The following is a 96,031-nucleotide window of genomic DNA, read 5'->3' on the forward strand; positions in this document are numbered from 1 at the left end:
TGACGAGATCGCGATCGCCTCGCACCGGATTGCCGAGCATCGGGAAGCCGAGCGCCTCGCGCGAATCGTAATAAGCCTGCGCGACGAGGCGCGACAACGCACGAATGCGGCCGATGTACGCCGCGCGCTCCGTCACGGAAATGGCGCCGCGCGCATCGAGCAGATTGAACGTATGACCCGCCTTCAGCACGAGTTCATACGCGGGCAGCGCGAGCTTCGCATCGATCATCTTCTTCGCTTCTTCTTCGTAGCTCTTGAAGAACGTGAAGAGCAGATCGACGTTCGCGTGCTCGAAGTTATACGTGGACTGCTCGACTTCGTTCTGGTGATACACATCGCCATAAGTCAGTTGACGCAGCACGCGGCCGTTCGGGCCGTCTTCTTCCCATTCGGTCCAGATGAGGTCGTACACGTTCTCGACCTTCTGCAGATACATCGCGAGACGTTCGAGACCGTAGGTGATTTCGCCCAGCACCGGCTTGCAATCGATACCGCCCGCCTGCTGGAAGTAGGTGAACTGCGTCACTTCCATGCCGTTGAGCCACACTTCCCAGCCGAGACCCCACGCGCCGAGCGTCGGATTCTCCCAGTCGTCCTCGACGAAGCGCACGTCGTTCTGCTTCAGATCGAAGCCGAGCGCTTCGAGCGAGCCGAGGTACAGATCGAGGATGTCTTCAGGCGCGGGCTTCAGCACGACCTGATACTGATAGTAGTGCTGCAGGCGGTTCGGGTTCTCGCCATAGCGGCCGTCCTTCGGGCGGCGCGACGGTTGAACGTAGGCCGCGCGCCACGGCTCGGGGCCGATCGCGCGCAGGAACGTGTGGACGTGCGAGGTGCCCGCGCCGACTTCCATGTCGATCGGCTGGAGGAGCGCGCAGCCCTTTTCGTTCCAGTAGGACTGCAGCGTCAGAATGATTTGCTGGAATGTGAGCATGATTGCCTTGTGCGGGGCGGACGCGGCGCGGCCATCGTCGTGACGACGCGACTCGGAGGCTCGGCCAAAGTGCTGAAACGGAGAATTTTAGCCGAACGGCAGGGCGGGTGCGGCTTTTTGGGAGAAGGGCGGGCCGCGCGAGCCGCGTCGCCCGGTGCGACGCGGCCGCGTTTCAGTCTATGTTCAGCGCGTGCCCGGACGTTTCCGGTTCGGCGCGAACGCGAACCCGAACGCAAGCAACAACAGCGATACCGCGATCACCGTCATGTTCCCGCTCGTCACATACGGCGTGCTGCCCGAGGTTCCTTGCACGCGCGCTTCGAGCACGCCGGTCGTGAAGGTCGGCAGCTTCGACACGACATCGCCGTTCGACGCGATCACCGCCGTCATGCCGGTGTTGGTGGCGCGCAGCATCGGCCGGCCGGTTTCGATCGATCGCATGCGCGCGATCTGGAGATGCTGATCGAGCGCGATCGTATTGCCGAACCACGCGAGATTCGTCGAGTTGACGAGAATGCCCGCGGGCGTTTCCTGCTCGCGGATCGTGCGCGCGATCTCTTCGCCGAAGATGTCTTCGTAGCAGATGTCGACGGCGACCGGCTGGTTATGCACGATGAACGCCTTCTGCGCGATCGGCCCGCGCACGAGATCGCCGAGCGGAATGCCCATCAAGCGCACGAACCAGTGAAAGCCGAGCGGCACGAATTCGCCGAAGGGTACGAGATGATGCTTGTCGTAACGGTACACGCCGTTCACGTGCGGTGTGACGCCGAAGAGGCTGTTGGTGAAATCGGTCGCGCGGCCGTCCGGGAGAATCGTGACGCCGATCGCGCCGAAGAGAATCGACGAATTCGTGTTGTCCGCGAAGTTTCGGATCGCGACGGCGAAGTCCTGAGGAATCTGCACGGACAAAACAGGCAGCGCGGTTTCCGGCGTGACGATCAGATCGGCCGGTTTCTCGGTGATGAGCCGCTGATAGAGCGCGAGCGATTCATCGACGCCGGCCTGTTCGAACTTCATCTCCTGCTTCACGTTGCCTTGCAGGAGACGCACGTCGAGCGGCGCATTGGCGGGCGTCGTCCATTCGACGAGTGAGAGCAACATGCCCGCGACGATCAGCGCGATGGCCGCGATGCCCGGCGCGTAGGCGAGCCGCCGCGATTTGCGAAAGTGATGGATCGCCTGCACGATCAGCGCGGCGACGAGCGCGAGCACCCAGCCGACACCATACACGCCGACGATCGAGCCGAAGCCCTTGAGCGGTCCGTCGACTTGCGCATAACCGCTCGCGAGCCAGGGAAAGCCTGTGAACACGAGACCGCGCAGCCATTCGCCGAGCGCCCACGCGCTCGCGAACGCAAACGCGCCGTGCCACGTCGGCGCAAAGCGCTGCGATGCATCGATGTCGCGTGCGGTTGCGACGTCTTCATCGCCGAAGCGCGCGCGGCCCGCGACGAACGACCAGGCCACGCTCGACAGCGCCGGATAAATCGCGAGATACAGCGAAAACAGCGCGACGGCGGCCGCGGCGAGCGGCGCGGCCATGCCGCCGTAGACATGCATGCTCACGTAGAGCCACCACACGCCGGTCACGAAGTTGCCGAAGCCGAATGCCCAGCCGGTCGCGGCGGCGCTGCGCCAGTTGTCGGTGCGCGTGAGCCACGCAAAAAACAGCGCGAAGATGACGAGCTCGATCCAGCCGCCGTGCGGCGTCGGTGCGAAGGAGAGCGTATTGACGGCGCCGAGCACGGCGGCGACGAGGTAATGCCAGAAGGGCAATGCGCGCGGCGACTCGGCGATGACGGACGCGTCGCGTTGACGGGAGAGGAAACGAAACGATGAATCGGCCATTGATGACGGTCGAGATGAAACGAAAGCGTGCGAAGGGAAGAGGGCGGGCGCGGATTCGTTCCGACGCCCGCGATGCGCTTAGTCGCGCAATTCGTCTTCGTCGTCGCCTGCGTGATGATGTTGCTGCGCGAGATTCGGCACGCGCCGCACGAGAAGAACGTGAATCTGCCGGGCGTCGCCGCGCAGGATCTCGAACGCGAAATCGTCGATGCGCACCTTCTCGCCGCGATGCGGCACGCGCCCGAAGCGATGGGTGACGAGGCCGCCGATGGTATCGACTTCATCGTCGGAGTAATCGGTGCCGAATTCCTCGTTGAATTGTTCGATGCCGGTCAGCGCGCGCACGCGATACTTGCCGTCCGGCGTCGCGATGATATTGCCCGCTTCTTCGTCGAAGTCGTATTCGTCCTCGATGTCGCCGACGATCTGCTCCAGCACGTCTTCGATCGTGATGAGGCCCGCCACGCCGCCGTATTCGTCGACGACGATCGCGATGTGATTGCGGTTCACGCGAAAGTCGTGCAGCAGCACGTTCAGGCGCTTCGACTCGGGGATGAAAACGGCGGGGCGCAACATGCCGCGCACGTCGAATTCTTCTTCGGCGTAGTAGCGCAGCAAATCTTTGGCGAGCAGCACGCCGATGATGTTGTCGCGATTGCCTTCGTACACGGGATAGCGCGAGTGCGCTTTGTCGAGCACGAAGGGGATGAATTCGGCGGGCGTTTCCGCGATGTTGATGGCGTCCATCTGGGCGCGCGGAACCATGATGTCGCGCGCGCAGAGATCGGACACCTGAAAGACGCCTTCGATCATCGAGAGCGAATCGGCGTCGAGCAGGTTGCGCTCGTGCGCGTCCTGGAGCACTTCAAGAAGTTCGTCGCGCGATTCGGGCTCGTGCGAGATGAAATCGGTCAGGCGTTCGAGAAGAGAGCGCTTTTCCACGGGTTTGTCGGTGTGGCGTCGACTGGGATAGGGTTCGTTCATAGCGGAGCGCCCGGGAGTTCCCGGGCGCAGGTTAGCGGAAGTTTAAGCATACACCAAGGAAAAACGCGGGCTGGGTGGCGCGGCGGGCATGTCATGAGCCATGCTAGCCGATAAATATGCGAGAAGTATGTCCGACCCCGAGCGTTAGCCGAACGGACGATGCGCAACGAGAAAGTCATACGGATGCAAAAAGCACGCGCGTCATTTATTTGCCTGCGCCTGACACCGCTTCAACAGCGCTTCGAGCGCCCGATCCGGCATCCCGCTTTCGCGCAGCGCCTCGACGGTCCGGCTGACGTAATCCAGCGTCGTGCCGTAGCGACCGCTCGCACAGCCGAGCACGGTGCGCACGATCGGATCGGCGAGTTTGCCGGTATAGGAAGTCGCATCCCGGCGCATCACGAACGCAAGCGCCTCGACGCGCCGTCCGTCCGCGAGCGTGCAGGGCAGCCACGCGGGCCGATACGAAGCCATCGCCATTTCGCGCCGCCACAGCACCTGAAGATGCTCGATCGCATCGGCGCCCGCGAGCCTGAACGCCATGCCGGTGCACGAGCCGCCGCGATCGAGCGCCAGCACGAGGCCAGGCTGTTCCGGCGTGCCGCGATTCACGCGCGACCACAGATAAAGCCCGCGATGGTAGCCATGCACCTTGCCGCGCACGGCTTCGAGCGTCGGCAAGCCAGGGTTCCAGATCAGCGAGCCGTAACCGAACAGCCATAAATCCGACGTCCGGTCCCAATGAACGAGCGCCGCGTCGCGCGACGCGGCCAGTTCCTCGTCCGTCAGCAGCGCGGATTCGCCGAGCGCGGGCGGATAGTCCGGGCAGGGCGCGGGCGTCGGGTCGGCTTCGGAAAGTGCGGATTGCGCGGGTTCGGGCGTCTTGTCGTTCACGGCGCGTTCAAAACATCGAGGACATCGACCGGCTTCAGGTCAAAGGCACGTAAGGATCGGAAAATCCCAGAGACTGCATGATATCCGTCTCGATGGATTCCATCTCTTGCGCTTCGCTTTCGACTTCGTGGTCGTAGCCCTGCGCATGCAGCGTGCCGTGGACGATTAGATGCGCATAGTGCGCGGCAAGCGGCTTGCCCTGTTCCTCCGCCTCGCGCTCGACGACCGGGCAGCACAGAATCAGATCGCCCGCGACGGGATCGTCCTCGGATTCCGCGTAGGCGAACGTGAGCACGTTCGTCGCGTAATCCTTCTGCCGATACGTGCGATTGAGCATCCGGCCTTCTTCCTCATCGACGAAGCGCACGGTCAGTTCGGCATCGGCGAAAAGCGCTGCCTTGATCCAGCGAGCGACCGTCGCGCGCGGCAGGATCGCCTTGTGCGACGGATACGCTTTCGCAGCCGGGAACTGCATCGTCAAAGCGAGGCGTGGCTTCATTCGGGTTTTTGCTGCAGCGACTGCGCGACGCGCGCAGCCTCGGCGAGCGCGGCATCTTTCTGCGATTGCGCGTCGTAAGCCTCGACGATGCGCGCGACGAGCGGATGCCGCACCACATCCGCCGACGTGAAGTGCGTGATCGCGATGCCGCGCACTTCCGACAGCACATGCTGCGCCTCGATCAGCCCGCTCTTGTGGCCGCGCGGCAGATCGACCTGCGTGGTATCGCCGGTGACGACCGCCTTCGAGCCGAAGCCGATACGCGTGAGGAACATCTTCATCTGTTCGGGCGTGGTGTTCTGCGCCTCGTCGAGAATGATGAACGCGTGATTCAGCGTGCGCCCGCGCATGTACGCGAGCGGCGCGATCTCGATCATCTGGCGCTCGAACATCTTCGCGGTCTTGTCGAAGCCGAGCAGGTCGTAAAGCGCGTCATACAGAGGACGCAGATACGGATCGACCTTCTGCGCGAGATCGCCCGGCAGGAAGCCGAGCCGCTCGCCCGCTTCGACGGCCGGCCGCGTCAGCACGATGCGCTTCACCTGATCGCGTTCGAGCGCATCGACCGCGCAAGCAACCGCGAGATACGTCTTGCCCGTGCCCGCCGGCCCGATGCCGAACGTCACGTCGTGCGCGATGATCTGCTTCAGATATTCGCGCTGCGCCGGCGTGCGGCCGCGCAGATCGGCGCGCCGCGTGTAGAGCTTCGGACCGTGGTCTTCGTCGTCGCCGAGGTCGATCGTCGCGCTCGGTTCATCGAAAGGATGATCCGGATCGCCACGAAAACGCGGATCGATCTCGCCTTCTTCGCCGTTGGCTTCACGCGCATCCCTCGCGCGGCGCGTCGCATGGCGAGCCTCGACGAGCGCAAGCTGAATGTCGTCGACGGAAATCGGATCGCGCGCGCGGTTGTAGAAGTTCTCGAGCGCCGCGAGCGCGACTTTCGCGCCACGGCCACGAATCGCGATCTTGTGGCCGCGCCGCGAAAGCGTCACGTCGAGCGCCTGCTCGATCTGCCGCAGGTTTTCGTCGAGCGGGCCGCAGAGGTTGGCGAGCCGCGCGTTGTCCTCGCGCGGTGCGGTGAATTCCAGATGCTGCGTAGGAGCGTTCTTCAAGGTGAACTTGAGTTCCTTTCTTTAGTGCGTCAGCTCGGGCGCCATGACCAGTTCGCCGCGCAGCGAATGCGGATACGCGTGCACGATCTTTACGTCGATCATCTGGCCGATCAGCCGCGCGTGCGATTCGGCCGGCGCGGGGAAATTGACGACGCGGTTGTTCTGCGTGCGCCCGGCCAGCTCGTTCGGGTCCTTGCGCGCGGGCCGCTCGACCAGAATACGCTCGACTTTACCAACCATCGACGCGCTGATGCGCTGCACGTTTTCCTCGATGGTCGCCTGCAAATGTTGCAGACGCTTGAGCTTCACTTCGCGCGGGGTGTCGTCGTGCAGATTGGCGGCGGGCGTGCCGGGGCGCGGGCTGTAGATGAACGAAAAACTCGTGTCGTAGCTCATCTCGTCGACGAGCGCCATCATCTTGTTGAAATCGTCCTCGGTCTCGCCGGGGAAACCGACGATGAAGTCCGTCGACAGCGACAGATCCGGACGAATCGCGCGGAGCTTGCGGATGACCGACTTGTACTCGATCACGCTATAGCCGCGCTTCATCGCCATCAGAATGCGGTCCGAGCCGTGCTGCACCGGCAAATGCAGATGCGAGACGAGCTTCGGCACTTTCGCGTAGGTGTCGATGAGGCGCTGCGTGAATTCCTTCGGATGCGAGGTCGTATAGCGAATGCGTTCGATACCCGGCACCTCCGCGACGTACTCGATGAGCGTCGCGAAATCCGCGATGTCGTGCGATCCGAGCGTCAGCGCGCCGCGATAGGCGTTCACGTTCTGGCCGAGCAGCGTCACTTCGCGCACGCCCTGATCGGCGAGGCCGGCGATCTCGGTGAGCACGTCGTCGAGCGGGCGCGAGACTTCCTCGCCGCGCGTGTAGGGCACGACGCAATAGCTGCAATATTTCGAGCAGCCTTCCATGATCGACACGAACGCGCTCGGTCCATCGACGCGCGCGGGCGGCAGATGATCGAACTTCTCGATTTCCGGGAACGTGATGTCGACCTGCGCGCGGCCGGTGGCGCGGCGCTGATCGATCATCGCGGGCAGGCGATGCAGCGTCTGCGGACCGAACACGAGATCGACATACGGCGCGCGCGCGACGATCGACGCGCCTTCCTGGCTCGCGACACAACCGCCGACGCCGATCAGCAGATTCGGGTTCGCTTCCTTCAGCTCGCGCACGCGGCCGAGATCGGAGAACACTTTCTCCTGGGCCTTTTCGCGCACCGAGCACGTGTTGAAGAGAATGACGTCCGCGTCTTCGGGCGTGTCCGTCTTGACGAGTCCTTCTGCCGCGCCGAGCACGTCGACCATCTTGTCGGAGTCGTACTCGTTCATCTGGCAGCCGAAGGTCTTTACATAAACTTTTTTGGTCATGAATCGTCGCCGGTCACAGTGGTTGATCTGGGGGCGCTGGTAAAGGGGATTGAAGGAGTTTCGCGGACTTCTACCGTGATTTGCCCGCTTTTTGCTGTAATTTAGCCCGATATTATAGCGCCGACGGCAATTCCTGACGCGATGGGCGCGGCTCGGGCGGATACGCCAGATCGCCGAGCAATTCGTGCGTCGTTTTCTCGAAACGCTCGACCAGAAAATCCAGCAGCACGCGCACGCGCGGCGCCATGTAGCGGTTGGCGTGGAAGAGGGCGTGAACGGCGGCCTCGTGCGTGCACCAGTCGGGCAGCACCATCTTCAGCGTACCGGCGCGTACGTCGGCGGCGATATCCCAGATCGATTTATGCGCGATGCCGTGGCCCGCGAGCGCCCACGCGCGAGTCATCGCGCCGTCGTTGGTTTCCCAGGCGTCCGCGAGCGGGATCGTGTACGCGTAGCGCTCGTCGCCGCGCACGAAATCGAGCTCGTTGAGCGGCCCGCTTGCCGTGACCACGACGACGAAGTCGTGACCCATCAACTCCGCGGGCGTCCTGGGCACGCCCTTGCGCGCGAGATACTCGGGCGATGCGCACAGCACGCGTCGATTCGGCGCGAGCGCGCGCGCGGCGAGTCCGCTGTCGGGCGGTGCGCCGAAGCGAATCGCCAGATCGATCTCCTCGAGCAACAGATTCGACACCGAATCCGACAGCGTGAGCGCGAATCTCACGTCCGGATGCAGCGCGCTGAATTCGTCGATCCAGCCGCGCAGCATCGAGCGCCCGAAATTCGACGTCGCCGAGATGCGCACCTTGCCGCGCACGACGTTCTGGCCGGCCTGCAGCGCGGCTTCGGCGTCGTCGATCGCCTGCAGCGCGATCCGGCAGTGCTGAAGATACAGGCGGCCTTCGTCGGTGACGCGCAACTGGCGCGTCGTGCGCTCGAATAGCCGCGTGCGCAGCGCTTTTTCCAGCTTGATGAGCCGCGCGCTCGCCGCAGCCGGCGACAGTCCGAGCTTGCGCCCCGCCGCCGACAGACTGCCCGCCGCGGCCGCTTCCACGAAAAGGCGCATGTCGCCGAGCCGATCCATCGTCATTTTCAAATCCAGCTTGATAATGATTCAAAGGGTAGACCAATTCTCAAAGCGACGCATAGCTCGCAAAATGCCGTCTAAGCGTTAACCCTTTGAGGAGCATTCGCGTCATGCAACTCGATCACGTCACTCTCGTCGCGCCCGACTGCGATGCGTTCATGCGCTTCTTCGTCGATATCGCCGGGATGCGAGTCGGGCCACGGCCGCCTTTCGGCGTCGGCGGCTACTGGCTTTATCTCGGCGCGCGGCCGGCGGTGCATCTGGTCGCCTCGGGCGTCGTGGATTCGCATCCCGCTGAACGGCCGGGCGCGACGCGCATCGACCATCTGGCGCTGCGCATCGACGACGAAGCCGAGTGGCGCGCATTGCTCGAACGTCTCGATTGTCACGGCTATGCCTACCAGTTCGCCGAAGTGCCGCTCGCCCGCGAGCTTCAGCTCTTCGTGCGGCTGGGCCCAAGCGTGGTCGTCGAATTCGTGACCGCCCAATTCTGATCTGGAGCCACCATGCCTCTTCCCCTTCTCGCGCTGGCGATCAGCGCCTTCGCCATCGGCACGACGGAGTTCGTCATCATGGGCCTGCTGCCCAACGTCGCGCGCGATCTGTCCGTGTCGATTCCGTCAGCGGGCCTGCTCGTCACCGGTTACGCGCTCGGCGTCGCAGTCGGCGCACCGTTGCTCGCCGTGCTGACGAGCAAGCTGCCGCGCAAGCTCGCGCTGCAAGGGCTCATGCTCGTGTTCATCGTCGGCAACGTGCTGTGCGCGGTCGCGCCGGACTATGGCCTCTTAATGGCCGCGCGCGTCGTGACGTCGTTCGCGCACGGCTCGTTCTTCGGCATCGGCGCGGTCGTGGCCGCGTCGCTCGTGCCGGCGGACAAGCGCGCGAGCGCCATCGCGCTGATGTTCACCGGGCTCACGCTCGCGAACGTTCTGGGCGTGCCGTTCGGGACGTTCATCGGTCAGGAACTGGGATGGCGCGCGACGTTCTGGATCGTTGCGGGCCTGGGCGTGCTTTCCGCGCTCGGCGTGACCGCGCTCGTGCCGAATCGCCACGATGCGGCGCCGAGCGGACTCGGACGCGAAGTGCGTGTGCTGCGCGACGGCCAGGTCTGGCTCGCGCTCTCGATGACCGTGCTCGGTTTCGGCGGCGTGTTCGTTGTCTTCACGTATATCGCGCCGATTCTCGAACAGGTCGGCGGATTCTCGCCGCGCGCCGTCACGCTGATTCTGGTGTTGTTCGGCGTCGGGCTGACGATCGGCAATACGATCGGCGGCAAGCTCGCCGACCGCGCGCTGATGCCTTCGCTGGTGGGCATTCTGTTCGCGCTCGCGATCATCATGGCGGTGTTCGCGAAGACGAGCCACAGCCAGATCGGCGCGATCGTCACGATTTTCGTGTGGGGCATCGCTGCGTTCGCGACCGTGCCGCCGCTGCAGGCGCGCGTCGTCGAGAAGGCGAAGGACGCGCCGAATCTCGCATCGACGCTCAATATCGGCGCGTTCAACGTCGGCAATGCGGGCGGCGCGTGGCTCGGCGGCGCGGTGCTCACGCACGGTCACGGCCTCGATGCGCTCCCGTGGGCAGCAGCGGCGGTCGCGCTCGCGGCCCTCGCGGTGACATGGTTCGCCGCGCGGCTGGACGCGCCGCGCATTACATCCGAAGTAAAAGCAGCCGACGCTTGCTGAACGCTTATCATGTTGGCTCAACGTAATTCGAGCCAACATGATCGATCATCTCATCTGCGATTGCGACGGCGTGCTCGTCGATAGCGAAGTCATCGCGGATCGCGTGATGCTGGACGTCCTGACCGAGACGTTTCCCGGCATCGACTTCAAACCGGCCGTCAAGACGGCTTTCGGGCAGCAGACTTCGCGCTTCCTGACTTATCTGGAGACGAAGTTCGGCGTCGTGATGCCGCTGGATTTCGTCAACACGATCGAGGCGCGCGTCGCGGTGGAACTCGCGCGCTCGGTCGGACCGATCGCCGGCGTGCGCGCGGCGCTCGAAGCGTGCGGCTTGCCGGTCGCGGTGGTGTCGAACAGCCGTCTTGAGCGCGTGCGCGCGTCGGTGCGGCGCGCGGGCCTGGACGAAGTCGTCGGCGCGCGCGTGTTCAGTGCGCAGCAGGTCGAACGGCCGAAGCCTTATCCCGATGTCTATCTGCTCGCGGCGCGCACGCTCGATGTCGCGCCCGAGCGCTGTCTCGTCGTGGAAGACAGCGTCGCCGGGCTGACGGCGGCGCGCGCGGCGGGCATGAAGACCATCGCGTTCGTCGGTGCGAGCCACATTCCGTCCGGCTACGCGCAGGTGCTGCGCGAAACCGGCATCACGCGGATCATGGAGCACATGGACGAACTTCCCGGGCTCGTCGCCGCGGGCGTGCGCGGGGATTTCGGCGACGTGCTGTCCTGAGCGCTTAGCGACTCAGGCTGCTTCTTCCACGGTCTCGCGCGCGGCTGCGAGCGCCGCGCGGAATTCGACCAGTTCCGCGATGGTCAGCATCGGCAGGCGGTGCTCATGCGCGAAGCGCTCGACTTGCTCGCCGCGCGTCATCGTGCCGTCCGGGTTCATCAGTTCGCACAGCACGCCTGCGGGCTTGAGTCCCGCGAGAATCGCCAGATCGACGGTGCCTTCCGTGTGGCCGCGCCGTGCGAGCACGCCGCCCGGCATCGCGCGCAGCGGGAAGACGTGGCCCGGCCGGACGATATCGCCAGGCTTCGCATGATCGGCGATGGCCGCGCGAATCGTCGTCACGCGATCCGCCGCCGACACACCCGTCGTCACACCTTCGCGCGCTTCGATCGACACCGTGAACGCGGTGCCGTAGCGGCTGCCGTTGGCAGCGGCCATCGGCGGGAGTTCGAGCGCGCGCACTCGATCGTCGGGCAGGCACAGGCACACGATGCCGCTGCATTCGCGGATCAGAAGGGCCATGGTGGCGTCGGTGAGTTTCTCGGCGGCGACGATCAGATCGGCTTCGTTTTCGCGATCGTCATCGTCCTGCAAGACGACGGGGCGGCCTTCGCGCATGGCGTCGAGCGCTGCAGCGATACGCGGCGGAACATCGAATGAAGCGAGCTGGGAGAGATCGGCAAAGGCGTCGTCAGCGATGACGGCGGGTGCGGCGAACGACAGGCTGTTGCTGGTTTGGGTCTGGGACATGTGAAACGCTCTCGCGAGAAAATTAAGCGAAAAACGTTTCAGGGCATTGCAAACAGACAGAACGACACCCCACGGCGACACGCCCGAAGGCGCGGCGTCGTCCGGTTCGGCGCGATGCAAGACTCGCCAAGGGGAACGGACATGACCATCTGCACATCTTCTCTCATCCGGACTGTGACCGTCGGCTCTGGCATCTCACCAGATCTGCTGACCCCGCGCATGTTACCGGCGCGGGCGCTCGCGGGCTCATGGTCCGGCCGCGAGGCCTCGCCACATACCGCCGGTGGGGAATTACACCCCGCCCTGAAGACGTACTGAATGCTGCGGGGCCGAAGCCTCGACAGCTTTTTTAGGATACCGCACGCCGACGATTTTTGCACCGCCGCATGGCGCGGCGTTCCGGAAAACGACATAAGCGGCTGGGCTTCGCTAGCTGTCGGCCCATACCTTCGCCGCGTGGACCGCGCGTTGCCATCCGGCGAGACAGGACTCGATCTCCGGTTCCGGCATCGACGGACTGAACCGGCGCTCCAGTTGCCATTGCGCCTTGAGTTCATCGACATCCTTCCAGTAGCCGACCGCGAGCCCTGCGAGATACGCCGCGCCGAGCGCCGTCGTTTCCGCGATGCGCGGGCGTGCGACTTCGACGCCGAGGATGTCGGCCTGAAACTGCATCAGCAGATTGTTCGCGCAGGCGCCGCCATCGACGCGCAATTCGCCGATGCGCATGCCCGAGTCCGCTTCCATTGCCTTGAGCACGTCGAGCGACTGATAGGCGATCGAGTCGAGCGCCGCGCGCGCGATATGACCTGATGTCGTCCCGCGCGTGACGCCGAAGAGCGTTCCGCGTGCGCGCGCGTTCCAGTGCGGCGCGCCGAGCCCGGCGAACGCGGGCACGAGATAGACGCCGTCGCTATGCGGCACGCCGCGCGCGAGCGTTTCGATTTCGCTTGCGTGGCGAATCAGGCCGAGCCCGTCGCGCAGCCATTGCACGACCGCGCCCGCGATGAAGATGCTGCCTTCGAGCGCGTAATTGACCTGATCGCCGATCTGCCAGGCGATCGTCGTGACCAGGTTGTTGCGCGACTCGATCGGCTTGTCGCCCGTATTCATGACGAGAAAGCAGCCGGTGCCGTAGGTGTTCTTCACCATGCCGGAATCCGTGCACATCTGTCCGAAGAGGGCCGCGTGCTGATCGCCGGCAAGCGACGCGAGCGGGACGTCCGCGGCGAACACCGTGCCTCGCGTCGTGCCGTACACCTCGGACGACGGGCGCACTTCGGGCAGCATGCTGCGCGGTATGTCGAGCGCGTCGAGCAGTTCGTCGTCCCAGCGTCGCTCATGAATGTTGAAGAGCATGGTGCGCGATGCGTTCGTCATGTCCGTGACATGCAGGCCCTGCCGCGTGAAATTCCATATGAGCCAGCTATCGACGGTGCCGAACGCGAGTCGTCCTTGTTTCGCCTTGTCGCGGGCGCCCTCGATGTTGTCGAGAATCCAGCGGATCTTCGTTGCCGAGAAATACGCGTCGATGGGCAGGCCCGTTTTCGCGCGCACCATTGCTTCGAGGCCGCGCGATTTGAGCTCGTCGCACAAGCCGGCCGTGCGACGGTCCTGCCAGACGATTGCGTTGTAGATCGGCTTGCCCGTTTCGCGGTCCCAGACGATCGTGGTTTCGCGCTGATTCGTGATGCCCACCGCCGCGATCGACGAAGCGCTCTCGCCCGCGCGTGTGACGGCTTCGGCGGCGACGCCGGCCTGCGTCGACCAGATCTCCTGCGGATCGTGCTCGACCCAGCCAGCTTGCGGATAAATCTGCTGGAATTCTTTCTGCGCCACGGACACGACGTTGCCGTTTCTGTCGAACAGCATGGCGCGCGAACTGGTCGTGCCCTGGTCGAGCGCGAGAATGTACTGATCCTGCATGGTCTCCTCCGATTTGAGCCGACATCGACGCGTCGTGCCGCGCCAACCGATGTCCGTTTGCGCAATCTAACGGAGCGAGGCCACGCGGACAACCTGGCCGAATGGCATAGGCCGCGTGACACATCTCGCTAGAACGTCATTCGGCCTATGCCATTCGGCCGAGTGGCGCGACGGTTCCGTTCGTCCGATACTGGCGGCACGAAATGCGATCGAAGGTGAGTGCCATGCGAATGCTGTGGGTTTCAGGCGCGCTGAGTGCGGCGTTGCTGGCGGGCTGCGTGGGAACACCCAGTCTGGATGGAACGATGGGCGCGCCCTCGTTCAGTGCGCTGCAGGGCATGTGCGGGACGTCCCCAGTCGATTACGGCGGGGATGCGCAGTCGGTCTACTCGACCTTTTACGACGCCTATGTGGCCGAGCGACGCGGCGGGCTATCCAGGGAGCGCTTCTGTGCGTTTCAGACGGCGATCGCCGAGCGATATCGCTCCTATCAGGCGAATCCCGGTCTGGAGGCGCAAAGCGCGTGGGCGAGTTTCTTCCTGGATCAGCGAGCACAGGCGCTGAGCTGGCGTGCCGCGGTCGACCCGACCCTGCGTGCCGGCTGAAGTGACCCGTTGAGAGATATCAGAGGAGGTGAAGCGGACGCGGCCGATGGCCGCGTCCCGAGCCCTGCTACGCGTGCTACGAGTAACGCTTGAAAGCCTTGACGGTCGAATCGCCGGTGGCGGTGAGGCGCCATTGCTGGCGTCCGGATGCGAGATTTTCGAGTTGAACGAGCTGACGTTCGAGCAGAGCGTCGAGCTCCTGGCGTTCCATGTCGACCTGATTGGGTGCTTCCTGAACCAATAGCAGCGTGGCAAATTCGTGCGGACTCAGCATTGTGTTCTCCATGACGACCGAACGGCATAAGCAGCCGGCTTTGTAAGCCGGATCTTTTTGCTTCGAAACGTTGTACGGGAAAACTGAAAAAACGCCGGGCACACGCATTGAATTTTTGTACTGCGGATGCCGGGAATTGGGATTGTAGGCAAGTGTCTGACAAGTGCCAAATTCGCGTTGAAAATTTTCGCTTTGACTTTTTCCGGCTGCGGAAGCGGTCCATCGTTTACGCAAATTCGGAGAATCAACTTGAAGTTCGTGCGGCGGCGCACACAAGCAAGGTGCTCTGGAAGCGCACCGGCGGGTGCGAAGGCCCAGAAGGAATTCATGCGCCAATTTCATTAATTTATACGATAAATGAATTTGTTTCGGATTAAGCGGACAATGCAATATTCCTCTTTTGCCCGGCTGGCTCACATAATCGCCCGCCATGTTCTGCCCGCAGGAATTTTGGACTTCATTCAATGACTCGCTTCAACTGGCAAAACCCCTATCCCACGCCGCGCCTGCCGGTGTTCGCCCGCAATATCGTCTCGACTTCGCATCCGCTGGCCGCGCAGGCCGGCCTGCGCATGTTGTGGAAGGGCGGCAATGCCGCCGACGCGGCCATCGCTGCTGCGGCGGCGATCACCGTGGTCGAACCCGTGTCATGCGGGCTGGGCGGCGACGCATTCGCGCTCGTCTGGGATGGCCAGAAGCTGCACGGTCTGAACGCATCGGGCGTGTCGCCGGCGGCCTGGAACGTCGACTACTTCCGCCGCAAGTACGGCGAGGAGAACGGACTCGCCCGGCAACCCAAGCGCGGCTGGGATGCGGTGACGGTGCCGGGCGTCATCGCCGGATGGGAGGCGCTGCATTCGAAGTTCGGCTCGCTGCCCTTCGCGGACCTGATGGAGCCGGCCATCGAGATCGCCGAGCGCGGTCATGCGGTGGCGAGCATCGTCGCGTACAAGTGGGCGGCGGCGGTGCCCGAGCTCAAGGATCAGCCGGGCTTCGCGGATGTGTTCATGCCGCGCGGCCGCGCGCCCGAGGTGAGCGAACTCGTGCGCTTCCCCGGCCACGCGAAAACGCTGCGCCTGCTCGCACAGCATGGTCCGCGCGCGTTCTACGAAGGCGAGAGCGCCGAGCGCATCGCCGCATTCGCACGAGAGGGCGGCGCCGCGCTGACGATGGACGACCTGCGCAACTATCGCGCGGACTGGGTCGAGCCGATCAGCAAGGATTATCGCGGCTACACCGTGCATGAGATTCCGCCGAATGGGCAAGGCATCGCGGCGCTCATCGCGCTCGGTATTCTCGACAAGTTCGATGTGAGCGCGCTTGCCGTCGATCGCATCGAGTCGCAGCATTTGCAGATTGAGGCGATGAAGCTCGCCTTCGCCGATGTCTATCGCTATGTCGCCGATCCGCGTTCCATGGAAGTGACGCCCGAGCAGATGCTCGACGACGCGTATCTGACGGAGCGCGCGAAGCTCATCGACCCGTCGAAGGCGACGCAGTTCGACTTCGGCATGCCGAAGGCGGGGGGCACCATCTACATGTCGGTCGCCGACGAGCGCGGCATGATGGTGAGCTTCATCCAGTCGAACTACATGGGCTTCGGTTCGGGCGTGGTCGTGCCCGATACGGGTATCGCACTGCAGAACCGCGGCTGCGGTTTCTCGATGGATCCAAAGTCCGCGAACGTCGTGGAAGGCGGAAAGCGCCCGTTCCACACGATCATCCCGGCGTTCCTCACGCAGGAAGTCGATGGTCAGCGCGAAGCCGTCATGAGCTTCGGCGTGATGGGCGGCGACATGCAGCCGCAAGGACACCTGCAATCGGTCGTGCGCATGCTCGACTACGGCCAGCAGCCGCAGGCCGCGTGCGACGCGCCGCGCTGGAAGGTGAATCGCGATTTCACGATCGACATCGAAGCCACGCTCGATCTCGAAACCGCGCGTGCGCTCGAAGGCCTCGGCCACACGATCAAGTCCGTCGACGATCCGTACATGGACTTCGGCTCGGGCCAATACATCTGGAAGCTCGATCGTAACGATCCCGAGCGCGGATATGTCGCGGCAAGCGACAGCCGGCGCGACGGACTCGCGGCGGGCTTCTAAAGCCATCATCGGAGACCGCACATTGAGCGGTCTCCGTTCATAAAAAAACCGCATCGATCGCTGCGACTTTGCAGGCGACAGGGATACGCACGCCCGTATCCACGATGCGGATGCAGGGGGAGGAGAAATCATGAACGAACAAACGTATGGGGCGCGCGATACTCAGGGCGCCGCGCCGGCGAATGGCGAAACATCCGCACCGAAAGCGGCGCCATCGAAGGCGATGATCCGTCGCATCGTGTTCTCGTCGTCAATCGGCAACGCACTCGAGTGGTTCGACTTTCTCGTCTACGGCTATTTCGCGACAGTCATCGCGAAGGCGTTCTTTCCGTCGAACGATGAATGGCTGTCGACCATGCTGGCTATCGGCACGTTCGGCATCTCGTTCCTGATGCGGCCGCTGGGCGCGATCGTGCTCGGCGTCTACGGCGATCGGAAGGGGCGCAAGGCCGCGCTCACGCTCGCCATTCTGCTGATGATGGTCGGCACATTTACGATGGCCGTGATGCCTTCGTATCAACACATCGGTATCGCGGCGCCGCTGCTGATCCTGCTCGCGCGACTTGTGCAAGGCTTCGCGGTCGGCGGCGAGTTCGGCAGCGCGACCGCGTTCATGGTCGAGCATAGCGAAGCGCGGCGCGGCTATTACGCGAGCTGGCAGTTCGCGAGCCAGGGGCTCGCCGCGATCATGGCTGCGGCGTTCGGTTCGGTTCTGAGCGCCTGGCTGCCGCAGCCGCAACTCGAAAGCTGGGGCTGGCGCATTCCTTTCGTCTTCGGACTGCTCGTCGGGCCGGTCGGCTACTACATCCGCTCGCACCTGGACGAAACGCCGGAGTTTCTCGCGACGCGTTCCGAAAGGAAGGACAACGCCCGGGGCGTCTCGTTCTCGAACCAATGGCTGAACCTGCTGCTCGCCGTGGGCATCGTGGCGCAATCGACAGTCGGCGTGTATGTGTTGCAGCTCTATATGCCGATGTACGCGGTCAAGCAGTTGCATCTTCCGGCGACGGCATCGTTCGCCGTCGTGGTGCTCAATGGCGGACTTCAGTTCATTTTTTCGCCGTTGATGGGCGCGCTCTCCGATCGGCTCGGGCGCATCCGCATCATGCTCGCCACGTCGATCTTCATGGGCGTAACGATTTATCCGATGTTTGCGTGGCTGCAGGCGCATCCGACGATTGCATCGCTCGTCATGCTGCAATCGGTAGCGGGCATTCTGAAGGCAGCGTATTCCGGTCCAATGCCCGCGCTCATGTCCGAGATCTTCCCGACGCGGGTGCGCTCGACCGGCCTGTCGATCGGCTATGCGCTCGGTGTCACGCTATTCGGAGGATTCGCGCCGACGATCGTCGAAGCATTCATCCACGTCACCGGCGACAAGCTCGCGCCGAGCTACTACGTGTTGCTGGCCGCTGTATTGTCGGGCGTGTCGCTGGCGATCGTCGCCTGGCGCATGCGCGTGGCGCGTCGATCTCAGGCGTAATCGAAGCAAATGCCGTGGCCTAGTCGGCACGTTTCATGCTATAGCGCGTCCACACTTACTCGTCAGACGTTGTAAGAATTCGGCATGCGAGGAACCGGCGCGCCGCGCGTGAGTCTGTCCCCAAGTCTGCAAACTCATTGCAGGGCGGCTAAGATGGAAAAACTAGCCGCTGACACTTGAAGTTGAGGACGCCAGGACTGAATCGTTCACGGCGTCGCCTGAACCTCGGCCGGCTCTTGTCGGCCGATGGCGCGTTCAGTCCAGCCTGGGAGCGCGATATATGCATACAGACAGTACACACGTGATGCCTTGGCGCATCGAAGATATCGATCTCTCGCGGATCGATCGTCAGAAGGCTGCATCCAACGAGCATCTTCTCTTGTTGTTGTGCGCCTGCTCGTTCATCGAGAGCGGCACCGATCTTTATACGAGCAATCTCAGCAAGTATTTTCACGACGATCCCGAGATCTCGGCGTGGCTGAACGATGAATGGGAGCCCGAAGAGATGCAACACGGAAGGGCGCTCAAGACATACATCCACCACGTGTGGCCGGAGTTCGACTGGGACACCGCGTTCAGGAATTTCTTCGACGAATACTCGCTCACCTGTTCCTACGAGGAGTTCGAGAAGAAGCGAGCGCTCGAAATGGTGGCGCGTTGCGTCGTCGAGACGGGAACCGCCACGCTTTATCGCGCAATCAACGATTGTTCGGACGAGCCGGTGCTGAAGGAAATCACCGACAACATCCGTACCGACGAAGTGCGGCACTACAAGCACTTTTTTCACTTCTTCAAGAAGTGGAACAAGATCGAAGGCAATGGTCGCTTGGCCGTGCTCGGCGCGCTCGTGCGGCGCGTGATGGAGTTGAAGAGCGAGGATTCGGAAATCGCGCTGCGGCACGTGTTCGCCGTTCGTTATCCTGAGCGTGCGCAGGATGCCGAGTACAACCGCGAACTTTCCGCACGCGTGAATGCGCTCGTGCGGCGCAATCTGTCCGCGGATCAGGCCATCAAGATGCTGCTCAAGCCGCTCGATTTGCCCGCGCGCATTCAGCCCGGCGTGCACTATCCGCTCTCGAAGATGACGCAGTTGTTCTTCCGCTAACCTTGCTCGACGATGCCGGTTCAAAGCCGGCATCTTTCCATGTCCGATTCCAACGCACCGCAGCCGTCGCTCTCTTCACATACCGTTTTCGACGAGTGGCCGCCCGAGTTGCGTGCGCTCTTCGACGGTACGCTCACCGGCGTCGATACCGGTTTCACCGCGTCGCTATGCACCGCCGATCGCGCCCATCGCGTGCGAACCGCGCTGCTCGGCGCCGGCGAACTGCTTGCGCCCGATGCGCGCACGCTTGCCTTCGCGCTATGGCCGTCGTCGCGGACGGCGCAGGCCATTACCGCGACCGGACGCGCCACGCTCGCCTTCGTATTCGACGAGGCGTTTTATCAGGTGCATCTGGATACACGCCGAGTTCCGCTCGACGACGTGCCGCTGGCGTGCTTCGTCGGCACGATCGAGAGTGGTGAGGTTCAGCGGGTGGGATATGCGCGACTCACGAACGGAATCGTCTTCGAACTGACTGATGCGCAATCGGCGCTCGCGCGCTGGCGCGAGCAACTCGAATGGCTGAAGCGGGCGGCGAGCGCCGCCGCCTGAAACACCGCTTTAACGGCTGCGATCGCCCGAACGCAACGCATCGCGTCGGCCGCTGAGCAGCGCGCCGGGATTCCCCGACGGTTTGCGCGAATTCGCGGCGTGACCGGTCTGCACCGGCTCCTGACGTCGCGGAGCCGGCCCCGCGTTTGCGCCCGGCTTGCTTTGCTTGCCTTGATTGCGCGCTTCGCGTGAAGGCTGAGCGCTGCCATTGTTTGCCTTCGCCGGCCGCGCGCCACGGGCCTCTCCGGTCGGACGGCCGCCTTCGCGGCGCGGCTCGCCATTGCGTCGCGCTTCACCGTTCGGACGTGCCTCGCCGTTACGCGGATTCTGACGCCCCTGACCCTGACCTTGTCCCTGGCCGCGGCCCTGACTACGGCGCTGGATCGGCTCCGGCTTCGCGTTCGGATCGGGTTCGAAGCCGGGGATCACCTCGCTCGGAATCGGCCGCTTGATGAGGCGCTCGATGTCCTTCAGCAACTGATGCTCGTCCACGCACACCAGCGATACCGCTTCGCCTTCCGCGCCTGCGCGACCCGTGCGGCCGATGCGATGCACGTAGTCTTCCGGCACGTTCGGCAGATCGAAGTTGACGACATGCGGCAGTTGATCGATGTCGATGCCGCGCGCCGCGATATCGGTCGCGACCAGCACCTGCAGCGTCTGATCCTTGAATTCGGCGAGCGCGCGCGTGCGTGCCGACTGGCTCTTGTTGCCGTGAATCGCGAGCGCGCTGATGCCGTCGCGCGTCAATTGCTCGGCGAGGCGGTTCGCGCCGTGCTTCGTGCGCGTGAAGACGAGCACCTGAAACCAGTTGTTGCCGCGAATCAGATGCGTGAGCAGTTCGCGCTTGCGATCACGATCGACCGGATAAATCTTCTGCTCGACCTTCTCGGCCGTCGTATTGCGCCGCGCGACTTCGATGAGCGCGGGCGAATCGAGCAGGCTGTCCGCGAGCGCCTTGATCTCGTCGGAGAACGTGGCCGAGAACAGGAGATTCTGACGCTTCGCCGGCAGACGCGCGAGCACGCGCTTGATGTCGTGGATGAAGCCCATGTCGAGCATGCGATCGGCTTCGTCGAGCACGAGGATTTCGAGTTGCGAAACGTCGATCGTCTTTTGCTGCATGTGATCGAGCAGACGCCCCGGCGTCGCGACGACGATATCGACGCCACGGCGCAGCGCGTCGATCTGCGGATTGATGCCGACGCCGCCGAACATCACAGTCGACTTGAGCTTCAGGTACTTGCCGTACGCGCGGACGCTTTCCTCGACCTGCGCGGCGAGTTCGCGCGTCGGCGTAAGGATCAGCGCGCGCACCGGGCGTTTCGCGCCGCCCGAGGCGGGCGCGAGTTGCGACAGGCGTTGCAGGATCGGCAGCGTGAAGCCGGCGGTCTTGCCCGTGCCGGTCTGCGCGCCCGCGAGCAAGTCGCCGCCTTTCAGAACGGCGGGAATCGCCTGGAGCTGGATGGGAGTGGGACTGGAATAGCCGAGTTCGTTGACGGCGCGAAGCAGAGGTTCCGACAGACCGAGTGAATCAAAAGACATAAATTGGATACTTATTCGTTGTGTCGAGCGACGCGCATGCGAATCAGGCTGCGGCGAATCATGGTTCGGCCGGCAGAGCGCATGTGCATCGCTCGAAGAAAAATCGGGCGGCGGGCCATGGGCGATCAGCGATCGCCGGACGTTGCCGCGAGGTTCGACGTGCTATCAAGACACGTCATCTGGCGCTAAGTTGCATCGATGGACACTTCGACGCGGCGGCGCCCGTTTCAGCCGATGCTCACGCGACGTAGCGCGCGACGCTCACAAACTGACACAGGCTGCCTGCGAGCACGAACAGATGCCAGATTCCGTGTCCGTGCCGAATGCGCTCGTCGTTGATGAAAAACCAGATGCCCGCGGTGTACACGACCCCGCCCGCCACCAGCCACGCGGTTCCCGCGGGCGGCAGCGCCGTCACGAGCGGATGAATGGCTACGAGCGCGAGCCATCCCATCAGCACGTACAGCACCATCGATACGCTGCGGGTTCGGCGCCCGAGCGTCAGTTCCTGCGTGATGCCGAGCACCGCAAGTCCCCAGCTCACGCCGAAGAGGGACCAGCCCCAGGGACCACGCAAGGTCACTAGTGTATACGGCGTGTAGCTGCCGGCTATCAACAAGTAGATGGCCGAGTGATCGCACTTTTGCAGTATCGCTTTCATGCGCGGCGTGCGCACGCAGTGATACAGCGTCGAGATGATGTAGAGCGCGCAGAGCATCGCGCCATACACCGCGAAACTGACGACCTTGTAGGCGTCGCCGTCCAGTGCGCCCATTGTCACGAGCGTCGCCAGACCCGCCACCGACAGCAGCGCGCCGATCAGATGGCTGATGCTGTTGAAACGCTCGCCTGCGTGCATGAATTGGATCCGCCAAAAGACAAGGGGCGCGGCCCCAACTACGAAGGCTGCGCCCCAAATGCGTATTGTACGCTCTATTGGCGAATGGCCGCCGCGGACCTCAGTCGAGCGGTGCCGAACGCAGGTTGCTCACCTGCTGCGGCGACACCGGCGTGCCGTGGTTGCCCCACGACATACGGATGTACGTCACGACCGCGGCCACTTCCGTATCCGACAGCGACTGCGCGAAAGGCGGCATGCCGTGCGGCATCGGATTGCCTTCCGTGCTCGGCGGATAACCGCCGTTCAGCGTCATGCGGATCGGGTTGACTGCCGACGGCATCTGGATCGACTGGTTGTTGGCGAGCGGCGGATACGCCGGCGGCTTGCCAAGACCGGTTTCCTGATGGCACTTCGCGCAGTTCTCGGTGTAGACCTTCTTGCCCAGCGTCAGCAGCTCGCCGCCGAACTTCTCGGACGTCTCGAGCTGCATGACTTCCGGCGCTTCCTTCTTCTGCGGGATCGACTTGAGATAGGTCGAGATCGCGTTGACGTCCGCGTCGGTCATGTACTGCAGGCTGTTGTGAACCACTTCGGCCATCGGACCGAACACCGCGCCGCGTTGCGACACACCGGTCTTCAGCAGATCGTTGATGTCCTTCAGGTCCCAGTCGCCGAGGCCCGCTTCCTTGTTCGACGTGAGCGACGGCGCGTACCAGTTCTGCAGCGGGATCAGGCCGCCGGCGAAGGCCGCCGAGCTGACCGGGCCGCCCATCGCGTTGATCGACGTGTGGCACATCGCGCAATGGCCGAGGCCTTCGACCAGATACGCGCCGCGGTTCCATTCGACCGATTTGGTCGGATCCGGCTTGTACTCGCCTTCGCTGAAGAAGAGGGTGCGCCAGCCGATCAGCAGGTTGCGGTTATTGAACGGGAAGCGCAGTTCATGCGGACGGCTCGGCTCGGACACGGGCGTCACGGAACGCAGGTACGCATAGATCGCGTCGGAATCGGCGCGCGTGACCTTCGTGTAGCTCGTGAACGGGAAGCCGGGGTAGAGCAGGCTGCCGTCCTTCGAACGGCCCGTGTGCATCGCGCGATAGAAGTCGTCGGAGGTCCACTTGCCGATGCCGTACTGGTCGTCAGGCGTGATGTTCGGCGTGAACATCGTGCCGAACGGCGTGGCCATCGGCAGGCCGCCCGCGAATTGCTTGCCGCCGCGCACCGTGTGGCACGCGATACAGTCGCCGGCGCGCGCGAGGTATTCACCTTGCTTGATGAGCGCGGCCTTGTCGGCCGGCGTCGCCGCGATGGCGCCGCCCGAATGCAGATTGTCGCCGCCCGACCAGAGAACGGCGGCGGCTGCGACGGCTGCCACCACGACAGCCGAGGAAAGTGCGAACAGGGACTTGCGTTTCATTATGTTGTCGCTCCAGACGCCTTATTGCAGTTCGCTGCCGCACTTGAGCGGCATCTTCAACGAGCCAGCAGGCGCGGGCACCGGGTTGGCGGGTGCGGTTTGCGTGGACAGCCATGCGGCGACGGCGGTCACGTCGTCATCCGTCAGGCGCGAGGCGATTTGCTGCATGCAATCGGGCGCCTTCGCGTGACGCGTGCCCGACTTCCATGCGCCGACTTGCGCGCTGATGTAGTCCGAATGCAGGCCGACGAGACCCGGAATGGCCGGCTGCATGCCGGTCAGGCCCTTGCCGTGGCAAGCCGCGCACGCGGGAATGTTTTTCGATGCATCGCCGTTCAGCACGATCTGCTGGCCGCGCGCGAGCGTCGTCGAGGAGACGTTCGTTTTGGCGGGCGGCGGATACGGCGGACGCTGATTCGAGAAGTACGTCGCGATCTGATGAAGGTAATCGTCCGAGAGATACGTGACGAGGTAGTTCATCGGCGGGTACTTGCGCCGGCCTTCGCGGAAATTCTGGAGCTGGTTGTACAGATAGTCGGCAGGCTTGCCGGCAAGACGCGGGAAGTAGTCGTTGTCCGTGCCTTCACCATGAACGCCGTGGCACGCCGTACAGCCTTGCACGCGCGCGGCCATCGTGTCCGGTGCGATCGGCTGGTTCTGCGCCTGCGCGGCGGAGCTGAAAACGCCAGCGCTGCCTACCAGAGCCGAGGCAAAAGCCATAGCGAGCAGCGGACGAAAAATGCGTCTTGAAAACACGCGACACTCCATGAAATTCGGGGACCTGCCGAGCTTCGTGCGGCTCGGTGCGAAGGTGGCGAACCACGGCCACGCAGGGGGCGGTGGGTGGCGGACCACGGCCACAGCGGCTCGACGAGCCTCTGATGCGACGCGGAATTCTATCATCGATGCATGATGATGACTATTTGACACAATCTCGCTCTAAGTCCCGCTGCAGCGCATTCGCGACAATATGCCGCGCGACTCTTGACCGCCCGCGACGAACTTAATAGGCACGAATCGTCCATTGCGTTTCGACAAATATTCGACTCGACGCGGGAGCCGCCTGATCGATGTGCTTCATGCAGTTTCGGAAGCCCCCGGCAAAAATTCAAGGCGTTTCGACGACGTTCGATGCTGTGCTGCACCGTGGACGTTCGTTTAGACTCCGCAGACTTCCTTCGATGAGCTTCCTTTCGGCGATGCCCGCTCGCACCGCGACCGCTTCCGCATGATGAACGACGATCCTCTCTGGCTTGCGCAGACGGCCTTCGCGGCGCTCGCCGATCTCGCCTTTGCCTGCGCGCTCGGCGCATTGCTGCTGAACGGCTGGCTGTCGCGCGAACAGGCGTTCGCAGCCGTGTCGCCTGCGCGGCATGGCTGGCGGCGTGCCGCGCGCGGCGGTCCGATCGCCGCGATCGTGCTGATTTTGTGCAGCTTCGTCTCGCTATGGCTGCAATCGGCGGCGATGAGCGGCGCGCCGATCCCGCAAGCGGGCGCGTCGTTGTGGCTCGTCGCGACGGGGACGCATGCGGGCATCGGCTGGTCTGTCGCGCTCGTGGGCGGCGTGCTTTTATTGCTCGCGGCGAGCGGCGCTTCGCTATCGATGGCGCGGATCGGAACGGCAGTGCTTGCAGCGCTGATCGTCGCGGCGGGCAAGTCGGCGATCGGCCACGCCGCCGATGCAGGCGCGTTCTCCCTCGCGGAAGGCGTGCAAACGCTGCATCTGCTCGCGACGGCGGCGTGGGGCGGCATCGTCATCGCTGGAGCGTTCGTGTTGCCGGCGCTCGATACGTCGGTGGCGCGCGCGGTCCTGATCCGCACGGTCGCGCGCATGTCGAAAGCGGCGTCGATCGCGGTCGCGCTGGTCATCCTGACGGGCGTGTTCAACGGGTGGCGCGGCGTCGGCGGTTCGCTCGCGGCGCTCACCGCAAGCGTCTGGGGTCACGTGTTGATTGTCAAACTCGCGCTGGTCGCGGCGGCGCTCGCGTTCGGCGCGCTGAATCGATGGTCGGCGCTGCCGCGTCTGCAACGCTCGGCATCGACGATGGACGCCCACACGGTCATCAACGTGATGCGCATCGAAGCCGTGATGATGGCCGGGGTGTTCGTGGCAGCGGCCGTGCTGTCGCACAGCGTGCCGGGATCGGCGCTCGCGGGCTGACGTCGCGTGCGCTTATTCGTAGCCGAGTTTGTGAGAGACGATCGGCGCGCAAAAGAGCGCCACCGCGCAGCCGATGATCTTGCCTTGCAGCTCGACCAACGCCGTATGCGAGTCCCCGACGAAGATCACTTCGAGCAACTGCGGCAGGCAGAACACGACCGCCGCGCCGATGAACCAGCGCGTCACCGCCGCGATGCGCCAGTTATGCTGCGCCCCGATTCCCGCCGCCACCACACGCGCCACGCCCAGCGCGACGAGTGAGCCCACGGCCAGTTGGGCTCTGACGTATTCATCGGGAAGGACGTGCCACATGATCGTTCTCGCTCTTTTTAGTGACTATTGGCAAGGGTACGCGCAGGAAGCTTGGCAGTATGTACGAAAAAACGCAGATCGTGGGCGCGCGGCATCGCTCAGAACGTATGCTCGGGGCCCGGGAAGGTGCCGTCCTTCACGGCGCGCACATAAGCTTCGACCGCCGCGAAAATGCTCGACTGGCCTTGCATGAAATCCTTGACGAAGCGCGGCCGCTTGCCGTGGAAGATGCCGAGCATGTCGTGCAGCACGAGCACTTGTCCCGAGCAGTCGATGCCCGCGCCGATGCCGATGGTCGGAATCGCGAGCGCCTCTGTGACGTCACGCGCGAGCAGCGTAGGCACCGCTTCGATCACGATCAGTTGCGCGCCCGCGTCCTGCAGCGCGATGGCGTCGCGCTTCATCTGCTCGGCGGCCGCTTCGGATTTGCCCTGCACCTTGAAGCCGCCGAACGCGTGCACCGATTGCGGCGTGAGCCCGACGTGCCCGCACACTGGAATCGACCGTTCGACCAGAAAGCGCACGGTGTCCGCGAGCCACTCGCCGCCTTCGATCTTCACCATCTGCGCGCCCGCGCGCATCAGTTGCACGGCGTTCGCGTAGGCATCTTCCTTCGAGCCGATCGTGCCGAACGGCATGTCCGCGACGATGAGCGCGCTCCGGTTGCCGCGCGCGACCGATGCCGTGTGATACGCGATGTCGGCGAGCGTGACGGGCAGCGTCGTGCTGTGCCCTTGCAGCACATTGCCGAGCGAATCGCCGATCAACATGACGTCGACGCCCGCGCGTTCGAGCAGCGCGCCGAAGCTCGCGTCGTAGCACGTGAGCATCGCGATGCGTTCGCCTGTCTCGCGCATGGTTTGGAGCTTGGGTACGGTGATCGTCGAGCGATTCGTTTCCTGCAGATACGTCATGATCGTTTCACTATAGAGTCGCTAAAGAGGGTGGCTGCGCGACGCGCTCAGACCGATACGCCTTTGACAAAGAATTCCTTGCGTCCGCGCATCGATTCGATGCGCTCGACGAGAAGCGCGAGATCGTCATCCGATGCAAGCGGGTTCAGATGCTCCGCGTTCACCGTGAGCAACGGCGTCGCGTCATAGTGATAGAAGAAGTCGTTATACGCATCGCAGAGCGCGCGCAGATACGAATCGGAGATTTGCAGCTCCATCGGCAGCGCGCGCTTCTGGATGCGCGAGAAGAGCACTTCCGGGCTCGCCTGCAGATAGACGACGAGATCGGGCGCGGGCCCGCTCGAATGTATGCGCGAGGCGACATCCCTGTATAGCTGAAACTCGTCGTCGGGCAACGTGAGACGCGCGAAGAGCTCGCTCTTCTGCGTGAGAAAGTCGGTCATCAGCGCGGCGCCGCTCGTCACGATATCGGCGGCTTCCTGTGTCTGCGATGCGCGCTGCAACGCGAAGCTCAACTGCGTGGCGAGCGCGTGACGCGTGGTGTCGCGATAGAAGCGTTCGAGAAACGGATTGTCCTGCGGGCGCTCGAAGAGCGTGCGCATCGACCAGCGTTCGGCGAGCAGCGTAGCGAGCGTCGTCTTGCCGACGCCGATCGGCCCTTCGATCGCGATATAACGATGCGGCGGCCGCAGTTGCGGCGCGGTCACGGTGAGTGGCGGAACGCTCATCGGCAGTCTGTCTTGTCGTTGGAAGGGGTGGCGGCTGCATCGGTGTCACGCGGATTCGCACCGACGATGCACTGGCACGTCGCGACTTTTTCGATGCGCTGATCGGTGACGCCCGCGATGAACGCATCGGCGCGGCCGCGCTGGGGAAGAATGAGATCCGGCTCCAGTTCGACGAGCGGCACGAGCACGAAAGCGCGCTCCGTCATGCGCGGATGCGGCACGACGAGATCCGCTTCGTCGATGCTCGATGCGCCGTACAGCAGGATGTCCAAATCGAGCGTGCGCGGCGCATTGCGATACGGACGCTCGCGCCCGAACTGCTCCTCGATGTGATGACACAGACGCAGAAGCGATCGCGCGGCGAGGCTCGTCTCGAGCTTGACGACGCAATTGAAGTAGTCGTCGCCCGATGCATCGACCGGCGCGGTGCGATAGACGCTCGATTTCGCGAGCACGGTGATCGTGTGCTGCTGGGCGAGACACACGACTGCGTCTTTCAGGGTCTGGCGCGCATCGCCGAGATTCGCCCCCAGGCCCAGATAAGCAATCGTCATGGCAGAAGTCCTACGCGTGGGTCACAGCGAAAAGCGGGAAAGCAGGATCGCTCTTCGCTACTGTAACCAAAACCGGCGTTACTCGTTGTCGGCGCCTTCGTGCTTGTTGGCCGCACTCGGGATCGCGTCGCCATCGTTTCCTTGTGCGGCCTGATCATCGGGCGCACCCGGCTCGCCCGGGCGACGTTTCGCGTTGCTGCGACGCCGCCGCTTCTTCGGGCCGCTGCTGCGCTCCTTGCCGCCTTGCGACAGCAGCGTTTCGCGCTCAGCATGATCGGCGTCGATGAAGTCGCTCCACCACTGGCCGATGGCCGCATCGAGCTCGCCCGATTCGCATCGCAGTAGCAGGAAATCATACCCCGCTCTGAATCTTTGGTGTTCCAGCAGCTTGAGCGCGCTGCGGCCGCGCTTTTCCAGCCGATGCTGAAGACTCCAGATCTCGCGCATGTCCGACGAGTAGCGCTTGTGAATCGCGAGTTTCTCGGTCTGCATGTCGAGGACATCGTCCATCGCGCGATGCAATGCGGGCACCGGATATTCGCCGTTCGCGGTGTATTGCTGCCAGCGCGTCTGCACGTCGTGCCACAGGAGCGTGGCGAAGAGAAAGCCCGGCGAAACGGGCTTGCCCGCGCGCACGCGCTCGTCGGTGCTCGTGAGCGCCAGCGTCACGAACTTCTCGCCGTGCGGCTGTTCGAGCACGACATCGAGCAGCGGCAGCACGCCATGATGCAGGCCTTCCTGACGCAGACGCGTGAGACACGCGAGCGCATGACCGGAGAGCAGCAGCTTCAGCATCTCGTCGAAGAGACGCGCGGCCGGCACGTTGTTCATCAGATCGGCGAGATCCTTGATCGGCGCGCGCGTGGCTTCGTCGATCTCGAAGCCGAGCTTCGCCGCGAAACGCACGACGCGCAGCATGCGCACCGGATCTTCGCGATAACGCGTGGCCGGATCGCCGATCATGCGCAACAGGCGCGCGCGGATGTCGGCCATGCCGTCGTGATAGTCCAGCACGGTTTGCGTGGCCGGATCGTAGTACATCGCGTTGATGGTGAAGTCGCGGCGCGTGGCGTCTTCGTGCTGCTCGCCCCAGACGTTGTCGCGCAACACGCGGCCGCTCGCATCGACGGCATGCGTGCGGCCATCGAGCTCGCCGCGCCTGAGCCGCCGCGGCGGTTCGGAAGCCGGTTCGGGCGGAACGTCCATCAGCGCGCGAAACGTCGATGTCTCGATGATCTCCTGGCCGAACTGCACATGCACGATCTGAAAACGCCGCCCGATGATGCGCGCGCGGCGAAAGAGCTTCTGCACCTGATCGGGCGTGGCATCGGTGGCGACGTCGAAGTCCTTGGGCGCGACGCCGAGCAGCAGATCGCGCACCGCGCCGCCGACGATGAACGCGCGATGTCCCGCGTGCTGCAGGCCATCGGTCACGCGGACCGCGTTCTTCGAGATCAGCGACGGATCGATGCCGTGAATGTCCGACGACAGGATGACCGGCACGTTCGGGTCGCGCTTCACGGGCGCGGCGGCCTTCTTGCGCGCGCTCTTGCGAGCGGGCTTGGCGTCGGGCGAATCAGCCGGGATGTCGTTCGCTGCGCTTTCGTTGGAGTCGGCGCTATCTTGCCCGAACAGCTTGCGGATAAGTTTTTTAATCACGTGTGTCGAACAGGTTCAGGATGCGCCAGCCTTTGGCTTGCGCATGCGCGCGCAGGGTGTCGTCGGGATTGGTCGCGACAGGATCGGTGACGCGTTCCAGCAGCGGGATGTCGTTGTGCGAATCGCTGTAGAAATAGCTGTGCTTGAAATCGGAAAGCTTCTTGCCGATGGATTCGAGCCATTGCTCGACCCGCACGATCTTGCCTTCGCGATAACTCGGCGTGCCGGTGGGCCGGCCGGTGAGCGCGCCGTGCGGATGGTCGTCCACGGTTTCCACTTCGCATGCGATCAACGTTTCGATGCCGAAGGCTTCCGCGATCGGCGCGGTGATGAACGCGTTGGTGGCCGTGACGAGGCAGCAGAGATCGCCGTTGTCCTGATGCTCGCGCACCAGCGTGACGGCGGCCGGCACGATGCGCGGATTGATCACCTCGCGCATGAACTGCGCGTGCCAGTCGGTGAGTTGCTCGCGCGAGTACTTGGAGAGCGGTGCGAGCATCGCGTGCAGATAGGCGTTGATGTCGAGCACGCCCGCCTTGTAATCGGCGTAGAAGGCATCGTTCTGACGCGCGAAGGATTCCGCTTCGACGATGCCCAGTTTCACCATGAAGCGGCCCCATTCGTGGTCGCTGTCGGTAGGGATGAGCGTGTGGTCGAGATCAAAGAGGGCGAGGTTCATGGGTGCGCATTTTACTTGAAGCGGGTCGGGGCGTTGTCCGGCGCGGCCGGGCCGGAATCGGGGGCGGCCGGATCGCCGGGTGCGCGTTCTTGCGTCGACACCGGAACGAGCGGTGCGGCGCGGCCGGTTTGCTGGAGCATCGTGCGCAGGAGCGGGCGCGTCACCGCGCGCTTTTGTTCCAGCGAGAAGCGGTCGAGTTCGTCGAGCAGGGCCATGAGGCTCGGCATGTCGCGCCGGAAGTGCGTGAGCAGATAGCCGGGCACGTCCTCGGCAAGCACGATGCCGCGTTCGCGCGCCGCGTGCTTTAGCACGGAGACCTTTGCTTCGTCGGAAAGCGGCTGCAGATGGAACACGAGACCCCAGCCGAGCCGCGTGCGCAGGTCTTCGCGCACGGTGAGCGCGAGCGGTGCGTCGTTGCCGGTCGCGACGAGCGCGCTCGTCGGATGCGCGCGCACTTCGTTGAAGAGATTGAAGAGCGCGATCTGCTGCGCGGCCGACAGGCGGTCGCAATCGTCGACGGCGTAGAGCGTGACCTGCGGATCGAAACCGAATGCGTTGAGCGCGCTTTGCGGGCCCAGATAGAGCGCGAGTCCGTTCGCCTCGTAGGTGAGCGCCTGCAGCAGGTGGCTGCGGCCGCTGCCCGGCTCGCCCCACACGTAGAACGTGCGGTCGGCGACCGGCCCGGCCGCGAGTGCGCCTTCGAGCTCACGCAGCCGCGCGATCAGTTCGTGATTGCCGGCGGCGAAAAAGTTGTCGAAGGTAGCGGGCGGCGGCGTGCCCAGATCGAGCGTCAGTTGGCGTTGCACGGGAGATCGGTGTCGTCGGGCCTTGAGTCGGGCATATCTTGAAAACGGCCGGATGAGCTGCGGGTATACGCGCAAAGCCGCAGCGGAGCGCCCTGTGCGCCAATGGTTCGGGCGCCTTCGAGACCGCGTTCGATCTCGAAAAGAGCGCCTTCGCGATTTCTGGCGAACGCGGGAAAATCCAGTCTGCCGACCGTCGTCGGGTCATCATCGGGTAAAATCGCATTTTACCGACCTTCTCGCTTCCTCCCCATGAATCAACCGAAATCCGCTGCGGACGCCCAGGGTTTGTCGTATCGCGACGCGGGCGTGGACATCGACGCGGGCGACGCGCTCGTCGACCGGATCAAGCCGTTTGCCAAGAAAACATTGCGTGACGGCGTGCTGGGCGGCATCGGCGGATTCGGCGCGCTCTTCGAAGTGCCGAAGAAGTACAAGGAGCCGGTGCTCGTGTCGGGCACGGACGGCGTCGGCACGAAGCTGCGCCTCGCGTTCACGCTGAACCGGCATGACACCGTCGGCCAGGATCTCGTCGCGATGAGCGTGAACGACATCCTCGTGCAGGGCGCCGAGCCGCTCTTCTTCCTCGACTACTTCGCGTGCGGCAAGCTCGATGTCGACACGGCGGCCGACGTTGTGAAGGGCATCGCAACCGGTTGCGCACTGGCGGGCTGCGCGCTGATAGGCGGCGAGACGGCGGAAATGCCGGGCATGTATCCCGATGGCGAATACGATCTCGCGGGCTTCGCCGTCGGCGCGGTGGAAAAGAGCAAGATCATCGACGGCAGCACGATCAAGCCCGGCGACGTCGTGCTCGGGCTGGCTTCGAGCGGGATTCATTCGAACGGTTATTCGCTGGTGCGCAAGATCATCGAGCGCGCGAACCCCGATCTGAACGCCGACTTCGACGGCCGCTCGCTCGCCGACGCGCTGATGGCGCCCACGCGCATCTACGTGAAGTCGCTGCTTTCGGCGATGCAAAGCGTGACCGTGAAGGGCATGGCTCATATCACGGGCGGCGGTCTGGTCGAGAACATTCCGCGCGTGCTGCGTGAAGGGCTCACGGCGGAGCTGGATCATCGTGCGTGGCCGTTGCCGCCGCTGTTCGCATGGCTGCAGAAGCACGGCGGCGTCGCGGATGCAGAGATGCATCGCGTGTTCAATTGCGGTATCGGGATGGCTGTGATCGTCGCGGCGGAAGATGCGCAGGCGGCGACCGGTTTGCTTTCCGCCGCGGGTGAGCAGGTGTGGCAGATCGGCGTCGTGCGCGAGAGCAAGGAAGGGGAGGCGCAGACGGTGGTGGTGTGATATCGCCGGGTTGGGCTGACAAAAACCCTCGCCATGTGCGAGGGTTTTTTGTTTTTGAGCCTACGTTCGCGATATCCGCTCCATTGCCTCCATCGCCCGCTGCGTCGCATCTTCGACGCAGCAATCCACGACGACGCGTTCCGGCATCGCCCTCAACCACGTCAACTGACGCTTGCACAACTGCCGCGTCGCGAAGATGCCCTTGTCGCGCATCTCGTCGTAGCCGGTCGCGCCGTCGAGGTACTCCCACGCTTGCCGATAACCCACGCAGCGCATCGATGGCATCGACAGATCGAGATCGCCGCGCGCGCGCAGCCGCCTCACTTCGTCGATGAAACCTCGCGCGAGCATCGCATCGAAGCGCGCGGCGATACGCGCATGCAGCACCGCGCGATCGGACGGCTCCAGCGCGATCGGCACGAAGCGATACGGCGCATCGACATGCTGGGTGCGTGGTGCGGCGAGGAGCGTGGACATCGGCTGTCCAGTGAGCATGAAGATTTCGAGCGCGCGCTGGATGCGCTGCGAGTCGTTCGGCGCGAGCCGCGCGGCCGTTTGCGGATCGACCGTGGCGAGCCGCGCATGCAGCGCGGGCCAGCCGTCGCGTGCGGCATCGGCGTCGAGCGTGGCGCGCACGTCGGCATCGGCGGTGGGAAGATCGTTGAGGCCTTGTGTCAGCGCCTTGTAGTACAGCATCGTGCCGCCGACCAGCAACGGCACATTCCCCCGCGCGACGATCTCGCCGACGAGCCGCAACGCATCCGCGCGAAACTGCGCGGCGGAATAAGTCTCGGCGGGATCGATGATGTCGATCAGATGATGCGGCGCCGCCGCGCGCTCCACCGCGTCAGGCTTGGCCGTGCCGATATCCATCTCGCGATAGACGAGCGCCGAATCCACACTGACGATCTCGACCGGATGCCGCGCCGCGAAAGCGAGCGCCGCCGCCGTTTTTCCCGATGCAGTCGGCCCGAGCAGACAGGCCACACGCAAAGCGGTATCGCTCATTGTCCGCGCATGAAAAGGCGGTCGAGATCGGCGAGCGTGAGCTGAAACCACGTCGGCCGGCCGTGATTGCACTGATCGGCGCGCTCGGTCGCTTCCATCTGGCGCAGGAGCGCGTTCATCTCGTCGAGCGTGAGCCGGCGATTCGCGCGCACCGCGTTGTGGCACGCGAGCGTGCCCAGCAATTCGTGTTGACGCTCGGTGAGCACACGCGATCCGCCATAGGCCTGCAGGTCGGCGAGCACGGCGCGCGCGAGCGATTGCAGATCGGCGTCCTTCAGCAACGCGGGCACCGCGCGGATCGCGATCGATGTCGGCGACAGCACCGCGAGATCGAAGCCGAGCGCATCGAGCGTGTCGCGCTCTTCCTCGACGATGCCGATCTCGACCGGTTCGGCCGTCATCGACACGGGAATCAGGAGCGGCTGCACGGCGATCGCGCGATCGGCGAGCGCGTGCTTGAACTGCTCATAGAGAATGCGCTCGTGCGCCGCGTGCATATCGACGATCACGAGACCGCGCGCGTTTTGCGCCAGCACGTAGATGCCGTGAATCTGGCCGACGGCGAAACCGAGCGGCTGTTCGCCGGCGTGATCGAGCGCGCTGTCGTTTGCGATGACCGGCGCCGATGGCCGCTCGTCCACGCTCGGATAAGGCGTGTCGATGGCAGTCGTCGCGTTCGGCGTGCCCGCGCCGATGTCCTTGCGCCCAAAGAGCGCGTCATACAGCGCGAGCGGCTGCGCGACCGGCAACGTGCCTTGCGTCATGCGCGACTGGCGCATCCAGTTCGTGCCGTTCTCGCTTTTCAGATTGAGCGTGTCCGGCGCGCCCGCGAATGGCTTCGCGCTGAACGACGCTGGGCCGGTCGGCTGCAACTGCGCCGCGTGGCCGCCGGAAGTGGTCTCCGGCGAAGCGCCCGCGTGCCGCGCAAGTGCGCGTTGCACGGCGTGAAAGACGTACTGGTGAATCGAGCGCGAATCGCGAAAGCGCACTTCGATCTTCGACGGATGCACGTTCACATCGACGGATTCGGGCGGCAGATCGAGGAACAGCACGTACGCCGGATAGCGATTGCCGTGCAACACGTCCTCATACGCGGCGCGCACCGCGTGCGTGAGCAGCTTGTCGCGCACGAAGCGGCCGTTCACGAAGAAATACTGCTGGTCGGCGCGGCCGCGGCTCGCGGTCGGCAGGCCCGCGCAGCCGTAGACGGCGAGCGGCCCGGCGCGCTCGTCGAGCGGCAGATGCGCGGTTTCGAACACCTCGCCGAGAATCTTCGCGACGCGCGTGTGCGGATCGCTCGCGTTCCAGTGCTCGACGGCCTTGCCGTTATGCATCACCGAAATCGCGACGTCGGGCCGCGCGAGCGCCGTGCGGCGGATCACGTCGAGACAATGCCCGAGCTCGGTCTGCTCGCTCTTCAGGAACTTGCGGCGCGCGGGCGTGTTGAAGTACAGCTCGCGCACTTCCATCGTCGTGCCGACGGTGCCGGCCGCAGGCGAGATCGCGCCCGTCTGCGCGTCGATGCGCGTGGCGTGCGGGCAGCTATCGGTGCGGCTTGTGATGAACAGTTCGGCAACCGATGCGATCGATGCGATCGCTTCCCCGCGAAATCCCAGCGTCGCGACGGCTTCCAGTTCGGCGAGCGAGCGGATCTTGCTCGTCGCGTGGCGCATCAGCGCGAGCGGAAGCTCGTTCGGCGGAATGCCGCTGCCGTCGTCGGCGATCATGATGCGTTTCACGCCGCCTTCGTCGAGCGTGATGCGCAATGTTGTCGCGCCCGCGTCGAGCGCGTTTTCCAGCAATTCCTTGACGACCGACGCCGGCCGTTCCACCACCTCGCCCGCGGCGATCTGGCTGATGAGCTGGTCGGGCAGCGGGGCGATGGCACGCGAACGGCGCGCGCCGTCGGCGGTCAAATCGCCAGCGGAAGTTTCGTTGAGCTCGGACATGGCGAAATTATAACGATTCGCATCGTTTCGTCCGTTTCGTCCATTTCGTCCCGGACTGGCCGTCCATGCCCGCCAACGCACCGCACGATCACGCCGCGCTACGGTTTTTTAACCGGCCCGACGTACCGGTTCGGTATCATGACGCGACTCCCGCTTTCGATGCCGATGCGCCGCTTTTTCGGCGCCGGCTCAACTTTTTGAGGAAAGATTTTTGGATACGTTGCTGCAATTCCTGGGACTCATCCTTCACATCGACAAGTCGCTTGGTGTCTTCATCCAGAATTACGGCGCCTGGGTCTATGCGGTGCTGTTTCTGATCGTGTTCTGCGAAACCGGGCTCGTCGTGTTTCCGTTCCTGCCGGGCGATTCGCTGCTGTTTATCGGCGGAGCGTTCGCAGCGTCGCACGAGATGGATCTGGTCGCGCTGATCGTGCTGCTGCTCATCGCGGCGGTGACGGGCAACACGGTGAATTACTGGATCGGCCGCGCCATCGGGCCGAAAGTCTTCGACACGAACATTCCCGTGCTGGAGCGCTTCCTCGACCGGGCCGCGCTGCAGAAAACGCATAACTTCTATGAGAAGCACGGCGGCAAGACGATCGTGATTGCGCGTTTCGTGCCGGTCGTGCGGACTTTTGCGCCATTCGTCGCGGGCGTTTCGTCGATGAGTCACGCGCGCTTTCAGTTTTTCAATATTCTGGGCGCGCTCATCTGGGTGCTGCTGCTGGTGCTGCTCGGCTATTTCTTCGGCAACATTCCGTTCATCAAGCAGTATCTGAACGTGATCGTGCTGGTGGGGATTGGTGCAGCCGTCGTGCCGGTTGCGATCGGCGCGCTCTGGAAGATGAGCCGCCGCAATTCCAAGGCTTGAGCTTGAGGGAGTTCCGCGAGACCGCCGAATGCCGGTCTCGCGGGCGCTGCGCAGTGGCGTCAGGCGCGGCGGAACAGGCGGATGATGAAAAGCAGCACCACCGCGCCGACCACGGCCGTGATCAGCGTACCGAGGATGCCGCCGCCGAACGAGAGGCCGAGCTTGTCGAAGATCCATCCGCCGATCACGCCGCCGACGATGCCGACGAGAATATCCACGATCACGCCGAAGCCCGTGCCGTTCATGATGAGACCGGCGAGCCAGCCAGCGACGCCGCCGATGATCAGACTAAGGATGATTCCGTGTTGCATGATTTGCATGAGTTGAGACTCCTGTCGAATTGATGATTGCGGGATGCAGTCGAAACCCGCATCCGGGCGCGGGCAATGTAGCGGAAATGTCCGTGACAGTGGCCCGTCAAATGTCAAGGATTGTCAATCTGGGTGAGCGTCGATGAACCGGACGACCGGCGACGCATGAACGCGGCCATTTACGTCAAAAATTTAGAATGCCAAAGCGTTTGGTCGGCCATTTTGCTGGGTGTGTCGTTTAGGTCACTGTGGCGAATTTGCTTCTGCAATGTTTTATGCTGGCGGGATCGTGTTTCTTCGGTATTTGAGAAGTGTGTGTGGTGAGCGGATGCGCGCGATGTCCGGACTGTGGATCGCGCTTGCATTCATGGCGCTGGCGTCCGGCTGTGGCATTCTCCGATGCGGCGGAACAGCGGTGTACGGGGTGGCGATAAGCGTCTGCGCGTAATGAAAACGCCGCGCCGACGAGCGCAACCGGCAAGTTGAAATAGTTCAAGACGACAAGCATGAGAAAGCTGGTGGTGATGCACAAGGAAGGTTTCGTAGCCGATTCGCGCGGGGCGATCGCGGGCCTGGCGCTCGTGGCGGCGACGGCGGCGGGATTGGCGGGCTGCACGTCGACGCCGCGCACGCCCGCGCCGATCATCGAAAATTCGGCGTTGAGCGCGCCGCCGGTCGTGCAGGGCACGTCGCCCGGCGTGACGCCCGCGCCGGTCGTGCCGCTCGGACCCACGGTTGCCGCGCCGGTCGAGCCAGGCTTTTATCGCGTGAAACCGGGCGACACGCTCTATGGCATTTCGCGCAACTTCAAGCAGAAGCCCGCCGATCTCGCTAAGTGGAACACGCTGCCGGAAAGCAGGCAGGTGAACGTCGGGCAGGTGTTGCGTGTCGCGCCGCCGGGCGCATCGACGACGGCTTCGGCGACGGCGGCAGCATCGGCGGCCACGTCGAAGACGGCGCAGCCGCCGCTTTTGCCGACTCCGGAGAAATCGACACCGGAGAAATCGGCGGCGCAGAAGCCCGCGGCCGAAAAGCCCGCTGCGGCGAACGAAGAGCGTCCAGCCGCTGTCACCGCGACCGCGCCGAAGGGCACCTTTGTGTGGCCCGTTCACGGCGACGTCGTGCGCAAGTTCGGCGCGAGCGGCAACAAGGGCATCGATATCGAGGGCAAGGTCGGACAGCCGGTCAAGGCGGCGGCGTCGGGCAAGGTGGTGTACGCGGGCAGCGGCTTGCGTTCCTATGGGCGCATGATCATCGTCAAGCATGGCAACGACTATCTGACCGCCTACGCATACAACGAGAAACTGCTCGTGAAGGAAGGCGACACCGTGAAGCAGGGCGCCACCATCGCGGACATGGGCACCGGACCGAGCGGCACGCCGTCGTTGCATTTCGAAGTGAGAAAGTCGGGTGCGGCCGTCGATCCGATGCCGCTGCTCGGCGCGGCGGGTGGCTGATCCGGCGCGGCAGGAAGGGGATAGAAGGTGAAGAAGATCGTAATCGCCGCGCTGGCCGCGGCTTCGTTGACATCGCTTCTTTCGGGATGCGATCAGCAGCAGAGCGAGGAAGGGTTGAACAAGCTCAAGGCATTCTTCAATGCAGTGAAGCCGGATAACCTGCTGCTCAAGAACCTGCAGCCCGGCGTCACGACCGAGGCGCAGATCCGCGATCAGATGGGCGAGCCTGAAACCGAGCGCGCCTTCACCGACGGCAGCAAGCGCCTGGAATATCCGCGCGGTCCGGCGGGAACCAGCACGTATATGGTCGATATCGATTCGGACGGCCTCTTCGTCTCCGTGACGCAGGTGCTGACCGCGGAGAACTTCGCGAAGGTGCGGCCCGGCATGACGATGGACGAAGTGCGAAGACTGCTCGGCAAGCCGACTGAGATCGCGGAATATCGCCTGAAGAAGGAGCGCGTCTGGAGCTGGCACTGGCTCGAAGACGGCGTGAATCAGGACGCGATGTTCAACGCGCACTTCGGTCCTGACGGCATCGTCGTGACGACCTCACGCTCCGAAGCGATCCGCGGCGGCCAGCGCTGACACCAAGCACGAGAACGATGAGCGATTACGTCATCTGCAACACGCGCCTTCGTCTGATGGACGAGGCGTCGCGTTATCGCGATCAGATGCTGCGCGATTCCGGCGAAAAAGCGCTCACTCGCTGGGAGTGCGACCGCGGGCATCGCTGGGACAGGACGGTCGGCGTCGCGCAGAACGTGCGCTGCATGAATTGCACGGCCGAGCGGCTCGAACGTGAGACGAAGCGCCTGCGCGAAGTGGCGCAGGTGCGCGGCGGCGCGTTGCTCTCGCGCCGCTATGTCGATGCTGCGACGCCATTGCGCTGGACATGCGCATACGGCCACGTGTGGGACGCGCTCCCCGACAAGGCGTCGCGTCACTGGTGCGTCGAATGCGCCGAAAGCCTTTTCGCGGACTTCCGCTGAGCGCTTCTCAGACGCCGTTCAGCGCCGCCACCAGTTCGTCCGTCGTCAGCAGTGCGTGCGCATAGGTGCGCGCGTTGATCTCATGAGCGGCATGCAGCGCTTCGTCGGAGAAGGCGGCGGTCGCGTCGCGCACCAGCGTCACGTGATAGCCGAGCTCGGCGGCGAAACGTCCCGTCGCTTCGATGCACGTGTTCGCGACCAGCCCGATCAGAATCACGTGCGACACGCCGCGCTGCTTCAGCAGGAAATCGAGGTCGGTGTTGGCGAAGCCGCTGCTCATCCAGTGTTCCTTGACGATCGTGTCGCCCGGATGCGGCGCGAAGTCGGGAAACCATTCGCCGCCCCATGTGCCTTTGCCGAAGATGAGCGACTTCGCCGCCGTCTGCAGATACGGCGTCGGATGCGTCCACGTATCGATGTCGCCCGGCTCGAAACGGCGATGCGGCACGATGAACACAGGCAGCCCGAGCGCGCGCACTGCCGACGTCACGCGCTTCAGGTTTTCATGCAGATGCGCCGCATTGCGCGTCTGCGCGACGCGTGGCCAGAGCTTGCCGCCATCGGCTAGAAAGTCGTTATAGGGGTCTACGAACAGCAGAGCCGTGCGGTCCTTCGGATAGGCGCTCATCGTCTGTCTCCGCTCGCAACAGTGAGAAGCGCGCGAACGCGCGCCGTCTCATGTTACGCGCGCATCGCGACGAAATCCGAAACCGTGCGACACCACGGATACCGCAAAAGAAAAAGCCGGCGGCTGCCGGCTTTTGAGCTTCTTTGTTGGGGCGCTGGCCTCTTTCGCCTGCTACTCGCCGCGTCGTCGATAAAAACTCGCGCTTTGGTTTTTTGTTCTCGCGCTTCGCTTTTACCCGTCACCCGGTCGAGTGCCGCCCATCCTGTTCGTCGGTCTCTCAGCGCGTTTTGCTGCTTCCCCCCGTGCGCTGGAATAAGTATTGCCAAGCGCCATTCCTAAGAATGTACGGTTGCAAACACATCCGCAATTGATAAGCACATTGAGGGAAAGTACTGATCCCGTCGCGATATTCAGCCCGCCGACGACACCGCCTGCGCGTGCCCGATGTCCGAACGCATGTTCGCCGCGACGAGCGATTGAGTGACCATGCGCGCTTCGGCCTGAGCGATGTGCTCGAGCGTCGCGACTTCGAGTTGCTCCGACAACACGGCGAGCGCGGCGCACAGGCGCGCGTGTTCGTCGGCGTTGAGCGTCCAGGCGCCGTCGGCGGAATGACGCGCATCCAGTTCGACCAGCGCCTCGTGCGCGAGCGTGATGTCGTCTTCGAATTCCGGCGCGTGGCCGAGCTGGCACAGCTCTTCCGCGACCAGCATATGACGGCACAACGTCATGAAGAGCGGCTGCGAGCCGTGTCCGCGATCGAACGCGTCGAGCGCCGCATAGCAACGCAGCAGCATCGCGTCGATCATCGGTTCGCGCGCCGCGCGGCTGTACGTCAGCGCGCGCAAGAGCGGCGACATCGCGGGACGGGCGGATTTCATGTTCGTCGATTTCTTCTTCACGGCAGGGCTCCCGAAAGAGGTGTTCGCGCGGGCCGGCACAGTCTGCTGCGCCGGGACGCTGTATTTGCTGGATGCGTTTGACGTGGAAAGCATCATCGCACCGGAAAATTAGCTCTGTCTTAAGGCGCGCGACCGCTCGCTCAGGCGGGCGTCAGCGTTTCGCCGGACACGTGCACCTTTTGGCCGACCGCCACGCCCGGCGCGGCTTCGTAGTTGAAGCTGCGCACGCTGCCGTCGTTCATGCGCACCTGCACCTGATAGGTCGTCGACTTGTGAACCACGTGTTCGATTTGGTTCCCGGCCAGGCCGCCGCCGATCGCGCCGATGATCGTCGCCGCCGTGCGTCCGCGGCCATTGCCGATCTGCGTGCCCGCGAGCCCGCCGACCACCGCGCCGCCGATCGCGCCGATGCCGGTCGTCGGCTGCGCGGCCTGCACGGCGTTGACGGCGGTCACTTCGCCGGCGTACGGGTCGTAGGCGGGCGCGGGACTCGGCGTATAGGACGTGCTTTCCTGAACCGGCGCGGGCCGGTGCACCGGCGTCGGATGATGTCCGCGCACGGCGCGCGGCAGCGACGCGGGCTGCTGAGCCGCGGTCGGCGAAGCCTGCGTGACAGGCACGGCCTTGGCCGTCTGGGCATCGACGAGCGGTGAAGCCGTGACCGTCGTGGCGGTCGCCTTCGACGACGGCAGGAGGCCTGTCATCGCCGCGACGCCGGTGCCGCACGCGAGGATGATCGACACGGCGGCTGCCGCGACGAGCGGATGAATGCGGGACGGCTTCGTTTGAATCTCGGGAACGGCGTTCATGGCAAGCGACTCCTGGGGGTGCCTGCCAGCTATAACGCCGCCCGACGCAGGCGGTGCACGCGATTGCTGTGACATTTGTAAGCAAACGTCGCAGCGCGCACGGTTTCGAATCGGCTTAGGGCGAATACATATGTTGCAGTAATTTTGTTAATGGCAACATATGTATCACTTCACAAGGAACGAGGTCGTCATGAAATCCACGCCGCTGCTCGCATCGTCTGTCGCGTTCGCCGCGCTATCGCTCGTCACGGGCGCGAGCTACGGCCAGGACGGGCAGCCGACGCTCGCGAAGATTCAGAGCGTCAACCTGATCGCGATCGGCCATCGCGAAACGTCGGTGCCGTTCTCTTATGTCGATGCGAACAACAACGTCGTCGGCTTTTCGCAGGACTTGTGCAACAAGGTGATCGATGCGGTCAAGGCGAAGACGAAGCACCCTGATTTACGCGTGCGCTTCATTCCGGTGACGTCGCAGAACCGCATCTCGCTCGTGCAGAACGGCACGGTCGATCTCGAATGCGGCGTGACGACCAATCTCGTGTCGCGGCAGAACCAGGTCGCGTTTTCCGACACATTCTTCGTCGCGACGACGCGCCTGCTCACGAAGAAGGATTCGGGCATCAAGGATTTTCCCGATCTCGCGGGCAAGACCGTGGTGACGAATCAGGGCACGACGTCGGAGCGCATTCTTCGCAAGATGAACGAAGAGAAGAAGATGAACATGAGCATCATCAGCGCGAAGGACTACGGCGAAGGACGCGCGACGCTCGAAACCGGGCGCGCGGTCGCGTACATGATGGACGACGTGCTGCTCGCGGGCACGCGCTCGCTGACCGCGAAGCCGTCGGACTGGGTGCTCGTCGGCACGCCGCAGTCGTCGGAGGCGTACGGCTTCATGATGCGCAAGGATGATCCGGAATTCAAAAAGCTCGTCGATGATGCGATGAGCCAGGTGATGAAGGGCCCCGAGATCAAAACGATGTACGACAAGTGGTTCATGAAGCCCGTCCCGCCGAAGAACATCAACTTCGACTTTCCGATGAGCGAGACGATGCAGAAGCTCTACGCCGAGCCGAACGACAAGGCGTTCGAGTGACGATGCTTACTCGGCGAAGGGCAGCTCGGTCTGCCCTTCGGCGCGCATGCCGAAGGTATTGAGCGTCATCGCGACGAGCGCGTAGTAGCCCAGCAAGCCGACGAGATTCACGACGACCGTATGACCGAAGCGCGCGACGGCGGCGTCGTAGGTCGCATCGCTCACGCGCTTCGTTTCGTAGAGTTCGGTCGCGAAATCGAAGATGAGTTTGTCGTCGGCATCGGCGAAAGCGGGCGTGTGGCCGCAGCGCAGGGCTTCGGCGATATCGGCGGGCAGGCCGGCGTCGAGCGCGATCGGATGATGGATGTGCCATTCCGCCTGGGAGCGCCAGCGCGCCGCGGTCACGAGAATCGCGAGTTCGGAAAGCCGCAGCGGCAGGCCCGTTTTGTAGCGACAGAATGCGCCGAGTTTCTGCGCGTTCTGCGCGAGTTCGGGGCTGAAGATCCAGCCGAGAAACGGGCCGTTGAGATTGCCGCGCGGGCCGCTCAGGATGTCCTGCAGCACAGCCTTTTGTTCGTCGGATGCGGCGGCGGGCTGGAAGTCGGGGAGTCGTTTGCTCATGATCGTACTCATGCGATAGCGGAAAGCGCGCCGTCGATGGCATCGGAAAGCCGCTCGACGATCGTCTCGATCTGTTCGGCCGTGGTGATGAACGGCGGCGCGATGAGCACATGATCGCCGATGCGGCCATCGACGGTGCCGCCCATCGGATAGACCATGAGGCCGCGCTTCATCGCCTCGCTCTTGATGACGGTGTGCAGCTTGTGCTTCGGATCGAACGGCGTCTTGCTCTCGCGATCCCGCACCAGTTCGACGCCGGTGAAGAGTCCGCGCCCGCGCACATCGCCGATGAACGGGTGATTCGCCTGACGCTCGCGCAGCAGCATGCGCAACTGCTCGCCGCGCGCCTTCACGTTGTCGAGCAGTTTGTCTTCGGCGATGACGTGTTGCACTTCGAGCGCCGCCGCGCACGCCGTCGCGTGACCGATATACGTGTGCCCGTGCTGGAAGAAGCCCGAGCCGCCGACGATCGTGTCGAACATCTCGTTGCTGACGAGCGTCGCGCCGATCGGCTGATAGCCCGCGCCGAGACCCTTCGCGATCGCGAGAATATCGGGCGATACGCCGTCTTCCTCGCACGCGAACAGATAACCGGTGCGGCCCATGCCGGACATCACTTCGTCCAGGATCAGCAGCACGCCGTACTTATCGCAGACCGCGCGGATCTTGCGGAAGTACTCGCGCACCGGCGGCACCGCGCCCGCCGTCGCACCGACGACCGTTTCCGCGACGAACGCCGCCACCGATTCCGCGCCGAGTTCGAGAATCTTCGCTTCGAGTTCGTCGGCGAGGCGTTGCGCGAAGACTTCGTCGGTTTCGCCCGCTCGTTGCTCGCGATACGCGAAGCAGGGTGTGACGTGATGCGCCTCGATCAGGATCGGCAGGAACGGCTCGCGACGCCATGCGTTGCCGCCGATAGCGAGCGCGCCGAGCGTGTTGCCGTGATAGCTCTGCCGCCGGGCGATGAAATGCCGCCGTTCGGACTGGCCTTTCTCGACGAAATACTGGCGCGCGAGTTTGAGCGCGGCTTCCATGGCTTCCGAACCGCCGGACACGAAATAGACGTGACCGAGATTCTTCGGCGCGGCTTCGACGAGCAGGTCCGCGAGCGCTTCGGCGGGCTCCGTCGTGAAGAACGACGTGTGCGCGTAGGGCAATTGCTGCACCTGGCGCTGGATCGCATCGATCACGCGCGGATGACTGTGACCGAGACACGAGACGGCCGCGCCGCCGCATGCGTCGATATAGCGCTTGCCGGTCGAATCGACGATCTCGATGCCGTCGCCGCGCACGGCGACGGGAAGCTTGGCGCGCGGCGCGCGATGAAATACCGTGGACATGATCCCTGCCTTTTGAATGCGCTCGCAACACGCGATGTGTGCATTTAACGCTTCAACAACATTTGTTGTCAAGTGCGCGTGCGTCGGCAACGTGTTGCGCGCCCGGTCAGCTCGCCGCGTAGGCGCCTTGCGAGTGCAGCGCGGCTTCGGCCTGCTCCAGATTGGCGACTGCATCCTTGCCTTCGAGCGCGAGCAGATGCGCGACGAGCATTTCCGCCAGCGCCGACGCCGCGACGAGCGACGGAAAAAACGACGGCGATTCGTGCGAGAAGATCAGCGTGTGATCCGCATTCAACGCGATGGGCGACACGGCGCTGTCCGTGAGCGCGATGAGTTTCGCGCCGCGTTCGATCGCCGCCTGCGCGACGCGCACGGCTTCGACGGAATACGGCGCGAAGCTGACGACAACCACGGCGTGCCGCTTTTCGATGCCGCGCAACTGCATTTCAAGCGTGCCGGCCTCGCCGTTGACGAGGCTCACTGACGGCCGGAACAGGCGATAGCCGTAGAGCAGGCTGAACGCGACGGGATAACACGAACGAAAGCCCGCGACGTGGACATGCGGCGCCTTCTTCAGCGTCTTCGCCGCATCGACGACGCTCGCAGCGTTTTGCGCGAGCGTGAGATCGAGGTTGTGCGATTGCGCTTGCGCGAGATCGCGGCTCAGGTGATTGTCGGCGCCGCTTTTGACGAGCGAGCGGGCGCGCGTCGTCAGCGGTTCGGGACGTGTGCGGACGCGACTCACGAAGATTTCGCGCAGCTCGTTCCAGCCGGGAAAGCCGAGTTGTTGCGACAGACGGACCATCGCGGCGGGTTGGACCTTCGCGCGTTCGGCGACCTTGCGCATCGAGAGGACGGCGACCTCGTCGGGATAGTCGAGAAGGAACGCGGCGCCGGCCTGGAATTGCGGGCTCAGGTCGGGGAAACGATCGCGGATGGTCGCGGCGAGTTGGTCGAAGGTGGGCACGTTCTAGATGCTTGAGGAAGCGGATGCACTATTTAAGCATGAGGGCGATGGGGAACGAGGAAAGCAAGGCCGCTGATCTGCAGGAACAGCGGCTCTTTCTTGAAGCTGGTCGCGAATGCCATCGAAGCAATGCCAAAATAAATGGTTGCCTATTTGCAGCGATTGCAGGAGATCAAGGCGTGATAAATTACCTATCTTCTGATAAATCTAATATTCCGAGTATGGCCGCAATCGTCCCGTCGCTTTCCTCATGCGTGGGCAAAATGCAAGACAAAGCGACTTAAAAGCTGGATGAATGCGAAGGGGCTGAATGGCAAGGTCGATGCCCGCAGTTTTCATGGCTGGTGTCGTAACCAGTTGGTTACTTATCATCAACCCCTTCCCACTGAACAGGGTGCCGATTTTTTCCCTGCGGTGGTCCAACGTGTCATCGAATGCGTCGATCGTGGCCATATACCCGCTGCGCAGTACGGTGCGATTTTGATCGACGAGGGGCATGACTTCCAGCCGGCATGGTTCAAACTAGTGGTGCAAATGGTGTCGCCCGACAGTAACCGACTGCTGGTGCTTTACGACGATGCGCAGTCGATCTTCAATCGAGCAAGTCATCGCGGATTCAGCTTCAAGAGCGTCGGCGTTCAGGCCCAAGGGCGAACGACGATCCTGAAGATCAATTACCGCAATACGCGGCAGATCCTCGAACTGGCCGCTCTGATCGCAAAAGACATCCTCGACCCGAAGGCGACCGACGACGACGGCGTGCCGCTGATCCGTCCGGTCAGTTGTGGGCGAGAGGGACCTCGACCGCTGTTGATCAAGCTTCCGTCGCTTCGGGACGAGGCCTCGGAAGTCGCGCGCCGTCTCGCTCAGGCGCATCAGCAAGGCGTTGCGTGGCAGGACATGGCGGTGGTGTATCGAACGTGGTCGGTTGGCCAGGTTTGCGTCGATGCATTAGACCGGGCCAAGATCCCCTACCAGTGGCAGCAGCAAAACAAGAAGTCGTACTCGCCGACCGCTGACATGGTAACCGTCCTCACCATGCATGCCAGCAAAGGTCTGGAATACCCCTTCGTCGCCATTCCGGGCGTGGGGTTGCTTTCGGCTGCGGAAGACGACCTGGAGCAGGAGGCACGACTGTTCTACATTGCCGCTACGCGCTCGACCAACCAGCTCGTGGTTACGGGCAGCGGCGATTCATTGTTCATGCAGCGACTATTTCCTGATACAGCGTCGGTCCCCGCGTGATACGCACACCGACCGGCTGGGCGGCGGACGAGGCCTGAAGGCCTCGTGCCGGCGCGTGTTTCAAGCTTGTCGGGTGTCTGATCTAACGGGTCTTGTATGCGAACTCTGGTTCTCACTTCGACAAGAACCTGTTGAAGCGATCCCATCGCATCGCAAGCTTGAACATCTTCAGCGCCTTGTCGGTAATGTGGCGGCGGTTGATATCTCTTAGTGAGTCGAGGCGAAAAAAAAGCGGCTCACATCGCTGTGAGCCGCTCTACATCTGGTGGCGAATCAGGGACTCGAACCCCGGACCTGCGGATTATGATTCCGTCGCTCTAACCGACTGAGCTAATTCGCCGAAAGAAGACGAGATTATGGCGAGCGTCGTACAGGCTGTCAACCCCTTCCACGCGAATTCTTAAGAACCGCGTGGAAGGGCAGGCGAAGCCCCCATCAATCCTCGTGATAGACATTCGACTTGCGCGTGTCCTTCACGAACAACATGCCGATCACGAACGTCGCCAGCGCGATCACGATCGGATACCACAGGCCAGAGTAGATATCGCCCCTGGCCGCGACGATCGCGAAGGCCGTCGCCGGCAGGAAGCCGCCGAACCAGCCATTGCCGATGTGATACGGCAGCGACATCGACGTATAGCGGATCCGCGCCGGGAACATCTCGACCAGCATCGCCGCGATCGGCCCGTACACCATCGTCACGAAGATCACGAGGATCGTCAGCACCACGATCGCCATCGGCCAGTTGATCAGCGCCGGATCCGCCTTCGCCGGATAGCCCGCGCTCTTCAGCGTGCCGGCGAGCGTCTTGTCGAACGCCGCGCCTTGCGCCTTCGCGTCGGCGGCCTTGCCGTCGTACGTGTTCACCACCGTCTCGCCGACCTTGATCTGCGCCTGCGTGCCCGCGGGCGCCGCCACGTTCTCATAGTTCAGACCCGCCTTCGACAGCGCGCTCTTCGCGATATCGCAGGAGCTCGTGAACTTCGCCGTGCCCACCGGATTGAACTGGAACGAGCACTCGTCCGGATTGGCGATCACCACGATCGGCGACTTCTGCGTCGCGGCTTCGAGCGTCGGGTTCGTGTAGTGGGCGAGCGCCTTGAAGAGCGGGAAGAAGCTCAACGCGGCGATCAGACAGCCCGCCATGATGATCGGCTTTCGCCCGATGCGGTCCGACAGCGAACCGAAGAACACGAAGAACGGCGTGCCGATCAGCAGCGCCACGGCGACCATGATGTTCGCGCTGGTGCCATCGACCTTCAGCGTCTGCGTCAGGAAGAACAGCGAATAGAACTGGCCCGTGTACCACACGACCGCCTGGCCCGCCGTCAGACCGAAGAGCGCGAGCAGCACGATCTTCAGGTTCTTCCACTCGCCGAACGCTTCCGTGAGCGGCGCCTTCGAGGTCTTGCCTTCCGCCTTGATGCGCTCGAATACCGGCGACTCATGCAGCTTCATGCGAATCCACACGGACACAGCGAGCAGCAGGATCGACACGAGGAACGGGATGCGCCAGCCCCACGCGCCGAACTGTTCTTCGCCCATGATCGTGCGCACCGCGAGAATCACGATCAGCGAGATGAACAGGCCGAGCGTCGCGGTGGTCTGGATCCACGCCGTCCACGCGCCGCGCTTGTTCGAAGGCGCGTGCTCCGCGACGTACGTCGCCGCGCCGCCGTACTCTCCGCCGAGCGCGAGACCTTGCAACAGCCGCATCGCGATGAAGATGACCGGCGCCGCGATGCCGATCGTCGCGTATCCCGGCAGGAAGCCGATCAGGAACGTCGACAGACCCATGATCACGATGGTCACGAGGAACGTGTACTTGCGCCCGACCATATCGCCGAGCCGGCCGAACACGATCGCGCCGAACGGACGCACCGCGAAGCCCGCGGCGAAGCCCAGCAAGGTGAAGATGAAGCCGGCCGTCGGATTGACGCCTGAAAAGAAAGTCTTGCTGATATAGACGGCGAGCGAGCCCGCCAGATAGAAGTCGTACCATTCGAACACCGTGCCGAGCGACGAGGCGAAGATGACTTTCTTCTCCTCCGCCGTCATCGGTGCGTGTGACACGCGCCCCTCAACCGTAGCCATGTATCGTCTCCTGATTTGAATTTTCGAATACATCGGTCCGCGACTAGGCGGCTCCGGTGCAAAGATTATTGGAACGAAAACTTACGGCGTTCTGACGCGGTGACTGACGGGCAACATCGAGGGTATAACTGGCATGTTCGCGGAATTGGCGGGCATGTGTTTCGAACGATCGTTTAAATTCTTTTAATCTCGTTCTTCTCGCGCGGGCAAACGCGCTGCGCGAGACTTACGCTCAGGGTTTGTCCCGGGCAGGAAAAACCCGCTGGAGGCTCACCCTTACGAGGGTTCCGGCGAGTCTCGGGCTCTCCTGATACACATGATCCTCGATGGCGAGCGAGCCGCCGTGCATCGTCGCGATCTCCTTCACGATCGCAAGGCCGAGTCCGCTGCCATCGCCCTCGCGCCCGAGTATGCGATAGAAGCGTTCGACCACGCGCGTGCGCTCCGCTGCCGGAATGCCGAGGCCCGTGTCTTCCACTTCGAGATGCACGAGATCGAGATCGTTATCGTCGGTCCGCACGCGCACGGTGATGCGCCCGCCTGCCGGCGTGTAGCGGATCGCGTTGTCGATCAGGTTCGACAACATCTCCCGCAACATCACGACGTTGCCTTCCACCTCGACCGGAAACGGCGGCTCTTCATAACCGAGGTCCATGCGCTTCGCGAGCGCGGCCTGCACCCAGTCGCGCACGGCGAGCCGCGCGAGATCGGTCAGCACGATGGGCGTGAATATCTGCCCCGTCGCACGATTCTCGGCGCGTGCGAGCGCGAGCAGTTGCGTCACGAGGCGCGCGGCATGCTCGGAACTCATCGCGATCTGTTCGAGCGAGTGCTGCACTTCCGTCGATACATCCTGGCGCATCGCCAGTTCCGCCTGCATGCGCAGGCCCGCAAGCGGCGTCTTCATCTGATGCGCGGCATCGGCGATGAAGCGCTTCTGGAACTCCATGTTCTGTTCGAGGCGCGTGAGCAGATCGTTGAACGACGCGACGAGCGGCGCGATCTCCGGCGGCGCGCTGCCCGCCTGGAGCGGCGAGAGATCGTCGGGGCGGCGCGCGCGGATGTTCGACTGCAGCGCATGCAGCGGCGCGAGCCCGCGCGACAGCCCGAACCATACGAGGATGATCGCGAGCGGCAGGATCACGAACTGCGGCAGGATCACGCCCTTGATGATGTCGTTGGCGAGCTGGCTGCGCTTGTCGAGCGTCTCGGCCACCTGCACGAGCACCGGTTGCGCGCTGTCTGGATCGCGGCCGGGCGCAAGGCCGGGCAGATCGACAGTCGTATACGCGACGCGGATGTCGTTGCCGCGCAGCACATCGTCGCGAAACTCGACGATGCCCGGCTGCGGACGATCGTCGTCGTGCGGCAAGGGCATGTCGCGGTCGCCGCCGACCAGTTCGCCGCGCGTGCCGAGCACCTGGAAGAACACGCTGTCGACGTTGTCGGCGCGCAGGAAATCGCGCGTCGCGTCCGGAAGCCGCAATTCGGCGACGCCGTTGACCGGCTGAATCTGGCGCGCGAGCACGTAGGCGTCGGCTTCGAGCGCGCGGTCGAACGGCCCGTTCGCGATCGACTTCGCGACGAGATACGTCACCGCGATGCTCATCGGCCAGAGCAGCAGCAGCGGCGCGAGCATCCAGTCGAGAATCTCGCCGAAGAGCGAGCGCGGATGCGTCTCGTCGTCGGGCTCGAGTTCGTCGGGCGGCGCGAAAGGGTTGGCATAGCGCGCGTCGCGCTGGGCGTCGGAATCGTCGGCGCTCGCTTTTGCGTGATTATTTGACTTTCGCGACTCGGGCGATTCGGTGGAAGCGGGCGACGCCATGCAGGCTACTTATAGTGTTGGCCGGCGGCGACGCCCGACGGTTGCGGGCCCGCGCCGTTCGTGCCGGGCGCCGTGACGCCCGCTTTCTCCAGCGTGTAACCCAGGCCGCGTACCGTGATGATCTTCGCGCCGCTCGGCTCGATCTTTTTGCGCAACCGGTGCACGTAGACCTCGATCGCGTTATTGCTGACTTCCTCGCCCCATTCGCACAGGTGATTGACGAGCTGTTCCTTCGACACGAGCCGGCCGGTTCTTTGCAACAGCACTTCCAGCACGCCGAGCTCGCGCGCGGACAGATCGATGACCTGATCGCCGATCGTCGCGATGCGCCCGACCTGATCGAAGGAAAGCGAGCCGTGCTTGACGACCGTCGGGCCGCCGCCCGCGCCGCGCCGTGTGAGCGCACGCACGCGTGCTTCGAGTTCGTTTAGCGCGAAGGGCTTGGCCATATAGTCATCCGCGCCGAGGTCGAGGCCCTTGACGCGTTCATCGACGCTGTCGGCGGCGGTCAGGATCAGCACGGGCATCTGCGAGTTGCGCGCGCGCAGGCGGCGCAGGACTTCGAGACCGGACATGAGCGGCAGGCCGAGATCGAGTATCAGCAGGTCGAAAGTCTGCAGGGAAAGCGCGGTGTCCGCCTCGACGCCATGCTTCACATGGTCGACGGCGTATCCCGATTGGCGGAGTGATCGGACGAGGCCGTCCGCGAGTATGCTGTCGTCTTCGGCAATGAGGATTCGCATCGTCGTGTGCGCCTTATATTGCCGGCACCGTTTGTCGCCCGGCGCGGCGGTCTCCAGGTGTTTCGTAGTTTTAGCGCGTCTCGCGCGGCGTGGAAAAAAAGCTGCGCCACGCGGTTGCATGCTTGCAAAAACTACTGTTTTTTTATACAGTGTCTGCGTGAGTGTGAAGCGTGGTTTCGTATGCTCGATCGAGCAACGGAAAAGCCCGTGAACACTGCCTCAGACGCCGTTCATCATAGCAAAGGACGATTCATGGAAGAAAGCAAGAAAGGCCCGGCTGGAATGACTGCGGAAAAGAGCAAGGCCCTGGCCGCCGCGCTCTCGCAGATCGAAAAGCAATTCGGCAAAGGGTCGATCATGCGGCTCGGCGCAGGTGAGGCGGTCGAAGACATTCAGGTGGTTTCCACCGGTTCGCTCGGACTGGACATCGCGCTCGGCGTCGGCGGCTTGCCGCGCGGCCGTGTCGTGGAAATCTACGGTCCGGAGTCGTCGGGCAAGACCACGCTCACGCTGCAAGTGATCGCGGAGATGCAGAAGCTCGGCGGCACGGCGGCGTTCATCGACGCAGAACACGCGCTCGACGTGCAATACGCGCAAAAGCTCGGCGTGAACGCGCAGGATCTGCTGATCTCGCAGCCGGACACGGGCGAGCAGGCGCTGGAAATCGCGGATGCGCTGGTGCGCTCCGGCTCCATCGACATGATCGTCATCGACTCGGTCGCGGCGCTCGTGCCGAAGGCGGAAATCGAAGGCGAAATGGGCGACTCGCTGCCGGGTCTGCAAGCGCGTCTGATGTCGCAGGCGCTGCGCAAGCTCACCGGCACGATCAAGCGCACGAACTGCCTCGTGATCTTCATCAACCAGATTCGCATGAAGATCGGCGTGATGTTCGGCAACCCGGAAACCACCACGGGCGGTAACGCGCTCAAGTTCTATTCATCGGTGCGTCTGGATATCCGCCGTATCGGCTCGATCAAGAAGAACGACGAAGTCATCGGCAACGAGACGCGCGTGAAGGTCGTGAAGAACAAGGTGTCGCCGCCGTTCCGCGAAGCCATCTTCGACATCCTGTACGGCGAAGGCATCTCGCGTCAGGGCGAAATCATCGATCTCGGCGTGCAGGCGAAGCTGGTCGACAAGGCCGGCGCCTGGTATAGCTATAACGGCGATCGCATCGGTCAGGGCAAGGACAACGCGCGTGAATTCCTGCGCGAAAATCCGGACATCGCACGCGAGATCGAGAACAAGATCCGCGCATCGTTGGGTGTCGCCGCGTTGGGCGAAGCTGCTGTCGCAGGCGCTGCAACGGCCGACGACGAGTAAGCATCAGGCTTGAAGGACGATGCAGAAGCGTCGGTTCGGATCGAAGGCTGACACGGCGGATGAAGGAACCGAAAGCGGTTCCGACTCTGCCGATCGCTACGAACGAAGCAGCGAGCGGCGTGGTGCATCGTCGAAGTCGAGCGGCTTCAAACGCAGTAACAAGCAGCGCGCCGACGCGAAGTCATTCGCGTCGGCGCGTCGCGTTTTTGAGCCAGTCAAAGACGGCGAAAGCAGCGAGGATGCGAGCGATCGCGCCGCGCGTCTGGAGCAAGCGCGCGCCTTGCTGAAGCAGGCGACCGAGCAGCCGAAGGCACGTCCCGTTGATCGCGCGTCGCAGCCGGCCACGCCCGCAAGCAAACCCTCCGAACCCGATCTCACCCCCTTCACGGACCCGTTCGAAGACGCCGATCCTTTCGAGCCCTTCGAGCAATGCGCGCCTGCCGGGCCGGCACCTGTCGAATCGGCCGAACCGGTCTACAGCCGCTCCAGTCAACGCGCCCGAAAGCCTTCGGCGAGCGAAGTCAACAATCCCAAACGCCCGCAGCGCTCGCTGAAAGGGCGTGCGCTCGCGTTTCTCTCGCGGCGCGAATACAGCCGGGCGGAGTTGTCGCGCAAGCTGCGCCCGTACGTCGATGAAGCCGATTTGCTCGAATCGCTGCTCGACAGCCTCGAACGCGATGGCTGGCTGTCGAACGAACGCTTTGTCGAGAGCGTCGTGCATCGGCGGGCGTCGCGAATGGGCGGCAGCAGGATCATCAACGAGCTGAAGCGCCATGCCGTCGGCGATGAGCTCATCAGTGAAACCGCTGACAAACTCGCGCAATCCGAAACCGCGCGCGCCCAGGCCGTGTGGGAGAAGAAGTACGGCGTGCCGCCCGCGACGCCTGCGGAACGTGCGAAGCAAGCGCGCTTTCTGGCCGCGCGCGGCTTTTCCAGCGGCACCATCGGGAAGATACTGAAGGGCGGCGACGAGGACTGGAGCGAAGACATCGTCGACGACTGAATGTCGGCCTGTCTCTGCCGAAACCGCACGCACGTTTCATTCGTGGAACGCATGTCCGGCTCCAAATACCCAATATGCTAAAATTCCACGGTTTCCCCCGTACCGGCTCACTTCCAGCATGCCTCTCTCGCCTCCCGCTCCCCGACAATTGCGCCACCGTCGCGCGATTAGGCTGGAAGCGTTCGAGCGTGACGACGGCCTCTGGGATATCGAAGCCTGTCTAACCGATGAGAAGCCGCGCGACTTTCGCCTCGCCACGGGCGTCCGGCCACACGGCCTGCCGATCCATGAACTCTGGCTGCGCATCACCATCGACCGCAAGCTCACCATCGTCGACGTCGAAGCATCGTCGGACTGGTCGCCCTATGGCGCGCTGTGCGCCGAGTCCAATCCGGTCTATCGCAAGCTCATCGGGCTCAATCTGCTCCAAAGTTTTCGCCGCGAAGCCACCAGACTGCTGCGCGGCGCGGCCGGCTGCACGCATCTCACCGAACTGTGCGGCGTCCTGCCGACCGCAGCCATTCAGGCATTCGCCGGCGACGTCTGGAAGATCGAAGACGGCAATCCGTTCAATCAATCCGACGCCGCCAATCCCTCCACGACCGCACCGCAGGACGAGCCGCCGTTTCAGCTCGGCCGATGTCACGCGTTGCGTTTCGACGGCCCCGCGGTCAAAGAGTATTACCCGCGCTGGTTCGGCCACGCACCCGCCGGTCAAACGGACACCGGCACAACGGTACAGGACAGGCCGGAGACAAAGTCCGCCTCGTAGCGCGCAGGCAGCGCTTGCGCGCACGCATGGAATTCAAACAAGAATCGAAAAATAAGCGGTTCAAGCACATAGAAGTTCACTCCAACTCTCAGACTGAAGGAATCACGCATGAAGATTCACGAGTACCAGGGTAAGGAAATCCTGCGGAAATTCGGCGTCGCGGTCCCGCGCGGCAAACCCGTGTTCTCGGTGGATGATGCGGTCAAGGCCGCGGAAGAGCTGGGCGGCCCGGTTTGGGTCGTCAAGGCGCAGATTCACGCCGGCGGCCGCGGTAAGGGCGGCGGCGTGAAGGTCGCGAAGTCGATCGAGCAGGTCCGCGAATACGCGAACCAGATCCTCGGCATGCAGCTCATTACGCACCAGACCGGCGCCGAAGGCCAGAAGGTGAATCGCCTGCTGATCGAAGAAGGCGCGGACATCAAGAAGGAACTGTACGTCGGCCTCGTGCTCGACCGCGTTTCGCAGAAAGTCGTCGTGATGGCGTCGAGCGAAGGCGGCATGGACATCGAAGAAGTCGCGGAAAAGACGCCCGAGCTGCTGCACAAGTTCGCCGTCGAGCCGTCGACCGGTCTGCAAGATGCAGACGCCGATGACCTCGCACGCAAGATCGGCATTCCGGACGCATCGATTCCGCAAGCGCGCGCGATCCTGCAAGGTCTGTACAAGGCGTTCTACGAAACCGACGCGTCGCTCGCGGAAATCAACCCGCTGATCCTGACCGGCGAAGGCAAGGTCATCGCGCTCGACGCCAAGTTCAACTTCGATTCGAACGCGCTCTTCCGTCACCCGGAAATCGTCGCTTACCGCGATCTGGACGAAGAAGATCCGGCTGAAGTCGAAGCGTCGAAGTTCGACCTCGCGTATATCTCGCTCGACGGCAACATCGGCTGTCTCGTGAACGGCGCGGGCCTCGCGATGGCGACCATGGACACCATCAAGCTGTTCGGCGGCGAGCCGGCCAACTTCCTCGACGTCGGCGGCGGTGCGACGACCGAGAAGGTGACCGAAGCGTTCAAGCTGATGCTGAAGAATCCGAACCTCAAGGCCATTCTCGTGAACATCTTCGGCGGCATCATGCGCTGCGACGTGATCGCGGAAGGCGTGATCGTGGCGTCGAAGGCCGTGGACCTGAAGGTGCCGCTCGTCGTGCGCATGAAGGGCACGAACGAAGACCTCGGCAAGAAGATGCTGGCCGACTCGGGCCTGCCGATCATCTCGGCGGACAGCATGGAAGAAGCCGCGCAGAAGGTCGTCGCGGCAGCCGAAGGCAAGTAAGCGCGGTTTCGCTTACCGAGCCTAAGAGAGCGTTCCACCAGATACGAATGGCGGTCGCCGAGCGCGAGCTTTGGCGACGCCAAACGAACAGAGGTCACTACATGTCGATTCTGATCAACAAAGACACGAAGGTCATCACGCAGGGCATCACCGGCAAGACCGGCCAGTTCCACACGCGCGCGTGCCGCGAATACGCGAACGGCCGTGAGGCGTATGTCGCGGGCGTGAACCCGAAGAAGGCCGGCGAAGACTTCGAAGGCATTCCCATCTACGCGTCCGTCAAGGAAGCGAAGGCCGAAACCGGCGCGACCGTTTCGGTCATCTACGTGCCGCCCGCGGGCGCAGCCGCCGCGATCTGGGAAGCCGTCGAGGCCGATCTCGACCTCGCGATCTGCATCACGGAAGGCATTCCGGTTCGCGACATGCTCGAAATCAAGGACCGCATGCGCCGCGAAAACCGCAAGACGCTGCTGCTCGGACCGAACTGCCCCGGCACGATCACGCCGGACGAGCTGAAGATCGGCATCATGCCGGGTCACATCCACAAGAAAGGCCGCATCGGCGTGGTGTCGCGCTCGGGCACGCTGACGTACGAAGCAGTCGGTCAGCTGACGGCGCTCGGCCTCGGCCAGTCGTCGGCGGTGGGTATCGGCGGCGATCCGATCAACGGTCTCAAGCACATCGACGTGATGAAGATGTTCAACGACGATCCGGACACGGACGCCGTCATCATGATCGGCGAGATCGGCGGTCCGGACGAAGCGAACGCCGCTTACTGGATCAAGGACAACATGAAGAAGCCGGTCGTCGGCTTCATCGCGGGCGTGACGGCGCCCCCGGGCAAGCGCATGGGCCACGCTGGCGCGCTGATCTCGGGCGGTGCGGACACGGCGGACGCCAAGCTCGAAATCATGGACGCGTGCGGCATCAAGGTCACGAAGAATCCGTCGGAGATGGCGCGTCTGCTGAAGTCGGTTCTCTGACATCGAGCGGGCAAATTACGCGAGGGTTTGGTACTCTTACTGATTCCTTTCGTATATAAGCCAACAAAAAGCGAGGGAGCATTGCTTCCTCGCTTTTTTATTTCTGCCTCATGTTTGAATTCTTTTCGACGCTTCACTGGGGCGCGGTCGTCCAGATCATCGTGATCGACATTCTGCTCGGCGGCGACAACGCCGTCGTGATCGCGCTCGCGTGCCGTAATCTCCCGGATCAGCAGCGCACGCGAGGCATCGTGCTCGGCACGCTCGGCGCGATCATCCTGCGTGTCGTGCTGATCGCGTTCGCCGTGATGCTGCTCGACATTCCGTTCCTCAAGTTCGTGGGCGGCATGCTGCTTTTGTGGATCGGCGTGAAGCTGATGCAGCCGGATCACGACGAACACGAGATCAACGCATCGGACCGTCTGTGGGCCGCGGTGAAGACGATCATCGTCGCCGATGCCGTGATGAGCCTCGACAACGTGATCGCGATCGCCGGCGCGGCCGAAGCCGCCGATCCGCGTCATCGGCTCGCATTGGTGATCTTCGGGCTGATCGTGAGCATTCCGCTCATCGTGTGGGGCAGCACGCTGGTGCTGAAGCTGCTCGACCGTTTTCCGGCGGTCGTGCTGGTCGGCGCGGGCCTGCTCGGATGGATCGCGGGGGGACTCATCATCGACGATCCGTTCATCGACCGATGGCCCGCGCTCAATACCGAGTTCGCCGGATATGCGGCGCGCGTCGCCGGGGCGTTCCTGGTCGTCGCGCTGGGCTGGCTGCTCAAACGCCGCGCGCTCGCTGAGGGCAATCGCGCGGCCGGCTGACCGCGCGTCCGCGAAATCTCCTAGGCCGTTCGGCCGACTGTTGCTCGTTGCGCTCCCTCAATACGATCGAAGCGTCCTGATCGCATCTCGCGGCAGGGCGCTTTTTGATTTCCTGGAGCAGCAATGACGACGATGGCTTGTGATTTGGACGCGCCGCGCGAACGGCGCGCATGGTGGTTCGGACGGCGCGCGGAAGAAGTTCAGACGCGCGGCTTCACGCTGATCGAACTGATGATCGTGCTTGCGATCGTCGGTGTGGTCGCGGCGTATGCGATACCCGCGTACCAGGATTATCTGGCGCGAAGTCGCGTGGGCGAGGGCATCACGCTCGCGGCGGCGGCGCGGCTCGGGGTCGCGGAGAACGCGGCGAGCGGCGCGGATCTCGCGGGCGGCTTTGCGTCGCCGCCGGGCACGCGCAACGTCGAGTCGATTCACGTCGATAGCGACACCGGGCAGATCACGATTGCGTACACAACGCGCGTCGCGCCCGAGGGTTCAAACACGCTCGTGCTCGTCCCTTCGACACCCGATAACGCCGATACCCCGACCGCGCGCGTCGCGCTGAGCCGCGGCGTCGTGCAAGCGGGATCGGTGACATGGGAATGCTTCGCGGCAGCGAAAACGGATTCGTCGCTGCCCGCGCCGGGCGCCGGCCCATTGCCTGCGCAGGCGGCAACGCTCCGCGCGAACCTTGCCCCGCCGGAGTGCCGCGCGTAAGCGGTGCGCAAGATCGCGACGAATGGGGAAGCGCGGCGGCAGGATTTACGGCGCCGCCGCGTCGATGCAGCGTCGTTTTTGCGCGAAAAGCAGCGATTTCGTAGCAATTCCGGCCGTTCGACGGACAGCGGGGGCAAAGTTTTGTATAGTGCGCCGGTTGCCGACGTTCCCTGTCCCTATGCCTTCCCAATACGCACGCTTTCTCTGTTTTGCCGTCTTGTGTCTTGCGTTGACGATTCCCTTCGCGGTCGTCAACCACACGTATCCGATTCCGACTTTCTACGCCGAATACAACGCGCTCGCGCTCTATCTGGCGCTCGGCGCGACGGTCGCGCTTCTCGTGCGCGTGTCCGAGCCGAAAGTGCCGTTCGCGTCGCCGGTCGTCGCGCTGATGCCGCTCGCGTTCGGCGTACTGCTCGTCGCGCAGACGCTGCTGTTGCCGGTCGCTCAGCCATCGATGAACTGGCTCGGCGGCGCGTATCTGCTCGCGTCGTTCGTCGTGGTGCATACGGGCTTCGGACTCGTGCGGGCGGGGCTCGCGGAGAAGACGCTGAGAATCGGCGCGGCTGCGTTGATGGTCGGCGGACTGTTCGCGGTCTTCTGCCAGATCGTGCAGTTGCTGCATCTCGAAGTGAAGTTCACGCCGTTCGTGGTCGCGTACAACGTGATGGTCGAACGACGTCCCTTCGGCAACATGGCGCAGGCGAATCACCTCGCGACCGTGATCGCGTTCGCGCTGGCGGGGGCGCTGTATTTCGTGCAGGCGCGGCGGCTCCCGATCGTGCTGTGGCTGATTCTGTCGGCGGCGTATTCGCTCGGTCTCGCGCTCACGGTATCGCGCGGACCGTGGCTGCAGACAGCCGTGATCGTCGTCGCCGGATTCTGGATGGCCTTCGTGATCGGGCGTCCGGTCGCGTCGGAAGGTTTCGACGGGCCGGGCCGTCGCGATGTGCGCGCGTGGATCGTCCCGGTTCTGCTTGCAATCGTCTTCTTCGCCGTGAACGCGGCGGTGCGCTGGGCGAACGTGCGCTACGACTTCGGTCTTGCGCAATCGGCGGCGGAGCGCATGCAGGAAGCCAGTCAGATCGCGCCGCGCTTGGCGCTCTGGAAATACGGCTGGACGATGTTCAAGACGCATCCGCTGCTGGGCGTCGGCTGGGGCGAGTTTCCGCGTTATCAGTTCGATCTCGTTCGCGATCTCGGCGGCGTGGAGATCGCGAATAACGCGCACGACATCTTCATCGACCTGCTCGCGAAAACGGGCGCGCTCGGCATGGCGATTCTCGTCGCGGGCATCGTGTTCTGGCTGATCCGCGTGCTGCGCGCGCCGCAGACGCCGGCGCGCATTTTCGCGCTGTCGCTGCTCGGCGTGCTGATGATGCACGCGCTCGTCGAGTATCCGCAGCAGTACATGTTCTTTCTGATGCCGGCGATGCTCGTCATCGGGCTCCTGGAGACACGGCCGCTGCGGCTCGTCGCGCGTCCGCTGTCGTATGGCGTGTATGTCGTGCTCGTGCTCGGTGGGCTGGCGGCGCTTTATCCGACGCTGCGTGATTACAATCGCGCCGAAGTGCTCTATTACGGCTCGCGGCCCGCGGAGCAGTATCGCGACAATCCTTCGTTCCTGTTCACGGCATGGGGCGAATACGGCGCGGCGACGCTGCTGCCGATCAACGCGCAGAACGTCGAGGAGAAGCTCGCCGCGCACCGGAAGGCGATCGCGCTGTTGCCGGGCGAAACGGTGTTGCGCCGATACGCGGTGCTGCAGGCGCTCGCCGGACAACGCGCCGAAGCGCTCGACACGATGGCGCGCCTGAAGATTTTCGCGATGCAGCTACACGACTGGCCAAAGCAGCTTGCTGCCGTCTACGATCTGGTCGATGAAGCCGGCACGTCGCTGGCTCCCTTCAGGGCGGATCTGGTGAAGCTGTATGGGGTGCCGGCGCAGAGTCAGGTGCCGTCGGCGGAAGACGACGAGGAGTGAGGATGGTCAGGGTGTCGGCGCTGTTTGATCTGCCGCCACCCAGTCGCCCGACTTCCCGCCATGCTTCTCCATCACGCGCACGTTCGTGATGGTCATCCCGCGATCGACCGCCTTGCACATGTCGTAGACCGTGAGCAAGCCGACCTGCACGGCGGTCAGCGCTTCCATCTCCACACCGGTGCGCCCGACCGTCTCCACGCGCACTTCGCAATGCACGCCGGGTAGCGCTTCATCGATCGTGAAATCTACCGCGACGCGCGTCAGCGCCAGCGGATGACACAGCGGGATCAGATCGGCGGTGCGTTTCGCGCCCTGAATCGCGGCGATGCGCGCGACGCCGAGCACGTCGCCTTTCTTCGCGCGGCCTTCGCGAATCAGCGCGAGCGTGCCGTCGAGCATCGCGATCGAGCCGCGCGCCACGGCGACCCGCCGCGTTTCGTTCTTCGCGCCGACATCGACCATGTGCGCCTCGCCGGCGGCATCGAAATGGGTGAGTCCGGACATAGCGTCTCCTTCGAATGGGCGCCTATCATACCAGCGTGATTTCGCGCGGTTTTTCGCGAAACGTCGCGTCGTCCACAGCCACGCACGGCCGATGCGAGACGCCCCACACGCAACACTTGATACGATAAGCTCGTTTTAGTTTTCGAGCCGACCATCGGCGCTTCGACCGTTTCGCGCCATGCATCCGACACGTCCGAGCCGCGTGCTCATCTCCCTGCTGTGCGTCGCCCTCGCCATGCCGCCCGCGGCGCTGGCGCAATCGGGCTCGCCTTCCGCGAACGCGACCGGCACGCTCGCGGCGTCGCAATTGCGGTCATCGCAGGAAAATGTCGGTAGCGACGTGCCGGCCAACGTCGCGGAAGGCGTTTTCGGCGTCTACGGCGGCGCCGAAAGCCGCTTCGCGAATCGACCCGGCACCATGTCCGGCCTGCGCGCGCCGCTTTCGTCGGTGCAACTTCCGGATCTCGGCGATGGCTCCGGCGGCTCGCTCACTCCGCAGGCCGAGCGCAAGGTCGGGGAGCGGATGATGCGCGAAGTGCGCGCCGATCCCGACTATCTCGACGACTGGCTGTTGCGCGACTACCTCGATTCGATCTCGTCGAAGCTGTCCGCCGCCGCGGCCGTGCAGTATCTCGGCGGCTATCGGCCCGACTTCGACCTGTTCGCCGTGCGCGATTCGCAGATCAACGCGTTCTCGATGCCGGGCGGCTTCATCGGCGTGAATACGGGTTTGATCGCCGCGACGCAGACCGAGTCGGAACTGGCGTCGGTGATCGGCCACGAAATGGGGCACGTGCTTCAGCGTCACATCGCGCGCATGCTCGGCACGCAGGAAAAGAGCACTTACGCGGCGCTTGCCGCGATGGTCGCCGGCATGCTCGCGGGTCTGCTCGCGCATAGCGGAGATCTGGGCATGGGCATCGCGATGGGCGGCCAGGCGTTCGCCGTCGACAATCAACTGCGCTTCTCGCGCGCGGCCGAGCACGAGGCCGATCGCGTCGGCTTCCAGATGCTCGCCGCCGCCGGTTACGACCCGTACGCGATGGTCGCGTTCTTCGAGCGCCTCGACCGCTATTCGATGGCCGATAACGGCGTGCCGCCGTACGTGCGCACGCATCCGCTCACGACCGATCGCATCGCCGACATGGAAGGCCGCGCGCGGCGCGTGCCGTACCGTCAGCCGCGTCAATCGGCGGAATATGCGTTCGTGCGCGCCCGCGCGCGCGTGCTGCAGGTGAACTACGCGAGCGACTATCGCGAAGTCGCGAGCCGGCTCAAATCGGAAATCGAGGATCAGACGGCGCTCAACCCGGCGTCGAACTGGTATGGGATCGCACTCGCGCAATCGTTGATGGGCAATTACGACGCCGCCAGCGACGCGCTCGCCAAAGCGCGCAAGCTGTTCGAGGGCGAGGAGGCGAGCACGGCGGCGGCATCGGCGCAGGTTCGGCAGGAGGATCGCGCGCGGCCATCGCAGGAAACGGTGCCGACCGCGCCGCCCGTGACGTCACGCAAGGGCGGCGAGCAATCGCTGCGCAACGCGGACCCTTCGATGATCGCGACGCCGCTCAACAACGCGCGCGCAGCGCTGAATCTCGGCAACGCGCCGCAGCCCGACTCGACGCCAGCGAAGCCGTCTCGCGCGAGCAGCGACATCGCTCTGCCGCCGGTTCACGTCGAAGGCCGGTCGGCGCCGGTGTCGGCGACGAAGGCCCCGCCCGCGCCGCCCGCGCTACGCAGCACGCCGAGCCTCGACGTGCTGGCGGCCGACATCGCGCGCCGCGCGGGCCGCAACGACGACGCTATCCGTCTCGCGGACATCGCGCAGAAACGCTGGCCGGAATCGCACGCTGCCATCGACGTGCATTTGCAGGCGCTGCTTTCCGCACGCCGCTTCGCCGAAGCGCAGACGCTCGCACGCCGCGGGACGCGCGCCGAGCCGGCGCGGCCCGACTGGTGGTTCTATCTCGCGCAGGCGAGCGCCGGTCTCAACGATCCGCTGCAACAGCATCAGGCGATGGCCGAGAAGTTCGCGCTGGACGGCGCATGGCCATCCGCGATCCGGCAACTGAAGGAAGCGCGCGATGTGAAGACCGCCAGCTTCTACGATCTCTCGACGATTTCCGCGCGCCTGCGCGATTTCGAGACGCGCTACAAGGAAGAGCGCGAGCTGGAGAAGAACAGCTAGATCAGTCTTTCTTCGCGGCGGCGCGGTCGGCGGGACTCGCCACGAAACCGAAGCGCGTCGCGACGTCGGCGCGCGCGATCGGCTGCACGGGCAGATCGACGCCATCGCGCCAATGGAACACGCCGCCCTTGCCCGCATCGTCGAGCGATGCGTGATTCGCGAACACTTCGATATCGTGATCGTGCAGGGCGGCCACGCGCGCGGGCGATGCGTCGTCGGAAAAGAGGATGCCGCCTTCGTCGTCGATGAACGCGTGCGCAGGCCCGAACGACGCCCCGGCCTGATCGGTCAGGCGCAACGCGCCGTCCGCCGCGTGCAGGCGCACGATCCACGGCGTGTACGCCAGTTCTACGTACACGCGCTGCGGTCCGTTCTGGAAGAACCACTGACCGTCGGCATCGCTCTCGTAGTTGCGATTGATGAAGCCCAGCAGCGCTTCATGCCGGATCGGCGTGCCGAGTTCGCCGGCTGCCTGCGCGGCGTCGTCGCGCATGCGCCACTGGCCGCGCCGGTCGAGCAGCAGCCAGCCTGTGCAATGCGGAACGTTGGGCCATTTGGCGAGCGCCTGCCTGACGATTTCATCCATGATGGTTCACGAAACGAAGTTCTCCAGATAGCCGAACACCCGCAGCGACAGCCAGTCGATCCGGCCGGGAAACGGCCCCGTCATGAAGCCGACGTGCCCGCCGTGATTCGGCTGGTCGAGCGTCACGCGCGCCGACACTTCGGCCACCGAAGGCAGCGCGAACTCGGGCAGGAACGGATCGTTGCGTGCGTTCAATAGCAGCGCGGGCACTTCGATGTGCTTCAGATGCGCGCGGATGGTCGCCGTCGACCAATAGTGATTGGTGTCGCGAAAGCCGTGCAGCGGCGCGGTGACGACGTTGTCGAACTCGTATAGCGTGCGCGCGGCGAGCACGGCGTCGCGATCGTAAAGACCGGGATACTGGCCGAGCTTCGCGAGCGCCTTCTTCTTCAGCGACTTCAGGAAGCTGCGCGTATAGACCATGCCGAAACCCCGCGAGATCGCGAGGCCGCCCGCGTGGACGTCGAGCGGCGCGGAGATGGCCGCGGCGGCACTGACGATCGACGCATCCTTGCCGTTTTTGCACAGCCAGTGCAGCAGCACGTTGCCGCCGAGCGATACGCCCGCCGCGACGATCGGCCCGGGATGCGATTGCGCGAGCCGACGCAGGATCCAGTCGACTTCGGCGCTGTCCGCGAGATGATAGAAGCGCGGCAGCAGGTTGAGCGGGCCGCTGCAACTGCGAAAATGCGGCACGACGCCGTGCCAGCCGCGCGCGCGGGCGGCGGCCATCATCGTGCGGGCGTAGTGCGAGTCGGAATTGCCTTCGAGGCCGTGAAAGAGCACGAAGAGCGGGGCGTTCGCGGCGGGTTCGTCGCCGGGATCGTGCGTGAGGAAATCGAGATCGATGAAATCGCCATCGGGCGTGTTCCAGCGCTCGCGGCGATAACTCACGGCGGGCTTGCGGCCGAACAGAGCTGGGACGATGGTCTGCGCATGGCTCGTCGGCAGCCAGCGCGGCGCGTTATAGAGCCAGTCCGCGCCCGGCAGCCCCGGCACGCGCGCGGTTGCCTTCAGTGCTACGGCAGGCGCTTTGTCCACGAATGACGAATCGTGTTTCAACAACGGATCGCGCTTCATGGCCCCTCCCCGACAGACGTCTTCTTCAGCGCTTCAAGTCTTCAGTGCAGCGGTCCCTGACCATGACGCAGCTTCGCCGCGAACTGGCCCGCCGTTTCCATCGGCATCTCGCTCGCGTGAATATGCGCGATGCGCCATTCGCCGCGCTCGTGAACCATCACGTAAGTCGTGTAGATCATGCGCGGTACGCTCGCCGGCGCGGCCGGCTGATGCGCCTCGGCGATCGCATAAACGACCGTGCCCAGGCTGTCGTACACGCGGATATCGAGCGGCTCGATGGTCACCGCCTGCGTTTCGAATTGCTTGCCGAGACCGGCGCGGATGCTTTCCAGCCCGTGCAGATGCGTGCCGTCCGCGCAGACGCAGGCGGCGAAATCCTCGTCGATCCACAGCGACATCACACTGTCGATGCTGTTGTCCGCGACTGCCTGATAGTAAGCGTTGAGAGTATCGGCGGCGGCTTCGAAGAGGCGGGCGAAACGTGGCATGGCTCGTGGGTCTCTGGCATTCGGTGCTGCGCGCCGCTCGAAGCCGCTGATGGCGGCAGGCAACGGAACGGCGCGCTGCATCGGTCATTGGTCAAAGCATGCCCCCGTTCGGAGACATTCGCGTGTCCGCACCCGCACACACGGCTGGAAACCGTCTTGTTGGACACGCGTTTTGACGCGTGAGCGCAACATCAACGATGCGCGAGCAGCATCCCTCGCAGATCGCCGAAGACCTGTTCGGCCGAGAGTTCGCGCAAGCAGTTCAGATGGCCGAGCGGACACTCGCGGGCAAAGCACGGACTGCATTCAAGATGCAGCCATTGTACCTTTGCGAGATCGGACAAGGGCGGCGTGTGGCGCGGATCAGTCGAGCCGTAGACCGCGACGAGCGGCCGGCGCGACGCGGCCGCGACGTGCATCAGGCCGGAATCGTTGGTGACGACCGCGCTTGCCCGAGAAATGAGCGCGCACGCTTCGCCGAGCGAGGTCTGGCCGCACAGGTTGCGGACCATCGGCGCGCGCTCCGCGATGGCCTGCGCGATCGGCGCGTCCTTCTTCGAGCCGAGCGCGATGATGCGCGCATACGGGAACGACTGCGCGATGAACTGCGCGAGCGACGCAAAATGCTCCGGCGGCCAGCGCTTGGCCGGGCCGTATTCCGCGCCCGGACAAAACACGACGAGCGGCGCGCGCGTGTCGAGATCGAAGCGCGTCGAGACGCGCGCGGCCTCGTTCGGATCGGATTCGAGACGCGGCACGGGAAGCGTCTGCGCGTCGGGCGCCGCGGCCGCTTCGGGCTGGGCGAATCTGTCGACGAACGGCAGCTTCGCGCCCGGCGTGTAGGCGAGCGCGGCGTAATGCGCGGTCATCGGGGGGCGCTCGGTCTTCGGCGGATTCGCGTGGCGCACGTTCAAGAGCCCGTAGCGGCTCTCGCCCTTGTAGCCGATGCGCAAGTTGATGCCCGCCATCCACGGAATCAGCGCGGATTTGACGGAGTTGGGCAGCACGTAGGCGGCGTCGTAGCCGACATCGCGCAAATCGCTCGCGAGCTGCCAGCGGCGCAGCAGTTGCAGCTTGCCGTGGGCGAGGTCCGTCGCGTAGACATCGCGGATCTCGGGCATGCGTTCCAGCACGGGCGCGACCCAGGTGGGCGCGACGGCATCGATCGCGATGCGCGGATGGAGCTTGCGCAAGAGCGTAAAGAGCGGCTGCGCCATCAATGCGTCACCGATCCAGTTCGGTGCTATAACCAGCGCACGGCGCATCTTTCGTTATCCGATCTCAAAATAAACGCGGCCCACCGCCTTGGGGCGGGCCGTCGATTGGTGTGGGTTGACGTGCGCCGATGCTGCGCGGCGCAAACGATCAGGGCGCGGCCGGCGCCCGGCGGCTTTCAGTGGCCGCCCTTGAGCACTTCGCCGTCTTTCAGCTTGTAGCGCGTGCCGCAGTACGGGCAGCGCGCTTCGCCGTGGGTCACGTCGATGAACACGCGCGGATGCGTGCTCCAGCGCTGCATTTTCGGGTTCGGGCAGAAGGCGGGCAGGTCCTTCGCCGACAATTCCACCAGCGGCATTTCCTTCAGGTCGCTCATTGCTATCTCTTGTCAGATGTCCAGCGCGCGGCGAGCGTTCGGCCCGCCGCGTCGCATGAGGTCGATTAAACCTTCGCGAGCCAGCTCGCGTACTTCTCGTTCTTGCCGCCGACGACGTCGAAGAACGCACTTTGCAGCTTTTCCGTGATCGGGCCGCGCGCGCCGGAACCGATGGTGCGGTTGTCGAGCTCGCGGATCGGCGTGACTTCGGCGGCGGTGCCGGTAAAGAACGCTTCGTCGCAGGTGTAGACCTCGTCGCGGGTGATGCGCTTTTCGATGACCGGGATGCCGAAATCGCGCGCGAGCGTGATGACGGTATCGCGCGTGATGCCGTCGAGGCACGACGCCAGGTCCGGCGTGTAGATCTTGCCGTTGTTCACGAGGAAGAAGTTCTCGCCGGAGCCTTCGGACACGTAACCGTCCACGTCCAGCAGCAGGGCTTCGTCGTAACCGTCGGCGACGGCTTCCTGATTCGCGAGAATCGAGTTCACGTACCAGCCGGAAGCCTTCGCGCGCACCATCGACACGTTCACATGATGGCGCGTGAACGACGACGTCTTCACGCGGATGCCCTTCGCGAGGCCGTCTTCACCGAGGTACGCGCCCCACGGCCAAGCGGCGATGGCCACGTGGATCGTGTTGCCCTTGGCCGAAACGCCGAGCTTTTCCGAGCCGACCCAGATGATCGGGCGGATGTAGCAGCTTTCCAGGTTGTTCGCCTTGACGACTTCCAGTTGCGCGGCTTCGAGCGTGGCGGCGTCGAACGGGACGTCCATCTGGAAGATCTTTGCCGAGTTCAGCAGGCGCTTCGTGTGTTCTTTCAGGCGGAAGATGGCCGTGCCCTGTGCGGTCTTGTACGCGCGCACGCCTTCGAAAACGCCCATGCCGTAGTGCAACGTGTGGGTCAGAACGTGGATCTTGGCATCACGCCAGTCGATGAGCTTGCCATCCATCCAGATCTTGCCGTCGCGGTCGGCCATTGACATACGGTTCTCCTAGCTGTCTCGGTTCAAGTGGGTTTCGGCAGGCCGCCCGCGTTCTGAAAGGCAGCGGCGCCCGGCGCGCTTTCTTGCGTGGATTCCGTGGGGAAGACGCGCGGCGAGGGCGCAAAGGCAGCGAAAGACCGTCATTTTAGCGTCTTTTCGCGACGAAACCGATCTTGGAGCGCCTTTCACGACGCTATAATTTGCCTTTCGCCGTCCGCTGAAAAATAGCGGAACGAAACGGCGAAGCTCACCATTCCCGATTTTCCCGGTTTTTCCCGATCCATCGCGCAATCGATCGAGGCCGCGCAATGGCATCACGGGTTGTCCTGTTCGCCTCGCATTCGCTCATGCTCGACCGGCTGTCAGACACGAATCGCCGCGCGTTTTTCGAGGGCGTGCGCACCTTCTCGCCCGCCGTCCTGGCGACGTTCTCGTGGGGTCTCGTGACCGGCATCGCGATGACGAAGTCCGTGCTGACCGTGCCGCAGGCGCTCGGCATGTCGTTCGCGGTGTACGCGGGCTCGTCTCAACTCGCGGTGCTGCCGCTCTTCGCCGCGAAGCTGCCGCTCTGGACCATTCTCCTGACCGCCGCGATGGTCAATCTGCGCTTCGTCATCTTCAGCGCGGGGCTCGCGCCGCATTTCGCCTATCTGCCGCTCAAGCGCCGTCTGGTGCTCGGCTATTTCAACGGCGACATCATCTATCTGATGTTTTCGAAGCGAAATTTTCCGGTCGGCTGGCAGCCCGGCAAGGAAGCGTTCTTCTGGGGGCTGGCGGTGTCGAGCTGGTTGTCGTGGCAGAGCTCGTCGGTGATCGGGATTCTGCTCGCGAGCCTGATTCCCGATAACTGGGGTCTCGAACTCGCCGGCACGCTCGCGCTGATTCCGCTCATCGTTTCGGCGATCGCGACGCGCTCGACGCTCGCGGCAGTCGCCGTCGCCAGTGTCGTCGCGCTGCTGGCGTTCGATCTGCCGTATCGCTTCGGCCTGCCGCTCGCGGTGTTCGCGGCGTTGCTCGCGGGTACGCTCGCGGACGTGATCGCGGAACGTACAGGGCCGAAGCCAGTCGCCGGTAACAAGGACGACAAGCCCGCCGCCACGAGGCCCCTCCGATGAGCGCGCTGCACGTCTGGCTCGCGATTCTCGGTATGGGCCTCGTCACCGCGGTCACGCGCGCGCTCTTTCTGATCGGCGGCGAGCGCATGGTGTTGCCGCCGCGCGTGCAGCGCGTGCTGCGCTACGCGCCGGCCGCGGCGCTCGCGGGCGTCGTCGTGCCGGATCTGCTGGAGACGTCCACGGGCATTTCGCTCGCGCTGTCGAATCATGCGCTATGGGCGTCGGCGGCCGGGCTCGCATACTACCTGTGGCGGCGCGGCATGATGGGCACGATCGCCGTCGGCATGCTCGTGTTCACGCTGCTGCGGCTCGCGGTGTGAAGTCGCCGCGCGTGATGAATGCGTCGTCGCCAAATACGCGTCATCAACGATTGCCCGCTAAAAGCCGTCAAGGCGATCGGTTAAAATGATGGTCTTTCCCGAGTGAGCGAGGTCGAAAGTGTGTCCGGCAGTCACCGCGCTACGATTTTCCAATCCGCCGCTCCCGGCTGCGTGCACGCGCCCGAGCGCGCTTCGCGCACATCTCCGGATTCATCTGTCCGATCCCTTTTTTCCGCTTCCGGCACGCGCGTTCGGCTTCACCGCGCGGCCTTCGCCTCCAGCCTGATCCGCGCGCGAGCCGTCCTGCCCGGCGGCCCGCACGCGGCGACTCCACGAACCGGCCGCCCCGACGGCCGTCCCCGCCCGAACCGCTTCTTTACCTACGTTGACTCCCATGACGAAAGTACTGCGTTTCACCGATCTGATCGCCGAAGGCAAAGTCTCCGGCAAGCGTGTGTTCATCCGCGCGGATCTCAACGTGCCGCAAGACGATAACGGCAACATCACCGAAGACACGCGCGTGCGCGCCTCCGTCCCGGCGATCAAGGCCGCCCTCGACGCGGGCGCGGCCGTGATGGTCACGTCCCACCTGGGCCGTCCGACCGAAGGCCAGTTCAAGCCGGAAGACTCGCTCGCGCCGGTCGCGGCGCGCCTGTCGGAACTGCTCGGGCGCGACGTGCCGCTCGTCGCCGACTGGGTCGACGGCGTTCAGGTCCAGCCGGGCAACGTCGTGCTGCTGGAAAACTGCCGCTGCAACAAGGGCGAGAAAAAGAATGACGACGCCCTCGCGCAGAAAATGGCGAAGCTCTGCGATGTCTACGTGAACGACGCGTTCGGCACCGCGCACCGCGCCGAAGCCACGACGCACGGCATCGCGAAGTACGCGCCTGTCGCGTGCGCGGGCCCGCTGCTCGCCGCCGAACTCGACGCGCTCGGCAAGGCGCTCGGCAACCCGAAGCGCCCGCTGGTCGCGATCGTCGCGGGCTCGAAGGTGTCGACCAAGCTCACCATTCTGAAGTCGCTCGCCGAGAAGGTCGATCAATTGATCGTCGGCGGCGGCATCGCGAATACGTTCATGCTGGCGTCGGGTCTCAAGATCGGCAAGTCGCTCGCGGAAGCCGATCTCGTCGACGAAGCGAAGGAAATCATCGAGCAGGCGCGCACGCGCGGCGCATCGGTGCCGATTCCGAGCGACGTCGTGACGGCGAAGGAATTCGCGCCGACCGCGAAGGCGGAAATCAAGCCCGTCGCGGATGTCGCCGACGACGACCTGATCCTCGACATCGGCCCGGATACGGCCAAGGCGCTCGCGGCGCAGCTCGAAACGGCCGGCACGATCGTCTGGAACGGCCCGGTCGGCGTGTTCGAGTTCGACCAGTTCGGCAACGGCACGAAGACGCTCGCGCAGGCGATCGCCAGTTCGTCGGCGTTCTCGATCGCGGGCGGCGGCGACACGCTCGCGGCCATCGCGAAGTACAACATCGCCGACAAGGTGAGCTACATCTCGACCGGCGGCGGCGCGTTCCTGGAGTTCCTGGAAGGCAAGACGCTGCCCGCGGTGGAAGTGCTCGAGTCGCGGGCTTAAGGCGTTGACGGCCCGAAGCAATCCGGCGAAAGCAGGAAAGAAGGGCGCGCAAGCAGCCGGCGGCGCGCAAGACGAAGTGACGCAGGACGTGATCGACAGCGGCGCGCTCGATGCCGCCGCTGAAGCAGCGCTGGCGATCGCGGAAGCGGCTCAACCCGATCAGGCATCACCCGAAGGCGAAGCCGCGGCCGCAGTGCCGCCGACGCCTCCGGTCATCATCGGCGGCCTGCCCGCCCATGCCCTGAAAGATATAGACAAAGCGACGCCGGCACGATCCGGCGCGCGCGCGCAACCGGTGAGCAACACCTCGCCGCAAGCGCAACGTGCTCGCAGCGTAGTTACGGGCGATCCTACTGAGACGAGGAATTCCATGCATCGCGCTACAAAGATTGTTGCCACCATCGGCCCGGCTTCCACGAGCCCTGACATCCTGCTGCAAATGCTGCAGGCGGGTCTCGACGTCGTACGTTTCAACTTCTCGCACGGCACCGCCGACGACCACCGCCAGCGCGCCGAAATCGTCCGCGACGCGGCGCGTCAGGTGGGCCGCGAAGTCGCGATCATGGCGGACCTGCAAGGCCCGAAGATCCGCGTCGGCAAGTTCGAGAACAACAAGACGATGCTCGTCGCGGGCAATCCGTTCATCCTCGACGCCAACTGCCCGCTCGGCAACAACGAACGCTGCGGCCTCGATTACAAGGATCTGCCGCGCGACCTGCGCGCCGGCGACGTGCTGCTGCTCAACGACGGTCTCATCGTGCTCGACGTGACGCGCGTGATCGGCGAGGAAATCCACACGACGGTGAAGGTCGGCGGCGAGCTTTCGAACAACAAGGGCATCAACCGCCAGGGCGGCGGCCTCACCGCGCCCGCGCTGACCGAGAAGGACATGGAGGACATCAAGACGGCGATGTCGCTCGGCGCGGATTTCGTGGCGGTGTCGTTCCCGAAGAACGCAACCGACATGGAAATGGCGCGTCAGCTCGCGAACATCGCGGGCGCGCCGTACGGCATCAAGCCGAAGATGATCGCGAAGATCGAGCGCGCCGAAGCGATTCCGGCGTTGCAGGGCATTCTCGACGCATCGGACGGCATTATGGTCGCGCGCGGCGATCTCGCGGTGGAAGTGGGCAACGCGGCGGTGCCGGCGCTGCAAAAGCGCATGATCCGCATGGCGCGCGAGTCGAACAAGCTCGTGATCACCGCCACGCAGATGATGGAATCGATGATCCACGCGCCCGTGCCGACGCGCGCGGAAGTGTCGGACGTGGCGAACGCCGTGCTCGACGGCACCGACGCCGTGATGCTCTCGGCCGAGACCGCAGCGGGCAAGTATCCGGTGACGACCATCGAAACGATGGCGGCCATCTGCGTCGAAGCGGAGAAGTCGGAGGAGTCGCAGCTCGATCGCGATTTCCTCGACCGCACGTTCACGCGCATCGACCAGTCCATCGCAATGGGCGCGCTCTTCACCGCGTATCACCTGGGCGCGAAGGCCGTGGTCGCGTTGACCGAATCCGGCTCGACGGCGCTGTGGATGTCGCGTCACTGGACGCACGTGCCGATCTTCGCGCTGACGCCGCGCGTGTCGAGCGAGCGCACGATGTCGCTGTACCGCAACGTGACGCCTTTGCACGTCGATACCAACATGGACCGCGACACCGCGCTGAATCAGGCGCTCGAAGTGGTCGTGTCGAAGGGCTATGCGGCGCGCGGCGACATGGTCGTGCTCACCGTCGGCGAGCCGATGGGTCAGGCGGGCGGCACCAACACGCTGAAGATCGTGCGTGTGGGCGATCACTTCTAAGCGTTTTCGGGAAGTCCGGAGCGCCCGCCGCGCGAGCAGCGGCGGGCGCTCATCAAGCGCGCAAGACGACGCAGAGCGATGCGTCAGTCCACGCAACGATAAAGCCGAAAACCGCCCGAGAGCGGAATCGAGCGCGCTGCAGAATTCGTTTCACATCATGGAGTTTCACCACAATGCCTCTCGTATCAATGCGTCAACTGCTGGATCACGCGGCCGAACACGGCTACGGCCTCCCGGCATTCAACGTCAACAATCTGGAACAAGTGCAGGCGATCATGTCGGCGGCGAACGAAGTGAACGCGCCCGTCATCATGCAGGCGTCCGCCGGCGCGCGTAAGTACGCGGGCGAAGCGTTCCTGCGCCATCTGATCGAAGCGGCCGTCGAGTCGTATCCGCATATTCCGGTCGTGATGCATCAGGATCACGGCCAGTCGCCGGCCGTGTGCATGGCCGCGATCCGCTCCGGCTTCACCAGCGTGATGATGGACGGCTCGCTCGAAGCCGACGGCAAGACCGTCGCGTCGTACGAATACAACGTCGCGGTGTCGAAGCAGGTCGTGGAGTTTTCGCATTCGATCGGCGTCACCGTCGAAGCGGAGCTGGGCGTGCTCGGCTCGCTCGAAACGATGAAGGGCGACAAGGAAGACGGCCACGGCGCCGAAGGCACGATGACGCGCGAGCAGCTTCTGACCGACGTCGAGCAGGCCGCCGACTTCGTGAAGCAGACGCAGTGCGATGCGCTGGCAATCGCGATCGGTACGTCGCACGGCGCGTACAAGTTTTCGAAGAAGCCGACGGGCGATATCCTCGCCATCGACCGTATCCGCGAAATCCACCAGCGCATTCCGAACACGCACCTCGTGATGCACGGTTCGTCGTCGGTGCCGCAGGAACTGCTCGCCGAGATCCGCGAGTTCGGCGGCGACATGAAGGAAACCTACGGCGTGCCGGTCGAAGAGATTCAGGAAGGCATCAAGCACGGCGTGCGCAAGGTGAACATCGATACCGATCTGCGCCTCGCGATCACCGGCGCGATCCGCCGCTATCTGTTCGAAAATCCGTCGAAGTTCGATCCGCGCGATTACCTCAAGCCCGCGCGCGAAGCGGCGAAGGAAATCTGCCGTCAGCGCTATATGCAGTTCGGTTGCGAAGGCATGGCGGGCAAGATCAAGCCGGTTTCACTCGACAAGATCGCCGAGAATTACAAGTCCGGCGCGCTCGCGCAGATCGTCAAATGAGCGCGAAATAAGCCTGATCTGAGCCAGGCGTTATTTGTAAAGTAAAATCAACGGGTTCCGGGTTCGGAGCCCGTTCGCTTTTTTTCTCTCTTTCCGCGCTCGAAGGCAAAGTGCGGCGTTCACCATTTCAGAACCCTTCCGGTACATGACGATGTCCACGCTATACGAATCCACGATCAAATCGCTGCCGCTGCTCGGCCGCGGCAAGGTCCGCGACAATTACGCAGTCGGTCAGGACAAGCTCCTGATCGTTACGACCGACCGCCTTTCCGCATTCGATGTCGTCATGGGCGAGCCGATTCCGAACAAGGGCCGCGTGCTGAACACGATGGCCGATTTCTGGTTCGAGAAGCTCGGTCACATCGTGCCGAACCACAACACGGGCATCGATCCTTCGACCGTCGTCGCCGCCGATGAAGTCGGGCAGGTGACGGGCCGCGCGGTCGTCGTGAAGCGGCTCGAACCGATTCTCGTCGAAGCGGTGGTGCGCGGTTATCTCGCGGGCAGCGGCTGGAAGGACTATCAAGCGACGGGCGCGGTGTGCGGCGTCGAGCTGCCGCCGGGCCTGCAGAATGCGCAGAAACTGCCCGAGCCGATTTTCACGCCCGCGGCGAAGGCCGAAATGGGTCATCACGACGAAAACATCACCTACGATGAGATGGAACGCCGCATCGGCACCGAGCTGTCGGCGACGATCAAGCGCATCTCCATCCAGTTGTACAAGGAAGCGGCCGAGTACGCGGCGACGCGCGGCATCATCATCGCGGATACGAAGTTCGAGTTCGGTCTCGACAACAAGGGCGAGCTGTATCTGATGGACGAAGTGCTGACCGCGGATTCCTCGCGCTTCTGGCCCGCCGACGGTTATCAGGTCGGCACGAATCCGCCGTCCTTCGACAAGCAGTTCGTGCGCGACTGGCTCGAAACGCAACCGTGGAAGAAGGAGCCGCCCGCGCCGAAGCTGCCCGACGACGTGATCGCGAAGACGTCGGAAAAGTATCAGGAAGCATTGCAGCGTCTCACTGGCAAGACTTTGTCGTAATTCGATACGTGCCGCTTCCGGGAAGCGGCACGCGCATTTCAAGGGAAAAGGAATGAGCGAAGTACAGACCGGCGCCCACACGCACGAAGCGCCGCTCGTCGGCGTGTTGATGGGCTCCAGCTCCGACTGGGACGTGATGAAGCACGCCGTCGCGATGCTTCAGGAATTCGGCGTGCCGTACGAGGCGAAAGTCGTCTCCGCGCATCGCATGCCGGACGAGATGTTCGCGTACGCCGAAAGTGCGCGTGAGCGCGGCGTGCGCGCGATCATCGCAGGCGCGGGCGGCGCGGCGCATCTGCCGGGCATGCTGGCCGCGAAAACCACCGTGCCGGTGCTCGGCGTGCCGGTGGCGAGCAAGTATCTGAAGGGCGTCGATTCGTTGCACTCGATCGTGCAGATGCCCAAGGGCGTGCCGGTCGCGACCTTCGCCATCGGCGAGGCGGGCGCGGCGAACGCGGCGCTGTTCGCGGTGTCGATGCTGAGCGTCGCCGACGCGAAATACGCCGACGCGCTGGCCGCTTTCCGTGTGAAGCAGAATCAGGCGGCGCGGGACATGGCGCTGCCGCCGCTTTGATGACCCCGCGCGCAGACCGCGCGTCGCGCAATCGCTGATGCCCACAGCCAGCCACCCAAGCCCACGATGAACCCACAAAATTCCCCGATCTCTCCCATCCTGCCGGGCGCATGGCTCGGCATGGTCGGCGGTGGCCAGCTCGGCCGCATGTTCTGCTTCGCCGCGCAATCGATGGGCTATCGCGTCGCCGTCCTCGATCCGGACGAGACGAGCCCCGCCGGCGCCGTCGCGGATCGCCACATCCGCGCCGCCTACGACGACCGCGCCGCGCTCACCGAACTCGGCCGCCTGTGCGCGGCGGTATCGACGGAATTCGAGAACGTGCCGTCCGCGAGCCTCGAATTTCTCGCGTCGTGCACATTCGTGAGTCCGGCCGCGGGCTGCGTGGCGATCGCGCAGGATCGCGTCGCGGAGAAGCGTTTCATCGCGGCAGCGGGCGTGCCGGTCGCGCCGCATGTCGTGATCGAATCGCCGCAGGCGCTCGCCGCGCTGCCCGACGAAAAGATCGCGGCGGTGCTGCCGGGCATTCTCAAGACCGCGCGTCTCGGCTACGACGGCAAGGGACAGGTCAGCGTGCGCAACGTCGCGGACGTGCGCAACGCGTATGCGTCGCTGTCGGGCGTGCCGTGCGTGCTCGAGAAGCGCATGCCGCTCAAGTACGAAGTGTCCGTGCTGATCGCGCGCGGCGGCGACGGCAAGTCGGCGGTGTTCCCGCTCGCGCAGAACGTGCACGTGAACGGCATTCTCGCGAAGACGGTCGTGCCCGCGCCCGATGCGTCGGCTTCGCTCGTCGCGCAGGCGCAGGACGCGGCGCTCACCATCGCCGCGAAGCTCGGCTATGTCGGCGTGCTGTGCGTCGAATTCTTCGTGCTGGAAGACGGCACGCTCATCGCCAATGAAATGGCGCCGCGTCCGCACAATTCCGGCCACTACACGGTCGATGCCTGCGCCACGAGCCAGTTCGAGCAACAGGTCCGCGCGATGACCGGCATGCCGCTCGGCGATACGCGCCAGCATTCGCCCGCCGCGATGCTGAACCTGCTCGGCGATATCTGGTTCGACGGCGACAAGGCCCGCTCGCCCGCATGGACGGAAGTCGCGGCGATGCCGGCCGCGCGGCTGCATCTGTACGGCAAGGAAGATGCGCGCCGGGGCCGTAAGATGGGCCACATCAACTTCACGGCGGCGACGCTCGAGGAAGCGCGCACGGCGGCGCGCGACTGTGCGCGCATGCTGCATATCACGCTCGACTGAGCCTTTGTAGTAGAAGCAATGACCATCATCTATCCGAGCGCGGCGCAGATCGACGAAGCCGCCGCCTTGCTCGACGCGGGCGAACTCGTCGCGTTTCCGACCGAGACGGTCTACGGGCTCGGCGGCGACGCCGAAAATCCGGATGCCATCGCGCGTATTTATGCTGCGAAGGGCCGTCCGGCGAATCATCCGGTGATCGTGCACCTCGCGCCCGAAGCCGATCCGGGCTACTGGGTGCGTGAGCTGCTCGCCGACGCGCAGAAGCTCATCGATGCCTTCTGGCCCGGCCCGTTGACGTTGATTCTCAAGCGCGCGGCGCATATTCCGGCGGCGGTCAGCGGCGGCCAGGATTCGGTGGGCGTACGATGCCCATCGCATCCGGTGGCGCAGCAACTGCTCTCGGCGTTTCATGAGCGGCGGAAGGGCACCGGCAAACAGGGCGGCGTCGCGGGGCCTTCGGCCAACCGCTTCGGTCACGTCAGTCCGACGACCGCGCAGCACGTGCGCGACGAGTTCGGCGGCGCGGTGCATGTGCTCGATGGCGGAGCGGCGGATGTCGGCATCGAATCGACGATTCTGGATCTGTCGCGCGGGTTTCCGGCGCTGCTGCGGCCGGGGCATGTGAGTCCGCGGCAGATCGCGGACGTGATCGGTATTGCGCCGAGGCTGCCGGACGGATCGGATGCCACGGCGCCGCGCGCCTCGGGGACGCTGAAGGCGCACTACGCGCCGCGCACGCCGTTGGCGCTGTTGCCGTTTGCGTCGATCGAGCCGTTACTCGCGGCGTTCGATCGATCGCGTGGCGAAAGAGTTGCGCTGGTGGCCCGACCGTCGAGCGCGGGCGAATGGGCGCATGCGGGACATGTGCATTTCGTCGCCGCGCCGGAAGATCCGCAGACTTATGCGCGCAACTTGTATGGCTTGTTGCGTGCGCTGGATCGGGCGAATGTCGAGCGGATTCTGATCGAGAAACTGCCGGAGACGGTGGAATGGGTCGCGGTGAACGATCGGCTGGGGAGGGCGGCGGCGGCGTTCGAAGAGGAAGCGTGACGCGTCGCTGAACGTTCTTTCGGAAGCGCCAAAACAAAACCGCTCGGCCGATTCGACCGAGCGGTTTGCTTTTCGCGCAGCGCTTCGTACGCTTACTTCCCCAACCCGGACTTCGCAACCACCTGCTCCGCCGCCTGCGCATAGAGCGCACCCAGGTGCGTCGTCGGATGCACGGTGTCCGCGTACATATACGTCTGGTCCGCACCCGCGACGGTCAGGGTCTCCGGCGAACAGAACAGCGAGGTGGCGAACGCTTGCGGATTCGGCTCGCCGAACTTCTGCGCCGCCGCAGCCATCGCTTGCAGATTACAGGCCGTCCCGGTGTTCGACACGGTGAAGCCGAACTGCTGGAAATTCGCCGTGACATTGGCGAGCACCGGCACGATGTCCAGATAGATCACCTTCGACATCAGTCCCGACTGCGTGAGCGCTGCCGCAAGCGCCTGATTGAAGCCAGCCGATGCCTGTGAGAGCAGCGCGCGATTGGCGGCCGAACTCATCATGCCCTGCGGCGTGGTGCCGATGTCCGGCACGTTCGACACCAGTACATGCGTCGCGCCGCTCTGCAGGACTTTGCCGATCACGCCGGCGAGGTCGATTGCCGCTTTGCCGATCGCCGCGCTCGCCTGTGCCGGTGTGATCGCGCCGGCCACGGCCAGCTGGAAGTTATAGAGGATGTCGTTGCCACCGCCGTTGACGATCACGAGCTGATTCGAATTGAAGCTGCCGTGCGCGGTGAGATAGTTCTGCACCTGTTGAACGATCGGCACCGTGAGTGCGCCCGTGTAGTTCGCGGGATCGTTCGACACGTGATTGATCCCGATCGGATTCGTCACGAGCGCGCCGCCCTGCGCATAGCCGAGACCCGCCTGCGTGGCAGGTGGCGTGCCGAAGCCGCCCGTCATCGCGGGCGTGAGCGTATCGCCGTAATACTGCGCGACATTCTGCACCCAGACTTGACCCGGATTCGTCGTGAACCGGCCGCCGCCGAAGTTCGCCGCCGCGACCGGCGCATACGTGCCGACGTCGGAAAGGCTGTCGCCGAACGAAACGACCTGCAGCTTCACGCCGCCCGCTGGCGTGGAATTGTTGTCATCGCCGCCGCCACCGCACGCGGCGATCAGGGCAAAGGCCGCGCTGGCCGTCGCGACTTGGGCAAAGCGCACCAGTGCGGCGCGCGTCGAGCGTTGCTTCTTCATGGACCTCGTCTCCCTTCTTCGGTGTTTTCTAGTTCGATTGCGGCGCCTGACCTTGTGCGGTCCGCACGCCGCGTACCTGCGAGTTTAAGCGATGCCGCACGCCCGCCCCGATGCGCACCCGCACCGGGCCAGCGGCGTGCCCGACAGCGTACACGCCGCGCGCATCTTCCCGGGTGTCACTTCGTAGAAGAAATCTTCGGTCCCTTCGGGCGTCCGTGCCTGGGAGCGGCGCGCTCAGCCGATACCGCGAGCGCCGTTCAATCCGCCGCGCCCGGCTTGCGCGCGCCTTCGTAGACCCATTCGAGCAGCGCATCGTGCGCGGCGCGCGCGGCTTCGGCGCGTGGATCGTTGATGAAGCTCACGACGACATAGCTCTCGCCGTTCGCCGCGCCGACGTAGCCCGCGATCGCCCGCACGTCGCGCAGCGTGCCGGTCTTGATGTGCGCATTGCCGAGCGCGCCCGCATTGGTGAGGCGGTTGCGCATCGTGCCGTCGACGCCCGCGACGGGCAGCGATTCGACGAACACCTGCGCGACCGGACTCGCGTTCGCCGCCATCAGCAGATCGGCGAGCGAGCTCGCGGAGATGTGCTCATCGCGCGAAAGACCCGAGCCGTTGTCGAGCGTCAAGCCGCTCATCGGCAGGGCGCTGCGCTTCAGGAACGCCTGGATCGCCGTTGCCGATTTCGCGGTCGTCGCGGGCGGCTTCGCTTGCGCCGCGCCGATCGTGAGGAACAGGTTGCGCGCCATCACGTTGTTGCTGAACTTGTTGATGTCGCGCACGACGTCCGATAGCACCGGACTCCGATGCGTGCCGACGAGCCGCGCATTCGACGGCGTCGCGCCTTCGCGTGTCGCGCCCTGGAACGTGCCGCCCGCCTGCTTCCAGAGCGCGAGGAAGCCGCCCGCGAAGAACGTCGAGTGATCGAGCGCGGCGACGTTCACCGTGCGCGAGCCGCAACGCAACGGATAGTCGCCGATGAACGATGCCTGCACGAAGCCGCCCTGCGTCTGCGCGACGCTCGGCGACGCCGCCTGGAGCGAGCCGGTACACGCGCCGCGCGTGACGCGCAGTTCGTTGTCGATCTGCAACTGCGCGAGTTGCGGCAGCACGTCGATGGAGACTTGTCCGTCGGGGCTCGGCGTCAGCGTGAAGGACAGCGACTTGAATGCGTACAGCAGCGGGTCCGGGCCGACGTTGTAGGGCGCGGAGTCGTCGTTGTCGAAGGCGGGCAGATCGCGCGTGGAGGCGTCGAAGTAGCGCTTGTCGAGCACGAGCGCGCCGTCGATGCCCGTGATGCCGTTCTTGCGCACCTGCTCGACGAGATCGATCAGTTCTTCCGGCACGAGCTTTGGATCGCCGGTGCCCTGGATATACAGATTGCCGTGCAGGACGCCCTTTGCATCGACTTCGCCGTCGGCATACGCGGTCGTCTTCCAGCGATAGTCCGGGCCGAGCATCGAGAGGCCGGCGTAGGTGGTGACGAGCTTCATCGTCGAGGCGGGCAGCATCGGCTCGTTCGCGTTGACGGAGACGAGCGGCACCGGCGCGCCGACGCGCTGCACGACGACGCTCATCGACGAAAGCGGCACGTGCGCATGCGCGAGCGCCGTCATCACCGATGCGGGCAGCGGACCGGCGGGCACGCTCGCCTTCGCGGCGCGCTCGGCCTTCGCGCGCTTCGACTTGGCCCCGCCGATTGCCGCGCGCTGCGGCGCGTGACCTTGCGAATCGGCCTTCGAGCCGCCACCGCGCGCATTTGCATCGGGAATATGACCGAGCGCGATGCAGGCGAAGGCTGCGGCGAGCGCGAACGAAGAGAGACGGGAGGACACGGAACGAAAAACAGGCGGCATGGACGAGCGTTGTTATTGGGGCTGATGACGGGCGGCGGCGCGCGGGAAGCGGCTATTGTAGACAAGCTGCCTTGCGGAAATCGTACGGATGGAAAATCGCCGGGCGATGCGGAATCGGGCGCGACACGTCGTTGTCTTCCGAAAGTGGACGAGCCGCGCGGTTAAGTCCCGTTTAAGCCTGTGGCGAGCCTGCGCGGCTACAATGGGTCGCGGCTTTGAGGCTGCCCATGTAACCACGAACAGACATGTGCCATGCGAATCCTGCTTGTCGAAGATGACCGGATGATTGCCGAAGGCGTGCGCAAGGCGCTGCGCGCGGACGGCTTCGCAGTCGACTGGGTGCAGGACGGCGAGGCCGCGCTGACCGCAGTCACGGGCGAGTCTTACGACCTGATGCTGCTCGACCTCGGTCTGCCCAAACGCGACGGCCTCGACGTGCTGAAGACATTGCGCGCGCGCGCCAACTCGCTGCCGGTGCTGATCGTCACGGCGCGCGACGCCATCGCGGATCGCGTGAAAGGGCTCGACGCCGGCGCGGATGACTACCTCGTCAAGCCCTTCGATCTCGACGAACTCGGCGCGCGCATGCGTGCGCTCATCCGCCGGCACGCGGGGCGGGGCGAGTCGCTCGTGCGGCACGGTGAGCTGACGCTCGATCCGGTCGGACATCAGGTGACGCTCGCGGGCGCGCCGGTATCGCTGTCGGCGCGTGAGTTCGCGCTGCTCGAAGCGCTGATGGCGCGGCCCGGCGCGGTGCTGTCGAAAAGCCAGCTCGAAGAAAAGATTTACGGCTGGGGCGAGGAAATCGGCAGCAACACCGTCGAGGTGTATATCCATTCGCTGAGAAAGAAGCTCGGCGCCGATCTCATCCGCAACGTGCGTGGCCTCGGCTACATGGTCGCGAAGGACGCCTGATGCGGTCGATCCGCCGGCAATTGCTGATCTGGCTGCTCGCGCTCGTGATCGTCGGCGTGGGCTTTGCAGGATGGCTCATCTACCGGCAGGCGCTCGCGGAAGCCAACGAACTCTTCGATTACCAGTTGCAGCAGATCGCGGCCGCGCTGCCGTCCGAGCCGTTTTCTTCGGTGCTGAGTTCGCGCAGCGAGAGCGACGAGGGCGTCGTCATCCAGATCTGGAATCGCAACGGCGTGCTGATGTACTACTCGCATCCGCGCGTGCCGCTCGCGCCGCACGCCGAACTGGGTTTCTCCACCGAATCCACGCCGCGCGGCGAATGGCGCGTGTATAGCGCGATCGTCGGCGACAACGTCGTGCAGCTCGCGCAGCCGCTGTCGATCCGCAATCGCGTCGCGGCGGGCGTCGCGTGGCGCACGCTGTGGCCGCTCGTGCTGCTGCTGCCGCTGCTCGGGCTCGCGATCTGGGTGATCGTCGGGCTCGGCCTCGCGCCCTTGCAACGCGTGACGCGCGCGCTCGATACGCGTCATCCCGAGGCGCTCGATCCGCTCTCCGATCAACGTCTGCCGCAGGAAGTGCGGCCGGTCGTGCGCGCGTTGAATGCGCTGCTTTCGCGGCTGTCGGCTGCGCTCGATACGCAAAAAGCCTTCGTCGCCGATGCCGCGCATGAACTGCGCACGCCGCTCGCGGCGGTGCAGATTCAGGCGCAGCTCGTCGCGCGCGCGCAGGACGACGAAACGCGCCGCGAGGCGCTTGGGGATCTGCATGAAGGCATCGCGCGCGCCACGCGGCTCGCGGAGCAATTGCTCGCGCTCGCGCGATCGGAGCCGGACGGCAAGGGCGTCGAGACGCAAGTCGATCTGCGGGAACTGCTCGAAGCTTGCGTGCGCGGTTGCGTGCTGGTCGCGCAGGAGCGCGGCGTCGATCTCGGCATCGAGGCGAGCGAGCCGGCGACCGTGAAGGGCGATGCGGATTCGCTGCGCGTGATGTTCAACAATCTCATCGATAACGCGACGAAGTACACGCCCAAAGGTGGACGCGTGGACGTCTGCCTGATGATGCGGGACGGGCGTTCGGTCGTCGAAATCTCCGATACCGGGCCGGGCATTCCGCAAGAAGAACGCGAACGCGTGTTCGACCGGTTCTATCGTGTGGGAGAGGGCGCGAATCGCGCGCGCACCGACGTGGCGGGCAGCGGGCTCGGGCTCGCGATCGTGCGTCGCATCGCGGTTCAGCACGGTGCGGCGGTGTCGCTCGGACAATCGGAAGCGGGCGGGCTCAAGGTCATCGTGACGTTCTGATGCCGCGTTCGAATGGTTTCTCTTCGCGGCAGATCTTTCGGACTTATCTTCTTCGATCGAGCGTTCCCGATCACTAATATCGCTCTTGTTGTTTGAGTGGTCTGGAGCAGGAAGCAGCAGTTGGAAGGTCGCAGTAAAGACGTTGAAGTTGAAGTAGTAGCAACGCAGTTCGAAGTAATGCAGTGAGTTCTACGCAGTGCAGCAGTAGAAGCAAGCCGCAGTACCAAGGGCGTCTGTTCACAGACGCCCTTTTTCGTTTTTTAAGAAAGGATTAAGCGACGCCCCGTAATCTTGCTCCATCGAATCAGCGCGCTCTCCAATAGCGCATCCCCTCGTCAGGAGCACACGATGAAAGCGAAGATCCTCACCCGCAGCGCCGTCGCAGCGGCCGTTGCAGTTGCCTTGTCGGCGGGCTACGTGGCTGGACACAACAACGTGCCGGCGCCGCAGGTCATCGCGCCAGCCGCGGCGGCGATGATGCCCGCCGAAGCCGCAGCAAAAACAGGCATTCCTGACTTTTCCGGTCTCGTCGAAACCTATGGTCCCGCTGTGGTGAACATCAGCGCGAAGCACGTCGTCAAGCAGACGTCGAATCGCCGCGGCCAGAATCAATTGCCGATGGATCCGGACGATCCCCTCTACCAGTTCTTCAAGCGCTTCGGCGGCATGCCCGGCTTCGGCGGCGGCGATGGCGGTCCCGGCGCGGATCGTCCGAGCGAAGGTCTCGGTTCGGGCTTCATCGTGAGCAGCGACGGCTACATCCTGACGAACGCGCATGTCGTCGACAACGCCAACGTCGTCACCGTGAAGCTGACGGACAAGCGCGAATATCGCGCGAAGGTCATCGGCGCCGACAAGCAATCGGATGTCGCCGTGCTGAAGATCGACGCGAAGGATCTGCCGACCGTGAAAATCGGTGATCCCAACGGCAGCAAGGTTGGTCAGTGGGTCGTCGCGATCGGCTCGCCGTACGGCTTCGACAACACCGTGACCTCGGGCATCATCAGCGCGAAGTCGCGCGCGCTGCCCAACGAAAACTACACGCCGTTCATCCAGACCGACGTGCCCGTGAATCCGGGCAACTCGGGCGGCCCGCTTTTCAATCTGCAGGGCGAAGTAATCGGCATCAACTCGATGATCTATTCGCAGACGGGCGGCTTCCAGGGCCTTTCGTTCGCCATCCCGATCAATGAGGCGATCAAGGTCAAGGACGCGCTCATCAAGACGGGGCACGTCGATCGCGGCCGCCTCGGCGTGACGGTGCAGGGCATGAACCAGACGCTCGCGAACTCGTTCGGCATGAAGTCGCCGCAAGGCGCGCTCGTGAGTTCAGTCGAGCCGGGCGGACCGGCCGCGAAGGGCGGGTTGCAGCCGGGCGACGTGATCACCGCGCTGAACGGCGTGCCGGTGACTGATTCGACCTCGCTGCCGTCGCAGGTCGCGGGCCTCTCGCCGGGCACCGCCGCGAAGGTGACGGTGTGGCGCGACAAGGGCGCGAAGGATCTCTCCGTGACGATCGGCGCGCTCAAGGATGCGAAGACCGCGAGCGCGAACACCGGCGGCGACGACAGCGCATCGGCGCAGGACGCGCGGCTGGGCGTCGCGGTGCGCCCGCTCACGCCGGAAGAGAAGCAGAGCGACTCGCTCTCGCGCGGCCTGCTCGTGCAGCAGTCGAACGGCGCGGCGGCGAACGCGGGCATCCAGCCGGGCGATGTGATTCTCGCCGTGAACGGCCAGCCGGTCACGTCGGTGCAACAGTTGAAGTCGATGGTCCAGCGCGCGGGCGACAGCATCGCGCTGCTGATCCAGCGCGACGATGCCCAGATCTTCGTTCCGGTCGATCTCGGCTGACGCGCGTGCGCTGGTCCACGCAATGCGGGCACGAACCATGCTCCACGGTTCCCTGGTGCCCCATCGCGTGAAATCGACGCATCGGGCGTGACGCCGCCGGCTCCCGGGCGCGGCGGCATCGGACTAAGGAGCAGAAACATGACGAGCAAGACCACGGGCAGGCTGGCGGCCGCAGTTCTCGTTGCGGCGATGAGCGCCGGCATGGCGGGCGGGGCCTGGGCGCAGGCATCGGGCGGCACGACGAGCGACATGTCGAGCGCGGGCAACACCAACGGCGGCGGCCTGCCGCAGATTCAGCAGCAAGGCGACGTCTCCTATACGTCCGGCGGCGTGGGGCTCGACGAGTCGCGCGCCTTGTTGCGTGAACAGGCGCACTGGCCACTGTCGCTGCGCTTCACGGGCCCGACCGCCGATTACCTCTCGGGTGTGCACGTACGCATCGTCGATGGCAAGGGCGGCGAAGCGCTTTCCGCCGAGTCGATGGGACCATATATGCTCGTCAAGCTGCCGCCGGGCAGCTATACGGTCTACGCGAAGTACAAGGATCAGGAGAAAAAGCAGGCAGTGACGATCGCCGGGCCCGGCAAGGCCAAGGCGGCGTTCCACTGGAACATTCAGTAAGCGCGGGCGTCCAAAGGGGATACGCCCGGGGCATCGAAAGCGCTCACGCAGAATCGGAAGTTTGTCTCATAATTAAGCCGCGGGCGTCTCGATGACTCGTGGCTTTTTCTTGGGATGTCGGTTTTCACGCGGGAGGGGCAGCACGATGGGCACGGAACTGAACGACGGGCACCAGACGGCGCATCACATCGAGATCACGCTGAATGGCCGCCGCTGCCGCGTGATTCATCAGGGCGTGACCTACGCCGATACACACGCGTCCCTCACGCTCATCGAGCCGGGCGCGGAAAACGTGCACTACTTCCCGCGCGCCGACGTGAACATGGCGCGTCTGGAACGCTCCATCCACACCACGGATTGTCCGATCAAGGGCCAGGCCACGCATTATCATCTGCTGACCGAAGACGGTCCGGTGGAGAACGCCGCGTGGAGCTACGAATCGCCGCTCGACGCCGCCGTGAAAATCAAGGGCTATCTCGCGTTTTACGTTTCGCGTGTCGATCGTATCGACGAAACGTCATAGGCGCGCAGCCGAACAGACACCTCACGCCCGCTCGGCCATAACGAACGCATGCGATCCTTTTGCCGGAGGCTCGAATGGAAGTCACCGATGCATTGTGCGTTCCGCTCGACCCGGCGCATGTCCGGGAGGCGCTCTCCGATCTCGCGCTGCTGCGCGCGAGCCTCGACAATTGCGAGTCGTTCACGCGCACGCCCGGCGGCGAGTATGTCCTCACGCTGACCGTGCCGCTCGGCGCGCTGCGGGCGCGCTACGAGATTCGCGCGCATGCCGCCGGGCGCACGCGTCAGGCGGGGCATGCGGAAAGCGAGATCGCCCAGTCCGACGATGCCGTGTACGCCCGCACGTTGAGTTTCAAGGCGCGCGGCGAGGGCGTCGGCTCCTTGCGCGGACAGATCGCGGTCGCGTTGAATCCGGACGACGACGGCGGCGCCACCTGGATCGAATACACCGTCTGGGCGACGGTATCGGGGCCGCTCGCCGGCCTGCCTGCCCGCCAGATCGAAAATGCGCTGCGCGAAGGCGCCGACGAATTCTTCGCCGAATTCTGCGAAGTGGTGCGCGCGAAGCACGCCTTGCCGTCGATGCGCGCGGCGGGCGAGCGCGCCGAGCGCCGGCACGTGTTCTTGCGGCCGAGCGCGATGTCGGCGGCATTCTCGCGTCGCTCGGGCGCGATGCGCGCGCCGTCCGCCGATGCTCACGCGAGCGGCGTGCTGCGGCATCGTCTGCACGGGCATGCCTTCGGGCATCACGAGCGCGATCATTCCCACGATCCGCATCCGCTCGGCTTGCCCATCTGGGCCTGGGCGGCGATGCTCGTGTGCGTCGCGCTGTTCGCGTATCTCGCGCAGCACATCGGGCTGCAATGACCGGCTACGTCCCGCGAAACGCCCGTCGATAAGCCGACGGCGAAGTCTTCAGCGTCTCCGCAAACTGCTGGCGCAGCGTCGCGCCGGTGCGAAAGCCGCTTCGTTCCGCGATGCGATCGATCGGCAGGTCCGTATCTTCGAGCAAGCGCTGCGCGAGCGCGACACGTTGCCCGACGAGCCACGCGCCGACCGTCGCGCCCGTTGTTTCCCGAAAGCGACGCGTAAAGTTGCGACGGCTCATGGCCATGCGCGCGGCGAGCGCATCGAGCGAATGATCCGTTTGCAGATTGGCGCGCAGCCAGTCGAGCAGTCCGGCGAGCTTTTCGCCGTTCTGGCGCTCGGGAACCGGCTCGTCGATGAACTGCGCCTGCGAGCCCTGCCGATGCGGCGGCACGACGAGCCGCCGCGCGACCTGATTCGCTGCGTGCGAGCCCGCCAGCCTGCGCAGCACGTGCAGGCAGCAATCGAGTCCGGCTGCGGTGCCGGCCGAGGTCGTGATGTTTTCATCGTCGATATAGAGCACGTTCGGATCGAGCCGCACGCGCGGATAGCGCCGCGCGAAATCGTCGGCCCACGCCCAGTGCGTCGTGGCCGCGCGGCCGTCGAGCAGGCCCGCCGCCGCGAGCACATACGAGCCGAGGCACAGCCCGACGACATACGCGCCGCGTGCGTGCGCCGCGCGAAGCGCATCGAGCAGCGCATCGGGCGGCATCTCGTCCGGATCGCGCCAGGACGGCACGATGATCACATCGGCGTCGGCGAGGGCGTCGAGCGAATGCCGGGCCGCGATCGTGAAGCCGGCGGATGTCGCGAGCGCGTGCGGTTCGGCGGCGCAGACGCGAAAGTCGAACGACGGCACGCCAATCCCGCCGCGCTCTTCGCCGAACACGATGCACGGCACCGCGAGATGGAACGGGCTGATGCGGTCGAACGCGACGACAGCGATCGAATGGCGGGTCATGCGCGTTCCGGGAAAACATCGAATAGATGCATTTTGGCCCGATTCCGATGAAAGTTGGCGATCGGGCCACTTCTGGACATCGCGCGGGCGCGGCGACAATGCTTCGACTATCCACGAAGGAGCTGACCATGCCGCGCCGCGCCCTGATCGTCATCGATGTGCAGAACGAGTACGTCGATGGGAACCTGCTGATCGAATATCCCGATGTGAACGTGTCGCTTGCGAATATCGCGCGCGCGATGGATGCCGCCGAAAAGCACGGCGTGCCGGTGGTCGTCGTGCAGAATTTCGCGCCGGCGAGCGCGCCGATCTTCGCGCGCGGCTCCGCGATGGCCGAGCTGCACGAAACGGTGGCGTCGCGGCCGCGCGCGCATTACGTCGAGAAATCGCTGCCGAGCGCGTTCGCCGGCACCGATCTCGCCGACTGGCTGACGGCGCAGGACATCGACACGATCGTGATCGCCGGCTACATGACCCACAACTGCGACGACTCGACCGTCAAGCACGCGGTGCATGCCGGCCTCGCGGTGGAATTCCTCGTGGATGCGACCGGCGCCGTGCTCTACGAAAACAGCGCGGGCCGTGCGAGTGCGGAAGAGATTCACCGCGTGTTCACGGTGGTGATGCAGTCGCGTTTCGCCACCGTGCTCGCTACGGACGACTGGATCAGCGCGCTGGAAAGCGGCGAGCCGCCCGCGCGCGACAACATCTACGCGTCGAACCAGCGAGCACGCGCCGCGAATTCAGGTCGTTAAGAGGAGGGCCGGGCTGCAACGCAGCGCGTCGAAGCACGCGTCGATGAGCGCTTCGGCATCGCGCTCCGGATGGACGAGGTCCGGCAGCATCAGCGAATCATGCAGGATGCCGGTGAACAGGCAGTGAAGCATGGTCGTCGCACGGTTCGTGTCGAGCGTCGCGGGAAGCTGCTTTTTTTCGACGGCGTTGCGCAGCGCGCGCTCGATGCGCTCCATGCCGTCGCGCATGTTGTTCTGATGCCGCTCGCGCACCGGTCCCATTTCCTCGACGAACTCGCATTTCAGAAAGAGGATGTCGAAGACGCGGCGGCGCTGCTCGTCGGTCGTGATGTTGCGCATGCACCAGGCGAACAGCTCCCGAAGGCGCGTGAGCGGGTCTTCTTCCTTGCCGTCGAGCGTGGTTGCGACGAGCTCGTCGAGCGGCAGCAGGCTGCGGTCGAACATCGCGTTGAAGAGATCGCCCTTGTTGGCGAAATGCCAGTAAATCGCGCCGCGCGTCACGCCCGCCGCCTGCGCGATATCCGCGAGCGTCGTGCGCGATACGCCTTTCTCATAGAAGACGCGCTCGGCCGCGTCGAGAACTCGATTGCGCGTCGCCTGCGCTTCTTCCTTGGTTCTTCTGACCATATCGTGCGGCCTTTTCGGGCCGTCTGCTCCTGCTCTTGCTGCCGTTGAACGGGCGCGTCGCGCGCCCCTTGTCTAAGGTTGGCCGACCGAAGTCGGACGCCTGAACGAGTTGTTTCTCGCTTCAAATGGGGATAAACGTGTACGCGTTTATACATTCATCCACGAATGTATATACAATACCACCCGTCCACCGATATTCACAAATTTCAGCCGCGGGCGAGCAGATTCCGAATTAAGCTTTCGTTTCCATTGCGCGTTCGGCCTTCCTTGGGCCACTGGCGGCGCTTCAGAGCGTCGCGCACGTGCATGAAATGCCGGCCGCTGGCCGGCGTCGCCGCTCAATCGTCGGATAAGTTTTGTTTATTGGAAGCGTCCTGAAGGACGCTCGTGCGCGGCATTGCCCGGGGAAGGCCGCCGCGCACTTACTTCACTCTCAGTCTTAGACAGAGGTCGCTCCATGCGCGTCGAACGGATTCCACTCCGCTTACTCACCGCCGCGACGGCTGCCGTGTTCCTGGCAGCGTGCGGGCAAAAACAATCAGCGCCTCCGCCGCAAACGCCCGAAGTGGGCACCGTCACCGTGCAGCCGACGAGCGTGCCGGTCGTCGTCGATTTGCCGGGCCGCACCAACGCCTACCTCGTCGCGCAAGTGCGCGCCCGGGTCGATGGCATCGTGCTGCGCCGTGAATTCACGGAAGGCTCCGAAGTCAAGGCCGGCCAGCGGCTCTACAAGATCGATCCGGCGCCGTACATCGCCGCGCTGAACAACGCGAAGGCGACGCTGGCGAAGGCGCAGGCGAACGTCGCGTCGCAGAACGCGCTCGTGTCGCGCTACAAGATCCTCGTCGCGGCCAACGCGGTGTCGAAGCAGGACTACGACAACGCCGTGGCATCGCAAGGCCAGGCCGTGGCGGATGTCGCCGCGGGCAAGGCATCGGTCGATACCGCGCAGATCAACCTCGGCTACACCGATGTCGTCTCGCCGATCACCGGCCGCACCGGCCTGTCGCAGGTCACGCCGGGCGCGTATGTGCAGGCGAGCGCCGCGACGCTCTTGACCACCGTGCAGCAGCTCGATCCGATCTACGTCGACCTGACGCAATCGAGCGTCGAAGGCCTGCAACTGCGCAGGCAGATCCAGGAAGGCCGCCTGCAGACCGAAGGCATCCACGCCGCGAAGGTCACGCTCGTGCTCGAAGACGGCCGCACCTACACCGAGCAGGGCAAGCTGCAGTTCTCCGACGTGAGCGTCGACCAGAGCACCGGCTCCGTGACCGTGCGCGCGATCTTCCAGAACAAGGACCGCGTGCTCCTTCCGGGCATGTTCGTGCGCGCGCGCATTCAGGAAGGCGTGAACGATCACGCGCTCGTCGTGCCGCAGATCGGCGTCACGCATGACCAGAAGGGCACGCCGACCGCGCTCGTCGTCAACAAGGACGATAAGGTCGAACTGCGCCAGCTCGTCACGAGCGCGACCTACGGCAACAACTGGGTGGTCGACAGCGGCCTGAACCCGGGCGATCGGGTGATCGTGAATGGCGTGGAAAAGGCGAAGCCCGGCATGCAGGTGAAGCCGGTCGACGCGAAATTCCCGTATCCGGCATCGGACGCGCAGGCAGCGCAGGCGCCGGGCGCATCGGGCGCGCAGGGCGCCGCCGCCGCTCCGGCGAACGCAAGCGGCGCGAGTGGTGCGCAGGCAGCATCGGCCGCTTCGGGCGCGCAATAAAAGGGAGCCTGTTACATGGCAAAGTTTTTTATCGATCGACCGATCTTCGCGTGGGTGATCGCCATCATCCTGATGCTGGCGGGGATGGCGTCGATCTTCACGCTGCCGGTCGCGCAGTATCCGACGATCGCGCCGCCTGCGATCCAGATCAGCGCGACGTATCCGGGCGCATCCGCGAGCACCGTCGAAAACACGGTGACGCAGGTGATCGAGCAGCAGATGACCGGCCTCGATCACTTGCTGTATCTGTCGTCGACATCGGATGACTCGGGCACGGCGACCGTCACGCTGACGTTCGCGGCGGGCACGAACCCCGACATCGCGCAGGTGCAGGTGCAGAACAAGCTGCAGCTCGCCACGCCGCTCCTGCCGCAGGTCGTGCAGCAGCTCGGCACGAAGGTCACGAAATCGAGTTCGAGCTTCCTGCTCGTGCTCGCGTTCGTGTCCGAAGACGGCAGCATGAGCAAGTACGACCTCGCGAACTACGTGGCGTCGAACGTGGCGGATCCGCTCTCGCGTATCGACGGTGTCGGTACGACGACACTGTTCGGCTCGCAGTACGCGATGCGCGTCTGGCTCGATGCGACCAAGCTCACGAACTACGCGCTCACGCCCGTGGACGTGAAGAACGCCATCAACAATCAGAACGTGCAGGTGGCGGCGGGCGGTCTCGGCGGCACGCCGGCGGTGGCGGGGCAGATGCTGCAGGCGACCATCACCGAAGCGACGCTGCTGCGCACGCCCGAGCAGTTCGGCAACATCCTGCTGAAGGTGAATCAGGACGGCTCGCAAGTGCGGCTGAAGGATGTCGCGAAGATCGACCTCGGCGGCGAAAACTACAACTTCGACACGAAGTACAACGGGCAGCCGACGGCGGGCTTCGGTATCCAGCTCGCGACGGGCGCGAACGCGCTCGCCACGGCAAAGGCGGTCCGGGCCAAGATCGACGACCTCTCGAAGTACTTCCCGCACGGCCTCGTCGTGAAGTATCCGTATGACACGACGCCGTTCGTGCGCCTGTCGATCGAGGAAGTGGTCAAGACGCTGATCGAAGGTATCGTGCTCGTGTTCCTCGTGATGTATCTGTTCCTGCAGAACCTGCGGGCGACGATCATCCCGACGATCGCGGTGCCGGTCGTTCTGCTCGGCACGTTCGCGATCATGTCGGCGGTGGGTTTCTCGATCAACGTGCTGTCGATGTTCGGCCTCGTGCTGGCGATCGGTCTGCTCGTGGACGATGCGATAGTGGTCGTGGAAAACGTCGAGCGGGTGATGTCCGAGGAGCATTTATCGCCGCGCGAGGCGACCCGCAAGGCGATGGACCAGATCACCGGCGCGCTGATCGGCGTGGCGCTCGTGCTGTCGGCGGTGTTCGTGCCGGTGGCGTTCTCGGGCGGCTCGGTCGGCGCCATTTACCGGCAGTTCTCGCTGACCATCGTCGCGGCGATGGTGCTGTCCGTGATGGTCGCGCTGATTCTCACGCCGGCGCTGTGCGCGACGATCCTGAAGCCGCATCCGGAAGGGCATCAGCCCGAGAAGAAGGGCTTTTTCGGCTGGTTCAACCGCACCTTCAACAAGAGCCAGGCGAAGTACCACAGCGGCGTGCAGCACGTGATCCGGCGCTCGGGCCGCTGGCTGATCATCTATATCGTGGTGATCGTCGCGGTGGGCATGCTGTTCCTTCGTCTGCCGAAGTCGTTCCTGCCTGACGAAGACCAGGGCACGATGTTCGTGCTCGTGCAGGCGCCGGCCGGTTCCACGCAGGAATACACGGCGCATGTGCTGAAGGACGTGCAGGAGTATCTGCTGAAGGACGAGAAGGCGATCGTCGAATCGGTGTTCACGGTGAACGGCTTCTCGTTCGCGGGCCGCGGCCAGAACTCCGGTCTCGTGTTCGTGCGGATGAAGGAATATGCGGACCGGCAGCACAGCGACCAGAAGGTGCAGGCGCTCGTCGGGCGGATGTTCATGCACTTCGCGCCCTACAAGGACGCGATGATCTTCCCGGTCAATCCGCCTTCGATTCCCGAACTCGGCACCGCGGCGGGCTTCGACTTCGAGCTGCAGGATCGCGGGGGCCTCGGCCACGCGAAGCTGATGGAAGCGCGCAACATGCTGCTCGGCATGGCATCGAAGGACGCGACGCTCGCGCAGGTTCGTCCGAACGGCCTGAACGACACGCCGCAGTTCAAGGTGAACATCGACCGCGAGAAGGCCAACGCGCTCGGCGTCGCGATTTCGGACATCGACCAGACGTTCTCGATCGCCTGGGCGTCGCAGTACGTGAACAACTTCCTCGACGTCGATAACCGGATCAAGAAGGTCTACGTGCAGGGCGACGGTCCGTTCCGCATGAATCCGGAAGACATCAACAAGTGGTACGTGCGCAATGGCGCCGGAACGATGGTGCCGTTCGGCGCGTTCGCGACCGGCAACTGGACCTTCGGGTCGCCGAAGCTCGAGCGTTACAACGGCATCTCGGCGGTGGAAATCCAGGGCGCGGCAGCACCCGGCAAGTCGACCGGCCAGGCGATGACGGCGATGGAAGCGATCGCGGCGAAGCTGCCGGCGGGTATCGGCTACGAGTGGACGGGTCTGTCGTATCAGGAACGCCAGTCGGGTTCGCAGGCGCCGATCCTGTACGGCATCTCGATCCTCGTCGTGTTCCTGTGTCTCGCGGCGCTGTACGAAAGCTGGTCGATTCCGTTCTCGGTCATCATGGTCGTGCCGCTCGGCGTGCTCGGGGCGCTGCTCGCCGCCACGCTGCGCGGTCTGGAGAACGACGTGTTTTTCCAGGTCGGCCTGTTGACGACGGTGGGCCTGTCGGCGAAAAACGCGATTCTGATCGTGGAATTCGCGCGCGAGTTGCGCATCCAGGGCATGTCGACCGTGGAAGCGGCGATGGAAGCGGCGCGCCTGCGGTTGCGCCCGATCCTGATGACGTCGCTCGCGTTCATTCTCGGCGTGATGCCGCTCGCGATCAGTAACGGCGCGGGCTCGGCGAGCCAGCACGCGATCGGCACCGGCGTGATCGGCGGCATGTTGACCGCGACCTTCCTTGCCATTTTCATGATCCCGATGTTCTTCGTCGTGATCTCGAAATTCAGCAAGAGCAAGGACGTGCCGTCGCCGGGGACATCGGGCGATATCGAAGGTCCGCATGGCGGCTCGCAGAATGGCTCCCGATAAGGAAGGACATAGAAATGCTTAAACATTCCTTGATCGCGGCCGCCGTAGCGGTATTCGCCGCGGGTTGCACGCTCCAGCCGAAATACGAGCAGCCGGCGGCGCCCGTCACGCAGACGTTTCCGGAAGGCGGCGTGTACGCGCACCAGCCGGACGCGTCGTCGTCGGCGAGCAATGGCCGCAGCGCGAACGGGCAGAGCGCGCCGGAGATCGGCTGGCGCGATTTCTTCGCCGATGCGCGTCTGCAGAAGATCGTCGAGCTCGCGCTGAAGAACAATCGCGACTTGCGCGTCTCGGTGCTCAACGTCGAGGCGGCGCGCGCGCAGTATCAGATCACGCGCGCCGGCCTGTTCCCGACGCTCGACGCAGCCGCGTCGCAGAGCAAGCAGCGCACGCCGCGCAATCTGTCGTTCTTCGACCAGACGATCTCGAACACGTATTCGGTCGGCCTGAACGCGTCGTGGGAAATCGACTTCTTCGGGCGCATCCGCAGCCTGAAGGATCAGGCGCTCGCGCAATATCTGTCGACTGCCGAATCGCGCAAGGCGGCGGAGATCGCGCTGGTGTCGTCGGTGGCAGATCAGTATCTGACGATGATCGCCTACGACGATCAGCTCACCGTCACGCTGAACACGCTGAAGACGGCGCAGGAGTCGTTCCGTATCACGAAGCTGCAGTACGACAACGGCACGGGCACCGAACTGGACTTGCGCCAGTCGGAAGGCGTCGTCGAAGAGGCGCAGGCGAATCTGCAAACGCAGTCGCGTTTGCGCGCGCAGGCGGAAAACGCGCTGGTGCTGCTCGTGGGCGAACCGTTGCCCGCGGACCTGCCGCCCGGCATGCCGCTCGACACGCAGAACCTGCTGTCGGACATTCCGGCGGGCCTGCCGTCCGATCTCCTGACGCGCCGTCCCGATATCGCGGCGGCGGAGCAGTCGCTGCTCGCGGCCAACGCGAACATCGGCGCGGCGCGTGCGGCGTTCTTCCCGCGCGTTTCGCTGACGGGCAGCTTCGGCACGCTGTCGCCGACGCTCGGCGGTCTGTTCAAGCCCGGTTCGGCTGCGTGGTCGTTCGCACCGCAGATCACGGTGCCGATCTTCGAGGGCGGCCAGAACAAGGCCAATCTCGATCTCGCGAACGTGCAGAAGCGCATCGAGATCGCCAACTACGAGAAGGCGATCCAGACCGCGTTCCGCGAAGTCGCGGACGGCCTCGCGGCACGCGGCACGTTCGACGAGCAGATCAAGTCGCTCGAGCGCTTCGTGAATTCGCAGAGCCGGCGTCTGGAGTTGTCGGACTTGCGTTATCGCAATGGCGTGGACAGCTATCTCGCGGTGCTGACCGCGCAGACGGCGCTGTACGAAGCGCAGCAGTTGCTGATCACGGCGCGGCTGAATCGCCTCACCAACCTCGTCGATCTGTATCAGTTCATGGGCGGCGGATGGATCGAGCGTGCCGGCGAAGCGCCGCGCCCCGCCGATGCGCCGGTCGACTACGGCTCGCAGAGCGCGCCGCCGCAGCCGGCCTCGGCGCCCGCGGCGAGTTGATCCGCCCGACGTGATGCAAACGAAGCCCGGCCACGCGCCGGGCTTTTTCTTGGTGCGCCGAGCATGCACAACAGCTTGGGGGTGCGAGTCCCCTGTCCAACCTGATGGTGGTGAAGGACTAGCGAAACGCAAGGGCGTT

The 96,031-nt window shown here is 64.3% G+C and carries 89 protein-coding genes, 1 tRNA gene, 1 pseudogene and 1 riboswitch (1 of these 92 running past the window's edge); of the genes and pseudogenes, 45 read left to right on the forward strand and 46 right to left on the reverse strand.

The genetic code is table 11. The features are described 5' to 3' along the window. The 8 genes from glyQ to PQR08_RS13000 form a co-directional block, all read right to left on the reverse strand. Positions 1 to 934 carry the 5' portion of a glycine--tRNA ligase subunit alpha gene (gene glyQ, locus PQR08_RS12965; protein ID WP_075583802.1) on the reverse strand. The gene continues 95 nt to the left of window position 1, outside the view, so the window shows 934 of its 1,029 coding nt (coding positions 1–934); its start codon is at positions 932 to 934; its stop codon lies beyond the left edge, outside the window. A 183-nt stretch (positions 935 to 1,117) separates the two neighbouring features. Next, on the reverse strand, positions 1,118 to 2,785 hold the full coding sequence (lnt, locus tag PQR08_RS12970) for an apolipoprotein N-acyltransferase (protein ID WP_408161357.1): 1,668 nt from the start codon (positions 2,783 to 2,785) through the stop codon (positions 1,118 to 1,120). 78 nt (positions 2,786 to 2,863) lie between these two features. After that, positions 2,864 to 3,769, reverse strand: coding sequence for a CorC family transporter (locus tag PQR08_RS12975; RefSeq protein ID WP_035497772.1), 906 nt, complete (start codon positions 3,767 to 3,769; stop codon positions 2,864 to 2,866). A gap of 201 nt (positions 3,770 to 3,970) precedes the next feature. Continuing rightward, positions 3,971 to 4,663 carry a gamma-glutamylcyclotransferase gene (locus tag PQR08_RS12980; protein ID WP_408161358.1) on the reverse strand — a complete coding sequence of 231 codons (693 nt, stop codon included), beginning with the start codon at positions 4,661 to 4,663 and terminating at the stop codon, positions 3,971 to 3,973. Positions 4,664 to 4,697: 34 nt separating this feature from the next. After that, positions 4,698 to 5,162 carry an rRNA maturation RNase YbeY gene (gene ybeY, locus PQR08_RS12985; RefSeq protein WP_250483083.1) on the reverse strand — a complete coding sequence of 155 codons (465 nt, stop codon included), beginning with the start codon at positions 5,160 to 5,162 and terminating at the stop codon, positions 4,698 to 4,700. After that, positions 5,159 to 6,277 carry a PhoH family protein gene (locus tag PQR08_RS12990; protein ID WP_187607546.1) on the reverse strand — a complete coding sequence of 373 codons (1,119 nt, stop codon included), beginning with the start codon at positions 6,275 to 6,277 and terminating at the stop codon, positions 5,159 to 5,161. The genes ybeY and PQR08_RS12990 overlap by 4 nt, the downstream gene beginning before the upstream one ends. Before the next feature lie 21 nt (positions 6,278 to 6,298). Beyond that, positions 6,299 to 7,660 carry a tRNA (N6-isopentenyl adenosine(37)-C2)-methylthiotransferase MiaB gene (miaB, locus tag PQR08_RS12995; RefSeq protein WP_187607547.1) on the reverse strand — a complete coding sequence of 454 codons (1,362 nt, stop codon included), beginning with the start codon at positions 7,658 to 7,660 and terminating at the stop codon, positions 6,299 to 6,301. Positions 7,661 to 7,772: 112 nt separating this feature from the next. Continuing rightward, complete coding sequence (locus tag PQR08_RS13000) at positions 7,773 to 8,744, reverse strand: LysR family transcriptional regulator (RefSeq protein WP_408161399.1); 972 nt, start codon at positions 8,742 to 8,744, stop codon at positions 7,773 to 7,775. Positions 8,745 to 8,857: 113 nt separating this feature from the next. Between PQR08_RS13000 and PQR08_RS13005 the strand changes: the two genes are divergently transcribed. The 3 genes from PQR08_RS13005 to PQR08_RS13015 are packed head-to-tail and all read left to right on the forward strand — an operon-like array spanning position 8,858 to position 11,156. Then, positions 8,858 to 9,241 (forward strand): VOC family protein, encoded by a 384-nt coding sequence (locus PQR08_RS13005; RefSeq protein WP_408161359.1) that lies wholly within the window; start codon positions 8,858 to 8,860, stop codon positions 9,239 to 9,241. 12 nt (positions 9,242 to 9,253) lie between these two features. Then, positions 9,254 to 10,432: an MFS transporter gene (locus PQR08_RS13010; RefSeq protein WP_408161360.1), complete on the forward strand. Its 1,179-nt coding sequence runs from the start codon at positions 9,254 to 9,256 to the stop codon at positions 10,430 to 10,432. Positions 10,433 to 10,469: 37 nt separating this feature from the next. After that, entirely contained in the window at positions 10,470 to 11,156 is a 687-nt protein-coding gene (locus PQR08_RS13015; RefSeq protein WP_408161361.1) for an HAD family hydrolase, read from the forward strand. Positions 11,157 to 11,168: 12 nt separating this feature from the next. Here the strand turns inward: PQR08_RS13015 and ribB are convergent, their stop codons facing one another. Continuing rightward, complete coding sequence (gene ribB, locus PQR08_RS13020; RefSeq protein WP_408161362.1) at positions 11,169 to 11,906, reverse strand: 3,4-dihydroxy-2-butanone-4-phosphate synthase; 738 nt, start codon at positions 11,904 to 11,906, stop codon at positions 11,169 to 11,171. 151 nt (positions 11,907 to 12,057) lie between these two features. Then, positions 12,058 to 12,221: riboswitch (FMN riboswitch) on the reverse strand. 114 nt (positions 12,222 to 12,335) lie between these two features. Continuing rightward, positions 12,336 to 13,832, reverse strand: a complete 1,497-nt coding sequence (glpK, locus tag PQR08_RS13025; protein WP_408161363.1) for a glycerol kinase GlpK — start codon at positions 13,830 to 13,832, stop codon at positions 12,336 to 12,338. Positions 13,833 to 14,056: 224 nt separating this feature from the next. Between glpK and PQR08_RS13030 the strand changes: the two genes are divergently transcribed. Next, on the forward strand, positions 14,057 to 14,437 hold the full coding sequence (locus tag PQR08_RS13030; protein WP_408161364.1) for a hypothetical protein: 381 nt from the start codon (positions 14,057 to 14,059) through the stop codon (positions 14,435 to 14,437). Between the two features lie 76 nt (positions 14,438 to 14,513). Here PQR08_RS13030 and PQR08_RS13035 read toward each other — a convergent pair whose 3' ends face one another. Further along, positions 14,514 to 14,711 carry a hypothetical protein gene (locus tag PQR08_RS13035; protein ID WP_035497782.1) on the reverse strand — a complete coding sequence of 66 codons (198 nt, stop codon included), beginning with the start codon at positions 14,709 to 14,711 and terminating at the stop codon, positions 14,514 to 14,516. 464 nt (positions 14,712 to 15,175) lie between these two features. Between PQR08_RS13035 and ggt the strand changes: the two genes are divergently transcribed. The 4 genes from ggt to PQR08_RS13055 all read left to right on the forward strand — a co-directional run bounded on the left by ggt (position 15,176) and on the right by PQR08_RS13055 (position 19,953). Next, positions 15,176 to 16,813 carry a gamma-glutamyltransferase gene (gene ggt / locus PQR08_RS13040; protein WP_408161365.1) on the forward strand — a complete coding sequence of 546 codons (1,638 nt, stop codon included), beginning with the start codon at positions 15,176 to 15,178 and terminating at the stop codon, positions 16,811 to 16,813. 130 nt (positions 16,814 to 16,943) lie between these two features. Then, entirely contained in the window at positions 16,944 to 18,296 is a 1,353-nt protein-coding gene (locus PQR08_RS13045) for an MFS transporter (protein ID WP_408161366.1), read from the forward strand. A 280-nt stretch (positions 18,297 to 18,576) separates the two neighbouring features. Continuing rightward, on the forward strand, positions 18,577 to 19,401 hold the full coding sequence (locus PQR08_RS13050) for a ferritin-like domain-containing protein (protein ID WP_187607556.1): 825 nt from the start codon (positions 18,577 to 18,579) through the stop codon (positions 19,399 to 19,401). Between the two features lie 39 nt (positions 19,402 to 19,440). Next, positions 19,441 to 19,953, forward strand: a complete 513-nt coding sequence (locus PQR08_RS13055) for a PNPOx family protein (protein ID WP_187607557.1) — start codon at positions 19,441 to 19,443, stop codon at positions 19,951 to 19,953. Between the two features lie 9 nt (positions 19,954 to 19,962). Here PQR08_RS13055 and PQR08_RS13060 read toward each other — a convergent pair whose 3' ends face one another. The 4 genes from PQR08_RS13060 to PQR08_RS13075 form a co-directional block, all read right to left on the reverse strand. Next, on the reverse strand, positions 19,963 to 21,498 hold the full coding sequence (locus PQR08_RS13060) for a DEAD/DEAH box helicase (protein WP_408161367.1): 1,536 nt from the start codon (positions 21,496 to 21,498) through the stop codon (positions 19,963 to 19,965). Positions 21,499 to 21,736: 238 nt separating this feature from the next. Further along, entirely contained in the window at positions 21,737 to 22,357 is a 621-nt protein-coding gene (gene trhA, locus PQR08_RS13065) for a PAQR family membrane homeostasis protein TrhA (RefSeq protein WP_187607559.1), read from the reverse strand. Positions 22,358 to 22,457: 100 nt separating this feature from the next. Then, the gene (locus tag PQR08_RS13070; protein WP_035497788.1) at positions 22,458 to 23,756 is read right to left on the reverse strand and encodes a c-type cytochrome; all 1,299 of its coding nucleotides are present in this window, start codon (positions 23,754 to 23,756) and stop codon (positions 22,458 to 22,460) included. 21 nt (positions 23,757 to 23,777) lie between these two features. Further along, positions 23,778 to 24,524: a c-type cytochrome gene (locus PQR08_RS13075; RefSeq protein WP_035497789.1), complete on the reverse strand. Its 747-nt coding sequence runs from the start codon at positions 24,522 to 24,524 to the stop codon at positions 23,778 to 23,780. 463 nt (positions 24,525 to 24,987) lie between these two features. Between PQR08_RS13075 and PQR08_RS13080 the strand changes: the two genes are divergently transcribed. Further along, the gene (locus PQR08_RS13080) at positions 24,988 to 25,917 is read left to right on the forward strand and encodes a CopD family protein (protein ID WP_408161368.1); all 930 of its coding nucleotides are present in this window, start codon (positions 24,988 to 24,990) and stop codon (positions 25,915 to 25,917) included. A gap of 12 nt (positions 25,918 to 25,929) precedes the next feature. Here the strand turns inward: PQR08_RS13080 and PQR08_RS13085 are convergent, their stop codons facing one another. The 7 genes from PQR08_RS13085 to hda all read right to left on the reverse strand — a co-directional run bounded on the left by PQR08_RS13085 (position 25,930) and on the right by hda (position 31,569). Beyond that, positions 25,930 to 26,229 carry a hypothetical protein gene (locus PQR08_RS13085; RefSeq protein WP_408161369.1) on the reverse strand — a complete coding sequence of 100 codons (300 nt, stop codon included), beginning with the start codon at positions 26,227 to 26,229 and terminating at the stop codon, positions 25,930 to 25,932. 98 nt (positions 26,230 to 26,327) lie between these two features. Next, positions 26,328 to 27,143, reverse strand: coding sequence for a 3-methyl-2-oxobutanoate hydroxymethyltransferase (gene panB, locus PQR08_RS13090; RefSeq protein WP_035497791.1), 816 nt, complete (start codon positions 27,141 to 27,143; stop codon positions 26,328 to 26,330). A 47-nt stretch (positions 27,144 to 27,190) separates the two neighbouring features. Beyond that, positions 27,191 to 27,871, reverse strand: coding sequence for a deoxynucleoside kinase (locus PQR08_RS13095; RefSeq protein WP_035497792.1), 681 nt, complete (start codon positions 27,869 to 27,871; stop codon positions 27,191 to 27,193). Next, positions 27,868 to 28,425 (reverse strand): 2-amino-4-hydroxy-6-hydroxymethyldihydropteridine diphosphokinase, encoded by a 558-nt coding sequence (folK, locus tag PQR08_RS13100; protein ID WP_187607561.1) that lies wholly within the window; start codon positions 28,423 to 28,425, stop codon positions 27,868 to 27,870. The genes PQR08_RS13095 and folK overlap by 4 nt, the downstream gene beginning before the upstream one ends. Positions 28,426 to 28,503: 78 nt before the next feature. Continuing rightward, positions 28,504 to 30,084 carry a polynucleotide adenylyltransferase PcnB gene (gene pcnB, locus PQR08_RS13105; protein WP_408161370.1) on the reverse strand — a complete coding sequence of 527 codons (1,581 nt, stop codon included), beginning with the start codon at positions 30,082 to 30,084 and terminating at the stop codon, positions 28,504 to 28,506. Next, the gene (locus tag PQR08_RS13110) at positions 30,077 to 30,763 is read right to left on the reverse strand and encodes a histidinol-phosphatase (protein ID WP_238284947.1); all 687 of its coding nucleotides are present in this window, start codon (positions 30,761 to 30,763) and stop codon (positions 30,077 to 30,079) included. Before PQR08_RS13110 ends, pcnB begins: the two co-directional genes overlap by 8 nt. Before the next feature lie 11 nt (positions 30,764 to 30,774). Further along, a complete protein-coding gene (hda, locus tag PQR08_RS13115; protein WP_408161371.1) occupies positions 30,775 to 31,569 on the reverse strand; it encodes a DnaA regulatory inactivator Hda in 795 nt (264 codons plus the stop codon). Between the two features lie 249 nt (positions 31,570 to 31,818). On the opposite strand from hda, the gene purM reads away from it, so the two are divergent. Continuing rightward, positions 31,819 to 32,874 carry a phosphoribosylformylglycinamidine cyclo-ligase gene (gene purM / locus PQR08_RS13120; protein ID WP_408161372.1) on the forward strand — a complete coding sequence of 352 codons (1,056 nt, stop codon included), beginning with the start codon at positions 31,819 to 31,821 and terminating at the stop codon, positions 32,872 to 32,874. 60 nt (positions 32,875 to 32,934) lie between these two features. On the opposite strand, the gene miaA is transcribed toward purM, so the two are convergent. Then, a complete protein-coding gene (miaA, locus tag PQR08_RS13125; protein ID WP_408161373.1) occupies positions 32,935 to 33,882 on the reverse strand; it encodes a tRNA (adenosine(37)-N6)-dimethylallyltransferase MiaA in 948 nt (315 codons plus the stop codon). Continuing rightward, positions 33,879 to 35,780: pseudogene (gene mutL, locus PQR08_RS13130) on the reverse strand (DNA mismatch repair endonuclease MutL); the annotation flags it as partial. The gene miaA and the pseudogene mutL, both read right to left, overlap by 4 nt. Positions 35,781 to 36,042: 262 nt before the next feature. Between mutL and PQR08_RS13135 the strand changes: the two are divergent. Beyond that, entirely contained in the window at positions 36,043 to 36,702 is a 660-nt protein-coding gene (locus PQR08_RS13135) for a DedA family protein (protein ID WP_187607567.1), read from the forward strand. Between the two features lie 59 nt (positions 36,703 to 36,761). Here the strand turns inward: PQR08_RS13135 and PQR08_RS13140 are convergent, their stop codons facing one another. Further along, positions 36,762 to 37,013, reverse strand: coding sequence for a GlsB/YeaQ/YmgE family stress response membrane protein (locus PQR08_RS13140; RefSeq protein WP_238210517.1), 252 nt, complete (start codon positions 37,011 to 37,013; stop codon positions 36,762 to 36,764). Between the two features lie 506 nt (positions 37,014 to 37,519). On the opposite strand from PQR08_RS13140, the gene PQR08_RS13145 reads away from it, so the two are divergent. Genes PQR08_RS13145 through PQR08_RS13155 form a run of 3 tightly spaced genes read left to right on the forward strand, consistent with a single transcriptional unit; the run spans position 37,520 to position 39,462 of the window. Further along, entirely contained in the window at positions 37,520 to 38,470 is a 951-nt protein-coding gene (locus PQR08_RS13145) for a peptidoglycan DD-metalloendopeptidase family protein (RefSeq protein ID WP_408161375.1), read from the forward strand. A gap of 27 nt (positions 38,471 to 38,497) precedes the next feature. Next, entirely contained in the window at positions 38,498 to 39,058 is a 561-nt protein-coding gene (gene bamE / locus PQR08_RS13150; RefSeq protein WP_187607569.1) for an outer membrane protein assembly factor BamE domain-containing protein, read from the forward strand. Between the two features lie 17 nt (positions 39,059 to 39,075). Next, positions 39,076 to 39,462 (forward strand): hypothetical protein, encoded by a 387-nt coding sequence (locus PQR08_RS13155; RefSeq protein WP_187607570.1) that lies wholly within the window; start codon positions 39,076 to 39,078, stop codon positions 39,460 to 39,462. A gap of 7 nt (positions 39,463 to 39,469) precedes the next feature. Here PQR08_RS13155 and PQR08_RS13160 read toward each other — a convergent pair whose 3' ends face one another. Both PQR08_RS13160 and PQR08_RS13165 read right to left on the reverse strand, forming a co-directional pair. Then, entirely contained in the window at positions 39,470 to 40,090 is a 621-nt protein-coding gene (locus tag PQR08_RS13160) for a cysteine hydrolase family protein (RefSeq protein ID WP_187607571.1), read from the reverse strand. 410 nt (positions 40,091 to 40,500) lie between these two features. After that, positions 40,501 to 40,992: a hypothetical protein gene (locus PQR08_RS13165; RefSeq protein WP_408161376.1), complete on the reverse strand. Its 492-nt coding sequence runs from the start codon at positions 40,990 to 40,992 to the stop codon at positions 40,501 to 40,503. Between PQR08_RS13165 and PQR08_RS13170 the strand changes: the two genes are divergently transcribed. Further along, positions 40,970 to 41,104 carry a hypothetical protein gene (locus PQR08_RS13170; protein ID WP_408161377.1) on the forward strand — a complete coding sequence of 45 codons (135 nt, stop codon included), beginning with the start codon at positions 40,970 to 40,972 and terminating at the stop codon, positions 41,102 to 41,104. The genes PQR08_RS13165 and PQR08_RS13170 overlap by 23 nt on opposite strands. Positions 41,105 to 41,132: 28 nt before the next feature. On the opposite strand, the gene PQR08_RS13175 is transcribed toward PQR08_RS13170, so the two are convergent. Further along, positions 41,133 to 41,801, reverse strand: a complete 669-nt coding sequence (locus PQR08_RS13175) for a glycine zipper 2TM domain-containing protein (RefSeq protein WP_408161378.1) — start codon at positions 41,799 to 41,801, stop codon at positions 41,133 to 41,135. Between the two features lie 190 nt (positions 41,802 to 41,991). Between PQR08_RS13175 and PQR08_RS13180 the strand changes: the two genes are divergently transcribed. Then, a complete protein-coding gene (locus PQR08_RS13180) occupies positions 41,992 to 42,897 on the forward strand; it encodes a glutamate/aspartate ABC transporter substrate-binding protein (RefSeq protein ID WP_238209832.1) in 906 nt (301 codons plus the stop codon). 6 nt (positions 42,898 to 42,903) lie between these two features. Here PQR08_RS13180 and PQR08_RS13185 read toward each other — a convergent pair whose 3' ends face one another. The 3 genes from PQR08_RS13185 to PQR08_RS13195 all read right to left on the reverse strand — a co-directional run bounded on the left by PQR08_RS13185 (position 42,904) and on the right by PQR08_RS13195 (position 45,765). Beyond that, positions 42,904 to 43,458: a carboxymuconolactone decarboxylase family protein gene (locus PQR08_RS13185; protein ID WP_408161379.1), complete on the reverse strand. Its 555-nt coding sequence runs from the start codon at positions 43,456 to 43,458 to the stop codon at positions 42,904 to 42,906. 8 nt (positions 43,459 to 43,466) lie between these two features. Beyond that, entirely contained in the window at positions 43,467 to 44,798 is a 1,332-nt protein-coding gene (locus PQR08_RS13190; RefSeq protein WP_408161380.1) for an aspartate aminotransferase family protein, read from the reverse strand. 106 nt (positions 44,799 to 44,904) lie between these two features. Then, entirely contained in the window at positions 44,905 to 45,765 is an 861-nt protein-coding gene (locus PQR08_RS13195; protein ID WP_408161381.1) for a MurR/RpiR family transcriptional regulator, read from the reverse strand. A gap of 291 nt (positions 45,766 to 46,056) precedes the next feature. Here PQR08_RS13195 and PQR08_RS13200 point away from each other — a divergent pair, with 291 nt between their 5' ends. Continuing rightward, the gene (locus tag PQR08_RS13200; protein ID WP_408161382.1) at positions 46,057 to 47,010 is read left to right on the forward strand and encodes a DEAD/DEAH box helicase; all 954 of its coding nucleotides are present in this window, start codon (positions 46,057 to 46,059) and stop codon (positions 47,008 to 47,010) included. Positions 47,011 to 47,273: 263 nt separating this feature from the next. On the opposite strand, the gene PQR08_RS13205 is transcribed toward PQR08_RS13200, so the two are convergent. The 4 genes from PQR08_RS13205 to PQR08_RS13220 all read right to left on the reverse strand — a co-directional run bounded on the left by PQR08_RS13205 (position 47,274) and on the right by PQR08_RS13220 (position 51,672). Beyond that, a tRNA-Met gene (locus PQR08_RS13205) sits at positions 47,274 to 47,350 on the reverse strand. 95 nt (positions 47,351 to 47,445) lie between these two features. Next, positions 47,446 to 49,104, reverse strand: a complete 1,659-nt coding sequence (locus tag PQR08_RS13210; protein WP_035497809.1) for an MFS transporter — start codon at positions 49,102 to 49,104, stop codon at positions 47,446 to 47,448. A gap of 232 nt (positions 49,105 to 49,336) precedes the next feature. Beyond that, on the reverse strand, positions 49,337 to 50,929 hold the full coding sequence (locus PQR08_RS13215) for a sensor histidine kinase (protein WP_238284920.1): 1,593 nt from the start codon (positions 50,927 to 50,929) through the stop codon (positions 49,337 to 49,339). 5 nt (positions 50,930 to 50,934) lie between these two features. After that, on the reverse strand, positions 50,935 to 51,672 hold the full coding sequence (locus PQR08_RS13220) for a response regulator transcription factor (protein WP_238209841.1): 738 nt from the start codon (positions 51,670 to 51,672) through the stop codon (positions 50,935 to 50,937). A 252-nt stretch (positions 51,673 to 51,924) separates the two neighbouring features. Here PQR08_RS13220 and recA point away from each other — a divergent pair, with 252 nt between their 5' ends. The 8 genes from recA (at position 51,925) to PQR08_RS13260 (ending at position 60,550) form a co-directional block, all read left to right on the forward strand. After that, a complete protein-coding gene (recA, locus tag PQR08_RS13225) occupies positions 51,925 to 52,995 on the forward strand; it encodes a recombinase RecA (protein ID WP_035497811.1) in 1,071 nt (356 codons plus the stop codon). 19 nt (positions 52,996 to 53,014) lie between these two features. Continuing rightward, a complete protein-coding gene (gene recX / locus PQR08_RS13230; protein WP_408161383.1) occupies positions 53,015 to 53,998 on the forward strand; it encodes a recombination regulator RecX in 984 nt (327 codons plus the stop codon). A gap of 118 nt (positions 53,999 to 54,116) precedes the next feature. Then, positions 54,117 to 54,770, forward strand: a complete 654-nt coding sequence (locus tag PQR08_RS13235; RefSeq protein WP_238209846.1) for a DUF2889 domain-containing protein — start codon at positions 54,117 to 54,119, stop codon at positions 54,768 to 54,770. Between the two features lie 108 nt (positions 54,771 to 54,878). After that, on the forward strand, positions 54,879 to 56,045 hold the full coding sequence (sucC, locus tag PQR08_RS13240; RefSeq protein ID WP_187607583.1) for an ADP-forming succinate--CoA ligase subunit beta: 1,167 nt from the start codon (positions 54,879 to 54,881) through the stop codon (positions 56,043 to 56,045). A 101-nt stretch (positions 56,046 to 56,146) separates the two neighbouring features. Further along, positions 56,147 to 57,028, forward strand: coding sequence for a succinate--CoA ligase subunit alpha (gene sucD, locus PQR08_RS13245; protein WP_035497975.1), 882 nt, complete (start codon positions 56,147 to 56,149; stop codon positions 57,026 to 57,028). 110 nt (positions 57,029 to 57,138) lie between these two features. After that, positions 57,139 to 57,849: a TerC family protein gene (locus tag PQR08_RS13250; RefSeq protein ID WP_187607584.1), complete on the forward strand. Its 711-nt coding sequence runs from the start codon at positions 57,139 to 57,141 to the stop codon at positions 57,847 to 57,849. A 123-nt stretch (positions 57,850 to 57,972) separates the two neighbouring features. Further along, positions 57,973 to 58,566: a pilin gene (locus PQR08_RS13255; protein ID WP_187607585.1), complete on the forward strand. Its 594-nt coding sequence runs from the start codon at positions 57,973 to 57,975 to the stop codon at positions 58,564 to 58,566. Positions 58,567 to 58,744: 178 nt separating this feature from the next. Further along, entirely contained in the window at positions 58,745 to 60,550 is a 1,806-nt protein-coding gene (locus PQR08_RS13260; protein ID WP_408161384.1) for a PglL family O-oligosaccharyltransferase, read from the forward strand. A gap of 6 nt (positions 60,551 to 60,556) precedes the next feature. Here the strand turns inward: PQR08_RS13260 and moaC are convergent, their stop codons facing one another. After that, complete coding sequence (gene moaC / locus PQR08_RS13265) at positions 60,557 to 61,054, reverse strand: cyclic pyranopterin monophosphate synthase MoaC (protein WP_408161385.1); 498 nt, start codon at positions 61,052 to 61,054, stop codon at positions 60,557 to 60,559. A 178-nt stretch (positions 61,055 to 61,232) separates the two neighbouring features. Here moaC and PQR08_RS13270 point away from each other — a divergent pair, with 178 nt between their 5' ends. Then, positions 61,233 to 63,242 carry a M48 family metalloprotease gene (locus PQR08_RS13270; RefSeq protein WP_408161386.1) on the forward strand — a complete coding sequence of 670 codons (2,010 nt, stop codon included), beginning with the start codon at positions 61,233 to 61,235 and terminating at the stop codon, positions 63,240 to 63,242. A gap of 1 nt (position 63,243) precedes the next feature. Here PQR08_RS13270 and PQR08_RS13275 read toward each other — a convergent pair whose 3' ends face one another. The 6 genes from PQR08_RS13275 to PQR08_RS13300 form a co-directional block, all read right to left on the reverse strand. After that, a complete protein-coding gene (locus PQR08_RS13275) occupies positions 63,244 to 63,828 on the reverse strand; it encodes a DUF2946 family protein (protein ID WP_371880149.1) in 585 nt (194 codons plus the stop codon). A gap of 6 nt (positions 63,829 to 63,834) precedes the next feature. Further along, on the reverse strand, positions 63,835 to 64,908 hold the full coding sequence (locus PQR08_RS13280) for a YheT family hydrolase (RefSeq protein WP_408161387.1): 1,074 nt from the start codon (positions 64,906 to 64,908) through the stop codon (positions 63,835 to 63,837). Between the two features lie 41 nt (positions 64,909 to 64,949). Beyond that, a complete protein-coding gene (locus tag PQR08_RS13285) occupies positions 64,950 to 65,396 on the reverse strand; it encodes a nuclear transport factor 2 family protein (RefSeq protein WP_238209855.1) in 447 nt (148 codons plus the stop codon). Positions 65,397 to 65,587: 191 nt separating this feature from the next. Beyond that, complete coding sequence (waaF, locus tag PQR08_RS13290) at positions 65,588 to 66,661, reverse strand: lipopolysaccharide heptosyltransferase II (protein ID WP_035497822.1); 1,074 nt, start codon at positions 66,659 to 66,661, stop codon at positions 65,588 to 65,590. A 128-nt stretch (positions 66,662 to 66,789) separates the two neighbouring features. Further along, positions 66,790 to 66,987, reverse strand: coding sequence for a zinc-finger domain-containing protein (locus PQR08_RS13295; RefSeq protein WP_008351333.1), 198 nt, complete (start codon positions 66,985 to 66,987; stop codon positions 66,790 to 66,792). Positions 66,988 to 67,052: 65 nt separating this feature from the next. After that, the gene (locus PQR08_RS13300) at positions 67,053 to 67,973 is read right to left on the reverse strand and encodes a branched-chain amino acid transaminase (RefSeq protein WP_187607592.1); all 921 of its coding nucleotides are present in this window, start codon (positions 67,971 to 67,973) and stop codon (positions 67,053 to 67,055) included. Between the two features lie 347 nt (positions 67,974 to 68,320). On the opposite strand from PQR08_RS13300, the gene PQR08_RS13305 reads away from it, so the two are divergent. The 9 genes from PQR08_RS13305 (at position 68,321) to PQR08_RS13345 (ending at position 77,958) form a co-directional block, all read left to right on the forward strand. Then, positions 68,321 to 69,088, forward strand: coding sequence for an AzlC family ABC transporter permease (locus PQR08_RS13305; protein ID WP_408161400.1), 768 nt, complete (start codon positions 68,321 to 68,323; stop codon positions 69,086 to 69,088). Then, on the forward strand, positions 69,085 to 69,408 hold the full coding sequence (locus tag PQR08_RS13310) for an AzlD domain-containing protein (protein WP_187607593.1): 324 nt from the start codon (positions 69,085 to 69,087) through the stop codon (positions 69,406 to 69,408). Before PQR08_RS13305 ends, PQR08_RS13310 begins: the two co-directional genes overlap by 4 nt. A 394-nt stretch (positions 69,409 to 69,802) precedes the next feature. Continuing rightward, positions 69,803 to 70,993, forward strand: a complete 1,191-nt coding sequence (locus PQR08_RS13315; protein ID WP_408161388.1) for a phosphoglycerate kinase — start codon at positions 69,803 to 69,805, stop codon at positions 70,991 to 70,993. A 4-nt stretch (positions 70,994 to 70,997) separates the two neighbouring features. After that, on the forward strand, positions 70,998 to 72,800 hold the full coding sequence (gene pyk / locus PQR08_RS13320; RefSeq protein WP_408161389.1) for a pyruvate kinase: 1,803 nt from the start codon (positions 70,998 to 71,000) through the stop codon (positions 72,798 to 72,800). Between the two features lie 173 nt (positions 72,801 to 72,973). After that, the gene (gene fba / locus PQR08_RS13325) at positions 72,974 to 74,038 is read left to right on the forward strand and encodes a class II fructose-bisphosphate aldolase (protein ID WP_408161390.1); all 1,065 of its coding nucleotides are present in this window, start codon (positions 72,974 to 72,976) and stop codon (positions 74,036 to 74,038) included. Positions 74,039 to 74,189: 151 nt separating this feature from the next. Next, positions 74,190 to 75,080: a phosphoribosylaminoimidazolesuccinocarboxamide synthase gene (locus PQR08_RS13330; protein WP_187607595.1), complete on the forward strand. Its 891-nt coding sequence runs from the start codon at positions 74,190 to 74,192 to the stop codon at positions 75,078 to 75,080. A gap of 52 nt (positions 75,081 to 75,132) precedes the next feature. Continuing rightward, positions 75,133 to 75,654, forward strand: coding sequence for a 5-(carboxyamino)imidazole ribonucleotide mutase (gene purE, locus PQR08_RS13335; protein ID WP_187607596.1), 522 nt, complete (start codon positions 75,133 to 75,135; stop codon positions 75,652 to 75,654). Positions 75,655 to 75,720: 66 nt separating this feature from the next. Then, positions 75,721 to 76,908, forward strand: a complete 1,188-nt coding sequence (locus tag PQR08_RS13340; protein WP_238209864.1) for a 5-(carboxyamino)imidazole ribonucleotide synthase — start codon at positions 75,721 to 75,723, stop codon at positions 76,906 to 76,908. A gap of 18 nt (positions 76,909 to 76,926) precedes the next feature. Further along, the gene (locus tag PQR08_RS13345; RefSeq protein ID WP_408161391.1) at positions 76,927 to 77,958 is read left to right on the forward strand and encodes an L-threonylcarbamoyladenylate synthase; all 1,032 of its coding nucleotides are present in this window, start codon (positions 76,927 to 76,929) and stop codon (positions 77,956 to 77,958) included. 92 nt (positions 77,959 to 78,050) lie between these two features. On the opposite strand, the gene PQR08_RS13350 is transcribed toward PQR08_RS13345, so the two are convergent. Both PQR08_RS13350 and dacB read right to left on the reverse strand, forming a co-directional pair. Then, positions 78,051 to 79,157, reverse strand: coding sequence for an SGNH/GDSL hydrolase family protein (locus PQR08_RS13350; RefSeq protein WP_238284882.1), 1,107 nt, complete (start codon positions 79,155 to 79,157; stop codon positions 78,051 to 78,053). Positions 79,158 to 79,414: 257 nt separating this feature from the next. Then, the gene (dacB, locus tag PQR08_RS13355) at positions 79,415 to 81,013 is read right to left on the reverse strand and encodes a D-alanyl-D-alanine carboxypeptidase/D-alanyl-D-alanine endopeptidase (RefSeq protein WP_408161392.1); all 1,599 of its coding nucleotides are present in this window, start codon (positions 81,011 to 81,013) and stop codon (positions 79,415 to 79,417) included. Between the two features lie 252 nt (positions 81,014 to 81,265). Here dacB and PQR08_RS13360 point away from each other — a divergent pair, with 252 nt between their 5' ends. From PQR08_RS13360 to PQR08_RS13385, 6 genes are all read left to right on the forward strand, one after another. Further along, entirely contained in the window at positions 81,266 to 81,928 is a 663-nt protein-coding gene (locus PQR08_RS13360; RefSeq protein ID WP_035497832.1) for a response regulator, read from the forward strand. After that, positions 81,928 to 83,229, forward strand: coding sequence for an ATP-binding protein (locus tag PQR08_RS13365; RefSeq protein ID WP_238284873.1), 1,302 nt, complete (start codon positions 81,928 to 81,930; stop codon positions 83,227 to 83,229). Before PQR08_RS13360 ends, PQR08_RS13365 begins: the two co-directional genes overlap by 1 nt. 348 nt (positions 83,230 to 83,577) lie before the next feature. Next, positions 83,578 to 85,080, forward strand: coding sequence for a DegQ family serine endoprotease (locus tag PQR08_RS13370; RefSeq protein ID WP_408161393.1), 1,503 nt, complete (start codon positions 83,578 to 83,580; stop codon positions 85,078 to 85,080). Between the two features lie 138 nt (positions 85,081 to 85,218). Further along, positions 85,219 to 85,701 carry a carboxypeptidase regulatory-like domain-containing protein gene (locus PQR08_RS13375; protein WP_371880143.1) on the forward strand — a complete coding sequence of 161 codons (483 nt, stop codon included), beginning with the start codon at positions 85,219 to 85,221 and terminating at the stop codon, positions 85,699 to 85,701. Positions 85,702 to 85,846: 145 nt separating this feature from the next. Next, a complete protein-coding gene (locus PQR08_RS13380) occupies positions 85,847 to 86,224 on the forward strand; it encodes a DUF427 domain-containing protein (RefSeq protein ID WP_238209870.1) in 378 nt (125 codons plus the stop codon). Positions 86,225 to 86,298: 74 nt separating this feature from the next. Beyond that, entirely contained in the window at positions 86,299 to 87,090 is a 792-nt protein-coding gene (locus PQR08_RS13385) for an SRPBCC family protein (protein ID WP_250483124.1), read from the forward strand. 4 nt (positions 87,091 to 87,094) lie between these two features. Here PQR08_RS13385 and PQR08_RS13390 read toward each other — a convergent pair whose 3' ends face one another. Next, positions 87,095 to 88,051, reverse strand: coding sequence for a helix-turn-helix domain-containing protein (locus tag PQR08_RS13390; protein ID WP_408161394.1), 957 nt, complete (start codon positions 88,049 to 88,051; stop codon positions 87,095 to 87,097). 122 nt (positions 88,052 to 88,173) lie between these two features. Between PQR08_RS13390 and PQR08_RS13395 the strand changes: the two genes are divergently transcribed. Continuing rightward, a complete protein-coding gene (locus PQR08_RS13395; protein WP_408161401.1) occupies positions 88,174 to 88,806 on the forward strand; it encodes a cysteine hydrolase family protein in 633 nt (210 codons plus the stop codon). Here PQR08_RS13395 and PQR08_RS13400 read toward each other — a convergent pair. Then, positions 88,795 to 89,433, reverse strand: a complete 639-nt coding sequence (locus PQR08_RS13400; protein WP_408161395.1) for a TetR family transcriptional regulator — start codon at positions 89,431 to 89,433, stop codon at positions 88,795 to 88,797. The genes PQR08_RS13395 and PQR08_RS13400 overlap by 12 nt on opposite strands. Before the next feature lie 457 nt (positions 89,434 to 89,890). Here PQR08_RS13400 and PQR08_RS13405 point away from each other — a divergent pair, with 457 nt between their 5' ends. From PQR08_RS13405 to PQR08_RS13415, 3 genes are read left to right on the forward strand one after another with little or no spacing between them, the layout of a single operon-like run. Continuing rightward, a complete protein-coding gene (locus PQR08_RS13405) occupies positions 89,891 to 91,159 on the forward strand; it encodes an efflux RND transporter periplasmic adaptor subunit (RefSeq protein ID WP_408161396.1) in 1,269 nt (422 codons plus the stop codon). A gap of 15 nt (positions 91,160 to 91,174) precedes the next feature. Continuing rightward, positions 91,175 to 94,348 (forward strand): efflux RND transporter permease subunit, encoded by a 3,174-nt coding sequence (locus PQR08_RS13410; RefSeq protein ID WP_187607609.1) that lies wholly within the window; start codon positions 91,175 to 91,177, stop codon positions 94,346 to 94,348. Between the two features lie 14 nt (positions 94,349 to 94,362). Then, positions 94,363 to 95,892 carry an efflux transporter outer membrane subunit gene (locus PQR08_RS13415; protein WP_187607610.1) on the forward strand — a complete coding sequence of 510 codons (1,530 nt, stop codon included), beginning with the start codon at positions 94,363 to 94,365 and terminating at the stop codon, positions 95,890 to 95,892. Positions 95,893 to 96,031 lie beyond the last annotated feature (139 nt).

The sequence above is a fragment of the Caballeronia jiangsuensis genome (assembly GCF_046030135.1).
In the GTDB taxonomy this organism is placed as follows: Bacteria; Pseudomonadota; Gammaproteobacteria; order Burkholderiales; family Burkholderiaceae; genus Caballeronia; species Caballeronia jiangsuensis.

Coding starts and splice junctions, on each gene's coding strand:
- lnt (WP_408161357.1), bottom strand. CDS start 2,785: ATGGCCGATTCATCGTTTCGTTTCCTCTCCCGTCAACGCGACGCGTCC.
- PQR08_RS12975 (WP_035497772.1), bottom strand. CDS start 3,769: ATGAACGAACCCTATCCCAGTCGACGCCACACCGACAAACCCGTGGAA.
- ybeY (WP_250483083.1), bottom strand. CDS start 5,162: ATGAAGCCACGCCTCGCTTTGACGATGCAGTTCCCGGCTGCGAAAGCG.
- miaB (WP_187607547.1), bottom strand. CDS start 7,660: ATGACCAAAAAAGTTTATGTAAAGACCTTCGGCTGCCAGATGAACGAG.
- PQR08_RS13000 (WP_408161399.1), bottom strand. CDS start 8,744: ATGGATCGGCTCGGCGACATGCGCCTTTTCGTGGAAGCGGCCGCGGCG.
- PQR08_RS13005 (WP_408161359.1), top strand. CDS start 8,858: ATGCAACTCGATCACGTCACTCTCGTCGCGCCCGACTGCGATGCGTTC.
- PQR08_RS13010 (WP_408161360.1), top strand. CDS start 9,254: ATGCCTCTTCCCCTTCTCGCGCTGGCGATCAGCGCCTTCGCCATCGGC.
- PQR08_RS13015 (WP_408161361.1), top strand. CDS start 10,470: ATGATCGATCATCTCATCTGCGATTGCGACGGCGTGCTCGTCGATAGC.
- ribB (WP_408161362.1), bottom strand. CDS start 11,906: ATGTCCCAGACCCAAACCAGCAACAGCCTGTCGTTCGCCGCACCCGCC.
- glpK (WP_408161363.1), bottom strand. CDS start 13,832: ATGCAGGATCAGTACATTCTCGCGCTCGACCAGGGCACGACCAGTTCG.
- PQR08_RS13030 (WP_408161364.1), top strand. CDS start 14,057: ATGCGAATGCTGTGGGTTTCAGGCGCGCTGAGTGCGGCGTTGCTGGCG.
- PQR08_RS13035 (WP_035497782.1), bottom strand. CDS start 14,711: ATGCTGAGTCCGCACGAATTTGCCACGCTGCTATTGGTTCAGGAAGCA.
- ggt (WP_408161365.1), top strand. CDS start 15,176: ATGACTCGCTTCAACTGGCAAAACCCCTATCCCACGCCGCGCCTGCCG.
- PQR08_RS13045 (WP_408161366.1), top strand. CDS start 16,944: ATGAACGAACAAACGTATGGGGCGCGCGATACTCAGGGCGCCGCGCCG.
- PQR08_RS13050 (WP_187607556.1), top strand. CDS start 18,577: ATGCATACAGACAGTACACACGTGATGCCTTGGCGCATCGAAGATATC.
- PQR08_RS13055 (WP_187607557.1), top strand. CDS start 19,441: ATGTCCGATTCCAACGCACCGCAGCCGTCGCTCTCTTCACATACCGTT.
- PQR08_RS13060 (WP_408161367.1), bottom strand. CDS start 21,498: ATGTCTTTTGATTCACTCGGTCTGTCGGAACCTCTGCTTCGCGCCGTC.
- trhA (WP_187607559.1), bottom strand. CDS start 22,357: ATGCACGCAGGCGAGCGTTTCAACAGCATCAGCCATCTGATCGGCGCG.
- PQR08_RS13070 (WP_035497788.1), bottom strand. CDS start 23,756: ATGAAACGCAAGTCCCTGTTCGCACTTTCCTCGGCTGTCGTGGTGGCA.
- PQR08_RS13075 (WP_035497789.1), bottom strand. CDS start 24,524: ATGGAGTGTCGCGTGTTTTCAAGACGCATTTTTCGTCCGCTGCTCGCT.
- PQR08_RS13080 (WP_408161368.1), top strand. CDS start 24,988: ATGAACGACGATCCTCTCTGGCTTGCGCAGACGGCCTTCGCGGCGCTC.
- PQR08_RS13085 (WP_408161369.1), bottom strand. CDS start 26,229: ATGTGGCACGTCCTTCCCGATGAATACGTCAGAGCCCAACTGGCCGTG.
- panB (WP_035497791.1), bottom strand. CDS start 27,143: ATGACGTATCTGCAGGAAACGAATCGCTCGACGATCACCGTACCCAAG.
- PQR08_RS13095 (WP_035497792.1), bottom strand. CDS start 27,871: ATGAGCGTTCCGCCACTCACCGTGACCGCGCCGCAACTGCGGCCGCCG.
- folK (WP_187607561.1), bottom strand. CDS start 28,425: ATGACGATTGCTTATCTGGGCCTGGGGGCGAATCTCGGCGATGCGCGC.
- PQR08_RS13110 (WP_238284947.1), bottom strand. CDS start 30,763: ATGAACCTCGCCCTCTTTGATCTCGACCACACGCTCATCCCTACCGAC.
- purM (WP_408161372.1), top strand. CDS start 31,819: ATGAATCAACCGAAATCCGCTGCGGACGCCCAGGGTTTGTCGTATCGC.
- miaA (WP_408161373.1), bottom strand. CDS start 33,882: ATGAGCGATACCGCTTTGCGTGTGGCCTGTCTGCTCGGGCCGACTGCA.
- PQR08_RS13140 (WP_238210517.1), bottom strand. CDS start 37,013: ATGCAACACGGAATCATCCTTAGTCTGATCATCGGCGGCGTCGCTGGC.
- PQR08_RS13145 (WP_408161375.1), top strand. CDS start 37,520: ATGAGAAAGCTGGTGGTGATGCACAAGGAAGGTTTCGTAGCCGATTCG.
- PQR08_RS13155 (WP_187607570.1), top strand. CDS start 39,076: ATGAGCGATTACGTCATCTGCAACACGCGCCTTCGTCTGATGGACGAG.
- PQR08_RS13160 (WP_187607571.1), bottom strand. CDS start 40,090: ATGAGCGCCTATCCGAAGGACCGCACGGCTCTGCTGTTCGTAGACCCC.
- PQR08_RS13170 (WP_408161377.1), top strand. CDS start 40,970: ATGTTCGTCGATTTCTTCTTCACGGCAGGGCTCCCGAAAGAGGTGTTC.
- PQR08_RS13175 (WP_408161378.1), bottom strand. CDS start 41,801: ATGAACGCCGTTCCCGAGATTCAAACGAAGCCGTCCCGCATTCATCCG.
- PQR08_RS13180 (WP_238209832.1), top strand. CDS start 41,992: ATGAAATCCACGCCGCTGCTCGCATCGTCTGTCGCGTTCGCCGCGCTA.
- PQR08_RS13185 (WP_408161379.1), bottom strand. CDS start 43,458: ATGAGCAAACGACTCCCCGACTTCCAGCCCGCCGCCGCATCCGACGAA.
- PQR08_RS13190 (WP_408161380.1), bottom strand. CDS start 44,798: ATGTCCACGGTATTTCATCGCGCGCCGCGCGCCAAGCTTCCCGTCGCC.
- PQR08_RS13200 (WP_408161382.1), top strand. CDS start 46,057: ATGAATGCGAAGGGGCTGAATGGCAAGGTCGATGCCCGCAGTTTTCAT.
- PQR08_RS13210 (WP_035497809.1), bottom strand. CDS start 49,104: ATGGCTACGGTTGAGGGGCGCGTGTCACACGCACCGATGACGGCGGAG.
- PQR08_RS13215 (WP_238284920.1), bottom strand. CDS start 50,929: ATGGCGTCGCCCGCTTCCACCGAATCGCCCGAGTCGCGAAAGTCAAAT.
- PQR08_RS13220 (WP_238209841.1), bottom strand. CDS start 51,672: ATGCGAATCCTCATTGCCGAAGACGACAGCATACTCGCGGACGGCCTC.
- recA (WP_035497811.1), top strand. CDS start 51,925: ATGGAAGAAAGCAAGAAAGGCCCGGCTGGAATGACTGCGGAAAAGAGC.
- recX (WP_408161383.1), top strand. CDS start 53,015: ATGCAGAAGCGTCGGTTCGGATCGAAGGCTGACACGGCGGATGAAGGA.
- PQR08_RS13235 (WP_238209846.1), top strand. CDS start 54,117: ATGCCTCTCTCGCCTCCCGCTCCCCGACAATTGCGCCACCGTCGCGCG.
- sucC (WP_187607583.1), top strand. CDS start 54,879: ATGAAGATTCACGAGTACCAGGGTAAGGAAATCCTGCGGAAATTCGGC.
- sucD (WP_035497975.1), top strand. CDS start 56,147: ATGTCGATTCTGATCAACAAAGACACGAAGGTCATCACGCAGGGCATC.
- PQR08_RS13250 (WP_187607584.1), top strand. CDS start 57,139: ATGTTTGAATTCTTTTCGACGCTTCACTGGGGCGCGGTCGTCCAGATC.
- PQR08_RS13255 (WP_187607585.1), top strand. CDS start 57,973: ATGACGACGATGGCTTGTGATTTGGACGCGCCGCGCGAACGGCGCGCA.
- PQR08_RS13260 (WP_408161384.1), top strand. CDS start 58,745: ATGCCTTCCCAATACGCACGCTTTCTCTGTTTTGCCGTCTTGTGTCTT.
- moaC (WP_408161385.1), bottom strand. CDS start 61,054: ATGTCCGGACTCACCCATTTCGATGCCGCCGGCGAGGCGCACATGGTC.
- PQR08_RS13270 (WP_408161386.1), top strand. CDS start 61,233: ATGCATCCGACACGTCCGAGCCGCGTGCTCATCTCCCTGCTGTGCGTC.
- PQR08_RS13275 (WP_371880149.1), bottom strand. CDS start 63,828: ATGGATGAAATCGTCAGGCAGGCGCTCGCCAAATGGCCCAACGTTCCG.
- PQR08_RS13280 (WP_408161387.1), bottom strand. CDS start 64,908: ATGAAGCGCGATCCGTTGTTGAAACACGATTCGTCATTCGTGGACAAA.
- PQR08_RS13285 (WP_238209855.1), bottom strand. CDS start 65,396: ATGCCACGTTTCGCCCGCCTCTTCGAAGCCGCCGCCGATACTCTCAAC.
- waaF (WP_035497822.1), bottom strand. CDS start 66,661: ATGCGCCGTGCGCTGGTTATAGCACCGAACTGGATCGGTGACGCATTG.
- PQR08_RS13295 (WP_008351333.1), bottom strand. CDS start 66,987: ATGAGCGACCTGAAGGAAATGCCGCTGGTGGAATTGTCGGCGAAGGAC.
- PQR08_RS13300 (WP_187607592.1), bottom strand. CDS start 67,973: ATGTCAATGGCCGACCGCGACGGCAAGATCTGGATGGATGGCAAGCTC.
- PQR08_RS13305 (WP_408161400.1), top strand. CDS start 68,321: ATGCTCGACCGGCTGTCAGACACGAATCGCCGCGCGTTTTTCGAGGGC.
- PQR08_RS13310 (WP_187607593.1), top strand. CDS start 69,085: ATGAGCGCGCTGCACGTCTGGCTCGCGATTCTCGGTATGGGCCTCGTC.
- PQR08_RS13315 (WP_408161388.1), top strand. CDS start 69,803: ATGACGAAAGTACTGCGTTTCACCGATCTGATCGCCGAAGGCAAAGTC.
- fba (WP_408161390.1), top strand. CDS start 72,974: ATGCCTCTCGTATCAATGCGTCAACTGCTGGATCACGCGGCCGAACAC.
- PQR08_RS13330 (WP_187607595.1), top strand. CDS start 74,190: ATGTCCACGCTATACGAATCCACGATCAAATCGCTGCCGCTGCTCGGC.
- purE (WP_187607596.1), top strand. CDS start 75,133: ATGAGCGAAGTACAGACCGGCGCCCACACGCACGAAGCGCCGCTCGTC.
- PQR08_RS13340 (WP_238209864.1), top strand. CDS start 75,721: ATGAACCCACAAAATTCCCCGATCTCTCCCATCCTGCCGGGCGCATGG.
- PQR08_RS13345 (WP_408161391.1), top strand. CDS start 76,927: ATGACCATCATCTATCCGAGCGCGGCGCAGATCGACGAAGCCGCCGCC.
- PQR08_RS13350 (WP_238284882.1), bottom strand. CDS start 79,157: ATGAAGAAGCAACGCTCGACGCGCGCCGCACTGGTGCGCTTTGCCCAA.
- dacB (WP_408161392.1), bottom strand. CDS start 81,013: ATGCCGCCTGTTTTTCGTTCCGTGTCCTCCCGTCTCTCTTCGTTCGCG.
- PQR08_RS13360 (WP_035497832.1), top strand. CDS start 81,266: ATGCGAATCCTGCTTGTCGAAGATGACCGGATGATTGCCGAAGGCGTG.
- PQR08_RS13365 (WP_238284873.1), top strand. CDS start 81,928: ATGCGGTCGATCCGCCGGCAATTGCTGATCTGGCTGCTCGCGCTCGTG.
- PQR08_RS13370 (WP_408161393.1), top strand. CDS start 83,578: ATGAAAGCGAAGATCCTCACCCGCAGCGCCGTCGCAGCGGCCGTTGCA.
- PQR08_RS13375 (WP_371880143.1), top strand. CDS start 85,219: ATGACGAGCAAGACCACGGGCAGGCTGGCGGCCGCAGTTCTCGTTGCG.
- PQR08_RS13380 (WP_238209870.1), top strand. CDS start 85,847: ATGGGCACGGAACTGAACGACGGGCACCAGACGGCGCATCACATCGAG.
- PQR08_RS13385 (WP_250483124.1), top strand. CDS start 86,299: ATGGAAGTCACCGATGCATTGTGCGTTCCGCTCGACCCGGCGCATGTC.
- PQR08_RS13390 (WP_408161394.1), bottom strand. CDS start 88,051: ATGACCCGCCATTCGATCGCTGTCGTCGCGTTCGACCGCATCAGCCCG.
- PQR08_RS13400 (WP_408161395.1), bottom strand. CDS start 89,433: ATGGTCAGAAGAACCAAGGAAGAAGCGCAGGCGACGCGCAATCGAGTT.
- PQR08_RS13405 (WP_408161396.1), top strand. CDS start 89,891: ATGCGCGTCGAACGGATTCCACTCCGCTTACTCACCGCCGCGACGGCT.
- PQR08_RS13410 (WP_187607609.1), top strand. CDS start 91,175: ATGGCAAAGTTTTTTATCGATCGACCGATCTTCGCGTGGGTGATCGCC.
- PQR08_RS13415 (WP_187607610.1), top strand. CDS start 94,363: ATGCTTAAACATTCCTTGATCGCGGCCGCCGTAGCGGTATTCGCCGCG.